The organism is Acidobacterium sp. FHG110202_01 (genome assembly GCF_059115305.1).
The window spans coordinates 745,814-855,700 of the sequence record NZ_JBZYWJ010000001.1 but is presented as its reverse complement, the minus strand read 5'-3'; the positions used below and the strand labels follow the sequence as shown (position 1 = coordinate 855,700).

General features: G+C 55.5%; 98 protein-coding genes (1 of these 98 running past the window's edge). 43 read left to right on the top strand and 55 right to left on the bottom strand.

Annotation, left to right across the window (positions count from 1 at the left end; genetic code table 11):
• Positions 1 to 421, top strand: a 421-nt coding sequence (locus AC5S16_RS03540) for a hypothetical protein (RefSeq protein WP_493928629.1), incomplete at its 5' end; no start/stop codon positions are given.
• 72 nt (positions 422 to 493) lie between these two features.
• Entirely contained in the window at positions 494 to 1,519 is a 1,026-nt protein-coding gene (locus tag AC5S16_RS03535) for a polysaccharide biosynthesis/export family protein (protein ID WP_493928628.1), read from the top strand.
• A 16-nt stretch (positions 1,520 to 1,535) separates the two neighbouring features.
• Here the strand turns inward: AC5S16_RS03535 and AC5S16_RS03530 are convergent, their stop codons facing one another.
• The 6 genes from AC5S16_RS03530 to AC5S16_RS03505 are packed head-to-tail and all read right to left on the bottom strand — an operon-like array spanning position 1,536 to position 8,388.
• Positions 1,536 to 2,708, bottom strand: a complete 1,173-nt coding sequence (locus tag AC5S16_RS03530) for a DegT/DnrJ/EryC1/StrS family aminotransferase (protein WP_493928627.1) — start codon at positions 2,706 to 2,708, stop codon at positions 1,536 to 1,538.
• Between the two features lie 51 nt (positions 2,709 to 2,759).
• Positions 2,760 to 3,416, bottom strand: coding sequence for an acetyltransferase (locus AC5S16_RS03525; RefSeq protein WP_493928626.1), 657 nt, complete (start codon positions 3,414 to 3,416; stop codon positions 2,760 to 2,762).
• On the bottom strand, positions 3,413 to 4,033 hold the full coding sequence (locus AC5S16_RS03520) for a sugar transferase (RefSeq protein WP_493928625.1): 621 nt from the start codon (positions 4,031 to 4,033) through the stop codon (positions 3,413 to 3,415). The genes AC5S16_RS03525 and AC5S16_RS03520 overlap by 4 nt, the downstream gene beginning before the upstream one ends.
• Positions 4,015 to 5,235, bottom strand: a complete 1,221-nt coding sequence (locus tag AC5S16_RS03515) for a glycosyltransferase family 4 protein (protein ID WP_493928624.1) — start codon at positions 5,233 to 5,235, stop codon at positions 4,015 to 4,017. The genes AC5S16_RS03520 and AC5S16_RS03515 overlap by 19 nt, the downstream gene beginning before the upstream one ends.
• Entirely contained in the window at positions 5,232 to 7,223 is a 1,992-nt protein-coding gene (gene asnB, locus AC5S16_RS03510; protein ID WP_493928623.1) for an asparagine synthase (glutamine-hydrolyzing), read from the bottom strand. Before asnB ends, AC5S16_RS03515 begins: the two co-directional genes overlap by 4 nt.
• 19 nt (positions 7,224 to 7,242) lie before the next feature.
• A complete protein-coding gene (locus AC5S16_RS03505) occupies positions 7,243 to 8,388 on the bottom strand; it encodes a hypothetical protein (protein ID WP_493928622.1) in 1,146 nt (381 codons plus the stop codon).
• A 398-nt stretch (positions 8,389 to 8,786) separates the two neighbouring features.
• Between AC5S16_RS03505 and AC5S16_RS03500 the strand changes: the two genes are divergently transcribed.
• From AC5S16_RS03500 to AC5S16_RS03480, 5 genes are all read left to right on the top strand, one after another.
• Positions 8,787 to 9,884 carry a glycosyltransferase gene (locus AC5S16_RS03500; RefSeq protein WP_493928621.1) on the top strand — a complete coding sequence of 366 codons (1,098 nt, stop codon included), beginning with the start codon at positions 8,787 to 8,789 and terminating at the stop codon, positions 9,882 to 9,884.
• A gap of 142 nt (positions 9,885 to 10,026) precedes the next feature.
• Positions 10,027 to 11,286: an O-antigen ligase family protein gene (locus AC5S16_RS03495; protein ID WP_493928620.1), complete on the top strand. Its 1,260-nt coding sequence runs from the start codon at positions 10,027 to 10,029 to the stop codon at positions 11,284 to 11,286.
• A gap of 10 nt (positions 11,287 to 11,296) precedes the next feature.
• On the top strand, positions 11,297 to 13,639 hold the full coding sequence (locus AC5S16_RS03490; RefSeq protein ID WP_493928619.1) for a GumC family protein: 2,343 nt from the start codon (positions 11,297 to 11,299) through the stop codon (positions 13,637 to 13,639).
• Positions 13,640 to 13,660: 21 nt separating this feature from the next.
• A complete protein-coding gene (locus AC5S16_RS03485) occupies positions 13,661 to 14,920 on the top strand; it encodes a carbohydrate binding domain-containing protein (RefSeq protein ID WP_493928618.1) in 1,260 nt (419 codons plus the stop codon).
• Between the two features lie 2 nt (positions 14,921 to 14,922).
• Positions 14,923 to 16,236, top strand: coding sequence for a glycosyltransferase family protein (locus tag AC5S16_RS03480; RefSeq protein WP_493928617.1), 1,314 nt, complete (start codon positions 14,923 to 14,925; stop codon positions 16,234 to 16,236).
• 6 nt (positions 16,237 to 16,242) lie between these two features.
• Here AC5S16_RS03480 and AC5S16_RS03475 read toward each other — a convergent pair whose 3' ends face one another.
• The 3 genes from AC5S16_RS03475 to AC5S16_RS03465 are packed head-to-tail and all read right to left on the bottom strand — an operon-like array spanning position 16,243 to position 19,103.
• A complete protein-coding gene (locus AC5S16_RS03475; RefSeq protein WP_493928616.1) occupies positions 16,243 to 17,010 on the bottom strand; it encodes a formyl transferase in 768 nt (255 codons plus the stop codon).
• A complete protein-coding gene (locus AC5S16_RS03470; protein ID WP_493928615.1) occupies positions 16,998 to 17,996 on the bottom strand; it encodes a polysaccharide deacetylase family protein in 999 nt (332 codons plus the stop codon). Before AC5S16_RS03470 ends, AC5S16_RS03475 begins: the two co-directional genes overlap by 13 nt.
• Positions 17,997 to 18,035: 39 nt before the next feature.
• Complete coding sequence (locus AC5S16_RS03465; RefSeq protein WP_493928614.1) at positions 18,036 to 19,103, bottom strand: glycosyltransferase; 1,068 nt, start codon at positions 19,101 to 19,103, stop codon at positions 18,036 to 18,038.
• A 69-nt stretch (positions 19,104 to 19,172) separates the two neighbouring features.
• Here AC5S16_RS03465 and AC5S16_RS03460 point away from each other — a divergent pair, with 69 nt between their 5' ends.
• Positions 19,173 to 20,366: an acyltransferase family protein gene (locus tag AC5S16_RS03460; protein ID WP_493928613.1), complete on the top strand. Its 1,194-nt coding sequence runs from the start codon at positions 19,173 to 19,175 to the stop codon at positions 20,364 to 20,366.
• Here AC5S16_RS03460 and AC5S16_RS03455 read toward each other — a convergent pair.
• From AC5S16_RS03455 to AC5S16_RS03445, 3 genes are all read right to left on the bottom strand, one after another.
• A complete protein-coding gene (locus AC5S16_RS03455; protein WP_493928612.1) occupies positions 20,353 to 21,531 on the bottom strand; it encodes a hypothetical protein in 1,179 nt (392 codons plus the stop codon). The two genes, AC5S16_RS03460 and AC5S16_RS03455, sit on opposite strands and share 14 nt — an antisense overlap.
• Before the next feature lie 15 nt (positions 21,532 to 21,546).
• Entirely contained in the window at positions 21,547 to 23,322 is a 1,776-nt protein-coding gene (locus AC5S16_RS03450; protein ID WP_493928611.1) for an ArnT family glycosyltransferase, read from the bottom strand.
• 63 nt (positions 23,323 to 23,385) lie between these two features.
• Positions 23,386 to 25,308, bottom strand: a complete 1,923-nt coding sequence (locus AC5S16_RS03445; protein ID WP_493928610.1) for a polysaccharide biosynthesis protein — start codon at positions 25,306 to 25,308, stop codon at positions 23,386 to 23,388.
• 430 nt (positions 25,309 to 25,738) lie between these two features.
• On the opposite strand from AC5S16_RS03445, the gene AC5S16_RS03440 reads away from it, so the two are divergent.
• Positions 25,739 to 26,638 carry a FecR family protein gene (locus AC5S16_RS03440; RefSeq protein WP_493928609.1) on the top strand — a complete coding sequence of 300 codons (900 nt, stop codon included), beginning with the start codon at positions 25,739 to 25,741 and terminating at the stop codon, positions 26,636 to 26,638.
• On the opposite strand, the gene AC5S16_RS03435 is transcribed toward AC5S16_RS03440, so the two are convergent.
• The gene (locus AC5S16_RS03435; protein WP_493928608.1) at positions 26,635 to 27,774 is read right to left on the bottom strand and encodes a nucleotidyltransferase domain-containing protein; all 1,140 of its coding nucleotides are present in this window, start codon (positions 27,772 to 27,774) and stop codon (positions 26,635 to 26,637) included. The genes AC5S16_RS03440 and AC5S16_RS03435 overlap by 4 nt on opposite strands.
• A 289-nt stretch (positions 27,775 to 28,063) precedes the next feature.
• Between AC5S16_RS03435 and AC5S16_RS03430 the strand changes: the two genes are divergently transcribed.
• The 11 genes from AC5S16_RS03430 to AC5S16_RS03380 all read left to right on the top strand — a co-directional run bounded on the left by AC5S16_RS03430 (position 28,064) and on the right by AC5S16_RS03380 (position 38,881).
• Positions 28,064 to 29,917: a hypothetical protein gene (locus AC5S16_RS03430; RefSeq protein ID WP_493928607.1), complete on the top strand. Its 1,854-nt coding sequence runs from the start codon at positions 28,064 to 28,066 to the stop codon at positions 29,915 to 29,917.
• Positions 29,918 to 30,223: 306 nt separating this feature from the next.
• Entirely contained in the window at positions 30,224 to 32,359 is a 2,136-nt protein-coding gene (locus tag AC5S16_RS03425; protein ID WP_493928606.1) for a hypothetical protein, read from the top strand.
• Positions 32,360 to 32,366: 7 nt separating this feature from the next.
• The gene (locus AC5S16_RS03420) at positions 32,367 to 32,531 is read left to right on the top strand and encodes a hypothetical protein (protein ID WP_493928605.1); all 165 of its coding nucleotides are present in this window, start codon (positions 32,367 to 32,369) and stop codon (positions 32,529 to 32,531) included.
• Between the two features lie 9 nt (positions 32,532 to 32,540).
• A complete protein-coding gene (locus AC5S16_RS03415) occupies positions 32,541 to 32,990 on the top strand; it encodes a S24/S26 family peptidase (RefSeq protein WP_493928604.1) in 450 nt (149 codons plus the stop codon).
• Entirely contained in the window at positions 32,978 to 33,790 is an 813-nt protein-coding gene (locus AC5S16_RS03410; RefSeq protein ID WP_493928603.1) for a hypothetical protein, read from the top strand. The genes AC5S16_RS03415 and AC5S16_RS03410 overlap by 13 nt, the downstream gene beginning before the upstream one ends.
• Positions 33,787 to 34,101 carry a PqqD family protein gene (locus tag AC5S16_RS03405; RefSeq protein ID WP_493928602.1) on the top strand — a complete coding sequence of 105 codons (315 nt, stop codon included), beginning with the start codon at positions 33,787 to 33,789 and terminating at the stop codon, positions 34,099 to 34,101. The genes AC5S16_RS03410 and AC5S16_RS03405 overlap by 4 nt, the downstream gene beginning before the upstream one ends.
• Positions 34,098 to 35,213, top strand: coding sequence for a radical SAM/SPASM domain-containing protein (locus AC5S16_RS03400; protein ID WP_493928601.1), 1,116 nt, complete (start codon positions 34,098 to 34,100; stop codon positions 35,211 to 35,213). The genes AC5S16_RS03405 and AC5S16_RS03400 overlap by 4 nt, the downstream gene beginning before the upstream one ends.
• 15 nt (positions 35,214 to 35,228) lie before the next feature.
• Complete coding sequence (locus AC5S16_RS03395) at positions 35,229 to 35,936, top strand: class I SAM-dependent methyltransferase (protein ID WP_493928600.1); 708 nt, start codon at positions 35,229 to 35,231, stop codon at positions 35,934 to 35,936.
• Positions 35,937 to 35,991: 55 nt separating this feature from the next.
• Complete coding sequence (locus AC5S16_RS03390; RefSeq protein WP_493928599.1) at positions 35,992 to 37,074, top strand: GNAT family N-acetyltransferase; 1,083 nt, start codon at positions 35,992 to 35,994, stop codon at positions 37,072 to 37,074.
• 13 nt (positions 37,075 to 37,087) lie between these two features.
• Positions 37,088 to 38,260 carry a UDP-N-acetylglucosamine 2-epimerase gene (gene neuC, locus AC5S16_RS03385; RefSeq protein WP_493928598.1) on the top strand — a complete coding sequence of 391 codons (1,173 nt, stop codon included), beginning with the start codon at positions 37,088 to 37,090 and terminating at the stop codon, positions 38,258 to 38,260.
• Between the two features lie 120 nt (positions 38,261 to 38,380).
• On the top strand, positions 38,381 to 38,881 hold the full coding sequence (locus AC5S16_RS03380; RefSeq protein WP_493928597.1) for a hypothetical protein: 501 nt from the start codon (positions 38,381 to 38,383) through the stop codon (positions 38,879 to 38,881).
• Between the two features lie 21 nt (positions 38,882 to 38,902).
• On the opposite strand, the gene AC5S16_RS03375 is transcribed toward AC5S16_RS03380, so the two are convergent.
• Positions 38,903 to 39,898 carry an SGNH/GDSL hydrolase family protein gene (locus AC5S16_RS03375; protein WP_493928596.1) on the bottom strand — a complete coding sequence of 332 codons (996 nt, stop codon included), beginning with the start codon at positions 39,896 to 39,898 and terminating at the stop codon, positions 38,903 to 38,905.
• Positions 39,899 to 40,225: 327 nt separating this feature from the next.
• Between AC5S16_RS03375 and AC5S16_RS03370 the strand changes: the two genes are divergently transcribed.
• Positions 40,226 to 41,047, top strand: a complete 822-nt coding sequence (locus AC5S16_RS03370) for an SDR family NAD(P)-dependent oxidoreductase (RefSeq protein WP_493928595.1) — start codon at positions 40,226 to 40,228, stop codon at positions 41,045 to 41,047.
• A 204-nt stretch (positions 41,048 to 41,251) separates the two neighbouring features.
• Positions 41,252 to 43,969 carry a glycoside hydrolase family 38 N-terminal domain-containing protein gene (locus AC5S16_RS03365; protein WP_493928594.1) on the top strand — a complete coding sequence of 906 codons (2,718 nt, stop codon included), beginning with the start codon at positions 41,252 to 41,254 and terminating at the stop codon, positions 43,967 to 43,969.
• A gap of 31 nt (positions 43,970 to 44,000) precedes the next feature.
• On the opposite strand, the gene AC5S16_RS03360 is transcribed toward AC5S16_RS03365, so the two are convergent.
• From AC5S16_RS03360 to AC5S16_RS03350, 3 genes are read right to left on the bottom strand one after another with little or no spacing between them, the layout of a single operon-like run.
• Positions 44,001 to 47,171, bottom strand: coding sequence for an efflux RND transporter permease subunit (locus AC5S16_RS03360; protein ID WP_493928593.1), 3,171 nt, complete (start codon positions 47,169 to 47,171; stop codon positions 44,001 to 44,003).
• A 3-nt stretch (positions 47,172 to 47,174) separates the two neighbouring features.
• Positions 47,175 to 48,371 carry an efflux RND transporter periplasmic adaptor subunit gene (locus AC5S16_RS03355; protein ID WP_493928592.1) on the bottom strand — a complete coding sequence of 399 codons (1,197 nt, stop codon included), beginning with the start codon at positions 48,369 to 48,371 and terminating at the stop codon, positions 47,175 to 47,177.
• Positions 48,368 to 49,666: a TolC family protein gene (locus AC5S16_RS03350; protein ID WP_493928591.1), complete on the bottom strand. Its 1,299-nt coding sequence runs from the start codon at positions 49,664 to 49,666 to the stop codon at positions 48,368 to 48,370. Before AC5S16_RS03350 ends, AC5S16_RS03355 begins: the two co-directional genes overlap by 4 nt.
• A gap of 296 nt (positions 49,667 to 49,962) precedes the next feature.
• Between AC5S16_RS03350 and AC5S16_RS03345 the strand changes: the two genes are divergently transcribed.
• From AC5S16_RS03345 to AC5S16_RS03330, 4 genes are all read left to right on the top strand, one after another.
• Positions 49,963 to 51,093: a sensor histidine kinase gene (locus tag AC5S16_RS03345; RefSeq protein ID WP_493928590.1), complete on the top strand. Its 1,131-nt coding sequence runs from the start codon at positions 49,963 to 49,965 to the stop codon at positions 51,091 to 51,093.
• A complete protein-coding gene (locus tag AC5S16_RS03340) occupies positions 51,083 to 52,441 on the top strand; it encodes a sigma-54-dependent transcriptional regulator (protein ID WP_493928589.1) in 1,359 nt (452 codons plus the stop codon). Before AC5S16_RS03345 ends, AC5S16_RS03340 begins: the two co-directional genes overlap by 11 nt.
• Positions 52,442 to 52,813: 372 nt before the next feature.
• On the top strand, positions 52,814 to 54,220 hold the full coding sequence (locus AC5S16_RS03335; protein WP_493928588.1) for a glucuronyl esterase domain-containing protein: 1,407 nt from the start codon (positions 52,814 to 52,816) through the stop codon (positions 54,218 to 54,220).
• 67 nt (positions 54,221 to 54,287) lie between these two features.
• On the top strand, positions 54,288 to 54,944 hold the full coding sequence (locus AC5S16_RS03330) for an FkbM family methyltransferase (protein ID WP_493928587.1): 657 nt from the start codon (positions 54,288 to 54,290) through the stop codon (positions 54,942 to 54,944).
• A 20-nt stretch (positions 54,945 to 54,964) separates the two neighbouring features.
• On the opposite strand, the gene nhaA is transcribed toward AC5S16_RS03330, so the two are convergent.
• Positions 54,965 to 56,302 (bottom strand): Na+/H+ antiporter NhaA, encoded by a 1,338-nt coding sequence (nhaA, locus tag AC5S16_RS03325; RefSeq protein WP_493928586.1) that lies wholly within the window; start codon positions 56,300 to 56,302, stop codon positions 54,965 to 54,967.
• Positions 56,303 to 56,367: 65 nt separating this feature from the next.
• Here nhaA and AC5S16_RS03320 point away from each other — a divergent pair, with 65 nt between their 5' ends.
• Together AC5S16_RS03320 and AC5S16_RS03315 are read left to right on the top strand one after the other, a co-directional pair.
• A complete protein-coding gene (locus tag AC5S16_RS03320) occupies positions 56,368 to 57,258 on the top strand; it encodes an ABC transporter ATP-binding protein (RefSeq protein WP_493928585.1) in 891 nt (296 codons plus the stop codon).
• Positions 57,255 to 57,938: a hypothetical protein gene (locus AC5S16_RS03315; protein ID WP_493928584.1), complete on the top strand. Its 684-nt coding sequence runs from the start codon at positions 57,255 to 57,257 to the stop codon at positions 57,936 to 57,938. Before AC5S16_RS03320 ends, AC5S16_RS03315 begins: the two co-directional genes overlap by 4 nt.
• Before the next feature lie 10 nt (positions 57,939 to 57,948).
• Here AC5S16_RS03315 and AC5S16_RS03310 read toward each other — a convergent pair whose 3' ends face one another.
• From AC5S16_RS03310 to AC5S16_RS03230, 17 genes are all read right to left on the bottom strand, one after another.
• Entirely contained in the window at positions 57,949 to 58,335 is a 387-nt protein-coding gene (locus AC5S16_RS03310) for a type II toxin-antitoxin system VapC family toxin (RefSeq protein ID WP_493928583.1), read from the bottom strand.
• Positions 58,332 to 58,580 (bottom strand): type II toxin-antitoxin system Phd/YefM family antitoxin, encoded by a 249-nt coding sequence (locus AC5S16_RS03305; protein WP_493928582.1) that lies wholly within the window; start codon positions 58,578 to 58,580, stop codon positions 58,332 to 58,334. Before AC5S16_RS03305 ends, AC5S16_RS03310 begins: the two co-directional genes overlap by 4 nt.
• 379 nt (positions 58,581 to 58,959) lie before the next feature.
• Entirely contained in the window at positions 58,960 to 60,441 is a 1,482-nt protein-coding gene (locus AC5S16_RS03300) for an NADH-quinone oxidoreductase subunit N (RefSeq protein WP_493928581.1), read from the bottom strand.
• A complete protein-coding gene (locus AC5S16_RS03295; protein WP_493928580.1) occupies positions 60,438 to 61,940 on the bottom strand; it encodes a complex I subunit 4 family protein in 1,503 nt (500 codons plus the stop codon). Before AC5S16_RS03295 ends, AC5S16_RS03300 begins: the two co-directional genes overlap by 4 nt.
• 163 nt (positions 61,941 to 62,103) lie before the next feature.
• On the bottom strand, positions 62,104 to 64,071 hold the full coding sequence (gene nuoL / locus AC5S16_RS03290) for an NADH-quinone oxidoreductase subunit L (protein WP_493928579.1): 1,968 nt from the start codon (positions 64,069 to 64,071) through the stop codon (positions 62,104 to 62,106).
• A complete protein-coding gene (gene nuoK, locus AC5S16_RS03285) occupies positions 64,068 to 64,370 on the bottom strand; it encodes an NADH-quinone oxidoreductase subunit NuoK (RefSeq protein WP_493928578.1) in 303 nt (100 codons plus the stop codon). The genes nuoL and nuoK overlap by 4 nt, the downstream gene beginning before the upstream one ends.
• 6 nt (positions 64,371 to 64,376) lie before the next feature.
• Positions 64,377 to 64,871 (bottom strand): NADH-quinone oxidoreductase subunit J family protein, encoded by a 495-nt coding sequence (locus AC5S16_RS03280; RefSeq protein ID WP_493928577.1) that lies wholly within the window; start codon positions 64,869 to 64,871, stop codon positions 64,377 to 64,379.
• A gap of 157 nt (positions 64,872 to 65,028) precedes the next feature.
• The gene (gene nuoH / locus AC5S16_RS03275) at positions 65,029 to 66,081 is read right to left on the bottom strand and encodes an NADH-quinone oxidoreductase subunit NuoH (protein WP_493928576.1); all 1,053 of its coding nucleotides are present in this window, start codon (positions 66,079 to 66,081) and stop codon (positions 65,029 to 65,031) included.
• Positions 66,082 to 66,256: 175 nt separating this feature from the next.
• Positions 66,257 to 68,605: an NADH-quinone oxidoreductase subunit NuoG gene (gene nuoG / locus AC5S16_RS03270; protein ID WP_493928575.1), complete on the bottom strand. Its 2,349-nt coding sequence runs from the start codon at positions 68,603 to 68,605 to the stop codon at positions 66,257 to 66,259.
• 31 nt (positions 68,606 to 68,636) lie between these two features.
• A complete protein-coding gene (locus AC5S16_RS03265) occupies positions 68,637 to 68,855 on the bottom strand; it encodes a type II toxin-antitoxin system HicB family antitoxin (RefSeq protein ID WP_493928574.1) in 219 nt (72 codons plus the stop codon).
• Positions 68,852 to 69,043, bottom strand: coding sequence for a type II toxin-antitoxin system HicA family toxin (locus tag AC5S16_RS03260; RefSeq protein ID WP_493928573.1), 192 nt, complete (start codon positions 69,041 to 69,043; stop codon positions 68,852 to 68,854). The genes AC5S16_RS03265 and AC5S16_RS03260 overlap by 4 nt, the downstream gene beginning before the upstream one ends.
• Positions 69,040 to 70,347: an NADH-quinone oxidoreductase subunit NuoF gene (gene nuoF / locus AC5S16_RS03255; protein WP_493928572.1), complete on the bottom strand. Its 1,308-nt coding sequence runs from the start codon at positions 70,345 to 70,347 to the stop codon at positions 69,040 to 69,042. The genes AC5S16_RS03260 and nuoF overlap by 4 nt, the downstream gene beginning before the upstream one ends.
• Positions 70,348 to 70,349: 2 nt before the next feature.
• Positions 70,350 to 70,856: an NADH-quinone oxidoreductase subunit NuoE family protein gene (locus tag AC5S16_RS03250; protein WP_493928571.1), complete on the bottom strand. Its 507-nt coding sequence runs from the start codon at positions 70,854 to 70,856 to the stop codon at positions 70,350 to 70,352.
• A gap of 37 nt (positions 70,857 to 70,893) precedes the next feature.
• Positions 70,894 to 71,262 (bottom strand): hypothetical protein, encoded by a 369-nt coding sequence (locus AC5S16_RS03245; protein ID WP_493928570.1) that lies wholly within the window; start codon positions 71,260 to 71,262, stop codon positions 70,894 to 70,896.
• Positions 71,259 to 72,413 carry an NADH dehydrogenase (quinone) subunit D gene (nuoD, locus tag AC5S16_RS03240; protein WP_493928646.1) on the bottom strand — a complete coding sequence of 385 codons (1,155 nt, stop codon included), beginning with the start codon at positions 72,411 to 72,413 and terminating at the stop codon, positions 71,259 to 71,261. Before nuoD ends, AC5S16_RS03245 begins: the two co-directional genes overlap by 4 nt.
• A gap of 86 nt (positions 72,414 to 72,499) precedes the next feature.
• Positions 72,500 to 72,994, bottom strand: coding sequence for an NADH-quinone oxidoreductase subunit C (locus tag AC5S16_RS03235; protein WP_493928569.1), 495 nt, complete (start codon positions 72,992 to 72,994; stop codon positions 72,500 to 72,502).
• A gap of 55 nt (positions 72,995 to 73,049) precedes the next feature.
• Positions 73,050 to 73,457: an NADH-quinone oxidoreductase subunit A gene (locus AC5S16_RS03230; RefSeq protein WP_493928568.1), complete on the bottom strand. Its 408-nt coding sequence runs from the start codon at positions 73,455 to 73,457 to the stop codon at positions 73,050 to 73,052.
• A gap of 222 nt (positions 73,458 to 73,679) precedes the next feature.
• Here AC5S16_RS03230 and AC5S16_RS03225 point away from each other — a divergent pair, with 222 nt between their 5' ends.
• The 5 genes from AC5S16_RS03225 to thiS all read left to right on the top strand — a co-directional run bounded on the left by AC5S16_RS03225 (position 73,680) and on the right by thiS (position 76,587).
• Positions 73,680 to 73,898 carry a hypothetical protein gene (locus tag AC5S16_RS03225; RefSeq protein WP_493928567.1) on the top strand — a complete coding sequence of 73 codons (219 nt, stop codon included), beginning with the start codon at positions 73,680 to 73,682 and terminating at the stop codon, positions 73,896 to 73,898.
• Between the two features lie 41 nt (positions 73,899 to 73,939).
• A complete protein-coding gene (locus AC5S16_RS03220; protein ID WP_493928566.1) occupies positions 73,940 to 74,515 on the top strand; it encodes a TetR/AcrR family transcriptional regulator in 576 nt (191 codons plus the stop codon).
• 84 nt (positions 74,516 to 74,599) lie between these two features.
• Positions 74,600 to 75,166, top strand: coding sequence for a hypothetical protein (locus tag AC5S16_RS03215; protein ID WP_493928565.1), 567 nt, complete (start codon positions 74,600 to 74,602; stop codon positions 75,164 to 75,166).
• Between the two features lie 139 nt (positions 75,167 to 75,305).
• Positions 75,306 to 76,229, top strand: a complete 924-nt coding sequence (locus AC5S16_RS03210) for an aminoglycoside phosphotransferase family protein (RefSeq protein WP_493928564.1) — start codon at positions 75,306 to 75,308, stop codon at positions 76,227 to 76,229.
• 142 nt (positions 76,230 to 76,371) lie between these two features.
• Positions 76,372 to 76,587, top strand: coding sequence for a sulfur carrier protein ThiS (gene thiS / locus AC5S16_RS03205; RefSeq protein ID WP_493928563.1), 216 nt, complete (start codon positions 76,372 to 76,374; stop codon positions 76,585 to 76,587).
• A 32-nt stretch (positions 76,588 to 76,619) separates the two neighbouring features.
• On the opposite strand, the gene recR is transcribed toward thiS, so the two are convergent.
• From recR to dnaX, 5 genes are all read right to left on the bottom strand, one after another.
• Positions 76,620 to 77,198 carry a recombination mediator RecR gene (gene recR / locus AC5S16_RS03200; RefSeq protein WP_493928562.1) on the bottom strand — a complete coding sequence of 193 codons (579 nt, stop codon included), beginning with the start codon at positions 77,196 to 77,198 and terminating at the stop codon, positions 76,620 to 76,622.
• Between the two features lie 82 nt (positions 77,199 to 77,280).
• Entirely contained in the window at positions 77,281 to 78,087 is an 807-nt protein-coding gene (locus tag AC5S16_RS03195; protein ID WP_493928561.1) for a MerR family transcriptional regulator, read from the bottom strand.
• 54 nt (positions 78,088 to 78,141) lie between these two features.
• Entirely contained in the window at positions 78,142 to 79,107 is a 966-nt protein-coding gene (locus tag AC5S16_RS03190; protein WP_493928560.1) for an MBL fold metallo-hydrolase, read from the bottom strand.
• Positions 79,108 to 79,151: 44 nt separating this feature from the next.
• A complete protein-coding gene (locus AC5S16_RS03185) occupies positions 79,152 to 79,481 on the bottom strand; it encodes a YbaB/EbfC family nucleoid-associated protein (protein WP_493928559.1) in 330 nt (109 codons plus the stop codon).
• 70 nt (positions 79,482 to 79,551) lie between these two features.
• Complete coding sequence (gene dnaX, locus AC5S16_RS03180; RefSeq protein WP_493928558.1) at positions 79,552 to 81,459, bottom strand: DNA polymerase III subunit gamma/tau; 1,908 nt, start codon at positions 81,457 to 81,459, stop codon at positions 79,552 to 79,554.
• Between the two features lie 225 nt (positions 81,460 to 81,684).
• Between dnaX and AC5S16_RS03175 the strand changes: the two genes are divergently transcribed.
• The gene (locus tag AC5S16_RS03175) at positions 81,685 to 81,918 is read left to right on the top strand and encodes a hypothetical protein (protein WP_493928557.1); all 234 of its coding nucleotides are present in this window, start codon (positions 81,685 to 81,687) and stop codon (positions 81,916 to 81,918) included.
• Between the two features lie 4 nt (positions 81,919 to 81,922).
• Here the strand turns inward: AC5S16_RS03175 and AC5S16_RS03170 are convergent, their stop codons facing one another.
• The 4 genes from AC5S16_RS03170 to AC5S16_RS03155 form a co-directional block, all read right to left on the bottom strand.
• On the bottom strand, positions 81,923 to 83,194 hold the full coding sequence (locus tag AC5S16_RS03170) for a carboxypeptidase regulatory-like domain-containing protein (protein ID WP_493928556.1): 1,272 nt from the start codon (positions 83,192 to 83,194) through the stop codon (positions 81,923 to 81,925).
• A 155-nt stretch (positions 83,195 to 83,349) separates the two neighbouring features.
• Positions 83,350 to 83,628, bottom strand: coding sequence for a hypothetical protein (locus tag AC5S16_RS03165; RefSeq protein WP_493928555.1), 279 nt, complete (start codon positions 83,626 to 83,628; stop codon positions 83,350 to 83,352).
• Entirely contained in the window at positions 83,625 to 84,089 is a 465-nt protein-coding gene (locus tag AC5S16_RS03160; protein ID WP_493928554.1) for a cytochrome c-type biogenesis protein, read from the bottom strand. The genes AC5S16_RS03165 and AC5S16_RS03160 overlap by 4 nt, the downstream gene beginning before the upstream one ends.
• Positions 84,089 to 86,143, bottom strand: coding sequence for a heme lyase CcmF/NrfE family subunit (locus AC5S16_RS03155; protein ID WP_493928553.1), 2,055 nt, complete (start codon positions 86,141 to 86,143; stop codon positions 84,089 to 84,091). The genes AC5S16_RS03160 and AC5S16_RS03155 overlap by 1 nt, the downstream gene beginning before the upstream one ends.
• A gap of 123 nt (positions 86,144 to 86,266) precedes the next feature.
• On the opposite strand from AC5S16_RS03155, the gene AC5S16_RS03150 reads away from it, so the two are divergent.
• Positions 86,267 to 87,034, top strand: coding sequence for a 3-keto-disaccharide hydrolase (locus AC5S16_RS03150; RefSeq protein WP_493928552.1), 768 nt, complete (start codon positions 86,267 to 86,269; stop codon positions 87,032 to 87,034).
• 17 nt (positions 87,035 to 87,051) lie between these two features.
• Here AC5S16_RS03150 and AC5S16_RS03145 read toward each other — a convergent pair whose 3' ends face one another.
• Both AC5S16_RS03145 and uvrB read right to left on the bottom strand, forming a co-directional pair.
• Positions 87,052 to 87,330: a GNAT family N-acetyltransferase gene (locus AC5S16_RS03145; RefSeq protein WP_493928551.1), complete on the bottom strand. Its 279-nt coding sequence runs from the start codon at positions 87,328 to 87,330 to the stop codon at positions 87,052 to 87,054.
• Between the two features lies 1 nt (position 87,331).
• Positions 87,332 to 89,320 carry an excinuclease ABC subunit UvrB gene (gene uvrB, locus AC5S16_RS03140; RefSeq protein WP_493928550.1) on the bottom strand — a complete coding sequence of 663 codons (1,989 nt, stop codon included), beginning with the start codon at positions 89,318 to 89,320 and terminating at the stop codon, positions 87,332 to 87,334.
• An 81-nt stretch (positions 89,321 to 89,401) separates the two neighbouring features.
• Here uvrB and AC5S16_RS03135 point away from each other — a divergent pair, with 81 nt between their 5' ends.
• On the top strand, positions 89,402 to 92,164 hold the full coding sequence (locus AC5S16_RS03135; RefSeq protein ID WP_493928549.1) for a glycoside hydrolase family 31 protein: 2,763 nt from the start codon (positions 89,402 to 89,404) through the stop codon (positions 92,162 to 92,164).
• Positions 92,165 to 92,216: 52 nt separating this feature from the next.
• Positions 92,217 to 93,125: a LysR family transcriptional regulator gene (locus AC5S16_RS03130; RefSeq protein ID WP_493928548.1), complete on the top strand. Its 909-nt coding sequence runs from the start codon at positions 92,217 to 92,219 to the stop codon at positions 93,123 to 93,125.
• Here AC5S16_RS03130 and AC5S16_RS03125 read toward each other — a convergent pair.
• The 5 genes from AC5S16_RS03125 to AC5S16_RS03105 all read right to left on the bottom strand — a co-directional run bounded on the left by AC5S16_RS03125 (position 93,122) and on the right by AC5S16_RS03105 (position 98,656).
• A complete protein-coding gene (locus tag AC5S16_RS03125) occupies positions 93,122 to 95,761 on the bottom strand; it encodes a TonB-dependent receptor (protein ID WP_493928547.1) in 2,640 nt (879 codons plus the stop codon). The two genes, AC5S16_RS03130 and AC5S16_RS03125, sit on opposite strands and share 4 nt — an antisense overlap.
• Before the next feature lie 119 nt (positions 95,762 to 95,880).
• Entirely contained in the window at positions 95,881 to 96,621 is a 741-nt protein-coding gene (locus tag AC5S16_RS03120) for an HAD-IA family hydrolase (RefSeq protein WP_493928546.1), read from the bottom strand.
• Positions 96,618 to 96,986, bottom strand: coding sequence for a type II toxin-antitoxin system VapC family toxin (locus tag AC5S16_RS03115; protein ID WP_493928545.1), 369 nt, complete (start codon positions 96,984 to 96,986; stop codon positions 96,618 to 96,620). The genes AC5S16_RS03120 and AC5S16_RS03115 overlap by 4 nt, the downstream gene beginning before the upstream one ends.
• Positions 96,983 to 97,180, bottom strand: a complete 198-nt coding sequence (locus AC5S16_RS03110; RefSeq protein WP_493928544.1) for a type II toxin-antitoxin system VapB family antitoxin — start codon at positions 97,178 to 97,180, stop codon at positions 96,983 to 96,985. The genes AC5S16_RS03115 and AC5S16_RS03110 overlap by 4 nt, the downstream gene beginning before the upstream one ends.
• 57 nt (positions 97,181 to 97,237) lie before the next feature.
• A complete protein-coding gene (locus AC5S16_RS03105) occupies positions 97,238 to 98,656 on the bottom strand; it encodes an MATE family efflux transporter (protein ID WP_493928543.1) in 1,419 nt (472 codons plus the stop codon).
• A gap of 58 nt (positions 98,657 to 98,714) precedes the next feature.
• Between AC5S16_RS03105 and AC5S16_RS03100 the strand changes: the two genes are divergently transcribed.
• Complete coding sequence (locus tag AC5S16_RS03100) at positions 98,715 to 100,784, top strand: alpha/beta hydrolase family protein (RefSeq protein WP_493928542.1); 2,070 nt, start codon at positions 98,715 to 98,717, stop codon at positions 100,782 to 100,784.
• A gap of 85 nt (positions 100,785 to 100,869) precedes the next feature.
• Positions 100,870 to 101,340 (top strand): VOC family protein, encoded by a 471-nt coding sequence (locus AC5S16_RS03095; RefSeq protein WP_493928541.1) that lies wholly within the window; start codon positions 100,870 to 100,872, stop codon positions 101,338 to 101,340.
• Between the two features lie 58 nt (positions 101,341 to 101,398).
• On the opposite strand, the gene AC5S16_RS03090 is transcribed toward AC5S16_RS03095, so the two are convergent.
• The gene (locus AC5S16_RS03090; RefSeq protein ID WP_493928540.1) at positions 101,399 to 102,250 is read right to left on the bottom strand and encodes a DUF4097 family beta strand repeat-containing protein; all 852 of its coding nucleotides are present in this window, start codon (positions 102,248 to 102,250) and stop codon (positions 101,399 to 101,401) included.
• Positions 102,251 to 102,294: 44 nt separating this feature from the next.
• Entirely contained in the window at positions 102,295 to 103,503 is a 1,209-nt protein-coding gene (locus tag AC5S16_RS03085) for an efflux RND transporter periplasmic adaptor subunit (protein ID WP_493928539.1), read from the bottom strand.
• A gap of 208 nt (positions 103,504 to 103,711) precedes the next feature.
• Between AC5S16_RS03085 and AC5S16_RS03080 the strand changes: the two genes are divergently transcribed.
• Complete coding sequence (locus AC5S16_RS03080; RefSeq protein WP_493928538.1) at positions 103,712 to 105,094, top strand: hemolysin family protein; 1,383 nt, start codon at positions 103,712 to 103,714, stop codon at positions 105,092 to 105,094.
• Positions 105,094 to 106,017, top strand: a complete 924-nt coding sequence (gene nikB / locus AC5S16_RS03075; protein ID WP_493928537.1) for a nickel ABC transporter permease — start codon at positions 105,094 to 105,096, stop codon at positions 106,015 to 106,017. Before AC5S16_RS03080 ends, nikB begins: the two co-directional genes overlap by 1 nt.
• A 139-nt stretch (positions 106,018 to 106,156) precedes the next feature.
• Here the strand turns inward: nikB and AC5S16_RS03070 are convergent, their stop codons facing one another.
• On the bottom strand, positions 106,157 to 106,615 hold the full coding sequence (locus AC5S16_RS03070; protein WP_493928536.1) for a metallophosphoesterase family protein: 459 nt from the start codon (positions 106,613 to 106,615) through the stop codon (positions 106,157 to 106,159).
• 98 nt (positions 106,616 to 106,713) lie between these two features.
• On the bottom strand, positions 106,714 to 107,979 hold the full coding sequence (locus AC5S16_RS03065; protein ID WP_493928535.1) for a hypothetical protein: 1,266 nt from the start codon (positions 107,977 to 107,979) through the stop codon (positions 106,714 to 106,716).
• A 207-nt stretch (positions 107,980 to 108,186) separates the two neighbouring features.
• Here AC5S16_RS03065 and coaBC point away from each other — a divergent pair, with 207 nt between their 5' ends.
• Together coaBC and AC5S16_RS03055 are read left to right on the top strand one after the other, a co-directional pair.
• Positions 108,187 to 109,404: a bifunctional phosphopantothenoylcysteine decarboxylase/phosphopantothenate--cysteine ligase CoaBC gene (gene coaBC / locus AC5S16_RS03060; protein ID WP_493928534.1), complete on the top strand. Its 1,218-nt coding sequence runs from the start codon at positions 108,187 to 108,189 to the stop codon at positions 109,402 to 109,404.
• 3 nt (positions 109,405 to 109,407) lie between these two features.
• A protein-coding gene (locus AC5S16_RS03055) for a uracil-DNA glycosylase (RefSeq protein ID WP_493928533.1) crosses the window boundary here: on the top strand, positions 109,408 to 109,887 show its 5' portion. The gene runs 354 nt beyond the window's last position; 480 of the gene's 834 nt are visible here — the first part of the coding sequence; the start codon lies at positions 109,408 to 109,410; the stop codon falls past the right edge of the window.

Genomic DNA, 109,887 nt, shown 5'->3' with positions numbered 1-109,887 from the left:
CATACGATATTTGGACTCGATTGGAGCCTTTACTCCGCATGCAAAAGTGTCATGGCTATTCAAGTATGGCGGTTCTGTAATCGCGATGATGGCTCTTGCTATGCTGATGGGCTATAAGCGCGTTGTTCTATGCGGCGTCGACCTGAATAAGCAGACCTATTTTTACCAGCACCACGAGCATTATCCGGAATATGCTGACTGGGAGTTCGTATCCCGCAATGAGGCGCACCTGACGACACGCCATCTTCCATGGCTCGTCCCTGCCCAGGCAGCCGTTTGTATTTTTAAGGAATTGATTCTTGATCCAGCAGGTGTTGAGTTGTATGTTGAAAGCCGTGTTTCTACCCTGTATCCCCGGGTGCCTTTGGCTTCGGATGCTCTGTTCGACAGGTTATCGAAGCTTGATACTGTTGCCCGGTAATGCGGTATAGTGGACTCGCTTGGATTGGGGGAAGGATTGATCTGCGTTACCCGGGCGACTCGTTATAAAAACATGTCATTGATCAAGATTCCGCGGTTTAGTTTGCGGATCGTCCTGACTACTGCCCTGATATTCGCTTTTATTCAGAGTCCAGCGCAGACGACAAACAATACAAATACTCAGGTCAATCCTTCGAATGGTGCAGTGCCTTCCCAGTCTCAGACCGTGCCTGCAAATCCGGCGGCGTCGACGACAATTACGGCTGTGCCTGCCGCCGATCAATCGCAATATTTCATCTCGCCCGGAGACGTGCTGGATGTTTCCATTTTCGGCGCGCCGGACCTGTCGCAGAAGTCAGCGGTAAATCGCGCAGGTGACATCTACATGCCACTTATCGGCTATGTGCATGTTGCAGGGATGCATGTGGAAGATGCGCAGGCAGTGATTGAACAAGCCTATTTGAAAAAAGCTGTGCTCAAATCTCCTCACATAAGCATTGTTATCACAAGCTATTCCAATGGAATTGTCTTGATGGGCGAAGTGGGCAGACCTGGAATCTATCCGATCGTGGGGTCAGGGAAACTTTTCGACATCCTGGCGGAAGCCGGAGGCGCGTCGGCAAGTGCAGGGCAAGCCGTAATCATTACTCATAAGGACGGCACGAACCCGCAAACCGTGTATCTTACCAGCGATCCCGTCAAATCACTCGATGCAAATGTTCCTGTGCAACAAGGAGACACAATCATTGTCTCCAAGGCGGGAGTCATCTACGTTGTCGGTGAAGTGCTTGCTCCCAGCGGGTTCCTGATGGATGAAAAGGGTCAATACACCGTGATGAAGGCGGTTGCCATGGCCCATGGGCTCGCGAAGTTTGCGAAGCCTGGGAAAGCCAGGATTGTCAGGCGTGAGGCTGGAGGCGAGCAGGAGATTCCAATTCCTCTCGACAAGATTCTTGTCTCAAAATCTCCAGATATACCCATGCAGTCAAACGATATCCTCTTTATTCCATCGAGCAGGGCCAAGCAGGCAGCTTCCCGAACAGCCGATATCGCCGTCGCTCTGGCTTCGGGCGTGGCCTACTACGGCATCTATCATTAAGGGATTTCTATTTTGCTTACCGGACCGCGTGCGCAAGGACTTTTTCTACCGCATTGGCAGTGTCCTCCATGTCCGCGTCACTAAGCGTGGGATGAACGAGAAGCATCAGCCCGGTTTCATCCAGTTCTCTTGCAACCGGCAGTCTCTGCGGCGGCCTAAGCTCTGCAGTAAAGGCCTTCTCCAGATAGATTTCGCTGCAGCTGCCGCTGAAGCACGGCACGCCTTCCGCGTTGATAGCATCGGCGATGCGCTGCTTGTTCCAGTTTTTCCGAAGGCGCTCCGGATATAAGAACACGTAATACTTGTAGTAAGAATGAAAGATGCCGTCGGGCGGTCTGGTCACGCGTAAAGCGGGAATTCGGGAGAAGCGCTCAGACAGCATACCTGCGAATCTTTGCCTTGCCTGAACAGTTTGAGGAAGTTTCTGCAACTGCACGCGACCGATAGCGCTCTGCATCTCGGTAAGCCGCCAGTTCGTGCCGAAGCTCTCATGCAGCCATTGGTATCCGGGCGGATGATGTTTTTTATAAACAGTCTCGTAGCTTTTTCCGTGATCCTTGAACGCCCACGCGCGTTCCCAAAGGGCAGTGTTGTTTGTCGTCAGCATGCCGCCTTCGCCGCCAGTGGTCATGATCTTGTCTTGGCAGAATGAGAACGCATTGACATCGCCCATGGATCCGACGGGGTGCCCTTTGTAAGTCGCTCCATGCGCCTGTGCACAATCTTCGACGACTTTTAACTGATGTTCGCGAGCGAGATCGAGAATCGGATCCATATCGCATGGCCACCCCGCGAGATGTACCGCAATGATGGCGCGAGTGCGCGGAGTGAGAACAGGCCGGATTGTATCTGCCGTAATTGTTTGCGAATTCCGATCGATGTCGGCTACCACGGGCCGCGCTCCCCGCATTACGACACAACTGGCAGACGCAATAAATGTGCGACTGGGAACGATGACCTCATCCCCCGGACCGATCCCGAGTACTTCGAGTGCAAGCTCCAGCGCAAGGGTGCCGTTAGCCAGCGCAACAGCATGTCTGCAGCCGATAAAGGCAGCAAACTCGCTTTCAAATTTTCTGCCCTCGTCTCCTGTCCAGTAGTTGACCTTTCCTGAGCCGAGGACTTTCTCAACTGCTGCGATTTCTTCCTGCGAATAAGAAGGCCAAGGAGCGAATGGACGTTCACGCATTGGGCGTCCGCCTTCGATTGCAAGCTGGTTTTGGGTGGAAATGTTCATCCGCTAAATTCGCTGCACCAATTGTTTCAAAACGCGCGCAGGAGTACCTGCTGCCACCACCCAGTCATCTATGTCACGGATAACGGTGGCGCCAGCACCGATGATCGCGCCTGTGCCGATTTTGATGCCGGGAATAGCCGTTGATCCGATGCCGAGCCATGAGAGATCGCCTATCAGCACATTTCCGCCAATTGCAACCCGCGGTGAGAGATGTGCGAAACTCCCGATAACGCAATCATGTTCGACAATCGCACCGGAGTTGATGATCGTCCCCACTTCGATGACGGAGTCGGCATTCACAGCAACATGTGGCATGATGACAACACCCGGAGATATCTTCGCTGAAGCTGAAACAGTTGCTGATGGATGAACAGCGGTGAACAGGGTAATACCGAGAATGGCGCAGCGCCCTGCAACATCGCGACGGGCAAAATTGTCGCCAATGCCGAGTGCAACTGCCACCGGTCGACGTGCAGCTTCTTCAGCAAGCCACTTTGCATCGCCTAAGATGGTAGCGTCATAGAACGACTTGCATTTCGAGGGATCATCGTCGACGAAGCCCTCGATTCCCGTACCGCAGGCGCGCAGAATGTCGGCGACGACCTTTCCATGCCCGCTTGCGCCATAAATGATCACGCTGCCTTCGCCAGGTGCTTTCACCTCCGCTCTGCTCCAAACTTTTCCATAGTCGCGTGGCCTTTCTGATGGATGCCTTCCCGCCGGATGACAATTCCCACCGTGGACAAAACGATGCGAAGATCAAGCAAGAAATTCCAGTGGTCAACATACCATATGTCCCAGGCAAACTTATCTTCCCAGGTAATGGTGTTGCGGCCCTTTACCTGTGCCAGTCCGGTGATGCCCGGCTTCATGAGGTGCCGCTTCGACTGCTCAGGCGAGTAACGAGCGAGATATTCCATCAGCAGCGGGCGCGGGCCTACGAGGCTCATTTCGCCTTTCAATACATTCCATAGCTGAGGGAGCTCATCGAGGCTGAAGCGCCGCAGCACGCCACCCACCTTGGTCAGACGCGCAGCGTCAGTCGACGGATCGATCTCAGGAGACTGGGATTCAATCATAGTTCGAAATTTGAAGAGTATGAAGGGCTGCTCAAATTGTCCTGGCCTTGCCTGGCGGAAAAGTATTGGCTTACCCATAGTCAAACGGATTGCCAGGGCCACGGCTGCCATCAGCGGAGCAAAGACTACCAGCCCAATGGATGCGACTGCGAGATCAAACAGGCGCTTGCAGGCCGATTCTATTGGCTGTGAGCGCATCGCGCGACCTCGACGCGGGAATGAGATGGAAGGGAATAGCCGCGCTCCTGAAGCATGGTGCGATACATTGCAGCTAATGCGTCCCACACGGTCTCACTTCTGAACTTCTGCAGGACGCGCTCGCGGCCTGCTCGTCCCATGGACTGAATTTTGCCGGGATCTGAGAGGAGCAATAACATTGCCGCAGCCAATGTATCAGCGTCGCCGACAGGAGTCAGTAATCCAGTCTTACCGTCCTCAATCGCATCTATGGCTCCGGTAGCTACAGTTGTAATGACGGGAAGCCCTGCGGCCTGTGCTTCGAGAACTGTATTCGGGAAGCCTTCGCGATGAGTAGGCAGAGCAAACACATTCATCACGTGATAATACCGCTCGACCTGAGAAGTGAACGCTACATGATGAATCGATGGTTCCGATTCGATCACGTTTCTAATGTTATCGGGGACTGGATCTCCGTGTTCGTAGTCGCCAATCAGCAGCAGAACGGCCTCCGGCAATTTCCTGCGCATGGATTGAAACGCTGTGACCAGCTCAGGAAGCCCTTTGTCCCTGGTCAATCTGCCTACGAAGCCGATGACTGGCTGGTCAGGGCGCATGCCTAAGCTTCGACGCAAGTCCATCGATGACGCCGTACTTTCCGAAGCTGGCTCAAATCGGCTGGGGTCCACCCCATTGCTGCTCCCTGTGCCAAGCAGCACTGTTTTTGACCGCGCAACGATGCCCAGAGCAACCGCGCGCTCACGCAGACTGGGGCTTACACAAACGACGCGATGCGCACAGAAGCATGCTACTTTTTCTGCGGTCATCAGGATCATTCGTCTGATACCGCTTGCAGTTTCGAGGCGCAAGCCGCGAAGCGTATACACACGGCAAGGCACACGCGCGAGCCAGGCAGCGAGTCCAACTAATAGTCCCGCTTTAGGAGTGCCAGAGTTGCAAATCACAGGATGGAGCTGACGGAGAAGCCGCCATATTCCGAAGAGGGATTTTAAATCCGATATAGGTGATATCTCCCTCGTCATAGCAACGCCAAATACTGAGCAGCCCTCCTGTGCGCCAACCTGCTCCAGCTTCTCGCCGGGGCTGGACAGGAGGGAAGTCTCGAAGCCGTTCGCCTTCAGATAGGCCAGCTGTCCACGCATCAGAACTGTGCTTATGGAGTCGGTCACTGCATGGAGAACGCTGATGCGATCGCTGCTCATGCGTTTCCTATGGCCGCAGTGACAATGTTATGAGGATAAGTATGTTGATTGTTTGTTTCGCGGCGGGTTTCATCGAGCCAGGCCTGAAACATGAGCACGTCCCACAGATGATATTCCCAGCTGCCTTTTCCGGAGAGATGCTCGCGCCATATTTTCTGAACTGGCGCGGTGTTGAAATATCCATCCTGGCGAAGGCGGTTTTCATTCAGAAGCGATTCGGCCCAGTCCCGAAGAGGTCCGCGCAGCCAGATTGCCAGCGGTATGCCAAAGCCCGATTTCGGGCGGTCTACTATTTCGCGCGGCACATAACGGTAAAGCACCTGGCGAAGAATCCACTTGCCCTGCCGCTGGCGAATCCGCATGTGCAGAGGCAATTTCCATGCGAATTCTGCTACCCGATGATCTAACAGTGGAACGCGTCCCTCAAGACCGACAGTCATCGTAGCCCGGTCCAGTTTCACCAGAATATCGTCCGGCAAATAGCTGACTGCATCCGTAAACATCATCTTTTCGGCAGCATAGTCAAGGTCGGGATGGCTTGCGAATGCCGGGGATGCGGTCTCCGGAAAAATTGCATCAATATCCAGCCAATGCGAAGCCATGTTTTCGTACAGCGCATGGACATCCCGGCTTTCCAGCAGCGATGCCAGCTTATGGAGCTTGTATCCGGGCATTCGCTGTTGCCACTGGGCTGGAGTTGCAGGCGTTAAGGCGCGAAAGAGAGAGTCCCAGTTATCGGGCGACACTGTCCTGATGCTCCTAGCTCCTATTTTGCGCAGAAAGAGCGGCCAGCGATACAGGCGGCGACTGACAGTATCACTCCAGATGTGCCGTGTGTATCCGCCGAAGAGCTCGTCGCCGCCATCGCCTGAGAGGCTCACAGTTACATGTTCGCGAGCCAATCGGGAAACCAGGATCATCGGAATCTGTGAGCTGTCTGCGAATGGCTCGTCGTAGATTTGCGGCAGCGAGGGGATGACAGCCATCGCCTCTTTGGGAGACACGTGGAGTTCAGTGTGTTCCGTTCCCAAATGGCGTGCCACTTCAGAAGCTTCCCTTGCTTCGTTAAGCTCCTTGTCATGATTTCCGATCGAGAATGTCCTGACTCGTGACCTGCTCTGGGCTTGCATCAGCGACACAACTGTAGATGAGTCGATACCTCCTGAGAGAAAGGCTCCGAGAGGGACGTCCGAGCGCATGCGAATGCGTACAGAATCATGCAATAAGCAATCCAGTTCCTCTACTGCTTCCTGTTCGTTTCCCCGGAAAGAATTTGAATCACTCCGGTTGATGACTTCCTGCAGCGACCAATATGTGCGTGGAATCGATGCAAAATCAGCAGCAGAGACTTTCAATAAAGTCGCAGGAGGCAGCTTGCTGGTATTCCTGTAGACCGAATACGGCGCGGGGATACAGCTGCGTCGGAGAAAGAGCGCGACAGCCTGTGAGTTTACTTCATCAGAAAAGTCAGGATGTGCCTTCAGAGTTTTCAACTCGGAGCCAAAGATCAATTGTGTGCCGATTCTGGAGTAGTAGAGCGGTTTCTCGCCGAAGCGATCGCGCCCGAGAGTCAGGCTTCTTTCGTCGCGGTCCCATAAGGCGAAAGCGAACATTCCGTTGAAGCGGATTACGGACTGCTCCACGCCCCATTTCTCGAAGGCTGCGAGCATGATTTCAGTGTCGGAGGTTCCGCGAAATACATAAGCCGACAGTTCGTTCCGCAGGTCATCGTAGTTGTATATCTCGCCATTGAAGACGAGAATATAGCGCCCGCTGCGCGATTCCATAGGCTGATGTCCTGCAGCAGAACGGTCAAGAATCGAAAGCCGCCTCATGCCGAGCGCTATGCCTGCTTCCGCATCTACCCAGACTCCAGCGTCATCCGGTCCCCTATGCCGCAGAGTATTCGCCATCCGCATTGAGATGCGTTCTAATGCTTCAGCCGATTTTGTACAGCCCAGATCAAGAGAACCGCCGATGCCGCACATAGTCGCTTCGCTCCTGGGCTTAGGCTCCGGTTGGAATGTGGTCTGGTTGTGGAATGCCGGCAGTGTGCGTTGGCCTTACATTCCTTCCCGCAATGCGAGGAACGCCTGGAACTGTGGTTTTCTGCTTCGCACAGATCAGCATGAGCACCAACGGTGTCATCATGATGCGCTGGCGCAAGAGGATTCCAAAGTTACTGATCGATCCTCCAAAGGTGATTGCGAAGACGGCTGAATACATTAAAAGGAAGGACACATATGGGTCCCGCCAGTGCCGCAGCGTCGCCCAGATTTCCCGCCGCCGATACCAGCAGAGTAGTAGCCATCCCACCGATTCCAGAGCAGGCGGAATGGTAATCCAGCTACGCATCTCCCATGGGAACGGTCGAATCAGCAGGAAAGGGGACTCAGCAATGCGAAGCGGTAATGAAGTTTTTTCATTAAATGCGGATCCACCAATCTGGCTATTTCTGGTGACCATATCTGCTTGCTGGAAGATGCTTGCTGAACTGTCGGTCTGGAAATCAATAAAACTGCTTGCCTGTTTAATGAGAAAGTACGTGCAGCCCGCCAGAATTGGGATAAGTACTATTTTTGCTGCCTTGGCGCTGGCACTTCTCGACTTGGCTGCAATATAAGGAAATGTGATAGCCATTGCGAGCATGGATGCCACGTGCGCTCGCACCAGAAGAACACCGGCAAGCCCGGCAACACAAATAAGAGTACTTTTAGGACTGGGATGTTGCGTCAACCTGGCAAATCCATAGCATGTTAAAGCAATGAAATATTGGATGAGCGCATCTTTCCCCACAAAGCTCGACCAGAATAAAAGAGACGGTGATAAAACGACGAGAAGCCCAAAGAGCCATCGGTCGCCAGTTGGAAAGGCAATGGTGAACGCGCGATAGAACAGATATCCACCTGCAAGAGGCACGAGCGCAAATGCAATAAAGATGGTTGGCATGGCATCGCCACCGATCAATAGCACGGCAAGTCCGCATATGTTATAGATCAGATTTGTGCTCCAATAAGGAGCTTGAAATGCAGCCCAACCGATGATTTGAAAATCCTGCGCGATCTGCCAGCCCACTGTCCAATAGTGGAATGCATCCACAACTCCGCCGTAGATAAAAAGCCCTACCCAGAGAAATACGCTGGCAGCGGCCATATGCGCTATAAGGCCAGCCGACAACAGACGCCGCAAATAAGGGTCATTCTGCGTAGAATGCACGATTGCTATCGTGCCGGCAATGGCCAGGATCGGGATACAGATGAGAGACGAGATGATGGAGTGATCCTGAGCGCTGGTAAAAAAAAGCGCAGTCAGCCAGAAAGGAAACGAGACAATCGAAAGAATCAGGATCAATCTGATGACTTGCAGATATCGGGCAATATTTCGCGGAGGGGCTACACTGATCCGGTCATAAATGGTTCTTGTAACAGGAACATCCATTTGTCCTCGACCCAGTGTCTGACAGTGTGTTCAATCGCTCCAAGTCTAGCATGTGCGTGAATGATCATGTATTTTTGGTCAATTCATGACCAGGACTTCATCAAGGTAACGATATGCGCGTCCTCCAGATCATCGACTCTCTGAATCAGGGCGGGGCTGAAGTTATGCTGACGGCCATGGCTCCTCAGTTTCAGACGCGAGGTGTGAGGTGCGATGTACTTGCATTGATTCGCAGGCCCAGCCCTCTCGAACATTTATTGCAGGAGCAGCAGGTTGATCTGCGTTTTACAGGTGTGCGCAGCTTGTATTCGCCGCGACAGATTTTCGCCTTGTCCAGACTCATGAGCGGATACGACATTGTCCATGTGCATCTCTTTCCCGCGCTGCTCTGGGCAGTTCTTGCAGCAAACAGATTGGGGGGGCATATACCTCTGGTCGCTACCGAACACAGCACCTGGAATGCGCGCCGTCGATGGTGGTGGCGGCCCATCGACCGGTGGATGTATCCGCATTACAAGCGCATTGCCTGTAACAGCGAGGCCACTGCAAAGAATCTCGTCTCGTGGTGCCCACGCATTGAGGAGAAAGTTGTAGTAATTCCGAATGGAATTCCACTTGTCGCATTCGAGAATGCTCACCCAGCCATAGTTGAAGGTGTGCCAGATGGTATTGTACGGCTCGTATTTGTAGGAAGGTTCGTGGCGGAGAAAGATCATGCCACGATCCTGCGAGCTCTAACTGCTGTGCGAGATGCCCACATTCTTTTTGTAGGCGATGGTCCTTTACGCCACCAGATGGAAGAGAAGGCCCGGATTCTTGGAGTCAGAAATCGTGTTACGTTTCTCGGCTGGCGACCCGATGTGGCTACTGTCTTGAAGGCATCCGATATCTATGTTCACTCCGCTCATGCTGACGGTTTTGGCATCGCCGCATGTGAGGCAATGGCGGCAGGTCTGCCTGTGGTGGCGAGTGATATTCCCGGTCTCGCGCAGCTGGTTGCGGATGCAGGGATTCTCTTTCCCGCAGGAGACGACAAAACCTTGGCCCGGCATCTGACTGCTTTAATCAGCTCACCTGAACGACGGCGCGAAATGTCCCGGGCGAGCCGACAGCGGGCACGCCAGTTCAGCATTGAAAAAACCGTTGACGGCTACATACAGATGTATGAATCGGTGCTGGTAATGGAACAGGCTGAAATCATTCGAAAATGACAATCGCCGGGCTGCGGCGGTACACTCCAGTCTCGGTACAATTTAGCGGCGTTCAAGGAGTGAAATCCTGACCTTGCTACAAACCAATCCCAGGCCTGGGAAGACCGCCCCGATCTCTGCGCCGGCAAGCCCGATTAGCCGAATGCTGAATGTCGTTCTGGTGGCAGGAATTTGCGCGCTCCTGGGATTTGGCCCGTTGGCCTTCGGCACCGTTCAGCCATGGAGCATCTGCGTCATGGAAGTTTCGGTATCAGCGTTGATTCTGGTGTGGGCTGCGAGAGAAGTAGCCAATGGCGGTTTCCATGTCATTCCGAATCCGCTGTTCATACCTATGACGCTTTTTGCCGCTGTTGTCTTAGTCCAGATTGTTTTTCACCTGACTGCATACTGGTATGCAACGTGGACTAAGGGGCTGTTATGGGCCAGTTATGCAGGACTGTTCTTTCTTGTATCTCAAGTGTTACAGAAGCAGCACTGGCTTTCTATCTTCGGATATTTTTGCGTAGGGTATGGATTCCTTCTCGCGCTCTTCGCGATTGTCCAGCAGTTTACGTCAAATGGAAAGATTTATTGGGTTGTAACAAATCGGCACGGCGGATGGATATACGGACCGTATGTGAATCATGCTCACTACGCCGGTTTAATGGAAATGCTCGTTCCATTTCCAATCATATTTGCGATCTCCTCGCGAGCCGGAAGAGCAAGCCGGGTATTTTTTCTCTTTGCCGCGGTTGTTACAAGCAGCACAATTTTCTTATCCCAATCCCTTGGGGGCATGATCACTTTTTCCGTGGAGTTAGCGATTCTTTCTCTGGTCTTATTGGGGCACGGCCGCCTTGCATATCGGGATATCCTGCTGCTCAGTGGTTTGTGCATTGCACTTGTTGTCTGGCTTATCTGGCTGCGTCCTCCGGGACTCGTGGAGAGGCTTGCGCGTCTGCTTAACCCGATTACCGATGCGGGAGCAACAGGGCGCATTGCAATCGTAAAAGACGGTATGAGGATGTTGCGTGAGCGCCCGCTACTGGGATGGGGTCTCGGAACTTTCTCTGTCGCATATCCCTCGTTCCGAAGTTTTTTTACAAATTTGTGGGTAAATGAGGCACACAACGATTTTGTTCAGGTCCTCATCGAAACAGGCGTTGTTGGCTTTGGCTGTGCCGCGGCTTTTCTTACGTTGCTATTCCGCGAAGGCATTCGAAATCTCAGGCATCGGCAAAGCAGCATGCGAGCCAGTTTGGCATTCGCTGCCTTTCTAGGTTGTATCGGTCTTCTGGTCCACGGATTTGTGGATTTCAATCTCCAGATTCCAGCGAATGCCGCCTTCTTCTTCGCTTTAACAGCGATCGTGACAAGCAGGCGCAGCCAATCGGAATCCAGTAGCTTATTTGGAAAAGCGTGAGGTTAGCAGAATGGAAGCAGGAAGATTACCCCCGAAATCTTCCGAACCCGGACGTCGAGATTCACCCAGAGTTGTGAATCTCGAGGAGATGTACGGACTGCCAGTCCGGGACCGCTCGCTCAGTGATTACGGGCGAATGCTGGTCAAGCGCAAATGGACTGTGATCGTATGCGTCATTGTCATCGTTACTATGGCGGCCTTGATTAGCATACGCACCACGCCAATTTACGACGCAGTGACCAGGATTCTGATCTCTCCCCAGATATCCAGCCCGCTCACCATGAAGGACAACAATACGACGCAGGCTACCGATGATCAACAGCGGGACATCGATACGAAAGTCAAAATTTTGCAATCGGACACTATGGCGGAATTGGTTGTTCATCGCCTGAGTTTGGATACGCGTCCTGATTTTGCCGGTACAGCCCGTGTGCAGACCAGCGGCGGCATCGCTGTTTCAGAATCGCCAAGAGCGGAAGGCATACGTCAGGAACAACTTATTCATAGATTGCAGGGCAGCTTACGGGTACAGCAGGTGCCCGGTACATCTCTTGTTGAAATCCGATACTCCAACTCTAATCCGGATCTCGCAGCGGATATCGCAAATGGTATCGCGACCACGTTCATCGAGCAGAATGTGAAATCGCGCTATGACAGCACGATCCAGGCTGCGGACTGGTTGTCGAAGCAGCTGGCTGATCTGCAGGTCAAAATGGAATCTTCCCAGGCTAAGCTGGTCCAGTATCAGAAAGAACACAACATCGTTGGCACGGATGACAAGCAGAATCTTACGACTGAAAAACTGGATGAATTGAACAAAGAACTGACAGCAGCGCAGGGAGATCGCATTCAAAAAGAATCGCTCTATCAGATTGCAACAACGGGTAATCCAGAAACGTTGAGCGCTGTTCTCCAGGACCCTATACTCATCGCTCTGCGCCAACGGCAAACAGATCTCGAAAGCCAGTATGCGCTGCTTTCCACTCAGTTCGGTCCGGGCTATCCACGAGTTGGCGAAATCAAGAACCAGCTTGATCAGATTGATCGTAGCTATCAGCAGCAGGTCCAGAGTAGCGTGTCGCGGATCAAGAATGATTACCAGGCAGCAGTAGGCCGCGAGCGGATGCTGCAGACTGCCCTCACCGAGCAAACAGGCATCGCTGACCAGTTGAGCGAGAACGCAATCGAATATAAGGTCCTTAAGCAGGAAGCGGATTCAAACAGGCAACTCTACGATGGACTGCTGCAGCAACTCAAAGAGGCCAGTCTGGCTGCGGGCCTGGATTCCAGCAATATTCGTGTGGTGGACAGGGCGCGTGTACCGTTACATCCTGCCAGGCCAAATATTCCGAGAAACCTTGAATTCGCGTTTCTCATTGGTCTCGCTGGTGGCATTGCAATGGCTTTTGGCTTGGAGGCGCTTGACACCACGGTGCGAACACCGGAACAGGCGGAAAGCGTATCTGGATTGCCAACTCTGGGAGTGATTCCTTTGCAGGCGGTATTTCAACGAGTACCAACAGGCGTGACGAGGGCACATCTGCTTAAAAAGTCTCTTAACAACAATGCAGGTTCACGTCCACTGATCAGCTACCTGGAGCCTCAGTCGGAAATTGCTGAAGCTTATCGCGCGCTGCGTACGTCGATTCTGCTTTCAAGTGCTTCCCGTCCGCCGCGTTCCATCCTTGTCACGAGCTCAGTTCCTCAGGATGGGAAGACTATGACCTGCCTCAATATCTCCATTGTTCTGGCCCAACAAGGTAAACGAATTCTTCTGGTTGATGCGGATATGCGTCGTCCAAGTATTCATCGGGTGCTTGGCCTGAAAAATCAGGCAGGGCTGTCGAATATTCTTACAGGCGGTGCGAACGTCGGCGATGCAATCCAGACCACAATGCAGCCTAATCTGTTTGCAATCCCTGCGGGTCCGATACCTCCGCATCCTTCAGAGTTATTAAGTTCCTCTCTGATGCAGGACTTAATACAAAAATGGGGCGAAGATTATGACCATGTCATCGTGGATTCGCCGCCTGTTATCTCAGTTACTGATCCTGTTCTTCTGTCCGTCCAGACAGATGCGGTGATTCTAATTGTTCGTTCGGGGCAGACTACAGTGGCTCATGTTCGTCGAACTCGCGATCTTCTCCAGAGTGTCAATGCCGGCCTGCTCGGCATTGTGGTGAATGCTGCCGATTTAGCCTCACCGGATTATTACCAATACCACTATGGTGCGCGTTATCGCAACTACACCGAAAATGATGCCAATGGTCAAAAAACAGCGTCCAACGGCTCTCCGGAGACCGGCGAGAATATGAACCACGAGCGGGACCAGACGACAACCAGGTCTTCCTAGCCAGGAGCCAAAGAAATTTGCATGGCTTGGACATCAAATCAAGGCTCAAAGCAAGGTTGGCCACAACGAGAACTTATGTTCGTTTTCTGTACCGCAGCTTGCGCGATCTATGCGTGGTTTGTAGTCACAGCATATCGAGCATATCGGCTCTCTGAGCGTTCGGACCAATCCTCAATTGCAAAAGCTGTTGCTCTTGCGCCAGGAAACGCTACGTATCATGATTTGCTATGCCGCAGCATGATCTTTGCTTCCCAGAAACCCGGACAAGCGATGGATGCGTGCAAGAAAGCTTCAGAGCTGAATCCGTATGACTCATCTATTTGGCTGGATCTCGCGCAGGCATATTATTCAGCCGGCGATAAACAGTCGACGGATGTCGCGATTCACAAGGCCCTTGCTGTCGATCCAACAACTCCCGACACAATATGGAATGTCGCTAATTTCTTCCTTGCAGAGGGCAACACATCGGAAGCCCTGAAGCAGTTCGCCATTGTTCTGCGCGAGGATCCTTCTCTCGCTGAGCCGACGCTGAACATCTGCTGGCAATCGCTGCACGACATGGGCGACATCCAGGGGATGCTGCCGCCAAATCCGGCAGTTTACCTCGCTTTTATTAAATTGCTGCTGTCGGCAGGCGAGGCCGAAGCAGCGCATCAGGTCTGGTCGGCTCTCATTGGATTGAATAGCGGTATGGACTATCACCAGGCACTCTTTTACATAGACAGCCAGATTCAAGCCCATAATGTGTCTCAGGCATGGGAAGCCTGGCAGCAGCTTTCATCGCGATCAAAAGACCTCCAGGCATATTTGCGGCAAGGCAATCTGATTATGAATGGCTCGTTTTCTCAGGAGATACTTAACTCCGGATTTGGTTGGCGCTACGCTTCCAGACCGGATATTACTGTAACTCTAGACCAAGCTGAAGTTCATAGCGGAGATCGCGCAGTCAGGTTAGCCTATCAGGGGAGCAATGGCGATTCCGGTATTTCCCAATATATTGCTGCGCAACCCAACAGGAGATACCGTCTTTCAGCATGGGTGAAAAGTGAGGATCTTGAAACTGCAAACGGTCCGATGCTCGCCATTCTGGATGGCTACAGCAACGATATCTATGGCTCGACGGAAGAAACTACCGGGACTACTGCCTGGCACCGCATCGAAACAGTACTGCAAACCGGGCCAGACGCGAAACTGCTGATGTTCGCTGTACTGCGCCATCCTGGGGAGACGAGTATACAAGGGAAATTCTGGATAGACGACATTAGGCTGGAGCCATTTTAGATATGTCCCCAGGCAGGTTCATTGGATCATCGATCTTCTGGATTGTACTGGCTCTAGCTTTGTTCACGCATGTTGCCTACCTGGCTTCAGACCATGAGTATTATGGTGCCGATACTCCTTCTTATCTGATACCGGCCGACAACCTTCTGCATGGGCAGGGATTTGTAAATGGTTTACATCAGCCAGAGCTGCATCGAACGCCAGGCTATCCGTTTTTGCTCGCGATCTTCCGAATCACCCCATTAAGGGTGGAATATCTGGTTTTCGTACAGCATGCTCTATGTATATTGCTTGTTGTCCTCGTGGCTGCGATTGCGCTGCGAATTACAGGCAGCCGCCTGGTCGCGTTGGTTGCTGCAGCAGTCTTGTCTCTGGATATAGCAACCATCCTCATCGCGAATTTACTGTTGACTGAAATCACATCAACAGTATTGATAGCTTTCACTGCATGGGCAGTGTATCGTGCGATGACAAACCCATCTGGCAATGTGATGATGAGCGTTGCGGCCGGATTTTTCGGTGGCAGCGCTACGCTCGTCCGTCCAGTTTGCGCTTTGTATTTTGTTCCACTTTCAATTTGCCTTTATCTCGCATTCAGACAAAAGGCATGGCGTTTCATCCTGGTATTCGTGATCATATTTTCACTTTTCCCTGTACTCTGGGCCACTCGCAACTATGTTGAAGGTAACTACTTCGGCCTGAGTACGATTGGAGCGGAAGATATCCTGTATTACCGGGCTTCAGGTGCATTGGCTATACAACAGCCCGGGAGTTATCTGGCAAATGCCATTCGCATCAGACAGCAAATGATCGATCAGGCATGCGGCGAAATGGAAAATCTGTATAAACGCAAATGCCTGGATGTGACTGAGCCTCAACAGGCGGCATACGCTTCCCGCAAAGGTAAGAAGATCATTGCAGATAACCTGTTCGGTTATTTTCGCTCTGCCCTGGTGTCGCTTGCTTATATTGTTTTTGGCGGCGGTGCAGAGGCGATGACCAGACTCAGTTATATCAGCCCTCGTATGGCCGAATATCTTGTGCTGTTGTTTACAGTCCCTGAGGCATGCCTGGCGATCGTTGGATGCTGGTACTGGTACCGGCGTGATCGTAATCTCTGCTATCTCCTTGTTTTGAGCGTCGTCTATTTTCTGATGATTTCGGCAGGCGCAGAAGCATATTCGCGTTTCAAGGTCCCCATTATGCCAATGTATGCATTGTTAATTGGCGGAGGAGCAGCGAGCGTTGTGAGAATATTCAGAAGGGTCAGAACATCACACTCAGCTTCCATGCAACCCGTCACTACCGAATCTTAGCTTTTGTCACCTGATGCCATGCCTGACTCTGTGCTTCAGATACTGGAAGGCTGTAGGGTGTGACCATAGCACTGATTTTCCAACAGGTGCAGGAATACTTTGCAGACTGCCATTGCTTGCATCACGTATAGCTTGCTTCAGCAAGGGAATCGCAGCTGCGATCTGTAACAATGGATAAGTAGAAAAATTGTCATTTGTAGATGGCTGAACGAATGCCTGCGCGATGATCTCCCCAGTATCGATCCCTGCATCAATCTTGTGGATTGTTACTCCGAAATGTTCTGGATCATGAGAGGCGAGCGCCCAATATCCTCCATGGACGCCACGATAAAGAGGCGTAATGCCAACGTGAGTATTCAGGAATACTCCATCAGTTGCAGCCAGAGTTCGTTCTGACAAGATGCGTGTTCCATTTACGACCATAATGGATGAGGCGAGCTTCTGCAAAAGGATAATCGTTTGATTGTCATTGACCGAGGGGACGTCGACCACGCAGTCCCGCGGTATCAGAGAGTCATTCATGCCATAGTGCTGCAGTATCTCGGCTCTGCGTCCGGCTGTTTCTTCCTGCAGCAGAGGGACAACGCACTTCGTAAAAATGATCTGGCCGGATAAGGTGCGCCAGCCGAGTTTTTTCAAACGCTTTTTAAGAAAGGTCGTTCTGGCAACTTTTTCTTCTCGGATAACGGCTTCAATGCTGAATTCAGCTGCCAGTGCGTGATAGATAATTCGTGAGAGGTCGCTGTCATCAATAAGCAGGACTATGCCACACAATGTGATTTCTCCATGCGCAAAACATTCTCTGCAACCTCGGCCATGGTTAAAGACGGCCAGCCTGTCTCGCGATTCAGCTTTGTGAAATGTTCAGCAATGTTGGCGAGAACAGCCATGTTCTCCTCTAAGTGGATTCCAAAATTATGCGGGTGCCACCATAGATGGAACGTCCTGCCACTTTTCGCAGCCGTATCCATGGATGAGAAGATTCGTTTGAGCCGGATATCTTCAAATTTGCTCAACGCCGAGCTCCATGGCCGCAGAAACCTGGATCCGGGCACACTTACGATCGGATATTCCGAATCGATGCATGGCGCTGTGCATCCATCGCTGCTTAGCTTCAGATAGGAATCGGTGAATCGCAGGGCCCTGCTGCGTAATCCGTTTCCATTTTCGATCCATGGGTAAGCTTCCGTACCGCGATATGCAATCAGGCCCTCTTCAGCACAGACACGCAAGTGTTGTCGCGATATCTGGTTGCGTGGAAAAACAATACTCTTTAGCGCTACGCCGTATTGACCAGCGGCTGACTTTGCGCTCCTGAGGTCGGCCCGGAATGATTCCAATGTTGGCCCCGGAGCTGACACATAAAAGTGAGACAGGGTATGCGTGCCAATCTCCTGCCCTTCGTGCGAGAGTATTTTCTGGATCAGACTTGGAGCAAAGTGAAACGGGTCTTCATCTTCATTTCCGCCCACCTCGGACATCGCCGCATAAGGGTCCAACCGGACATCCTGATACTGGGGCCGCTCATCAGGCAATGCGGCTTGAAGGGCGTCAAGACTCTTGAAAAACAGAAATCCTACCGTGGCCCATGTAGCGTGGATTCCATATCGCTCAAAAAGTTTAAGGATGGCAGGAACGGCCTGGCGAGCTCCGAGCAGGTTTTCACGATACTGGTCAACGGTGCGATGGTCCCTGACGCCCCAGTGCAATTCAAAATCAAGGCTGATGACAAATCCGCCGGGATTCTGCATCATGCCCATTCCCGTTCTGCGTGAAGTATATGGCTCATCAGAATTCTCTTAGTTGAGAAGCGATAAATAACTCAGAGCGACATTGCGCACCGTGAACTGCTGCAGATGCGCGGAAGTATCATTTCGCATTGGATTATCCAGGGCCTTGAGCAGTCCTTGAGCCATGGCCTCTGGGTCACCGACAGGCACGAGCGTGCCGAACCTGCCATCACAAAGTATTTCTGCAGGGCCATGCGTGCAGTTTGTTGAGACAACAGGTAAATCCAGGGCAAGAGCTTCCACCAATACAACACCGAAGCCTTCCCACTGAGATGAACAGGCAAACGCCGCGGAGCGTCTCATGAATCGATATGGATTCTGCTCAAAACCGGGAAGGGCGACATCCTGGGTGAGATTCAATTCGCCGACGGATCGCTCGATCCGGTATCTGTCCGGCCCCTCGCCTAAAATCATCAGGCGAGCAGGGCAGTGGTTTCTGAGCAGATGGAATGCCCGGATCAGCATGGGGAAATCCTTCTGCTTGTCCAGGCGGCCAACTGCCAGGATCACAGGCGGCTCTCCAGGCTGGAACCATGGATGATCCACTGGTTCTGCCGCAGATTCATAAAGTGAGTCCGTAATGACCGGGTTAAAAATCACTTGGAATCTTTCGCGGGGAATGCCGGTCTGCATTGCTAAATCGTTTGCAACACCAGCTGAGACGGCGACAATGTGGTCTGCCAGGCCGAGAGTCCAGCGGCCCCACAGAGGCATCAAGCGATATTTCATCCCTGCCGTGTTTGAGACTATCTTCGACATGGTATTGTGCTCGGTCGCAACGATTCTGGTTTTTTTACGAGCCATCGTTCGCGCGGCCACAGCGGCTGCTGTGCTGTGGGTCATGGCAGAGATGATAGCTCCGGGCTCCCGGTCCCGGATATACTTCGCCAGTTTGGGCACGCTGCTCAACATCCTGTTGGATTCCAGATCGCACACATGGATACCCTTTTCGATGAGTCTGCCCATGTTCCCACCTGCCCGGCCAACGACGAGATCGACCTCAGCCCCACAGTTGCGTAGCCCATTGGCGAGATTGGCGAATACCCGTTCGACTCCGCCGATTTCTAACGTAGGCATCAGCAACGCAATTCTCATCTTCTCCTAGCTCGCTACGTCAGAGAGTATGATGAGCCTTCGCAACGAATCATGATTCCCAGACGCACTGCCCAACTCAGCATGCCCAAGGCTAAAGAGCGCATCCTGCGGAAAGTAATGCCGGAACTGGATGCCGTGCGTGGAATCGCCATACTGATGGTATTCATCTTTCATGCTTTTGAAGATTTTTCCCCTGCCAATCCCGGCACCCCCGCCTGGGAACACCTGTTTGTATCAGTCGTAAGCCTGGGATGGATGGGAGTAAACCTCTTCTTTGTCCTCTCCGGTTTTCTGATAACTGGCATTCTTCTAGATAGCGCGAGTCAACCACAATATTACTCGCGGTTTTACTATCGCCGTGCGCTGCGAATATTGCCTGCATATTACCTCTTGATAGCCATGCTTGTTTTATTGAGCAAGGCGGGTTTCGTCAGTCGCCATACATCGTGGTCCTTTGCGGGCTTGAGCTTAATCTATCTCGCCAACGTTACTCCATTGCTGGGAGTGCCGAGAGACTATGCGTCTTTCTGGACGCTGGCGGTGGAAGAGCACTTTTATCTCGTATGGCCCTCCGCTGCCCGAGTGTTGAAGCAGCGCGGCCTTGCGATCCTGGCTGCTTCCATCTGTATATGCGAACCATTTCTGAGGGCATTCGCTGTGGCCCGGGGCGGACTATGGTGGGGCCCTTATACCTGGCTCTCGGCCGATGGTCTGGCGCTCGGCGCGCTGCTTGCTGTATTTGTGCGCTCTGGACTTGCTTCGCGGAGGAATCTGCTGAATCTGGCAGGTCTGAGCATTCTTGTTGCAGTAGCTGCTCTGGCCGCCAACATGGTTGTTCCACCATTCATAGCCATCAGTCTAAGAGCCACAGCCGTGAACTACGGCGCATTGGGATTTCTTTCTGCCGCCTTATGGCTGGGGACAGGAGTGCATAAGAAAATCATCAACTCGAAAATTCTCTCTTTTTACGGATTTATCAGTTACGGCTTGTATCTGATTCACGCGCTGATCTTCAATCTGTACAATGATGTATCTGCGAAATTCCAGCCTGTTTTATCTGTGGGGCATAGCTTCGGGAAATGCCTACTGAGGCTGCTCTTGACACTCATAATTGCGACAATCCTAGCCTGGCTGTCCCGCATTACATTCGAGGAATTCTTTCTGCGGATGAAGGATAAATCGCGCAGCCAGCAGAAGGATTCAGAGCAATCAGAGGAGCGCTCCAAGCCATTTATGCCTGCCTAGGCGACTGTGCTGCCTGAATCAAGGCGACACCCGCCAGCAGATATGCCCACACAAAATACCTGTCTTCGATATTCGGATATATCGCCAGCTTTGCAAGGATGCATACACCTGCCAGTGGCAGCAAGTCGCGAAAAATCGATTCTGAAGTAAGTCTCTTCCATGTCGCTGCTGCGACCAGAATCCACACAGTCATAAAAGTGTAAGGCATCACCCGCAATGCTGCGATTGCGTGTAAATAGCCGTCAAAGCTGATCAGGACCGGGTGAGTGACTGGCTCAATCTCCGGCTTGATAAACGAGTGCTGCATAAGGACACGCCATCCGTAATAGCCTGCGATGTGGTTGGCCAAAACTGCAGCTGCAACAGCAAATACTCCGAATGAGGCACTAAGGCTGAGGAGAATCCGCTGCCTCCAGGCCATCCAGGCCAGCAGGATGAGTGCCAGGACGACATTGTCGAATCTCAGAAAGACACTCCCCATCAGCAGGCCGGCAGCAGGCAGGTTCTTGTCCTTAGCCAGTAAAAACAGGGCAAGAAGCACTACGCTCGTTGAGAGAGGATCGACTGTGACCATCCGCCCCATATTCAATACCGATGGCGTCAGTAACAACAATGCAGACAAGACAGCTTCATGGGTCCAGGCAAGCAATGTCAGGCCCATGGCAAAGAAACTGCACGCCGATATCAGGCGAAGCCCAACGAGGATGGGCAGGCCCGTGCGCCAGAGTAGATATCCCGCCGCCACATATGCCAGCTTTACTCGATAGAACCCTAGTTGCTGCTCAAAATGGTAAGGGTTGTCATGCACATCAGCGAAATACGGTTCGGCGGACACGCTTTGAAACTGAAAAGGAGATGGCTGGGCATCGAATTCAGCTCGCGCGACGCGGTGAACGGTTATTGGATCGGTATAGCGAAACGACGCGATCGCGCCTGCATAAAAATACCTGTCAAAAGTCGGCAGCGGACGTAAATACCCAGCAATTGCCAACGCCAGACAGAAGCACGAATAAAGAAACAAAATAAGCCTGGAGCAGCCGAACCATCTTTGTGTCAAAGAATGACCATTGCTGAGTACGCCAGGATAAGAACGCGCATTCGTTATCATTTTCAATCTCCGGCGGGCACTCTGATGTATTTTTGCTTCCAGGTGATACTCAGGCATTGGTTCGCTGCCAGCTTACGTTACCGCCCGGGGGTGAAAGAAATAGACATAGGCCTCGGTACCATCAATTTTCCTCCACGGAGAGGGGACAATAGACGGCTCCTGTCCGGGAACTGCAAAGCCTCGCGGATCGGCAATTACTGCATCAGCCCCGGTTTGTGCAAGAATGCGCAGAGAATTTTCTTGTTGTCCTGGTCCAGATGCCCAGAAATCAAGCGCAGGGTGCACTCGATACCACTGGATGTTGGCAGGAATCTCGGCTACTACCTGTAACCGGGCAAGGTGCGCCCAATATGCTGCAAGTCCATCACCAATTACCGCAACCCGATCATTCTCATGCAGACCATTCTTGAGCAGGAAATTCGCAATCAATACATTGCTGCGACTTCTGCTGGCGGCATGATCATAATCAGTGCTCAATGCCTCCTGGAATGTCTGCGACGCCAATGCCACTGCCGCAGTGGCCAGCACTGCAACAGCAATGGAACCAGCAGTCCGGCCTGTGTTGAAGTTTGCAGGCAGCGAACAGGCGCATATAACGCCCGCGAAAAGCAAAATCAACCACCCTCCGAGAAAGCGGGACTCAACGTGGACAAGCGCAAACATCAGGAAGGCAAAAGCACCCGATATCCATACAAACCAGAAACGCAAAAATCTTTTCGTCCAGTCAGCTCGATAATTAGCTAACAAAGCCAGCAGGATCATGCCGCAAAGCAACCCCATCCCTGCGTCTGCAACAATCTCAAATTCTCCAATCAGGTTCGCTACAAAAATCTTCCACTGAAGTTTCCAGTTGAAGTGCGGAGTGATTCCCTCATACCAGTAAGTCGGATCGAACCAGGGTGGATACGTTCCCATATCTTTGGCTGCGAATTCGAAAATCGCAGGGAAATTATTGAGCTTGCGCGTGGGGTGGACGGGCATTCCGGAGCCTGGAGGTCCTCCCTGCCAATGTACATAGTGTTCTACGCCATTAATATAGAAAGCCTGACTCAGGCGAGCTGACTCGCCAAAGGTAAAGTGGTGCTTTGCTCGTGTGAGAGCTGCTATGAAGGGCATACAGACCAGAAGAAATACAGCAAGCGCTGTTCCACCCAAAAGGATCCTTCGCCGCGATACAGGCCACACAAGACTTGCACACAGAATAAATACGAATCCTAATGGAAAAAATGGCGCTTTCACGTAATACCCCAATGCAAGAATTAAACCCAGCATCAGAGCATGGCCGACGCTCGGAGCGCGCCGGAATCGAAGTGCGCTCCATCCGGCCAGACAGCAGAAGGTTGCCACCAGCATGTCGGGGTGGACCAGTGTCACGCTAATCACATTCAGAATGGCAACGGCAAATATCGAATACCCGAGCCCCCAAAATGCATATTCAGGTATTGCCGCGCCGGAATCGCTTGCATATCTCTCATGCCAAATGCGCGCTTCACTCCAGAACAGCTGGAAGCTTGCCAGAGTGCTCACAAAGATCAGAACATTGACGAAATGGACAAGAGGGCATTCCCAATAAACACTTGGATGGAATAACCATAAAAATGAGAGGCAAACGGGATAACCAGGCGACCAATATGAGTGAACAGCAGCCGTTGCATGTCCCTCGGCAATCAGCCTTCCGATGTCCATATAAGAGACAGAATCTCCATCAAACGCATAGCGCGTGAACCATGCCCTCACAATGGCAATAGCGATCAGCGCGACCCAGCAGAAGATCTGCAAACTGTGTACATCAGTGTCAATTTTCCAATTACTCTTCGGCTTCAGCGTTGTCGCTTCGACCCTTGCCACAAGCAATCCCTCTTTGTGTACGTAAAAATATCTGCGGTCAAACTAGATTGACTATCAGGCCCGCTAATTGGCAATGGCCATAGGAGTCGCTTCCACCGACTCTGGGCAGTAATCAATAGGAAGTCTGCATAGCAACTCTTGAATCGTATTGTCTGGTTGGCGCTCACGGGCCGCCGATTCCAGCTCTTCCAGCAACAGGTGGAATCCGGAAGGAGCGGCGGTCGCTTTTACCTGAAATACATCGCGAAATGGCGTCGTTGTTACCAGCGCATCTTCCCGCCATAACTTTTCGTGAAGTTTCTCTCCCGGCCTCCTGCCTATGACCTTGATGTCGATGTCTTTTCCAGGAGTCAGGCCGGCGAGACGAATAATGTCCTTGGCAAAATCGATGATCTTGACGGGATCGCCCATATCAAGCAGATAGATATCTCCCTGTGATGCAATCGTGGCCGCCTGCAGAACCAGGCGCACTGCCTGCGGGATCGTCATGAAGTAGCGAGTCATCTCCTCATGCGTAATCGTGACCGGACCGCCAGCAGCAATCTGGCGAAGGAAGATAGGGACAACGCTGCCCCGGCTGCCCAGGACATTGCCGAAGCGCACGCAGGCAAAATGAGTCGAGTTGTCCTTACTGCGAGTCTCATCGGCGCGCTGTTGAATCAATAACTCCGCTGCCCGCTTGGTAGCTCCCATGATGCTCGAGGGATTCACAGCTTTGTCAGTGGAAATCATGACCAGGCGCTCACATCCGAATTCGATAGCAGTATCTGCGAGCGTGCGTGTTCCGCCGATATTGTTCAGGATAGCTTCGCAGCAATTTGCTTCCATCACAGGAACATGTTTGTAAGCAGCAGCGTGAAGGACAATTTGCGGACGATATAACTCGAATGTCTTATGAACCATTTCTCGGTCGCGAATATTCCCCACTGCGGGAACCATCTCGCGTCCGTTGAGACCTCCTATTTCGTTCATCAGTTCGAAAATCGAATTCTCGTCGTAATCAAGAATCACAATCTGGTCGGCATTCAGGGCTGAAACCTGCCGCGTAATCTCAGACCCGATGGAACCGCCCGCACCCGTAATAAGGACTGTCTTTCGATTGAAGCAGAGAGCCACTGCCGGATGTGCTTCAGTCGGCACCTCGGTGTTGCTTCGAGTCAGCTGATCAATCGGGACAGGCCGGTTCACCTTAACTCGCCCGTCCATCAGATCGCTGCTCGATGGCAATATGCGAACCTGAATGTCCAGGCTGCTCGCGTCGCGAATCACTTGCGCGGCACATTTCAGATTCGCTCCTGAGAGAACGACCACTTCAATCTGGTGACTTACTAAAAGGCCGGCTAAAGCCTGAGGAGGGCCAAGAACAGGCAGGCCTGCGATATGCACTCCTACCAGGCGCTCATCTTCGCTCACCAGTCCTATCACCTGAGCTTCTTTGCACGCGTGAAAGTGATGTACCGCTGTAGCCAGCGTCGTTTCGCATCCGACAATGAGCGCCCGTGGTCGCTCCGGCAGACGATAAACAGACTCGTGGATGAGTCGCCGTGTTATGCGCAGAGCGGAGGCAAGAATGAGAAAGGTACTGAACTCGAGAATCAGAACGCTGTAGGGAACTATGGGAACACCTGGCACGCTCCAGCGCACCACGAGAAGAAGAATAGTTACCGGCAATGAGCGAAGAGCCAGGGTTATGCAGTCCCGTACATCAAAGAAACGCCAGGTCGCTTTGTAGCCATCGCGGCTGATATGTAAAAAGATGGGCCGCAGCACAGCCACAACGCAAAGCCATGTCCACATACTGTGCTGCATCTTTGGCGGGATATGAAAATCAAGCCTGAGCGCGTATGCGATGACCATGGCAATTGCAGCCGTGAGGCCATCAAGAAGCACGCGAACGTATCCGTGTAGAAGCCAGCTTGGAATTGGGTAGGAGCGCGGATTGCGCGCCCGGTCGGGCACTGCCTTGAACACCTGAAGTGGCTTCACCGGCCCTCCTGAGGAGTTTTCACTCCTGCCGTATGATTCGCTTTGCGGTGAAACTACAAACTTCGCTCCGGTATTACTGACAGGTTCGCTAGCGAATCCGCTCCTGCTTGCCTGGGATTGGATTACGCGCAAGTTATGAAAAAATTACGAACCCACACTTGGAGCAGTACATAGACTGGCAGCACCAATAGTAGGAATCCCGCGGGATTTGGTCAATACTGCCTTTCCGGGTACAGCGCATTTTTCCTCTTACGGCGTGTGGCGCGGTGAAATTGAGGTGGATTGCATCAAAGCATGGGAATCGACAAGATTTCACTTAGGCGCTATAGTGCTTCTGAGTACTTTAGTAAGGTCTAGGTTATTTATTTCCGGAAGTCTGCATTACTTGGCGTTTGGTTAGAATCCTGGTTGCCATTGTGGAGGACTTCTAATGATCGCGCGACTGCAAGCCGCAATTTCGCTGCTGACGTGTAGTTGCCTGATCAGTGTGGCGACTGCTGCCACTTCAAACATCGGTCTGGTGATGACGACCGGAAAAGTTCAGGTAAATGGGGCTGAGGTTCCAGGTACCGCGGCAATTTTTTCAGGCAGTCGCATCGCGACAGGAGACCGGAGTTCCAATATCCAGTTTGCAGACGGTTCGAGCGCGGTAATAAAGCCCGGCGCGACTATGACTGTTTACAAGGACAATTCCGTTCTGCAGCAGGGCGTGATGATGCAAAACCGGGTCGATAAGCATCCGGTGCTGGCTGACGGATTGCGAATTTCCGGCGCAACCCTGAACGCCGTGGCCATTGTCGGCGTGAAGGATGAAGCATATATGGAAGTCGCGGCCCAGGATGGAAACGTGGATGTGCGGACCCCATCCGGCGATCTTGTCGCCAGGGTATTGCCAGGGAAACCACTGAGCCTTGCCATGCGCCAGGAAGCGCAAACACAACAGCAACCAACCCAACAACAGCCTCAGCAGCAGCAGACCCAGCAGGTAAATCTGACGATCTGCGGAGATCTCGACGCGAACTATTTGATCACGGGTTCAAAGAACAACGTCCAATATCAGTTGCATGGAAACGATCTTGATCGTTATGTCGGAAAGACCATCAAGGTGAAAGGGATGACTGCAAAATCTCCCACTGCAAATGGCCCTGAGCCCCTGCATGTTCTCGATATAAGCGAGCGGAGTCGCAGGTGTGACGAGGGCGCATACTGGTTGACGAAAGAGGGGCTTGCCATCCTCATTTTTCTAGGTGTTGGAGGAGCTCTTATCGGCGTGGGTGTAGCGGGCGGTTTCGGGACATCACCAGCCGCGGCTACGCCCACAACACCTTAACGCGACCGGAGAGTGGCTCTGGACAGTTGCTCAAACATGAACCGCGCGGGCCTGACAGCGTAATAAAGAAAATGCAGGGGACGCGGCAATCGTACTGCTTGCCACTCTTGTTCCTCAGGCGTAAATACACGCTTAAGCACAAGGTGGGCGTAAGCGCGCCATCCTTTTGAGAAGGCCAGATAATAGCGTAACGCAGTACCATAGCCGGGATTGTTCCCCTCGCTAAACAGAAACGAAGATGCCGTATCCGCAAGCGCTCGGGCTTTTTCATCGTCACAATATTTTTTGACATGTTCCGGCAGTTCCAGTTTCAACACCTCCTCTGCAAGAAGCAGGCTGTGTCTCAGCACCAGGGCGCAATTTGCCTGATCGGCGCAACGAATGCATAGGTTCCAGTCCAGCTCTTCCGCTGTCTGTACATGGCTGGCAACGTCGCAGAGCCACCGCAGATGGAACCAGCAATGCTTGGTTCCGTGTGCGCAAAGATAAAGCAGAAGGAATTCCGGCGAGAGCGACAAAAACGATATTCCTTCGTGATGCTTAACTTGCGCTGTCCGGAAAAGCTGTTCAGCGGGCAGTTGAAACGAAAACATCTCGTGCAGTGCGCTCCAATGCAGGTCGATAACGGTGCCGCGCTCGGCATTAAAAAATTCCAGCTGACAGTTTCCCGAGCGAAACAGCATCGAATCGCCGTTGCCAGCCTGCAGAAACCGGAGCTGATAACCGTCTTGGAACAAAACATGGCGTGCTTGTGACACGTTCTTTTGCTCGATCAACAGATCCAGATCGGCGAACTCCCGGAGAGCAATATTTTGATAAGCCTGCAGGGCAAATCCTGGACCTTTCAGCGAAATAACGGGAATCCCTTCCGCTTCGAATGCCAGCAATATCCGGTGCCATTCCATCAGCCAGGCCATGTTTTTCCTTGCTGTGAGGCGTAATTGCTGCTGAAACCGTTCCCGCGTCTCCGCCGCAACCAGGCTTCCTCCATACTCTTTCAAAGAGTAGGCAAATACTGGCATTAATGAGTGATACTTTGCGCTTCGCTCGGCCGCTGTCCAGTCAAAGGGCTGTGCCAACGCGTCCTGAAGATCGCCATGGTCTCCGCCGGACAGGAACGCTCGCGTGGCTCGCACTACAAGATTCGTCTCACGCCGAGCGAAACTCGGATTCTGCATGGCTGGCCACAATTGTATCGTTTAGTGGAAGCGCGCACCGTAAATGCCTTGGCGTCGGGGTTGGGTGGAAAGACACCGATTCCGAAAGATTCAACTTCCTGTCAAATTTAAACCGGCGTTGCCGCATCAAACCATTTCGAGGTAAACTCACGGGCGAGAAAGATTCGACGGCGATTCGTTCGGCCACATAGCAGAATCGTTTAGCTTTTTATGGCTAATCCGATCGTTCTATCGGAGGGACAGTCAGATGAAGCTGTTCAACGATGTAGTGGGAAATACCACCGGTGTCGTGACAATCTTGCTGGCGGCCTTGATGACATCCGGCTGCAGTCAGCAATCCTTAGAGGATCAGCCTGGCATGATGCAGCAAAAGCCTACAGTCGGTATTGTCAACGATTGGAGCACGTCTCACGTCATATTTTCCGACCCCGGCACTGAACAGGATGCCATCCTGCATGGCAGACACGAAGAATGGCTGCGCATCGTCAATGATCCTCGCTATAAAATGCAGCAAATTAGTCGCAATTCTGCAGGGAGGAGCTTAGGTTCCGGACCGCCATTCAGCCAGCCACCGATTCTCGGGCCGGCGGCAAGGCATCAGGCAAGTCCCCTCCATGCAGACTGGGCAGTGAGCCTTCGTGGCGGCGGCTTTGTTGGTCTATTCGATAGGTTTCCGGCGAAGTACACGTTTGCGCCGATCGCCGCCCCCGACTGCGCGAACGATTTTGTTGTCTACGGCATCGGTTTTGCAGGCGCCAGTAATCAGGCAAACGTGATCGGCGTCAACAACCTGTACAACGGAACCTGTACAGGGACAGTGCCGAATACCAGGTTTGCTTATTGGATAGGCAACGGTACTTTGGCGTCATCGCCAGTGCTCTCGCTTGATGGCACCAAGATGGTATTAGTTGAAAGCCTTAGCAACAGCACGATATTTCATGTGGTCACCATCGGCACAACCGGGAACAACGGAACGGTCTGGAGCACGCCGGCGTGCCCTGGCACCGTGAATGGGACGCCAACCACAAGCTGCGGCAGCAGCGGCAACCCTTTCAATAACAATGCTGTCGATGTCAATATAACCCTGAGCAACAGTGCCACGGATTCGAATTCATCGCCTTTCGTCGACTACACCAATGACACTGCCTACATTGGCGACGACTCCGGCAGGGTGCACAAAATCACAGGCGTCTTTAATGGAACACCGACTGAGGTCGCTACCGGCGGATGGCCGGCATTAGTTGGCGCTGGTGCATCAGGGTTTACCGATCCGGTCTTCGATGATGTGAGCCAGCATCTCTTCATCGGCTCCAGCGACGGAAACGTCTACTGCTTAATCGCCGCAACCGGCGCCCCCTGCGATGTTCCCAGCATCACCGTTGGGACAGCGACAACCGACGCTACAAGCGGCGTCCAGGGTACTCCCATTCTCGACGTCACCCGGCAAAAGTTGTTTGTGGGTGGCGCCTTAGGAGGCAGGGCAACCTTGACTCAGTTTGATACTTCTTTAGGTTCTGTGGTGCATGCTGACATGGGAACGAGCGGGACGCGTTTGAGTAGCGGCGCAGGAGATAATCAGTACAACATATCAGGGACGGGCTATTGGTACTTCTGCGGAAATCTCGATAGCGCTGCGACACCGGCGTTGAGGCGCGTTCTAGTCCAAAACAGTGTAATGAGCGCTACGGCCGACAGCAGTTTCTTCCAACTGGTGATTACCGGCAACACCGGTCCCGCGCAGAGTTGCTCGACGCTTACCGAGTACTTCAACCGCAGCCAGCGCATAGACTACCTTTTCCTGACTATGGCGGGTGCAGGATTCTCGACGACAGATTTTGGGGGAACCGCTCCTTCCGGAACTGCCGAGTGCCACTTCGTCCAGTGTGTAGTCAGCTTCAGTCTGCCCGTAGCAGCTCCGCCGAATACTTTTCCCACGCAGGCATTCGCAGCGAACGGCCCCAACGACCCCCTGGGCATAACTACGAACGGCACCTCGGGCATAATCGTGGATAACTCCTCAATCGCAGGGGGAAATCAAATATATTTTATAAATTACGGGCCCGGCACGGGAGTGCAGATCTCACAGACGGCCCTGCAATGAGGTCAGAATGAGTAAACCGGAACAAATGGATGGAATTTCGGCTCGACCAGAATCACAGGCGCCCGGGAAGAAGCCCTATCAGAAGCCTGCGTTTCGCTTCGAACGCGTCTTCGAAACCCGGGCGCTCGCCTGTGGCAAAATATCCGATACCCAGGGCCAATGCGCCCATAGCATGAAGACTTCCTGAATGATTTTAGAGTAGACTTGTGCCGGCAGAAGATTCAGTCAGAAGTGGTTTGCTTTAAGCCTCAGATCAGTTCAGTTTATTGCACTTGATTCGGATAGCTCAATTGGGAGGAATTTCCAATGAGGCAGGCCAATGGTCGTTTGACTGGCTTTCGTGTTGCAGCTGCGGCTCTCCTGTTGGCGTCGTCTCTGGCATTGCCTGCATCCGCGCAAATCGAGAACAACATTCAAGTGCGGAGCCGTGCCGTTCAGGAGCGGAATGACAGCATTCAAGTGCAGAATGATGTTCATATCCAGAGTAGTGTGCAGCAACAGCAAAATCAGGCCGTCCCGCAGCAGAACATCCAGAGTCAAGCAGTCCCGCAGAAAGTTAAGGGCGTAAGTCGAAGCGAAATGGAATACCTGAGTCAGGGAGTGGTGGAGGACTGGAGCACCAGGCATGTGATCTTCTCCAACCCCGGTACTCTCGATGACGCGCGCCGGAACGGCAGGGAAGCTGAATGGCGGCGCATTGTCAGCGATCCCCGCTATCGCATGCAGTGGGTCAGGCGGTACGCAGGAGCATGGCTGGAGGAAAACGGAATATCCCAATTGCAGGGGTCGTCCGTCTTCGCGCGGATTCTGCAGGCAGGGCGGGAAAGAGATAAAGACCGGGGTCATGGCGGAGGCGGAGAGAAGCATGAAGAATCTCCGCTCCACGCGGACTGGGCAGTAGCGCTTGGACCATCAGGCGCTACTGCAAGTGTCGCGGCTGATATGCATCCGGCAAAGTTCACATTTAATCCTCTCTTCGCGCCGGATTGCACCAATGACTTTGTTGTATTTCCAGTCGCTGGCGCCGCTAGTACCGCTGCCAATATTGTCGGTGTTAGGAATCTATACACCGGGACCTGCTCAGGGACAACTCCCACCGTGTTTTTTGCTTATAACGTCGGCACGGGTAGCGTCCAGACTTCGCCTGTCCTTTCACTGGATGGCACCAAGGTGGCCTTCATCGAGAGCAGGACCAGCGGCGCATCGATCTTTCACGTGCTCACTCTCGACAAGAGTGGGGGTGCGGGCAACGGGACTCCAACGTCGCCTGCGGTTCCGGGAACGAATAACAGCGCAGTGGATACAAAGGTAACGATAAGTCTGAACGGCAGCACTAACGGCCCGATCACGCGTTCTTCGCCTTTTGTCGATTACACCAACGATATTGCATACTTTGGGGACGACAATGGCAATCTGCACAAGATCACCAGCGTTTTTGGCAGATTCGGTGGCACCCCGGCGGAAGTCGTTATCTCGGGCTACTGGCCTGCCTGTACAGGTTCTTTTAGTTCTAGCTGCGGTAGTGCTCCCGTGCTTGCCAGTCCGGTTGTCGATGGTTGCGCTACCACCGGCAGCAGTTCTCCCGCTCCTACCTGCCCCGGTGGAACGTATGGCAGTGGACTCATGATAATCGGGGGTAACAACGGTAAGCTTTACGGAGATCCGTCATCGTATGGCGGATACTCAGGGCTCTCGGGAATCGGAGGCTACAACTTCGCCAGCAAGGCAGCGACCGTGGGTAGTACCGTTATGGATGCGCCCATTCTGGACGGCACTCTGGAGAAGGTATTTGTGCCAGTAACTACCACGGGCAGCAACCTGGCTGTGGCACAGCTTAGCGTTTCGTCTACCGCATCCAGCAGCACAAGCAGCAACCCGTTTGTCTCAACCACTCCTGTAACTGCCACCATGGGAGCCTCCGGAACAGATGCGTTCGACGGAGCGTTCGATAACAAATACCTCTCGAGTACCGGCGGCACGGGGTTCATGTATTTCTGCGGAAACCTCACGGGAGCTGCGACCCCGGCGCTCTGGCGGGTTGCCATCACAAACGGCACCATGAGCAGTGCGAACGATGGCAACTCCTTCCAGTTGGTGGCATCCGGCAATACAGGTACGAGCCATGACTGCACACCACTCACCGAGTTCTTCAACTCCACTTCGAACATTGACTACCTTTTCGTGGGCGTGAAGAACCATGGAGCGCCCTCGGGCTGTGGTGGCACGGCATGCGTAATGAGCTTTTCTCTCCCTACCGGTTCCTCTACTACGTTTCCCACCGCCCCTATGGCTGCATCAAACATCGGTGGCACGCTGGGTGCAAACGGCATCAGCGGATTTATCATCGATAACTCTTCAAGCTTGCCTGGAGCGGCGGAGATATATTTCGGGAATCTGCAGGCCGGTACAGGAGTGCAGGTGTCACAATCAGCGCTGCAATGAGGCCAACATGAGCGAACAGGAAAAGACAGACGAATTCACTGAGCAGCCCCGGAAGAAGCTTTACCAGAGGCCTGATTTCCGCTTTGAACGCGTCTTCGAGACCCGGGCGCTGACTTGCGGCAAGCTGGCTGGCTCCGAGGGACAGTGTCAGTCTGCCCCGAAGGTTTCGTGATTGCCCAGTATGGATCGCTCGACGTCAGGCTGTGAGCTGGTGGCCGATGTAGTCGGAAGCTTCGGGGAAGCCCGTCTCAGAGTCACAGGGGCGAGTATGCTGCCGTCGATCTGGCCGGGAGATATGATTACAGTCCGCCGCCGCCCAATAAGCGCATTGAAGACAGGGCAAGTCATTTTGTTGCGAAGAGACGGAAATCTGGTGGCCCATCGAATTATCAACATTCACGGCGATTTCCTGACGACGCAGGGAGACACATTGCCCAACGCCGACCCTCCTGTTCGGGAACCCGATATTATCGGACAGGTTGTCGCTCTCATGCGCAACGGCCGCTGCATCGATCCCGTCCAGTCCCCATGGCAGCGTGTCAGTTCGGCGGTTCTGCGAAGATCGGATTTCTGCATGCGCATGACGCTGCGTCTGGGCCTCCGCCTGCAAGGAGTTTCATGCCCGAACTAACCGCTCCAGCAGGGCAGGAAATCATCATCGAGATCGGTGGCATGCCGGTTCAGGTTCGCAGTGAAAGCCCGGATTTTCTGCGTATGCTCGAGGAGCGTTATTCCGGTTTTCTCAATCCTGAGGCGCGCCCGGTCTTCGAATTTGATGTTGAACTGGCGGTGCCAGGAAGGGTCATCAGCGAAGAGGATATTGCCGTGCGGTTCAATTCAGGTCAATGGACCATCGAGCGCGGCGACCTGTACGCAGAGTGGGAACCGGCATCACATCGCGGACGGATCGTGCAATCAGCAAATCCATACGCAATCGATGCAGCGCTGCGGATCATCCACAGCCTGGTTCTGGCTCGTGAAGGCGGTCTGTTATTGCATGCGGCCAGCGCTGTTCGCAACGGCAGGGCATTCGCGTTCGCAGGTGTCTCTGAAGCGGGAAAGACAACCATTTCCCGCCTGGCGCCTTCGGACGTGACATTGCTCACCGACGAGATTTCCTACATTCGGTGCGACGGGCATGGTTACGTTGCATATGGCACGCCATTCGCTGGTGAATTGGCCAAAGTGGGAGAGAACGTCCAGGCTCCCCTCGCGGCCCTGTATCTTCTGCAAAAAGGACCGGAGAATGTCATCGAACGGGTGAAGGAAGGCGAGGCTGTTCGCCTGTTGCTGGAAAATGTGCTCTTCTTTGCTCATGACCAGGAGCTGGTGAACCTGGTTTTTGAATCAGCCTGCAAGCTGGTGAGCGCTGTGCCTGTGTACCGGCTGACCTTCTTTCCGGACAAACATGTATGGGAGCTGATTGCATGAGTCTTGTTTACATTGCCAGATCGGCGGCTGTGGCTGCGCGCTCGTTGGACGGCGAGATGATGATTATGTCCGCCAAAGACTCGACTTTGTTTACGCTCAATCCGGTGGCGACGCTGATCTGGCAGTCAGCCGATGGAAAGACACCTCTGGCAGAGATTGTCGAACAGAAAATTTGTGCGGAATTCGAAATCGATCTGGCAGAAGCCTTGAAGGACGCCGAAAGCTTTGTGAACAATTTGTCCAGCCACGGCATACTGGCTGTGTCCGGCGAACCGATCAGTCCCGAGAAGGCCATACACGGAGGCAAATGATGAGCCTGATGCAGGAGCTCGGACAGCGCGCGATGGACCGCGGAGTTCCGATCAGCGTGCAGCTCGACGTTACCTATCGCTGTAATGAGCGCTGTATCCATTGCTATCTCGACCATGACGATCACGGCGAGATGACGACCGGCGAAATCCGCGGTTTGCTCGATCAGTTGGCTGAAGCCGGCGTGTTCTTTCTTACGCTGAGCGGCGGCGAAGTTTTCATGCGCAGAGACTTCTTCGAGATCGTCGAGTACGCGCGTTCCTTGATGTTCTGCGTGAAGGTCAAGACCAACGCCTTCATGGTCCGGGAAGAAGAAGCGCAGCGCCTGCGTGATCTGGCAGTGCAGGAAGTGCAGGTCAGCATCTACTCTCATCGCCCGGAGGTGCATGACGCCATCACTCTGCTTCCGGGATCGCTGAAGCGGTCCATCGCCGGGATAAAGCTGCTGCGGGCCCACGGGGTAAAGGTGATCATCGCTAATGTTCTGATGATGCAGAACCTCAGCGACTATGCGGGAGTGAAAGCGCTGGCTGTGGAGCTGGGCGCAGAGTGCACCATCGATCCGACAATCACGCCGATGATGGATGGAAACCGGGATGTTCTCCGGCTGGGCTTAGACATACCTCAATTGCACGATGCGTTTCGTAAACCCGATCTGGTTGAAAGTGATATCGACGAGTTCTGCGCGCCTCCACCTGCGGTAGATGATGATGATCTGAAGCAAGTTCCGTGCAGCGCAGGCCATACCGCGTGCTATGTCTCGCCCTACGGAGATCTGTTTCCCTGCGTGCAGTTTCCTTTGCCCAGCGGCAATGTGCGCCGGCAGAAATTCATTGATATCTGGCGCGATTCCACGCAACTCAATGAAGTCCGTTCCATCACCGCTCGTGATTTGCCGGTCTGCTCAGGATGCGACCACGTTGGCACATGTACGCGCTGTCCCGGATTGGCTTACATGGAGGGAAACATGCGTGGTCCTTCTACGCAGGATTGCGAAAAATCTTTTGCCAGGACGGGAATTCCATCGGCCAACATGCGCCTGAAAAAAATCACTCCTGCGATCCACGGCCTGGTTCAGATCACCGTTCCGCTACCGCAATCCAGTCCTATATAAATCCTGGAAACCAGTATGTCGACAAAAACCAACGAAACTACATGGGACCCGGTCTGGGAGCAGATTTTCCAGAGCAGGGAATGGGGAAAGTACCCGCCGGAGCACGTGATTCGCTTTGTGGCGCGTAACTTTTACCGTGTCCCGAATCGCAGCAGGATTCGGTTGCTGGAAATTGGTTGCGGCCCAGGTGCGAATATATGGTTCATGGCCCGCGAAGGTTTTTCAGTAGCAGGTATCGACGGCTCACCGACTGCAATTCAAACAGCCACGCGCCGATTGCATGAGGAAGGCCTCACGGCTGACCTGCAGGCAGGCGATTTTGCGGTGTTGCCTTGGCCGGACAGCAGTTTCGATGGAGTAATCGAGAATGTAAGTCTCTATACCAATCCCTGGACCAGTATTCAACGTGCGCTGCATGAAGTGCTCCGCGTCCTTAAACCCGGTGCGCCGTTTCTATCGTCTTTCTTCACTGACCGGACGTGGGGATACGGCCAGGGAGAGATGATTGAACCCGACGGATTTGTGAATCTTCGTGAAGGCCCGCTTGCCGGCGCAGGTTTTTGTCTCTTCCTCAATCGCGCCAGAGTGCCGGAGCTTTTCTGCGATTTCTGCAATATCGAGGTAGAACGAATCGCCAAGACACTGGACGGCGAACAACATCTGGTAGAACAATTTGTAATTACATGCAGCAAGCCCGGGGCCGGCAGTAACTCATCCTTGTGATGCAGACTTCCTGATTCTGAAGATGAGGTTTGGAATTGTCCGGGAAATTTAAAATATGCCGAAAACCGCACTTGAGATGCTGGTTGCAGCGAACCCTGCAGATGCTGAGCGATGGCACGGGCTTGTTTCAAACTCCTCTGAACCCGATGTTTATTACCTGCCTGCATATGCCCTGGCAAGTGCAGAGATAGAGCGCTCCGAGCCGGTGGCCATCGTTGTTGGATCTGACCATTGCAGGTTTCTCGCTCCGCTTCTTGTGCGCAATATGTCGGCTGAAGTGAACAACTCCGGGATCAATTCCAGGATCGATTGGAGTGATGCGAGTTCTCCCTATGGCTATGGAGGCTTGCTGCGTGTTTCCAATGGGCAATCGATCGACGCCTGCGATCTCAGCGCCTTTTTTGATGACCTGCAAACATGGTGTTCAACGCGTGATTTGGTTTGCTGCGTCCTTCGATTGCATCCGCTGATGCGGCAGGACGAGTGGTTTAAAGCAGAAGAACCAAAACTCAGGATACGGTCCCGGGGATTGACTACAGCCATCGACCTCGAAAAATGGGATGAAGAGCGGGACCGGCCATCCAGCATGCGCAAGGGCAGGCGTTCCGATCTGGGCCTCGCACAACGTACATTGCGCGTCACCTGGACAAGCGGAGGAGACAGCGATGCCGAATCGGGCCTTCATCGCTTCTCTGCATTGTATGAACAGGCGATTGAAGATCGTCGTGCCAATGAGTTTTACAGATTTTCATCTTCCTACTTTTCTCGCCTGGCTGCGCTGGGCAGCCATCTTGGCATTGCTTTTGCATGGTTGGGCGATCAGCTTGCCGGAGCGAGTATTTTTCTTGCAGGGAGCGACTATGCTCATTACCACCTCGCGTGTGCGAATGAGATCGGCATGGAGCACGGCGCGGGGACGTTGCTCGTTGTGGAAGGCGCCAGGTGGGCAAGAAAGCATGGATGCAGGCTGCTGCATCTTGGCGGCGGATTGACTCCGGGCGATTCGCTGGAGGATTTCAAACGCAGTTTCGGCGGAGAGACATATCAATATACTTATCTGGTTTACGTGGCTGATTTGGAACGGTTCGAACAGCTCTGCCGCATATCAGATGCTCCATGGCCATATCTGGGCAAATGACTAGACTGAGGGCATGCAATTGAGAACCATCGGAGTCGTCACTACATCGCGCGCAGACTATAGCGGCTATCGCCCGCTGTTGAAGGCCTTTCAGGCCGATCCGGAAATATCGCCCAGGCTGTATGTCTCCGGCATGCATCTCTCTCCTGAGTTTGGGCTGACGGTCCGGTCTGTTGAAAACGATGGCATCGAGATAGCAGAACGCATCGAGATGCTACTCTCCTCCGATACTCCCGAGGCGATCGCAAAGTCTACGGGCCTGGGACTGATCGGATTTGGGCAGGCTTTCAGCAAGTACAAGCCGGATATTTTGGTTGTGCTCGGAGACCGCTATGAAATGCTTGCCGCGACTCTGGCTGCGCAGCCCTTCAAAATTCCAGTGGCCCATCTCAGCGGAGGTGAGTTGACGCAAGGCGCTATCGACGATGCGCTGCGCCACAGCATCACCAAATTAAGCCACCTCCATTTCGCTACTACTGAAGAGTACGCCCGCCGCGTCATTCAGCTGGGAGAAAATCCGGACCGTGTTTTTGTATCAGGCGAACCCGTGCTCGATAATATTTTGACCGCGCCGCAGCTTTCTCCCAAAGAATTGCAAAGCCGTTTTGGCGTTGATGTGAGGCGGCCATTTCTTCTTGTAACATTTCATCCGGTTACGCTCGAATATGAGCAGGTGGAGTGGCAGATCGACGAGCTTCTGGCAGCGCTTGAGCGCGCCGATTTTCCTGCCATCTTTACCATGCCCAACGCCGATACAGCTGGGCGTATCATCGCAACAAAAATCAGGCAGTGGATTCAATCGCATCCTGGCAAGGGCGAAATGGTCGACAACTTCGGCGCTGAAGCCTATCACAGCGTGTTATGCCGCACTGTTGCTGTTATCGGCAATTCCTCCAGTGGATTGATTGAAGCGCCTTCCTTCAAGGTCCCGGCAGTCAATATCGGTATCCGCCAGGCAGGGCGAATACGGGCGGCAAGTGTCATCGATGTTGGTCACGCCAGGGCCGATATTCTGGCAGGGATTCGAAAGGCTGTTTCCCATGAATTTCGTGAGTCTCTTCAGTCGCTGATAAACCCATATGCGAGCGCGACAAACTCGGCAGTATCCACAATCACGAATGTCCTGAAGCGAGTGGAACTGGGTGACTCCCTGTTGCAGAAGAGATTCCATGACCTGCCGGTCTGAAGGCTCCTCATTCCCATAACGGGGCCGGATAGGAAAATCATTCAACACTACCTGAGTTGATCCCGGCATTCAGCCGATAACCTCCTCAGTCGCAATTGTGACGACGAGGGAGGTCGAAAAATGAAGGCTGTGCATTGTCTGGTATTGGGGTTGGCGATTGCCGCAGAAGGGTGGATATGTGCAGCGCAGGTTGCCGGTACGGTGCAGTCTCCTTCTGATGAGACAGCGAAAGTGAATCTCATGCTGACAGACAACCACGCTACTGGCAGCGCGGTGCCTGATTTTCATTCGACATCAGGAACAGGGGTCGCAACGCTCCCGCTGACTCCTCGAGTTGCCGACTCAAAGTTTTTTTTGCTGAATGGGGCGCATTTAGGAATGGCGGTTTTTGATGTGGAGCTCACGCAGCGCTGCATTGCCGATCATCGTTGCCGCGAGACAAATCCCCTGATGCCCTCGTCACAGGCTGGTCAGCTAAGCGTCAACTTCGCGACCGTAGCCTGCAGCGCGGGCGTGAGTTATTGGCTTAAGAAGCACCACTCAAAGCTCTGGTGGCTGCTACCCGTCACCGGGATCGGCATCCATAGCATTGGCGTTGCTACTGGATTCGAACACCAGTAAATCTCGAAGCAAACATTGCCCTTACTGGTTCTGCCAGACATGCTTGTCTGCGTCGATCAGCTGCACGAGCTTGTCCGAGATGACCTTTTCGTCTGCAAGCGACGGATGCGAGTTGCACGCGCTGAAGCTCAGTCCATTCATGGGAAGAAACGTGAGGTGCCCGTCTCCCTGCTGTTTCAGTTGTTGGACAGCCTTTGCCGCCTCTGCCTCTATCTCACCGTTCGCCTTTTCCGTGGCCCACACGATGATATAGGCGTGGGGATTTCTTGTACGCAGCCTTTTGAGGAACTGCACGTAGGTCGCCTCATAGTCTGTATGCAGTTCGTCTCTGGTCTTCCAGTGCTCCCCTGGATTGAGCGGTGTAGAGAAATCATTGGTCCCCAGAGCAATGACAAAAACCTGCGGTTTCCAGGCGGGGTCGTTGTACTCCTGCTTTTTATCGAACAGCACGTACGGATACGCCTGCGGCAGCGTGTCTCCCTTGAAGCCGTTGTAATTGCGAACCACGCCGCGGCCTGAGATCGCATTGATCTGGTAATCGGCGCCATAGTGATCGGCTGTCAGCGGACCGAAGACCTTGGTGCTGTCTGTATCGGCCCAGACTTCGTCCTTAGTACACTCGTGCTTGTTGGAAAGGTTTCCGTAGCCGACTGTGTGTGAGTCGCCAATAAATTCTATCTGCCGGTGTCGCTGCGGAGGAGTGAGCGCCTTTTCTCCGGAGGGAATGGCAAACCCGCCGAATGCGTTCGGAGTGTCCTGGCTTTCTGTCGCAACTAGAACGCTGATTCGGTGCTCACCCTTGCTCAACCCTTCGATCGCATACACACCCGCCTCAGGCTTAACGAGCGGCGCACCCGGTTGCCCATCGACCACGATATGAAGGATCTGGTCGCCTCTCACCACTCGAAAAAATACACCAGTTCCCTGGAAAGCGGCGCGGAAGTAGCTTCCGGGCCACTGAGATGTAAAATCCTTGGCTCCGAAACTGTTTGCAGCGGTCGAAGGCGTTGCCAGCATTCGCCCGCCTGTGGACATCGCGAGGGGCTCAAGAGCGGGAAGTGTTGAAACTTTGTGCGCCGTCACGGGAGCTGCATATACGGAGGAGCCCAGGAACGCAACACAGGCTAACTCAAGCAAAAGCTTTTGGAATGGGCGGAGAATCGAGTGCATTGAATTCAATATACAGGCGGGGCAAACGCAGCCCGTGCGATGGTCGATGATTGTGCACTCCCAACCCTGAACAATTCTGTAAATTGGTGCAGGAAGACTCGGCGTCATCAGCGCCGCTCGCGCGTGAAACGTCAGAAGCATCTATAGTTCCTAAACGAGAGGCGAAGATGAGCTATGACAATTCGATTTGACGGGAGGACAGCGCTTGTTACCGGAGGCGCCATGGGGATCGGCGCTGCTACTGCGCGAAAGCTGTGTGAACTGGGTGCTTCCGTAGGCGTCCTCGACCGGGATGCAGAGGCCGCACAGGCGACTGTCGATACGCTTCTGAAGGCCGGTCACAAGGCAAGTGCATTTGTCTGCGATGTGAGCAACGAAGCAAGCGTGAAAGAGGCAATCGACGCAGTCCAGCAGCGCTATGGCGGGCTTCATGTATTGGTCAGCAATGCGGGCATACAGCGATACGGAGATGTTGTGGATACCAGCCCGCAAGCGTGGAATGAGACATTCGCCGTCCATGTACAGGGCTGTTTTTATCTGACGCGCTTTGGCATTCCGGCGATGATTGCTTCAGGCGGCGGTGCGATTGTGGTCGTCGGCTCCGTGCAGAGCCTGACTGCCGTAGCGCATTCTGCTGCGTATGTGGCAGCGAAGCATGCCTTGCTTGGAATGACGCGGTCCATTGCCCTGGACTATGCCCGGCAGAACATTCGGGCCAACTGCGTCTGCCCGGGATCGATTGATACTCCCATGATGCGCTGGTCAGCGAACTTATCAGGCTCACCGGAAAAACTTCTGGAGACCTGCAGGCGAATGCATCCGATTGGCCGTATCGGCACACCGGAGGAGGTGGCCAATGCGATCGTTTTCTTAGCGAGCGACTGGGCGTCCTTCATCACCGGTACATCTTTAGTCGTTGACGGCGGGTTGCTGATTCCGTCCGGCGGCATGGGCTTTCAGGAGTCCGGCATCGGCACAACAGGCAATGAGCACTAGAGGCCATCAGGAACCGTTCAAAGGAAATCAATGAAACGAAGAGATGTGTTGAAGAGCTTGACCATGGCTGCCAGCGGTGTGCTTTGGTCCAGACCAGCATGGAGTCAAGCCGCGAGTGAAGCGGACAGCAAGGCGCCGCACAAACTGGCGGCGCCCATTCGCGGGATCACGAGAAGAGACGGGATGGTTTTGCAGCCTCTGCAGATGACTGTTCAAAATGGCGGGGCCGGTGCTGTAGCTGTCACAAAACTTGATGGCGTTGAGATAGACCGCCGGACCTTGCAAAGTGGCATCAACAATTTTGAGCTCTATCTCAAACCAGTCACGAAGCCGCGGTCAGCCAACGTGTCCGTCGAGATCAACGGAGCAGTGCAGACACAGAACGTAGAGCTGAAACCTGTACGCGAGATGCTGATCTACGTGCTTCCTCATTCGCATCATGACCTTGGATATACCGATCTGCAGGCAAATGTGGAAGAAAAACAGATGCAGAATATTGTGCGCGGAATCGAGCTCGCCCGAAAGACTGCAGGCTATCCCGAAGGGTCGCGTTTCGTATGGAACCTGGAGGTGCTGTGGGGCGCCGATCTGTATATGAAGCGAAAGCCGGACGAGGCAAAGGCCGAGTTCATCGATGCAGTTCGAAAGGGCTGGATTGGACTGAATGGGTCTTACGCAAATGAGCTGACAGGCCTGTGCCGGTCTGAAGAGCTGTTGCAGCTTTTTCGCTATGGAACCATTCTCGGTAGGCAGTGTGGCGTCAAGGTGGAATCCGCGATGATGAGCGATGTTCCAGGGTTTTCCTGGGGAACAGTGCCGGCAATGTCTCAGGCCGGGATCAGATATTTTTCCGCCGCGCCGAATTATTTCGACCGCATCGGCAGCTTCATGGTCGCATGGCAGGACAAGCCGTTCTGGTGGGTCTCGCCTTCAGGAAAAGAAAAGATTCTCTTCTGGGTTCCATGGACGGGCTATGCGTTGTCTCATGTCATGAAGCTCGGGCCGGACTTCGTAGCAAAGTATCAGGATCGAATGGATGAAGTGAATTATCCCTACAGCATTTCCTACATCCGCTGGTCAGGGCATGGAGATAACGCAGAGCCTGATCCTGAAATAAGCGAGTTTGTACGATCCTGGAACGAGAAATATGAGTGGCCGCGTTTTGCCATTGCATCGACGACGACAGCCTTCTCGGCATTTGAAAAGCGCTATGGAAGCCAGTTACCGCAATATCGCGGCGATCTGACTCCGTATTGGGAAGACGGCGCCGGGTCTTCGGCACGGGAGACGCTGCTCAGTCGCGGAGCTGCTGATCGCCTGAGCGAGGCCACTGCACTGTGCGCAATGAATGGTTCCAGAAGCTATGATCCTGCAGCCTATGACGCCGCCTGGAGAAATATCCTGCTCTACTCCGAACATACCTGGGGTGCCTGGTGCAGCGTATCCGACTCCGAAAGTCCTTTTACAAAAAAGCAGTGGGAAGTAAAACAGGCATTTGCTGTAGATGCGGACAGGCTGTCTCGAGATCTCCTGCATGCCGCTCTTGCTCAATCTGCCTCTGCTGCTACATCTCACATTGAGATTCTTAATACGACATCATGGGACCGAACAGAGATCGTTTACCTCGCACATGATCTGTCGTCGGTTGGCGACCATGTCGCCGACCACACAGGAAGACCTGTGCCTTCGCAGCGGTTCTCAACAGGTGAACTGGCTGTGCTGATCACGAATGTGCCTGCCTTCGGAAGCGCTACCTATACGATCTCGCCGGGGAAAGCACATCATCCTGCGGTTCCAGCGTCCGTTAAGGATGGAGTCCTCGAAAATGGCCTGGTCCATGTGAAAGTCGATGAGCTCACTGGAAACATCACTGAACTGAATCTGCACGGCAATCCTCAGAACCTGGCAGATAAACAGAACGGAAACAGCATCAACGAATTTCTATTTCTTTCCGGCAGCGATACAGGACACCTGCAACGCAGTGGGCCAGTCAGAATCTCTGTCGAGGAGAATGGCCCTCTTATTGTGTCGGTCAGGATTGAATCGTCTGCGCCGGGTTGTAACAGCCTGGTCCGGCGTCTGCGCCTTGCCGCAGGGATGAACCATCTGGAACTTTTCAACCTGGTAGATAAGCAGCGGGCTCCACTCAATCCTCATCCCGGAGAAGGCGGCCCGGGAGGTGAATTTGCGCAAAGAGGCTCGAAGGAAAGCATTCAGTTCGCCTTCCCCTTCGCAGTTCCGGACGGGAAAATGTCAATGGACACCGCATTGGGCAATATGCAGCCTGAAGTAGATCAGCTACCAGGTTCCTGCAAAAACTGGATGCCGGTCGGTCGCTGGATCGACGTTTCCAATAGAGATTATGGAGTGACCTGGGCCACGCTGGATGCTCCTCTTGTTGAAGTGGGAACCATCAGCGCCACAATGCTTGGCTCGCAAAGAAATCCTGATATCTGGCGAAAGCACATCGACAAAACACAAACGTTCTATTCCTGGGTAATGAACAATCACTGGGGAACAAACTATCGTGCTTACCAGGAAGGCCCCGTTGAGTTCCGTTACGCGCTACAACTCCACAAGGGAAACAATGCCGCAGCAGCCAGCCGCTTCGCAATAGGCCTGTCTCAGCCGTTGCTGGCAATGCGTTCCGCTCAATCAAGACCTGCTCCATATTCATGGCTGCGTGTTGAACCGGAGGATGTGGTCGCGCTTACGCTTAAGCCGAGCGACGATGGAGAATCGTGGATCGTACGTCTCTTTGGCGCTTCGGGCGAGACAAAACAGGCCAGGCTGGTATGGCCGACTCCTGTAGCGACTAAAGTGTGGCGCAGTAATCTGGCTGAAGAGAAACTGAGCCCGGAATCCAAAGACATCGTAGTCGGCGGATGGGAATTGGTAACACTGAGAATTGACAGGTCATAATTACGCCCGATGGAAACGACTTCGTCCCCTCTTATGTAACTGTTACCTCAGTTTTGTCAGCGTTCGATAAATCCTTTCCTGAATCCTTTGATATCTTCTCGCCAGAGAAGTAGCCATAGACCACGGGTACAAGAATCAGCGTCAGCAGCGTGGAACTCAGCAATCCTCCAATGACCACGATAGCGAGCGGTCGCTGAATCTCAGAGCCTGGTCCGCTGGCGAAGAGAAACGGCACGAGGCCAAGTGCTGCAACCGTTGCTGTCATCATTACCGGCCGGAAGCGGAGGCGTGTGCCTTCGCGAATCGCTTCGTGTTGGGAAAGCCCTTCTTCACGGAGCTTGCGGATGTAGGAGACGAGGACGACTCCGTTCAGCACAGCGATGCCCCAAAGGGCGATGAATCCAACAGAAGCAGGAACGGAAAGATACTCGCCTGAAAGAAACAGTCCGATGACTCCTCCGATAGAAGCCAGGGGCAACACAGTGATGATGAGCGCCGCAAAGCGAACTGACTTGAAGAGGATGAAGAGCAGGAAGAATATCCCTCCGATCGTGATAGGGACGATGATCATCAGGTGATGCAACGCACGTTGCATATTATGGAACTGCCCACCCCACTCGATGTAGTAACCAGCGGGTAACTGCACCTGATTTCCAACCTTGTCCTGCAATTCGGCTACAAAGCCGCCAAGATCTCTACCTTGTACATTGACGCCGATAACAATGCGGCGCTTGCCCATGCTGCGATTGATCAGCGCAGGGCCCTCGACCACGCGAATGCTTGCTAAATCCTCGAGAGGGATTTTGGGGCCATCGGGAGAGCTGATCTGCAGTTCGCGAATGTCAGGGACGCTGTCGCGCAGATTCTGGGGAAGACGCACGACTGCCTGGAAGCGGCGCTCCCCCTCATAAATCTCGGTCGATGATTTACCGGCGATTGCAGTTTCGATCACATCGTTTACATCCGCAGCATTGAGCCCATAACGCGCGATGGCGCTGCGGTCGATGCTGATATTGAGATACTGCTGGCCTCCTACGCGGTCGACACGCGTATCTTGCGTTCCCTGAACTGTGTTGGCGATGCTGGCGATCTGCCGTGCTTTTTCGACGAGAGTATCCAGATCATCGCCGTACAGCATGACAGCGACATCGGCGCGCACTCCTGACACCATTTCATCCACGCGGTCAGAGATGGGCTGCGACATCACCAGATTGATTCCCGGCAGGGCCGCAAGCCCTTTGCGCATCTGCTCCGCAATCGATTCCTGTGACATGCCGTGTGGTCGTTTATCAAAGGGTGTCAACGACGCGAGCACATCGGCTTCATTGGGCCCTGCAGGATCAGCTGGAGATTCGCCGCGGCCAACACGCGAGACCACGTTATCTACTCCGGGAACCTTGAGCATGATGCGCTGCATCGCCATTTCCATGCGCAGAGACTCATCGAGTGAGATATTGGGAACGCGATCTGCGTTGGGCGAGAGAGTTCCTTCCTGCATTTCGGGAATAAATGCTGTGCCCAGGAATGGGAAGAGGCAAAGCGCAACGATGAAAAGCGAGACTACCGTCACGACAGTTACTTTGCGGTGCGAAAGAGCCCAATGCAGGAGCGCGCTGTAGGGGCGGCGAATCTGCCGCACGAGCCAGGTGTCATCTTCCGAGCCGCCCTTCAGTAGATACAAAGAAAGTACGGGCGAAAGAGTGAGCGAAAGAATCAGAGAGATGCCAAGCGCAATGGCGATGGTGTAAGCCAAAGGAGAAAACATCTTGCCTTCCATGCCTTCGAGCGTCATAAGCGGAAGGAAGACAATAATAATGATAGTTACGCCGAAGACGACCGGAGTCGCGACTTCCGCTACTGCGGCAAGAGTGAGCTTCAGCCTGTCAGCGGGTGATCTGGGGTCGTGTCCGGTATGATGCGCATGACTTAGCCGCGAGAACACATTTTCAACTACAACCACGGAGCCATCCACCATCAATCCAATGGCAATTGCAAGGCCGCCCAGCGACATGAGGTTTGCGGAAAGCCCGATCTTATTCATGACGAGAAACGTAAGCAGCGGCGTTAGAATCAGCGTTGCGCACACAATCAGGCTGGAGCGCACATCTCCAAGAAAGAAAAACAGAATGATGATGACGAGGATGATGCCTTCGCCCAACACCTCAGTCACGGTATGGATGGCCGCGTCGACAAGCTGCGAACGGTCGTAATAGGGAACGATGCGAAGACCACCGGGAATCATGTGCTTGGCGTTGATCTCGGCGACACGCTCCTTGACGTGGCTCACAATTTCTTTCGCATTACCGCCCGATGTCATCAGCACAACGCCGCCCACAGCTTCGGTATAGCCGTTCTTGATCATGGCGCCATAGCGGACTTCTGTGCCCAGCCGCACCTCAGCCACATCGCGGATATAGACAGGAGTTGCACCGCTCTCTTTCACAACAATGTTGCGGATATCGTTGAGATCGCGAATCAGCCCCACGGAGCGGATGAGGTATTGTTCGGCGTGCTGCGGCAGAATGCCTCCGCCGGCGTTCGCGTTATTGTTGGAAAGTGCGTTGCGCACATCCTGTATCGTCAGGTTGTAATAGCGAAGCTTCTGAGGATCGACCAGAGTTTCATACTGCTTTACATAGCCGCCGGTAGAATTGATCTCAGCCACACCTGGGATGGAGCGCAGCAGTGGACGCACGACCCAATCCTGCACCGTCCGGCGTTCGATCAGTTCTTCTCTGGTCAGAGGACGCTTGCCGTCATCCGGTGTTTCCAATGTGTATTGGTAGACCTCGCCGAGAGCATTGGTGATCGGCCCAAGCACTGGCGTTACGCCTTCGGGCATCTTGTCGCGCAGCTCGTTCAGACGTTCTGAAACCATCTGCCGTTCGAGATACACGCTGCGTCCATCTTCAAAAACCAGTGTGATCAGCGAGAGGCCAGGTTTGTTCAGCGAGCGCATATCGGTCATGCCCGGAAGGCCGGTCATGGCAATTTCAACGGGAATGGTGATGAAGCGCTCCACCTCTTCCGGCGATTTTCCTGGCGCCTCGGTTGCGATCTGTACTTGAACGTTCGTTACGTCAGGAAAGGCATCAACGGAAAGCTGTTGCGCTGCGTGAATGCCGAAAGCACAGAGAATCGCTGCCACAACAACAAGAATGAGCCGATGCTTCAGCGCAGAATGTACGATATTCGGCAGCATGAGCTATTCGCTCCCTTTGATGGCGTTCTGTTTGCGCTGGTTGTTGAGGTGGAAGGCGCCATCGAGCACAATTTTCTCGCCGGGGTTGATTCCACTTTCCAGAATGCGATCATCGTTAGACTCGCCGTCCAGTGTTACTTCGCGGAGCTTGTACTTACCTGGATTCAGCTCAACGAAGACATTATCTTTGTTGTTTTCCCGCACAATGGCCGTGGAGGGAATGACTGTCCTGCGCTCGCTGTGATCGATGAAGGTCATGTTGGCGAGCATTGCAGGTTTAAAGATGCCTCGCGGATTGGCAAGGTCCATGCGCACGGGAATGGTGCGCGTCGCCGGATCGACAACAGGAGAAACATAAGAGAGCTGGCCTTCTACTTTCTCGTCAGGCAGAGAGGGAACGTTGACCACTACATGCATTCCTCTGTGCAGTCTTCCGGCGCTCTCTTCAGGCACATCGGCAACAAGCCACACGTTCGAAAGATCGGCGACCATGAAAGCAATCTCCGCGGGCTGTACAATCTGGCCGAGCGTGACTTTGCGTTCCAATACTGTGCCGGAGATCGAAGAGACAATCGGGTAATCGGCATTCAACTGGCGCGTCGTTTCGAGCTTCTTGATCGCAGCATCGGTCATGCCCAGTCCTCGCAACTGGGTACGAAAAGCTGATGCCTCTGTACTGGCCTGCAGCAGTTCTGCGCGGCGGCGCTCCAGCTCAGCACTGCCGATCACGTCAGCCTTGACCAGCTGCTCAGCGCGATTTGTTGCCTGCTCAGCGAGAGCCTGCTGCGAGAATGCTTTGATGAAAGCGAACTGCGTATCGGATAGATCAGTGCTGTGAAGTGTCGCCAGGGCAGAGCCATTGCGCACATATTGGCCTTCGAGCACTAGAAGTTTGATGATGCGCCCGGCAACCGGTGAACCCACGCGCGCGATGCGGCTTGCATCGGTTTCAATGCGCGCGGCGACCTTAAGCGAGTTGGCTACATCGTGAACCTGTGGCTCGCCAATCTTTAACTGCGAAGCAAGCGTCGAGTCGATCGTCACTTCTGTGGGGTCAGCTTGAGATTTAGCGGCAGTTTTCTCGGCGGAAGCTTTCGATCTGCCGCAGCTGTTCATCACAGACATGCCAATCAAAATGATTGAAGCAATGATGCAGAGAAGAATCGGCCTCATCCTCAGTGCAGATTGTGTGGTCGTCACGGTCTTCCTCCAGGCGTGATGGCGCCGAGTTCTTCGAGATCGATCAATGCAGACTGGCGTGCATACTGCGCATCCAGCAGGTCACCGCGCACGCTTTGCAGCACACGCTGTGCGTCGAGCACTTCCACAATGCCGCGTTCGCCGGAGTGGTATGCTGCCTGTGCGGCTTCAACGGCGCTTTCTGCTTCATGCAGTGATCCGGCCTGCAGCGATGTAACCTGCTGGTCTGCGAGCTGGTACTGTTCATAGGCACGTTCAAGGGCGGAAATAATCTCGAGCTGCCGCTGGTCGCGCGCGGCTGTGGATTCGCGAACAGAAGCTGCGGCTTCCTGGATAGGACCGCGCTTACGGTCCCAGATCGGCAGCGGAACTTGCACACCGATGCGCCAGTACGTTACATCGGGCTGGCGCTCATATTCGCCGAAGAGCACAGGCCTGGGTATACGAAGCGCTTTCTGCTCCTGAAGCCCGGCTTCGGCAACCAGAACATCTGTGCGCACCTGTTCCATCACAGGATGTTTGCGCAACACTGCTTCCCGCAATTCAGGCAACGGTTGCAGTTGCATGGCGGGATCGAGTATTCCTTGTGGATCAAGATTTCTATCAGCTGGCGCTGCTATGGCGACGCGCAGCACGGCGATGGAATCTGCGAGATGAATCTGTGCGCTTCGCAGCATAAATCGCGCGCGCGCGAGTTCCGCTTCGGCGCGGGTCAGTTCCAGCCGGCCCTTTTCGCCGACTCGTACTTCTATTTCCACGCGCCGCCGCAGGTCTTCTACCAGGGTGAGATTTTCCTGCGCCTGAGCGATCTCTTCTTTACGACGGAGCACGTCATAGAAAGCATGTTTTACATTTGCCACAACAAAAAGCTGTTCGCCTGCCAATGAGAAGTCGCTGCTGGTGCGTCCCAGCTGGGCGACGCGCTGTCTGGCGCTCCGCTCCGAAGGAATCTCTATCGTCTGGTAGGCTGCATAGTGCTGCAACAGACCCGGCACTCCGGGATTGGATATAGGCCGCGAGTCCTGGTGCCCGGCAAAATACTCCACCTGGGGATTGATATAAGACCTGGCCGTTTGCGTGGAAGCGGCAGCGCGGGCAGATCTGGCAGCAGCCGCATTGAGCCGCGGGCTGTTCTTTTCTGCAAGAGCCAATGCTTCGTCAAGAGTCAGTGGCTGCGAGGAGTCTACTGCCGATTCCGGAGCAGAAGGCAACTGCGCAGGAGGACCGGCTGGTTGTTGGGCCTCGGCAATGCAGGACAGAACCATGATGAGTAACGCGAGAAGTCGAGATTGCACGCAGACTTATAGGCAATCGTGGTTCCAAAGCAAAACCCTATGAAAATGATGGCGGATGCGCGCGGCTACTGTCCCATTCGGTACACCTGCGACTTTCTGCTGTACAGAAACGTGCAATTGAATGCGCACATGGCCAGCGCTAAAGTATGCCTGCATTTCATCCAGAACAATTGGATAGAGAATTGCAAAAGGAATCGGCTATGCAGCCCAGGTTCTCGGCTTCAGAAACAGCTGGCGCGGTCTCATTGTGGCTGGAAGCGCATCCACCCATCCTCGCATGGGAAAATAAGAAGATAATGTCCACATCCTGGGCAAATCTGCGGAGCGCGCGCTGGAAAGCCGCGTATATCGGCGCACTGATTCTGCTCTTGGCGGTTGCTACGTGGTTCACGCCGCCTCATGCCATTGAGTGGCATAACATCCTGCATCATTTAAACTTTCTTCCCTTCATGATGGCGGGAATGATCTTCGGCTGGCGTGGAGCGCTCTGGGCGCTTCTTTTTGGCGTCATAATTCAGGCGCCCGGCATCGCGCGCCACTGGAGTTCGTGGCCCATGGATGCACAGGACCAGGTCGTCGAGTTAAGCATCTTCGGAGCAGCAGGTGTCATTGCGGGATTTCTTTCCGATCGCGAGCGCGTGCAGAGAAAGCGCGTGGAAATAACCAAGGCTGAGCTGGAACAGGTTTATACCGAGCTGCGCCAGAAGATCGACCAGATGAAAAAAGCGGAACGCTTATCCGCGGCCGGACAGCTTGCAGCCAGCCTCGCGCATGAGATTCGCAACCCGCTGGCTTCTATTTCTGGTGCTGCGGGTATCCTGAAGCGAGGTCACGCCTCCGCAGCAAATACGGATGAATGTTTGGGAATTCTTGAAAAAGAGTCACAGAGGCTCAATAAGCTTCTAACCAACTTTTTGGACTTTGCGCGGCCGCGGCTGCCGCGCTATCAACATGTCGATCCCGCCAACCTGATCGAATCCGTTGCCAGCCTCGCGCGCCATTCGGCCATTCTGCACGATGTGGAGCTTGTCGTTGATGACCATTGCACCACACAGACAATGGAGTGCGACGCGGAACAGCTGAAACAGGTGCTGTTAAATCTCATCCTCAATGCAGTGCAGGCGACAGAAGGAAAGGGGCAGGTCTACATTTGTTGTTTCGATACGCAGGATAGTCTTTGTATCGAAATCCGTGATGAAGGCAGTGGGATTGCTCTCGATCAGCAGGACAAGATATTCGATCCTTTCTTTACGACGAAAGAGAGTGGCACGGGGCTTGGCCTCGCTATCGCTGCCAATATCGTCGAGCAGCACGGAGGCATTCTGACAGGGAACAACAATCCGGATAAAGGTATGACCTTCCGCCTGGAGCTTCCACTCAGCCGTCCATTAAAACCAGGAGAAGTTGCTATCGCCCATGAGCTCTAATCGAATTCTTGTGGTTGATGACGACAGCAGCCTTCGCAGCGTCATGAAGATGCAGCTCGAAGAAGCGGGCTATCAGGTGTCGCTTGCATCCGATGGCGCGGAAGCGTATGACAAGCTGCGTGAAATCAGACCGCAGCTGGTGATTACCGATCTCAGAATGCCCACAAGCGGCCTCGATCTTCTGCGCCGAGTTGCGGCAGAAGATATACAACCGACGCTGATCATCATCACGGCGTTTGGAACTGTCGAAACCGCAGTGCAGGCCATGAAGCTGGGCGCATACGATTACGTGACCAAGCCGTTGGACTTCGAAGAACTGGTTCTTGTCGTTCATCGAGCCATGGAGCGGCAGAACCTGCTCGAAGAAGTGCGCCATCTGCGCTCGGCGCTCGATCAACGATATGGATTTGAAGGCATCATTGGCCACTCCAAAAGTTTTCTGCGTGTTCTCGATCAGGCAGCGCGCGTTGCCCAGCATGATTCAACTGTGCTCATTCATGGCGAAACCGGAACCGGCAAGGAATTGCTGGCCCGCGCCATCCATCACAACAGCCGCCGCAAAGCGAAGCCTTTCGTCACCATCAACTGCGGAGCCATCCCCAAGGACCTGGTGGAAGCGGAGCTCTTCGGTTATACGCGCGGCTCATTTACCGGCGCACACACTACGCGAGCAGGAAAAATAGAAGCTGCGGATGAAGGAACGCTCTTTCTCGATGAGATTGGCGAGCTTCCTTTGGATGCCCAGGTAAAACTGTTGCGAGTGTTGCAGCAGGGTGAGATTTCAAAGATCGGGGCCTCCGAAACAGCGCATGTTAGTGTGCGCGTGATCGCCGCTACGCACCGCAACCTGCAGGCTATGATTGAAGATGGCACATTTCGTGAAGATCTGTATTACAGGCTTGCGGTGGTGCCATTGCATCTGCCTTCGCTGCGGGAGCGGAAAGAAGATATTCCGGAGCTCGTAGAGCACCTTTTCCAAAAAGCAAAAGAACGTCATGGCATTACAGATGTCCAACTGGCGCCGTCCATCATGCCTTATCTTGCCGCGTACCGCTGGCCCGGAAACGTGCGTGAGCTCGAGAATGTAGTTGAGCGCCTGCTTGTGCTCAGCCCACATCCATCCATTGGAGAGGCTGAGTTGCCGGAAGAGATTCGCCGCGTTCAGCCCAATGCTTCGTCATTGCGTATCGATCTACCGGATGAAGGGATCAGCCTCGAGGGCGTTGAGCGGGAACTGATCATGCGTGCCCTTGAGCGCTTCAACGGTAATCAAACGCACGCGGCAAAATATCTTGACATCAGTCGCCGAACCCTCATCTACCGTATTGAAAAGTACGGATTATCCTGAATCCCGAGACTTGGCCACCCAGTCAAGCAAATTTCTTTCTGATTAAGTCCTAGATTGAACCACATATCTGTAATGGCAAAAATAGCGATGAGGTGCTTATGTGGTCTGACCAATGCAGCAGGAAATTCTATTCCGCAAACAAATGTGAAGTTAAAATTCATGCCGACTTTATAGCAAATGTCTTAATATGAAGGCCCGAAATAAATCGCTTTTGTGAGGGGATTTTAGGCCTATCGTTCCGGAGGCGTTCACGTGTATTCCTGGTCCAGGTCCATTGCGTTTCTCTGTAGTTTAGTCGTAACAACAGCCTTGGCTCAGAGTTCTCCTCCTGTTCCGCCAGATGCTTTTACCGCTGAACAAGACCACCAGAACATGATGGATCAATTGGGCATCAAGGCACTTCGCCCTGGTCCAAGCGGAAATGAAAAGGCTCCGAATCATGCCAACTACGATGAGTCCAAAGCGAACCCATATCTGAACGTCCCTGATCCACTTGTCATGAACGATGGCCAGAAGGTGACAACGCCGGAGATGTGGTGGAAGAAGCGCCGGCCTGAGCTGGTGGAAATGTTCTCAAAGTACGTTTATGGCCGCGTCCCGGCGGATGTGCCTGGCGTCCAATGGACCGTCACTGCTGTGGATCATGAAATGATCGGCCCAACCCCGGTGATTGCGAAAGATCTCATCGGAGAGGTAGACAATTCGTCTTACACGGCGATCCATGTGCGCATCCATATGACACTGGTTACGCCTGCGAACGTCCGCAGGCCTGTTCCTGTGCTCATGATGTTTACGCGCGCCGGATTTCCCAGCCCCCACGAGCCTTCGCCCGAGGAGTTCGAACGCATTAACCGTACGTGGAAAAATCTGCTCATCCAGCAGGATCCTTCATTGAAGGATGTCTTCGAACAATATCCTGCGTGGCAGCCTGTGAAGGCGACGCCCTTCCAGGTCCCACAGATGAACGAAGATGGTGATCCTCCCAACACCTGGCAGCTTGTGGCCGCAGGCTGGGGATTTGTCCTCTTTGATCCGGCCAGCGTTCAAGCTGACAACGCGGCCGGCCTCACCAGCGGCATCATCGGACTGGTGAACAAGGGCCAGCCGCGAAAGCCCGAAGACTGGGGCGCTCTGCGTGCCTGGGCCTGGGGAGCGGGCCGCGGCCTCGATTATCTTGAAACCGATCCGGCAGTCGATGCCAAGCATGTTGGCGTTGAAGGAGTGTCGCGCTATGGAAAGGCGGCGCTGGTTACCATGGCATTTGATCAGCGCTTCGCGATGGTACTGGTGGGCTCTTCCGGAAAGGGTGGAGCTACGCTGCTGAGGCGTAACTTCGGTGAAGCGGTGGAGAGCCTTACGGGCGGCGAGTACTACTGGATGGCTGGCAATTTTCTAAAGTATGGCGCATCGGAGGCTACGTTTGGCAGCAGTACACCGGACGACATTCCTGTTGATTCTAACGAGCTCATTACTCTCTGCGCTCCACGGCTTACATTTATCAGCTATGGCATCCCCGCTAAAGGAGACGCCAAGTGGCTCGATCACCAGGGGAGTTTTATGGCTGCAGTTGATGCCAGCCGTGTCTTTGCGTTGCTCGGCACCAAAGGCTTTGGAGTAGAGGACCGTTATCGTACAGCGAAGATGCCTCCTGTCAATCAAGGCCTGCTCGATGGCCAGCTTGCATGGCGCCAACACGATGGCGGCCACACTGATGCGCCAAACATGAAATGGTTCATCCAGTGGGTCAATAAGTTCATTGGACATGCTCCGCCACAGTAAGCGCCGATCTATGTTACGCTGCTACAAAGCTGACTTACTTGACTAAGCATAACTTCAGGAGAGCAAAATGATCCGAACCTTCAAGAAGTTATTGCCGAGTGGCAAGCATCACCGAAAGTTATTACTCGGCCCTGCAGCGGGATGTGTGATGGAGATTGATTTCAGCTGCCACCTTAGAGCATATCTTGGACTCTATGAATTCGAGTTGTTGCCTCATTTCAAGCGGATGGTGTCACAGGGCTCGAAATGCTTTGATCTGGGCGGAAGAGACGGGTACGATGCGCTGATGATGGCGAACATCTCGCGAGCCAGTGTGGTTTCGTTCGAGTGCGAACATCGAGAGGCCGAGAACATGCGGAAAACCTTTTCGAAAAACCCGGGATTGTCGATTCAGGTTGTCGAAGCTTATGTTGGATCAGAATGCAGCGATGGCTACATCACCATAGATCGTGCTGCACAGGAATTGTTTGTTCCAGACTTCATCAAAATGGATATCGAAGGCGCAGAAGATAAGGCTTTAGAAGGTGCCTCGAAGACGTTGACGGAATATCGGCCTAGCCTGATCGTTGAAGTCCATGGCGCTGACAAAGAGGAGAGATGCACCTCTATTTTGCGTGAGTTTGGATATCGTGTTCTTGTCGTGAATCAGAACAAGATATTAAAAGAGCCTGCTCGAGGCAGAGGGCATAACCGCTGGCTTGCCGCATACCCGCGTGCAGCTTGAATTTTCCAATGAAGTGACGGCTAGGCCTTCTTCAGAGCGACGCGGTTGAGCAGTACGTAACCGCAGATGCCTGCTGACAATGAGGCAGTTAGCACAGCCGTTTTTGCTGCATCGAGTTGAGCAGGATCATCGAATGCCAGTGCGCTGATGAAAAGTGACACCGTGAAGCCGATTCCCGCGAGTACGCCCACGCTTGCGATATGACTCCAGTGTACTGTGCCCGGAAGCTGAGCGATCCCGAGTTTCACAGCCAGCCAGCATGCTCCCGTAATACCAAGTGGTTTGCCGAGGAACAGTCCCAACAACACTCCCCAGGCAAGCGGGCTGTGTAGCAGAGACAGCCATGTACTGATGGAGAATGTCACACCCGCATTTGAGAGTGCAAAGAGAGGCAGCACTACGAATGCGATCCAATCGTGCAGTTTTCTGGTAATGCGGTCGGCGGGCGACTCTGTGCTTGCGATCAAATACTCCATTGCTCCCAGTTGGCGGTTGGCGAGTGAGGTATCGCCTTCAGCTCGCGCTTTGCGAAAATTGTCCAGCATTTCGCCGCATAGTTCGCTGAATTGATCAAGAGAGACGCTGGATGTGACAGGCACGAGAAACCCCAGGATGACTCCGGCGATGGTGGCGTGGATTCCGGAACGAAGCGTGGCGAGCCAGACACCGAAGCCCAGCGCAGCGTAGATGATCTGACGGCCGATTCCGAGTTTGCGGCAGAGCACAATGACCGCAAGCAGCAAAGCTGCGATCATTAGGTAGTTCAGATGCAGCGTGTCGGTGTAGAACACGGCGATGACACCGATGGCGCCGATGTCATCGGCGATAGCGAGCGAGAGCAGGAAGACCTTCAGCTCGGCGGGGATGCCTTTGATGAGCGCAAGTACGCCGAGCGAGAAGGCGATATCAGTTGCCATCGGAACACCCCAGCCATGCGCTCCGGCTCGTCCGTAGTTGAAGGCTGCGTAAATCAATGCTGGAACAACCATGCCGCCGGCGCCCCCGCAGATGGGTAGCGCAGCGCGGCGAAGGTCGGCTAGCTCACCGTGGACGATCTCCTGCTTGATCTCCATGCCGACCAGAAAGAAGAACAGCGCCATCATGGCGTCGTTGATCCATGCATGCACGGGCAGCCTCAGGCCTGACAGCGTCAGCTCGATATGCCAGATGTGATAGTACGACGCGCTCCACGGAGAGTTGGCCCAGATCAGCGCTATGACTGCGGCAGCCAGCAGGAAGGCGCTGCTCACTCCCTGCGTGTGAATGAACTGCTGAATAGGAAGCTGTACCGTACGCGTGATTAACGACTCGCGTACTTGCAGTTTTAGTTCGCCGAGTGTGCGTGCCGGTATCGTCATGGCACATAGTGTATCGAACAGGGTGTCCGAGGCACTGCCACTGCGCTGTGTGAGACAATGCCGCTGTGGCGGCCACTCTGGAGTTCCAGGGAACAACCAAAAAGTTTGGCGACCGTCTGGCTCTGGAGCACCTCTCGCTTGCCGTGGAGCCGGGAGAGATTCTCGGGTTCCTTGGGCCGAACGGAGCGGGCAAGACCACAGCCATCCATCTTGCGCTCGGGTTTCTGCGGCCTACCTCAGGCGGCGGGCAGATCCTGGGCAAACCATTCGGTGATACGGCGGCGCGTACGCACATTGGATATCTGCCCGATGTTCCGGCTTACTTTGCTGAGAGTGCGCGCAGCGCCATTGAGCTTGCCGGAAGGCTGAATGGCATGCGAAATCCGCGACTGCGGGAACGTGCGATTGAGCTGGTTGGGCGCGTTGGCCTCAGCTCCGCCGGAAAGGATGCGCGCAAGTTTTCGCGCGGCATGCAACAGAGGCTCGGGTTGGCGCAGGCGCTGGTCAATGAGCCAGAGCTGCTGATTCTCGATGAGCCGACTTCGGCGCTCGATCCGCCGGGAGTTCTGGAAGTGCGCGAGCTGCTGCGCGCGGCACGCGATGAGGGCAGGAGCATCTTCTTCAGCTCTCACCAGCTTTCTGAGGTCGAGCAGATATGTGACCGCATCGCGTTTCTCGACCATGGGAAGCTGTTGCGGCATGGACGTCTGGAGCAGTTTCTTGAGGACAGCGGCCATGCGGAGATCGTTGTGCGTGAGCTGCCTGCCGATGCTTTGCAGCGTTACCGGCAGTATCGCCGCGATCCGGCCAATGGGAACCTGTGTTTTGTGGTGCCTGTGGCGATGCAGCGTGAGCTCATCGAGCATCTATGGGCTGCGGGCGGGGAACTGATCAGTGTTGCTCCGCTGCGCCGCACGCTCGAAGAGTTGTTTGTGGCCTGGAGTAATGGCGCATGAGAAAGGCCTGGATCATTTCTCAGCGGCTGCTGCGGCAGAACCGTCTGCTCTTTCTGCTGCTCATGCTCTGGCCTTACCTCATGGCCGTAATTCTGCTCGCAGGCGGGAAGCCTGATCCTGATGACGTGCTCTGGATGCTGCACCAGGAGTGTTTTGCCGGACTGGCGCTGGTCGCAGTTACCGGAAGCACTTTGCTGGGCAATGAGCAGCGCACGCGGCGCATCATTATGGTGCTGTCTCGGGCGGTAAGCCGTCCCTTGTATCTTTTTGCGCTGCTGATGACAGCCTGGCTGCCGCTGGTGCTCTATGCGAGCGGGTTTCTCTTAAGCGGGGCAGTGCTTGCCCATTCCTCACAGGGTGTGCTGGCGATGGCGCTGTTCGAACTGGTTCTAGGTGTATGGGCGGGTGCGGTCAGTGTCTTCTGGTCGGTGTTGCTGCCGCAGCTGATTGCTTCGATTGTCTCGGTTGCGTGCATTGGGCTTGTTGCGTATCTGGGCACGCTGGGTCTTCCAGGGCCGGGGAGGCTGGTGGACGTTTTATTCGAAGTCGCGATCTCAGGGCGGAATGTGCCGGGGACGGTCTGGTTTGACTGTGCGGCGACCCTGATTGCCGGGGTTGTATGGTTTGCCGCTGCTTCGTGGATTTTCAGCCGACGGGATTTGAATCTTACGGTGGATTAGTGGTACTCGTTTACCAGAGACGCCGAATGCCGAATGAATCCAGCTTAGCGTCGGTGCTTATTACGAGTATATCATCGGCAAGTGCTTGGGCTGCAATCATCCGGTCAAATGGGTCGCGATGATCACTTGGAAGACGGCCCGCACGCAGAGCGTCTTCAGGATTGATCGAGCGAAGGGTATAGCCTGCGTCCTCCATAATGTCGAGGAACTCTTTCTCGAACTGTTCGGCGCCCGGAAGCCGTCCGAGCCGTATTTTCGTGGCAATCTCCCATGCGGAGGCTGCTGATACAAGGATAGTATTTCCTTCTTCTGCTATTGTGTTTGCGGCTTCCTTACTAAGGAAACGAGGGGAGAGCACTGCCCAGATGAGAGTGTGGGTATCGAGCAGTACCTTCACTCTTCTTCTCCACTCCAGAGACGCAATTCTTCCTCAGGCAATGGCTCGAAGAATGCCTCGGTCAGAGTGAAGCCCGGTGTTTCCCTTGCGCCAAGCCGCTTTTTGGCGGCAGGATGGATGGCCTCGATCCGCGCGACCGGCGTCTTGTCTCTGCCGGATGTGATGACCACGACCTCTCCCTTCTGCGCCTTCTTTACCAGCTCGGAAAGGTTGGTCTTTGCCTCGAAGATTGTGGCTTTAATCATGGATCTAATTCTGCTAATCTATATTAGCTAAGATGAGCAGGTTGATGCAATACATTTCCTAGATATCCTCCCTGGGTTTGATTTTGTACGGGGATTATTTGTTTTCAGTGGGTTATGGGAGATACTTCATTACGGAGATCCTTTGTTTTCAACACATCATCTTTTTGATGATTACACTGATCTTTTATTTTAAATAACTTATGCTGATAAAGTTAAAGGGCATGAGCTTCAAGCTCATGCCCTTTTCTATCCCTGACTCTATTTTACCAAATTTACAGATAATTCCTGGCGCTTCGGCAAATGGATGTAAATCATTTTGAATCAATGTGCTGTACCTGAAGTGCCGGGAGCCAGGGGCTTGACAAGGTTTTCTCCTGCCTTATTTCGTCGCCGTGGTTGAGATCTCTGCAGGGGCCAGTGTGCTTGCTCCGGCTTTTGCCAGGGCGAGCATGTGGCCGGGTACGATGCCGAGAATCAGCGTGGCAGCTACAGTGATGATCAGAGCGAGCATCAGCGGCATGGTGGGGCGGGGGATGCTGTCCAGCAGGTCGGTATGGACAGGCTTGGAGTATGCCGAAACCAGAAGCCGCAGGTAGTAGTAGACGGCGATGCCGCTGTTTACCAGGCCGATGATGGCAAGCCAGACGAGTCCTGAATGCAGGGCAGCGGCAAAGACGTAAAACTTGCCGAAGAAGCCCCCGGTGAAGGGAATGCCTATCAGCGAGATGAGGAAAAAGGCCAGTGCGCCCCCGAGCAGCGGCGAGCGGTAGGCGAGTCCGCGGTAGTCCTGAATGAGAGTGAGGCGGTCGCCAAGTCCGCCAGCGTGACTGACGACGGCGAAGATGCCGACGTTCATCGCGGCGTAGGTCATGGCGTAGAAGCTGGCGGCGGCAATACCGTCCGGCGAGAGGGCGGTGAAGGCGACCAGCAGATATCCGGCGTGCGCGATGGAAGAATAGGCCAGCATGCGCTTGACGTTCTGCTGTCTGAGAGCGCCCAGATTGCCGATGGTCATCGAAAGGACAGCCATCCACCAGATGAGCGGCTGCCAGTGGTTATGCAGCACCGGGAAGGCGACGTAGAGAATGCGCAGAAGGACGGCAAAGGCCGCGGCCTTGGGCGCGGTCGACATGAGACCGACAACGGGCGAAGGCGCGCCTTCGTAAACATCCGGCGTCCAAACCTGGAAGGGTGCGGCGGAAACCTTGAACCCGATGCCGATGAGGATCATGGCCAGCCCGATGGTGGCGAGGATGGGCGTCTGGCTCGCGCTCAGCAGATTGGCAATGTCGGAGATGGTCGTGGTTCCGGTGGCTCCGAAGATCAGGGCGATGCCGTAGAGGAAGAATGCGGTGGCAAAGGAGCCGAGCAGGAAATACTTGATGGACGACTCGGGGCCTTTCGCACTTTTGCGGCGGAAGCAGGCCATGATGTAGGTCGAGATCGATGAAATTTCGAGTCCGACAAAGACCAGCAGCAGCTCGACGGCAGAGGTCATGAGCATCATGCCCACGGCGCCGAACGCGACCAGCGCGAAGAATTCGCCGACGCTTTCCGAGTCGCGGTCAATGGTGTCGAGCGAGACCAACAGGGTGGCGAGCACGATGCCCAGGATCAGGATGTGGAAGAAGACGCTGAAGGCATCGGTCTGCACGGTACCGAAATAGGCCGTGCCTGGAGGCAACTGGAGTTGCCAGAGGCTGGCGCCGAGAGCGGCCAGCGTTCCGAGGACAGCGAGCCAGCCGAGCGGCTTGCGGCTTGCGTTTTTCGCGAGCAGCGGCTCGGCGAGCATCACGATGACGCCAGCGATGGTGAGAATCACCTCGGGGAGAATACGAGCGAGTTCGAGACCTGAGTTCATCGTTTCTCCGCTACGCTGTTTGAGATGGCCGGGGCATTGTCAGCCAATCCGGTGACGGCGGTGCTGATGGCGCGAATCCAGTAAGAAGAAGCTACGCCGAGCACCAGCATCAATATAGTTGCCGGGATGAGGGCGACGTACTCGCGCGCAACTACATCCGGTGCGGACTTGCCTGCAACCAGCGTGGATTCCTGTCCGTAGAAGACCTTCTGGATGAGGGTGAGCATGTAGGCGGCGCTGAGAATGACGCCGGTGGTGGCGGCGATGGTCCAGCCGGGATGCACGGCGTAGCTTGAGCTCAAAATCAGAAACTCGCCGACAAATCCGTTGAGGATGGGCAGGCCGACGAGCGAAAGCGAAGTGATGACGTAGAGCGTGGCCATGTGCGGCAACTTTGCGGCCAGCCCGCCGTAGTGGGACATTTCGTATGTCCCGTAGCGCTCGTAAAGAATGCCGAGCAGGATGAGGAAGGCGGCTCCGGAGAGCTCGTGGTTGAGGATCTGAAAGACTGCTCCGTTGAGGCCGACTACGGTGAAGCAGAAGATGCCGAGCGTGACGAAGCTCAGGTGGCCGACGGTGGAGAAGGCGATGAGGCGCTTCATGTCCTGCTGAACGAGAGCGACGAGGGCTCCGTAGATGATGCCGATGACCGCGAGGGCGATCATCAGAGGCGCGATCTGGCGCGATTGTTCAGGGAAGAGTCCGAGGTTAAAGCGGATGATGGAGTAGAGTCCGAGCTTGCCGGCGACGACCATGGCCATGGCGGTTGGCGCTTCCGAGAAGACGTCGGCGAGCCATCCATGCAGCGGGAAGACGGGGACCTTTACAGCAAAGGCTGCGAGGAAGGCGAGCGAAACCCACCACAGGGCCTGCGGCGAGAAGAGCGATGCATTCTGCGTGAGGTATTTCTGCGTCTCGACAAAGTCAAAGGTGCCGGTCTGGGCGTAGAGCCAGAGGAGCGCGACGAGAAGCAGCGCCGAGGGCAGGAAGGTATAGATGAAGAACTTGATGGCTGCCTGCGGGCCGCGATTGCGTCCGAACATGGCGATAAGGATGGCCATGGGGACGAGCGACAGTTCCCAGAAGGCGTAGTAGAGGAACATGTCGAGCGCGACGAAGACGCCGATCATCGCTGTTTGCTGCAGCAGGAAGAGGAAGTAGAATTCCTTGGTGCGGACGGAGATTACGTTCCATGAGGCAAGCACAGCCAGAGGTCCGAGGAAGCCGACGAGGACTACGAGCCACGTGGAGATGCCGTCGATGCCGAGGTGGTAGTGGATGCTGGGGCTCTGAATCCACGGCGCGTTCTGCTCGAACTGGAAGCCCGTCTGCCCGTATTGAAAATGCGCGGGCAAGTGCAGCGTGAGCGCGAAGGTGGCGAGCGTAACCAGCAGTGTGAACCACTGGATCGCCTTTCCGCGCCGCGGCAGGAAAGCAACAACGAAGGCGCCCGCGGTGGGCACGAACGTTATCAGCGACAAGATGGAATCGTTTAGCACGAATTACGTTCCTTGAAAGAGAAATGCCTCAAGGCAATCCCTCAGCGGCTAAAGCCGCGCTGATTTTATATTCCTTACGGCACGGCTGAAGCCGTGCCCCTTCAAAACAATTACTTTGTTCAACGGCCTCTAAAAAGGCCGGTATTTCCTATAACCCAGCACTTCACTTAAATGAGAAGTGCATACCAAATCCAAAATATGTCAGCAGCAACAGTGCCGCTGCTCCTATGGCAAGCCAGCCTGCGTATGAGCGGATGTTGCCTGACTGGACGCGCTGCACGATGGAGCCGATGCCCTGCGCAGAGTAGCCGATGGCAAGACTTCCACCGGTGATGATGCCGGTGTCGAGCAATCCTTTGAGCGCATAGCGCGAAAGGAAGAGCAGAGGCGTTACCACGAGCTTTCCGTAGAGCTCGTCGATCCAATACTTATTCAGCAGCAGCGAGTAGATGCCATGCAGCTTTGCGACGAGCTGCTTCGGGAGCTCCGGCTTCATGAAGTAGAGCAAGTGCGCGAAGAACCAGCCGATGGCGGCGACGGCTACGGAAACGACAGCCAGCAGGAGTTCAAGAGACCTGCCGCTTTCCGCAGCTTCTGTCGCAGGCTGCGTGGCCGGAGCGAGAAAGTGTCCAATGGCGTTGTTTCCGCCGAGCGCTTCCGGAATGCCGACCCATCCGCCGACGAGAGAGAGGACTGCGAGGATCACGAGAGGCGCGAGCATGACCCAGGGGCTCTCGTGCACGCCATGCCCGTGGCCGCCGTGTCCATGATCGTCGTGAGCGGTTTCCTGAGCGCGGCTCTCGCCGAAGAAGGTCAGGTACCACAGGCGGAACATATAGAAGGATGTCAATCCCGCGGTGACGAGTCCGATAAACCAGAGGAGCTTGCCCAGGCTGTTAGGCGAGATGAAGGCCTGGTAGAGAATCTCGTCCTTACTGAAGAAGCCCGCGAAGGGCGGGAAGCCGGAGATGGCGAAGACCGCTGCAGTCATGGTCCAGAAAGTGACGGGAATTTTTTTGCGCAGGCCGCCCATGACGCGCATGTCCTGCTCGCCGCTGAGGGCGTGAATAACGGAGCCGGCGGAGAGGAAGAGCAGCGCTTTGAAGAAGGCGTGCGTGAGCAGGTGGAAGATGCCGGACGAGTATGCCGCGACGCCACAGGCCAGGAACATGTATCCGAGCTGCGAGACGGTGGAGTAGGCGAGCACGCGCTTGATGTCGGTCTGAACGAGTCCGATGGTTGCGGCGAAGATCGCGGTCGCTGCGCCGATGACGGCAACTGTGCTGAGCGCGAAAGGCGAGCGGTCAAAGATGACATGCGCGCGCGCGACCATGTAGACGCCGGCTGTAACCATGGTGGCTGCGTGAATCAGAGCGGAGACGGGTGTCGGGCCTTCCATGGCGTCGGGCAGCCAGACGTAGAGCGGGATCTGCGCTGATTTGCCGGTCGCTCCGAGTACGAGGAAGAGCGCGATGGCGGTGAGGAATCCGCCCTGCCATTCGGGATGCAGAGTGATTTGCGAGAAGATTCCAGCGAAGCTCAGCGTGCCAAAGTGCGCGATGAGAAGGAACATCGCGATGAGGAAGCCGAAGTCGCCGATGCGGTTGACGACGAAGGCTTTCCTGCCGGCGTTGGCGGCGGAATCTTTGGTGAAGTAGTAGCCGATGAGCAGGTAGGACGCGAGGCCGACGCCTTCCCATCCGACAAACATCAGGAGGAAGTTTTCGGCGAGCACCAGCGTCAGCATGAAAAACATGAAGAGGTTGAGATAGGCAAAGAAGCGCCAGTATCCGTCTTCTCCGGCCATGTATCCGGCTGAGTAGATGTGGATGAGGAAGCCGACGCCAGTGACGACGAGCAGCATGAGGAGCGTGAGCTGGTCGAGCGAGAAGGCGAAGTCGGCGTGGAAGCTTCCGGCTCCTATCCATGTGCCGAGGTTTTCAGAATAGGGAAGGGCAAGCGACTTGAAGCCCGCGGCGATGGTCAGGACCTGAAGGAAGGGAATGAGCGTGGCAATCCAGGCGACAGCCGTCACCAATGCTTTGGGGAAGCGGCGGCCTAGCAGACCGTTCACCAGAAATCCAGCGAAGGGGACGAGCGGAATCAGCCAGAGATGCAGGGAACTGGTCATAGTTTCATCAAATCCACTTGGTCAACGTTAAGGGTGCTGCGAGTGCGGAAGATGGCGATGATGATGGCGAGGCCGACTGCGGCTTCGGCTGCGGCCACGACCATGACGAAGAAGACGAAGATCTGTCCGCTGACGTGGCGCCACTGATGCGCGAAGGCGACGAAGGTCAGGTTGACGGCGTTGAGCATCAGCTCGATCGACATGAAGATGGTGATGATGTTGCGCTTCACCAGAAATGCGGCGACGCCGATGGAGAAGAGAATCGCGCTCAGGACGAGGTACCAGGAGATCGGGACCATTTTTCTTTAGTTCCCCTTTCTCGCGAGCGCGACAGCGCCCAGGATAGCTACCAAGATCAGCACCGAAGTGACTTCAAATGGCAGGAGCAGATCGCGGAAGAGGACACGGCTGAGGTCGTGTGTGGTGACCAGGTATTCGCCGAGTCGCGCTGAGCCGAGATTGCCGCCCTGCTGGATGAAGATGTAGGCCAGCACGCTGAGGATCGCAGCTGCTCCAGGAAAGCCGACAATGTAGGCGGCCTTGCTACCGTGGGTGCGCTCTTCGCTGCCGGCATTCAAAAGCATGATGACGAAAGTGAAGAGCACCATGATGGCGCCGGAGTAGACGATGACCTGCGCTGCGGCCAGGAACTCAGCTCCAAGGAGCAGATACAGCACGGCGAGTGAGGTCATGACCACGATGAGCGACAACGCGCTGTTGATGGGATGGCGCTGCAAGAGGAGATTCAGCGCTCCTGCAACACACAGCCCTCCGAAGATGAAAAAAAGAACTAAATGCATGTGTTTTTTTATGCCGGGGCCAAGCCCCTTTTATTTTGCCGCAGTTTTCACGCGAAATCCGCTACGTTCCCTCAGGGGCTAAAGCCCCGCTTCATTCGCACTTTGCGGCACGGCTAAAGCCGTGCCCTTACAAAACTTAATTAAAAACCTTTTCAGACTACGCGCGAAAAGCCAGCCAGAGGCTTGTCGCAATGATATTGGCAATCGCTACGGGCAGCAGAAACTTCCAGCCGAAGCCCATGAGCTGGTCATAACGGAAGCGAGGCAGTGTGCCGCGCACCCAAACGTAAAGAAACAGGAAAAAGAATACCTTAACTACAAACCAGAAGACCGGCAGCAGCGCCTGGACGACGGGTCCGCCCCACGCGGGGAAGAGATTGCCGAAGGGGCTCGACCATCCGCCGAAGAAAAGCAGCGTGGCCACGCAACTTACAGTGATCATGTTGGCGTATTCAGCCATGAAGAACATGGCGAACTTCATCGAGCTGTATTCGGTGTGATAGCCGGCAGTGAGCTCGCTTTCCGCTTCAGGAAGATCGAAGGGCGCGCGGTTGGTTTCCGCGTAGGCTGCCATCAGATAAATAAAGAAAGCGACGAACTGCAGACCGCCGAAGACGTTCCACGAGAGAAGGCCATGTGTTGCCTGGATATCAACGATATCGCGCAGGCGCAGCGAACCGGCGCGGAGAACGACGCCGACGAGGGAGAGTCCAAGCGCAAGCTCGTAGCTGATGAGCTGGGCGCTGGCGCGCAGTGCGCCGAGCAATGAGTATTTGCTGTTCGAGGACCAGCCGGAGAGCGCGATACCGTAGACGCCGATGGAGGTGATGCCGAGGATGACCAGCAGACCGATATTCAGATCGGCGATCTGGAAGAGGTCGACACCTTTGACGTAAATTTCTTTGCCGAAGGGAACAACACCAATGGAGATCAGCGCACAGGTGAGGGCAATGAGCGGCGCGAGAATGTAGAGCGGCTTATAGACATTGGTCGGCATCAGGTCTTCCTTGAGGAAGAGCTTGAGGCCGTCCGCCAATGGCTGCAGCATACCGAAGGGGCCGACGCGGCTGGGTCCCCAGCGGTTCTGGATGCGGCCGACAACTTTGCGCTCCAGCAATACCGTATATGCGACTGCTGTCAGCAGGATCACCGTGACCACGGCGACCTTCAGCACGCTTAACAGCAGAAAAATCCAGATACTTGCTTCCATCAGGCCTTCCAAGAATCGTTGAACCGGGGCTGAAGCCCATAGGTTCTCTGCCTTTGTTCACCGGGCTAAAGCCCGGTGCTTCTACCGAACCTCAGCGGCTAAAGCCGCCTGAATTCTCTTTCTGCGAGGGCTAAAGCCCTCGCCTACCACTTTGAACGTTCTTGCTATCTAATATCTAATCGGCTGCGGTTTCTACCGGCTTTGGCGTTGTGTGTGATTCGATAACCGACTTCAGCATGTCGCTGTAACGGCCCAGCGTTCCTGACGTAAAGAGCGTGTCTTCAGCGGGCAGAACCAGGTCACGGCGCTGCGGAGCAGGTTCAATCTGCACCAGCTCTGACTTTTCATGCTGATCGCTGCCGGCAATCAGCTCCAGACGCGAGATATTGTAGGCCGGAACGAGCCGCTGAATCTCATCGAGAGTTGCAAAGGGATCGAACGGGCTCAGCTTCGGTTCAAGATGATTCGCTGCCAGCCATACTGCGTGGCGGTCTGCTTCGCCGGACTGCGCTCCGCGCGACTGGCCCATATCGGCGAAGACGCCCCGTCCGAAGGGAACAAGCTTTTTCGGATCAGCTCCCATGCGGTCGGCCAGACGCACGATCAGTTCGAAGTCTGCGCGGACTCCAGCTTTGTCGGCAGCCTTCTTGACCAGCTGAATGTCTCCGTAAGTATTGGTGACGGTTCCTGCCTTCTCATAAAGGTTGGCAGCCGGGAAGACCACGTCGGCCAGCTGGGCAGTTTCGGTCAGGAACATATCCTGCACGACAAGGAAGGTGTTCTTGAGCGCTGCCGGATCGACTCCGTAACGCGCGACTGGGTTGGAGCCGACGACGTAAAGGGCTGCGAGGTTGCCACCCTGCGCGGCGTCGAACATCTGGAGCAGGTCGAGGCCTGCGGCCTGGGGCAGAGCCGCGCCGTATTCTTCGGTGAAGTGCGCTGCTCCGGTGACGGGAACGTAGCCCGGCAGGTAATCGGGCAGGAGGCCCATGTCCGCTGCGCCGCATGAGTTGGCATAGTCGCCCAGCAGAGCAAACTTCGTGTTCGGCAGGGTGAGGCCAAAGTCTACAAGGGCCTGAATGTCGCGTCCGCGGTACTCGGAGCCGAAGACGATGATGAGCGACTCTTCCTTGCGGATGGCGTCGCGGAAGGCGGCGGTCTGTTCGTTTGCGGCGATAGCCGAGTCGTTTCCTGCCAGATATTGAACCAGGGAGGCGTAGCCATCCTGCGGAATCTCGAGGAATGCTTTTGCCTGACGGCGCAGCTTGATCTCAGCGTGATTGGCGATGTAGACGCGCGCGCGGTTCAGGCGGACGTTGGTACGCAGGTTCCATGCGAGCGCCGGATGCTGCTCGGTAGGATCGTTGCCGAGGAGCAGAATGGCCGGAGCCTTTTCGGTATCGCGCAGGGATGCCGTGCGGCCGGGCTTGCCGGCGAGCGCCGCGGCGAAGGAAACATAGTCTGCAGTGCGGTGGTGATCAATATTGTTTGTGCCGAGCACAGAGCGCGCGAACTTCTGCAGCAGGTAGGATTCTTCGTTTGTGGTGCGGTTCGAGCCGATGACGCCGATCGACTGGCCGCCGCGCTGCTCGCGGACCTCATGCAGCTTCTTCGCGGCGAAATCAATGGCGTGGTCCCAGCTCACTTCGGCGAACTTGCCATCGGGCTGGCGGACGAGCGGTTTCGTCAGGCGGTCGGCGCGGTTGGCGAAGTCGAAGGCGTAGCGGCCCTTGATGCAGAGGAAGTCGCCGTTGATGCCGCTCTTGTCGCGATTGTCGCCGCGAACGATCTCCATGCCGTCATTGACGCGGCGCACGCCGAGCGTGGTCTTGCAGCCATCGCCGCAGTGCGTGCAGACGGTGGCGACGTGGTTCATCTCCCACGGACGGGTCTTGTAGCGGTAGGTGCCGGAAGTGAGCGCGCCGACGGGGCAGAGGTCGATGCACATGCCGCACTGCTCGCAGTTCAGGTGATCCTGGCTGTTGGGAGCAATGACGGCGCTGACGCCGCGGTTCTGGATGCCGAGGGCCCAGACGTCCATGCCTTCGCCGCAGACGCGGACGCAGCGGTAACAGAGGATGCAGCGCGGACGGTCGAAGAAGACGACCGGCGACCACTGCTGCTCTTCGCGGTGCTGCTTGATCTCGACGTATTTCGATTCGGCAGCGCCGTACTTGAAGGTCATGTCCTGGAGCTCGCACTCGCCGCCGGCATCGCATACGGGGCAGTCAAGCGGATGGTTGCCGAGGAGCAGTTCGATGGTCGCTTTGCGCGCCTGCTTGATCTCGTCGGTCTCGGTCTGGACGACCATGCCTTCGGCGACGGTAGTGGTGCAGGCCGTCTGCAGCTTGGGCATTTTTTCAATGCGCACGACGCACATGCGGCAGGCCGCCTGCAGCGAGAGCCCGGGGTAGTAGCAGAAGGCGGGGATTTCAATGCCCGCCGCCTTGCAGGCATCAATCAGCAGCGTCCCGGCGGGCGCGGTCAGCTTCTTGCCATCGACTGTGAACGTTACGTCAGCCATTTATATGCCTATTCTTCATGAGCGCTTATAGTTAAGCGGAAAGAGGGATATCAACTTCTTCAGCAACGGAAGATGGCTCCGGAACTACTTCCCCGTGTTCACGCATTACGTGAATGTGCGCTTCAATCCCTTCCCTTATAAGGCGCTTTGTTTCTTCCATCGTTTTTCCTACGACTCCCAAGCCAGGCAGGTCTGGTACATAAGCGCCATAGCCTGTCGATGATTTTTCGTAAATCACTAAATATTTCATTTCTGCTTCAGTCCTGCTTGCTTCAACATGCTGTTGAGAGTGCCTTTGGGAATGTCATCATTTGCCTGCCCTGCTACGGTTACTGTTCCCGGTTTTACAGGATGATGAAAGTGCTTATGGCTACCTGTTGTTCTGACGTGTACCCAGCCATCTTTCTCGATCATACGTATAAAGTCCCGATACTTCACGCACTCACTAGCTCTTCGTGCTTTGCGTATGGGCAGGGCTTGCCGTTCAGGTGGTCTTCAAACTCCTGACGGTACTTCTTGATGAATCCAATAGTCGGCATGGCTGCTGCGTCGCCGAGCGGGCAGAAGGTGCGGCCCAGCATGTTTTCGGCGAGGTAGCGGATGTTGTCGAGATCCTTGTCGACTCCGCCGCCGGCGTGCACGCGGCCGATGGTCTTCTTGAGCCAGTCCGTGCCTTCGCGGCAGGGGATGCACCAGCCGCAGCTCTCATGCTGATAGAAAGCGATGGTGCGCAGGGCAAATTCGACGATGCAGGTCTGGTCGTCGATGACTACGATACCGCCCGAGCCGAGCATAGTTCCTGCCTTGCCCATCTGGTCGAAGTCGAGGCCTACGTCGATCTCTTCGGGTGTCAGGACCGGGGTTGAAGATCCGCCGGGGACAACTGCCTTGAGGCCGTGCCCACCGCGAACACCTCCGGCGACTTCGTAAATTGCCTTCTTGAGGTTGTAGCCCATCGGCAGCTCGTAAACACCGGGGCGCTCGACGTGTCCGCTGATTCCGAAGAGGCGCGTTCCGCCGTTGCGCTCCGAGCCGATCTTGGCATAAGGCTCGCCGCCCATGAGCAGAATATGGGGCACACTGGCGATGGTCTCAGCGTTGTTGATGACCGTCGGGCCGCCGTAGAGTCCGACGACGGCGGGGAAGGGCGGCTTGATGCGTGGCACTCCACGCTTGCCTTCGAGCGACTCCATGAGCGCCGATTCTTCGCCTACTTCGTAAGCGCCTGCGCCGGTCTGGGTGACTACGTCGAAGTCGATGCCCTTACCGAAGATATTCTTGCCGAGAAAGCCTTTGGCGTAGGCATCCGCGACAGCCTTCTCCATGATCTTGAGCAAATAGCGGTACTCGCCGCGCAGGTAGATGAAGCCCATCTTGGCGCCGATGGCGAGTCCGGCAATGATGGTACCTTCAATGACTGCATGAGGATCGTGGAGAAAGATCAAGTGATCCTTGCAGGTTCCCGGCTCGCTCTCGTCGCCGTTGACAAGGACATACTTGGGCCGCTCGGATTGCTTGGGAACGAAGGACCACTTCATTCCGGTAGGGAAGCCAGCGCCACCTCGCCCGCGAAGACCGCTGGCCTTCATTTCGGCGATGATCCAGTCCGTGCCTTTTTCAATGGCAAACTGTGTGGCCTTGTAACCGTCGAGCTCAAGATATTTGTCGATGTTTTCCGCGCCCTGTCCAAAGCGGCGGGAGATGACTCTGACTTCATCGGGGTGGGAGACGAGCCTTGGCATGCTTACCTGGTCTCCTTTCCACGGCCTGCTTTGTAGTCTTCGATGACCTGGTCCATTTTTTCCGGAGTCAGCTCGTCATAGAAGTCGTAGTTGACCTGCACGGCCGGGGCCCAGCAACAGGCGCCGATACATTCGACTTCTTCGAGAGAGAACTGGCCGTCGGAGGTGACTTCCTTGTGGCCGATGCCGAGCTTCTTTTTGCAGTGGTCGAGGAGTTCGTATCCGCCGCGCAGCATGCAGGAGATGTTGGTGCAGACCTGCACGTTGTACTTGCCTGCGGGTTTGGTGCGCAGCATGGAGTAGTAGCTGAGCACGTTGCGCACATCGAGTTCGGTGATGCCGAGGCGCCGGGCGATCTCCGCTACGACTTCGTCGGAGATGTATCCGACCTCATCTTGCGCATAAAGCAGCATGGGAATCAGCGCGGAGCGCCGCACCGGATAGAGCGTCACCAGGCGGTCGAAGCGTGCCGCGAGTTCCGGTGAAAAAATGGTTGCAGGAGTGCTCATCTAAACCCTCAAAACTTCTCTTGGCGTTACCTTCGCCTTATTCTTCGTCAAAAACCTTGGCCGTAAAAGCTTCCGCGGCAATCTCGAGTTCCACTGCGCCGCGCCGGTCACTGAAGTTCACAGTGCTGTCGGCGATGAAATTGAATCCGCCTTTATCGAGCAGCCGTTCCGGGCCGGGATCATCCTCATACAGGCCCCACTCGCCTTTGCCGGAGAGCGGATCGAAGTCAATGGCAAGAATCTTCTTCTCTGTGCGGACTGTCAACCGCCCTTCCGCGCCTTCGTCCACTAATACATGGCCAACCGGCCTGCCCAGATCATGCGCTGCTACATACGAGCGCACCAGTGAAACAAAAGAAATCCAAAGCTCCTGGAAAAGCCGTTGATCGGACACTGCTTCCGTCACCGGTCAATCTCCCCCAGCACGATATCGATGGAGCCGATCACTGCGACTACGTCGGCGATCAGGCGGCCTGCGCACATGGTCTGCAGAGCCTGCAGCGTTGCGAACGACGGATTGCGCATGTGCACGCGGTATGGTTTGGCTGTGCCGTCGCTGACGACGTAATAGCCCATCTCGCCGCGCGGCGATTCGACGCCCTGGTAGACCTGGCCCGCGGGAACCGTGAAGCCCTCGGTCACAATCTTGAAGTGGTAGATGAGCGACTCCATCTGGGTCTTCATCTTCTCGCGGTCGGGCAGGACGACTTTGGGAGCGTCGGCGGTGATGCGTCCTTCGGGCATTCCGGCGAGCGCCTGATTGATGATCTTGACCGACTCGCGCATTTCCTGGATGCGAACTACATAGCGCGCCCACACGTCGCAGTCATTCGAGACAGGGACGTTGAACTGGAACTTTTCGTAGCTCGAATAGGGCATGTCGCGCCGCAGGTCCCAGTCGACGCCGGAAGCGCGAAGCGGCGGTCCGGTCACGCCCAGGGCAATCGCGTCTTCGGCGCTCAGATGGCCTACACCCTTGAGGCGATTGAAGAAGATCGGATTTCCAGTGAGGAGGTTCTCGTACTCGTCGATCTTCTCCGGCATGACTTTCATGAGCTTGCGCACACGATCAAAGAAATCGAGCGGCGGCTCGAGCGCGAGTCCGCCTACGCGGAAGTAGGAGGTCATCATGCGCTGGCCGGAGACGTGCTCGAAGATGCGCAGTATCTCTTCGCGTTCGCGGAAGCAGTAAAGGAAGACGGTGAGCGCGCCGATGTCCATGGCGTGCGTGCCCAGCCATACGAGATGCGAATTGAGGCGCGTCAGCTCATTCAGGAGCACGCGCATCCACTGCGCGCGGTCGGGAATTTCAAGCTGGAGCAGTTTTTCGACCGCCAGGCAGTAGGTCAGGTTGTTGGTCATCGGACAGAGATAGTCGATGCGGTCGGTCATCGGAACCACCTGCTGGTAGAACTTGGCCTCGCAGGTTTTCTCGATGCCGGTGTGCAGGTAACCAATGTCGGGGACGACCTTGAGGACGGTCTCGCCGTCAATCTCGATTACGAGGCGGAGGACGCCGTGGGTCGAGGGGTGCTGCGGGCCCATGTTGAGGACCATGGTGCGGTCCTTGGAGCCTTCCTCGGGGCGCGCTTTGATCAGCGTTGTGGTTTCGACGAATTGCGCGAGTTCAGGGGCTTTCGGCATCAGCGGTAGCCCTCCACAGGGTAGTCCTTGCGTAGCGGGTGGCCGTCCCACTCTTCCGGCATCATGATACGGCGCAGCTCGGGGTGTCCGTGGAAACGGATGCCGAAGAGGTCCCACACCTCGCGCTCGTAGTAATTGGCTGAAGGCCAGACGGGAGTGATGCTGTCGATGGTGGGATCCATGCTTTCGACCGGAGAGATGAGCCGGACGCGCTCTTTGAGCGAATGAGACAGGATGTGATAAGTCACCTGAAAGCGCGGCTCGCCGGGATACCAGTCGACGCAGGTCACATCTTCAAGGAAATTGTATCCGGCTTGCTTGACGGCCTGACAGGCGCCGCGAATCTGGTCGCGGGCGATGGTGATGGTCAGTTCCTTGCGGTCGTATGCGGCGTCAAGAACAGCTTCCGCGTTCCACGCCAGAAGTGAAGGGAGCGCGCGGTTTTCCGGCAGGGCCGCAAGCACGGCATCTTTCCCTAGAACAGCTGAGTCCATTCGATCCTTACTTTGCAGCTAAAGAAAAAGTTCCGTTAACCGACGGTCGAACAGGCTAGAGATCGCCTTTATCCGCAGACCAGTCGAGAATGCCTTTTTTCCAGATATAGAAGAAGCCGACCAGCACGAAGCCAAGATATACCAGCATCTCCCAGAAGCCAAAGAGGCGCGAGCCCGAAATCTGCGGCAGCTCGCGATAGATGACTGCCCACGGCAGCATGAAGACTGCTTCCACATCGAAGAGGATGAAGAGCATGGCTACCATGTAGAAGCCTACGGAGAAGCGTCCGCGGGCATCGCCTTCCACTGGAACGCCACACTCATACGCATCGAGCTTGGCCTTGGTGTTGCGGCGGCGGCCGATGAGCCACGACGCAGACACCATGCCGACTGCCAGAGCCGACGCGGCCAGAATCTGTAGAAGCAGCGGCAGATAGTTCCAGTAGTAGTGTGTGCCTTGCATCGAAAAGCCTCTCTTCTGAGAGTAGTTTCTGATTGCTACAGTCGTCAAGGAACGGAGTGCATTTCCTTAAATTCTGATCCCTTGAATTCCCATCACTGTGTGATTCGGAATTCATTCTGGAATCACTGCACCAAAACGAAACAGAAGCCATCGCGGATTGGCATTTCTCTGAAGTGCGAACCTTGGAATGCCGATAGAGTGCCCTGAGGGAAGGGAAATACTATGAGCACTCTCGGGCATCCTCTTCGTTCTTTACGGCAGGCAACTGTACGGAGTATCGACGACGTCCCGTTTCCCAAGGAGACAAGGGCAGAGCGGTCCGCTGCGCCTGCTGACGACGGGCTTGGATGTATGCGCGGACTTGCCTTTGTTGTGCTGGGCTATCTGGTTCTGGGATTAGTGGGCCTGGGTGCGTGGGGGCTTTGGCATTTGTTCAGATAATATTTGTAACCAAACCTACTAGTAGGTAGTCTCATGGATGTATGAGCGGTGACACTGCGGAACGGATCATGGATGTAGCCCATCGATTGCTGGTGGAACGAGGATTCTCCGCCTTCAGTTATGCCGACATCGCGGAAGCGATTCAGATTCGGAAAGCGAGCATCCATCACCACTTTCCGACAAAGACAGCGCTTGTCGTTGCGGTATTGGAGCGACATAGGCTTCGCATGCAGGAGGCTTATACCGCATTAGACGAGCACGTCTCCATCCCCATAGATCGGTTGAAGAAGTATGTCGACTATTGGGAAGCCTGCATCCGCAGCATGACGGAGCCGTTTTGCATTGCGGCTCTGCTCGGCGCTGAACTGCCAAGCCTGCCTGAGGAAGTTCAGGCCGAGGTGGGGAAACACTTCACCTGCCTCCGTCAATGGATTGAAAAAACATTGAAGGACGGTGTGAAGCAGAAGTTGATCAAGCTCCAGGGAACCGCAGAGGTAGAAGCGGAGTTACTCATGGCCGCAGTCCATGGTGCGATGATCTCCGCGCGGGTAAACAGTTCAAGCATTCTATTCAAGCAGATTACCGCCAATGTAATGCGACGGCTTCTGACCAGATAGCAGATACGGATGAGTTCCAGGCTGGATGTCTCGCATAGTTTTCTTTTCGCAATTTACCTACCAACTAGAAGATAGGAGATCGACATGACGACTCAAACCTTGCAGGCAGCACGAAGCCTGCGCAACCTCTACTTCACTCGCACCATCGTTCAGATGATTTGGGCAGTTGCTGTGATTGGCACCGCCGTGAAGAATCCAACTCTCGGCGCCAGCCTTCTGATTTTGTACCCTCTTTGGGACGTCGCTTGCACTCTGTATGACTTGAAAACCTCTACAGAATCAGGCTCTACAAAGACGCAATATGTGAACGCGATAGTGGGAACAGTAACGGCTGTAGGAATCGGGCTTACCGGATATTCCCATCCCCAATATGCGGTAGTGATTTTCGGCGGCTGGGCGCTTGTCGCCGGGCTACTTCAACTTGCAGTGGGCATCCTGCGCAGGCAGCGCCTGGGCGGTCAGTGGGCGATGATTCTGAGTGGTGCGCAGTCTACAGCCGCAGGCGTAGGCTTTGTGCTCGGCGGATTGAGTGGCAAGTTTCACATCAAGGATCTGGGCGGATACGCCGTGTTCGGCGCCATATATTTTCTGATCGGCGGCATCTTGCTAAGCCGCAAACGTGCTTCTTTCCAGACAGCGACCCGTAGTTGAGCAGTTCGCGCCCGTGGATGAATCAATAAGGCAAAGTCCAGGTCCCGACAAGCCAGCTTCCCGGGCGCAATTGTCGAATCAATGAGTGACTTGGCGATTTATCATCAATTGAGAATGGTCAAGATGCACAGAATGACACATGAGCTACGCTATAGATGATCGATTGCTCATCAAGCGATCGCTTGTCCGCCGGTTAATCGATTTGCAATTTCCGCAATGGCGCGATCTTGCCCTGCAGTCAGTCCAAATGAATGGGTGGGACAACGTCACTTATCGGCTCGGCGATCAGATGAAAGTCAGATTCCCAACAGCAGACCGATATGCTCCGCAAGTCCAAAAAGAACATCGCTGGCTTCCGTACCTGGCGGCCTCTCTAAAGGTACAGGTTCCAGTTCCTGTCGCAGTTGGAAGACCCACCGATGACTACCCGTTCCCGTGGGCCATCGAGACCTGGATCAATGGTGAAGTAGCTTCGTCTGAAAATGTCCCGGATCTAAAGTCTTTTGCCGCCGAGTTAGCGGAGTTTCTGCTTTCGCTGCAACGAATCTCCACCGATGCAGGTCCTCTTCCAGGCAAAGACAACTTTTTTCGAGGCGGTTCGCTGCAGGTGTACGATTCAGAAACTCGCGAATGCGTAGAGCAACTGAAGAATGAACTGGACGGAGGGACCGCGAGAGCTGTGTGGGAAGCTGCTATGATGTCTCCCTTCGACGCAGCTGGCTGTTGGATTCATGGTGATTTTGCGCCGAGCAATTTGCTGGTTGCCAACGGGCATTTAAAAGCCGTGATTGACTTCGGATGCAGTGCAGTTGGTGATCCAGCTTGTGACTTGGTTATCGCCTGGACATTCTTTGAAGGCGAGAGCCGTGATGTCTTCCGTTCAACGATCGGCGCGACTCACGACATGTGGGTTCGGGCCCGTGGTTGGGCGCTTTGGAAATCTGTCCTGCAATTGTCCGTACTAACAGGCCGACGACGCGGAAGCCAAGGTGTTCGCGTCAAACTACATCGCATAATCGATGACCTCTTATCCGAATACAGACAAGAGAATAAAGTCTCGTAGCTAAATACCGAAGGCGCTGTAAGCCTCTACTGTTGTCTTCAGGGCGATGTACTTATCGAAGATGACAAATCTCATAGTCCACAAAGGCATGTTGAAGGAGTACGAACCTGTTTTTCGGGCACGCTCCTGCTACTCTCGAATCATGCAGCTCGTTATTAATGGCCAGCAGAAGGATTTCCCTGAGCTTGCTGGCGATGCAAAAATCTCTGACCTTATCATGCAACTCGGCCTGAAAATTGATCGTGTCGCCATTGAGCAGAACGGCGAAATCGTTCCCCGCTCAACGTGGGAGTCGGCGGCGCTCCGGTCAGGCGACAAGCTTGAAATTGTGCACTTCGTGGGCGGCGGACTCTCTTAAGACGCGGGACAGCTTTTGTTCTGAACAAGTAATTAAACTTCGCGGCGGCCTTCGAGTGCGCGGGACATCGTTACTTCATCGGCGTATTCGATATCGCTGCCGGCGGGAACTCCTGTGGCAATGCGGGTGACGCGCACATGGGTGGGGTGGAGAATGTCCGCCAGATAACCAGCCGTGGCTTCGCCTTCGACGGTGGGTGAGGTGGCGAGGATGACTTCATCGACATCGCCGCTCCGGACACGGGAGAGGAGATTGCCTGTACGCAGATGCTCCGGGCCTACGCCGTGCAGCGGAGAGAGCGTGCCATGCAGCACATGATAGACGCCGTTGTAGCTGCGCGTTTTTTCGACGGTAGCGATGTTGGTCGGCTCCTCAACGACGCATACCAGCCGCTGATTGCGCGTGGGGCTTGAGCAGTACACGCACGGATCCACATCGGTAATGTTGTTGCAGATGGAGCAAAGCTGCAACTTGGCCTTCAGGTTGCGGATGGCGTCGGCGAGCGCTTCCGCATCTGTGTTGTCTGAGCGCAGGATGTGAAATGCCAGGCGTTGCGCATTCTTTGAGCCGATTCCGGGGAGTTTGCGCAGCTCCTCGATGAGCTGCGCCATAGGTTCTGCAAATCGTGACAAATCAATACCTCAGTGTTTCCCGCACGGGGACACGCGCCTTGCGTCGCCAATACTTATTTAACTATGCCTTTTCTATTGGAACCTGGATCTCCGTCACATATGTTTCATTGTCCTGAGTTACGGGCATCGATATCTCAAGATACAGCTCGCGAAATGTTCCAGCCACGCGGTAATGGTTCGCTTCCACCCAGCGCAGAATATTCTGGTATGCCTCCGGCAGACGCTGGAATGATCCATGATGCATATAGCTCGCCACGGTGGCGCCGGGAAGCTGATACATCTGCGCCGTTCCATGCGCGGCGAGAGGCTGCTTCAGGAAAAAGCCCGCCTCGCCATCCACATCTTTTTCCTTGAAATCGGGATCATGCCAGATGGCTACGGACAATCCCAGCTCTGCGGGATTACCCACCTGACTGACAACCCTGGGGTAGAGGGCACCGATTGCCGGATAGTTAGCGATCACTTCGCGGACGGACACGACCCACTGTGGGGAAGTTTCCTTGATGACGACATCTGCGCTCATGACTGACTCCTGTTCAATGAATTTAATCAGTGTCTCCAATCGAGTGAGCCGGTCCTGTTCTTCGCGCACCCGGCTTTCCTGCTCTGCACGACGCAGCATGACCATGCCGCGCAATTCCTGCACAGAAAGATCAGTTTCGAGCGCTTTGCCGATCTGCTCCAGCGAGAATCCAAGGTCCTTCAACGCCAGGATTCTGTGCAGGCGCGGCAATTGCCGGGCCGAGTAGTAGCGATATCCGGTCCAGTTGTCGACATGCGCGGGCTTCAGGAGCCCGGTCTCGTCGTAATACCGGAGCGTCTTGACCGAAATGCGCGTAAGTGCGGAAAACTCACCGATCTTGAACACGAGTCAGTTGTAAGGTCTCCAGCTACTGGAGAGTCAATGGGAAACCTTAGAAATCTACACTGAGCTGTAAATCAGCCCAACGAACTGGTCGGGCGTAAGCAGGCCTTTGCCCCAGGCTGCGTCGAAGTCTGCTGTGGGCCTGGCCGCGACTGCCTGCTCCAGTGTCTGCCCGGAGGACTTCAGTTTCTCTATGCGATCGGTGACTGAGGCCAGCATGTCGCGATATTTCTGCAGAGCGACCTTGTCTCCGAGAGGTCCATGGCCGGGGACGATCTTCGTGTTGTCATCTGCCAGGGCGAGGCACATCTCGGCTCCGCGGATCATGCCGCGCGCGGTGCCGCCTGTACCCGTGTCAAAGAAGGGATAGAAGCCGTTGAAGAAGATGTCGCCGCAATGGATGACATTGCCGTTTGCGAAATGGATGTAGATGTCCGTGTCTGTATGCGCGGCGGGCATGTGGACGAGGTCGAGCTGGTCGTGATTGAAGGAGAGCTTCTGCTTTTCAGCGAAGGTCTGCTGCGGCAGCGCGCTTGCTGGGTAGGGCGCGAAGTTCAGCTGGAAGAAGGCCAGATGCTGCGGCGTTGAAAGGCGCTTGCGTGTCTGCTCGTGCGCGATGATGAATACGCCTGCGTCGTCATGGAGCGCGGCGTTGCCGTCGGTGTGGTCATAATGCCAGTGCGTGTTGATGAGCCGGTTCAATGGATGCGCATCGATTTGCTTCAGTGCTTCCTCAACATGAGGAGCAGCCGTGGATGCGCTGGCATCTATCAGCAGCTTTCCGTCGGGACCGGTCTGCGCCACCATGTTGCCGCCCACACCCTGCAGCAGGAAAAGCGTATCGCGCAGCTGTGTCACTTTGATGGGAGTGGTAGCTCCGCCGGCGCGGAACTGCTGGACCTTGTCGCCCGCAGGAGGTACGGAATTCTGAAATGCGAAGAGATGGGGAGTGGCGGCAATGCCTGCTCCTGCAAGACCGGCCTGCTTCAGAAAGCTTCTGCGTGTCACTTGATAGGGATTCATGCTGTTCCTCTGTGTTTTCTGATAAAGGCTGCGTGGGAAAGTATTCAAAGCAATCCGGGAGGGAGGTTCAATCCGCCCAGCATGGAAGAGGCCGTGGACTTGATGGCCTCGTCGGCGCGGCGGCCGGCTTCGTTGAAGGCTGCGGCGATGAGGTCTTCGAGCATTTCTACGTCGGCGGCGTTGCCGCTGAGTCCGGCCACGGCGCTGGGGTCAATCGTGATTTTCAGCACCTGCTTCTGGCCGTTCATCTTTACGGTGACTGCACCGCCCCCGGAAGAGGCTTCGACGATGACCTGGGCAAGCTTCTCCTGCATCTGTTCCTGCATTTGTTTTGCCTGCGACAGCATTTCCTGCATCTTCAAGGGATTGAACATTTACCAACCTCACTACCTGTTGTCGCCAGAATACAGACGGTTGCGACATTGCGTTTCAAGGGGAGAGAAATCACTTTTTATCCCGTAAATCGAGGACGCTCCGCACCTCGGCGCTGAACAGATCCATGGCTTCCTTCACCAGAGGGTGCTCCATGGCTGCTGCCTGTACCGATCCGCTGGCGGCCGCGCGTGGTCTGGCACTTGCGCCGGACACGCCATTCTCACCGGGAACGACCACCAGCTTTTGCGAAAAACCTGCGGCGCGCAGGGCATTCTTGGCGATCTTCTCGGCTTCGGTATTCATGGTCAGGCCGATCATCATTCTCTTAACGCCGACTTCGACCTGAATTGCATCGCCCTGCAACGACCATGTGCCATCGCCCAGAAGCGATGCCGCTGTGTTGTGCCCGTTCTCTTCAAGTGCTGCGCAGACGGCCTCGCGAATCTGGTCCAGGTCGGCCTGAGCTCCGGCAGCTATGGGTTGCGGTTCGGGAGCGAGGGCCAATGCGCCATCCGTGGCGTCGGTTGCGACTTCCACGACGCCCGTGGGAGGGGCTTTGACAGCTGGGGCACTTTCAACGGCTCTAGAAGTCACTTCCAGCGGTGTGAGCGCGCGCGGGGCTGCGATTGTCTCTGCTACCGGAGCTGAGGCTTCGGGCGCTTCGCCTGTGATTTTGCGGCTGCGGTCTGCCTCGAAAGGAGAAACTGCGGACTTGGGCGGCTCGGGAGCGCGTGCGGGCGGAGCCGGAGTTGTGCTTCTTGCTGGAGGAGCGCTGGGCTTGGGCAGAGCTCCGCCGCCAAGGGCAGACTTGCTGCCCGCCGGCAGCTGGCTCAGCAGATCTTCGATCGGCAGCAGGCGCTGGAGATGGACCAGCTTGATCAGGCCCAGCTCGAGGTGGAAGCGCTGCTCCTGCCGGTAATTCAGCTCGTCATAGGTGCGCAGCATGACCTGGAGGAAGCGCGTCAGGTCTTCTTCAGAAAACAGCAGAGCCGACCGCGCTGCCCGTGCACGCTCGTCGGCGGATATCTGCAGCAACTCGGAGCTTTCGCCGGCGATGCGGGCCATCAGCACGTTCCGCAAATAACGGACAAACTGCCTGGCTAGGGCCTGCGCGCTGTTTCCTGCATTGAGGAGTGTATTGATCTCTTCGATGACGGACGTAGTGTTATTTTCGCTTACTGCTTCAAGCAGCCGCTCAAAGACTGTGTTGGGGACGGTCCCCATCAGCTCGCGAATCTGCTCGGCATCGAGCTTCGGCTTGCCGTCGGCGAGAGGAGCTGAGGCAATGGCCTGGTCCATGATGGAGAGGGCATCGCGCATGGATCCGTCGCCGGCTTCGGCCAGCAGCGCGAGCGCTGCATCATCAGCGGCGATGTTTTCCTGCTCTGCGATGGACTTGAGCTGGCCCAGTATGTCGTCGAACTTTACGGCATGAAAGCTGAAGTGCTGGCAGCGGGAGCGGATCGTTTGCGGGAAGTCCTCGGGCTGTGTGGTCGCCATCATGAAGACGACATGCTCGGGCGGCTCTTCGAGCGTCTTGAGCAGGGCGTTGAAGGCGGCGTCGGTGATCTGGTGCGCTTCGTCGAGGATGTAGATTTTGTACTTGTCCCGCGCCGGACGATAGCGGGCCGCGTCGCGCAGCTCACGGATCTCGTCGATGCCACGGTTAGTGGCTGCGTCGATCTCGATCACGTCCACGGCGTTGCCAGCGCGAATCTCGGTGCAGGAATCGCACACGCCGCAAGGCTCGGGCGTGGGGCGCTCAGGAATGCCGATGGCCGTCCGGCAATTGAGGGCCATCGCCAGAATGCGCGCGATGGTCGTCTTTCCAATGCCGCGATGGCCGCTGAAAATGTATCCGTGGGCTATGCGGCCCTGTTCCAAAGCGTTGAGCAGGGTGCGTGTTACGTGCTCCTGCCCTACAACATCACTGAACCGCTGGGGGCGGTACTTCCGAGCTAAAACCTGATACGCCATGAATGTCCTGAGATTAGATTGTAACGGGAGGACTAGCCGTCCAGGCAATCGCGCCTTTGGCGCCTTTATCACCCGGACTAGACTCTAAATGAAATCAAGCGGTGGTGGAGGAATCTGCAGCACAAAATACAGCTGCAATCCAGAAAATATCCCCTGCTGCGCTTTCCATTGCAATCTTCTATTCACAATTCACGGCTATTCTGGCTGCCTCACGAGGGGAGCACGATGACCACCGAAACCACTGAATTGGACCAGTTACAAAGCACCTACAAAGCCGCAGTCGAGGAATGGATTGCCGCTATTCGCGAAGAAGAGGCATTGGCCTCGGGAGACCACTCCGTAGCCGAAGTTGATAAATGGGAAGCCGCTCATTTTCGTGAAGAAGAAGCCCGCGACAAAGCCAAAACCGCGAAGAGCGATTATGAAGACGCTCTTCGGGAAAAATTATTCGGCTTTTAGTGCATCAGCTCAGGACTGTCTGACGCGCCAGCGCCCGTCGCAAGACTGTCTCAAGAGCCGCTTTCTGTTCGGTGTACTCTGATTCGCTCAGTTTGCCTTCGAGCCGCTCTGTTTCGAGCGCGAAGAGTTCTTCTTTGAGTGCCGTCAGCAGGTCGCCATGTCCCCCCTGTCTGGAGCCGGGAACTGAAGCAGGAGCCGGGGCTCCAGGAGCAGCGGGTTCAGCAGGTTTGGCGCTCAGCAGAAATGCGGCGGCAATCGCCAGAACGAGCGCCAGCCCGCTCAGGATCCACCACTTGTATTTGTTGAGCGGATCAGGCGTGTCGATGGGATTGCCCAGCCCGCCGCCGGGGCGATTGTCATTCGCGCTTGGCTGGCCGGCTTCCGGGCCTGCAGCGGCCTGATCATTACCATTACCCTGGGCCTGTGCGTCTCGAGGCATCGAGCCGGTTCCGGAGACAGTAAAGGCCATGGCCTGCGAAGGCGAAACATTACGCGCGAGGAAGGTCTGCGCGTTTACGTCATCGTTGATCGGCTGAAAAGAAACGGAGCCGCCTGCGGCAAACTTCATGCTCTTGGGCAGGATGATGGCAAGATTCTGCGTAGGCTGAGAGACTTTGGGCGTGAAATTAAAGCTCCCGTTGTAAGACAGGTGATAGCTGACCTGAAAGCGTGTTTCGCCGGGGCGCACGGGGAAGACAAAGGCGTAATAGCCTTTATCGCCTGTAGGGACCGGGGACGAGGAAACTGGCATTCCTCCCGGGCCCATGGCCGCTGAGCCTTCGATCTTCGCATCGGGCGGCAGGTAAATCTCATAAGCCCGCGGGCTGAACTGCGTATGCGGTGGGCTGGAGTCGTTCTTTACGAAGTAGTTTTCGATGACGTGGAGGCCCTGGCCATCGGTCTCGACGCGCATCACGTCGGCCTCCGTGCTGACGCCATCAACTTTGGCCTGGACATCGTAGACGTCCACATTGACGGTCGTCATGCCGGGCTGGACGGGCTGAAAGTAGGCAGCCTTCTGGTGGTCGACGCGGATGAGGTGCATGCCGTTGTCCGGCACGTCGATGGAGTAGTGGCCCTTGCCATCGGTTTTGGTGCGGCCTGCTTCCTGCATGCCCTGCCCGAAGGCGATCAGCACGACATCGTCGCCGCCCGAGGGCTTGTTGATGGTCTTATTGGTAACCGTTCCGGTTACAGTAGCAGCCAGCGCTCCGAGAGGAGCGAGAAGGGCAAGCAATGCGATTGCGCCGAAACGTATGCGAGGAATAAGGGTCATGAATCACTTTCTGCAAGTGCTGTCATTCTGAGCGTAGCGAAGAATCTGCTGTTTGCTTTGGCCTTTTGCCACTGCGGAGTAAAAGCAGATCCTTCGGCTTTGCCTCAGGATGACATCGTTATTTGTAGAGCGGTACCGGCCTGCGAACTGCTGCTTCACGCTGGATGGCCAGTTCGCTCCAGTATATCGATCTCGGCCAGAACCTCTGCGGCCTCGTTTTCAAGCGCTGCCCGCTGCGCTGTGTAATCTTCTTCAGGATACTTGCCGGCGCGGAACTCAAAATTCAGGTCGCGCAGATTGTCGTAGAGCACGTCCTTGCGCTCGCGCAGGAAATCGAGCCGCGTCTTCTCGATCTGCGCTTCGACTTTGCGCTCCGGATAGAAGACATAGACGAAGATGCCGATGAGTAGCAGGGCGCAGGCAATCGTGGTCACAGATCCGTCTCCTTCCGGATTTGATCGCGAAGGCGGTCAAATCCGCCGACGTGTGAAGCTGCAGGCATGGCTACAGTACGCAGCTTCCACTTGCGCACGAGAGCGAATGTTCCTGCAATGCCGAGCAGCAGAACCACGGGAGGCACAACCCATGCAATGATGTTGAACCTTGTCAGCATGGGGGCGGCGAGGATCGTTGGTCCGTACTCTTCCTGAAAAGCCTGAAGGATCGCGGAATCGCTGTTGCCCTTGCTGATGGCCGAGCGCAGCTCGCCGAGCATTTTTTCAGAATATTGGCAGCCGAGATGGTTGCACTCGATCAGAATCTGACCACAGCTGCAGGGGCACATCATCTTGTGGCCGAGATTGTTATAACGCATGGCTGTGTCTGCCGAACCCATGGTGAAGACAAGAAGCAGCGTGAGGAATCCGATCTGCGAGATTCGTGTCAGGTGGCGCATCAGTCCCCACCTTTACCGGCCAGCGCCGGAGTTTCTGCAGCGGCAGACACGCGGCTGCGACTGGCGACGAGCGCTGCCTGCATATTCGGTGTGAGCGCGACAAATGTGCCTAGAACCACGATGACGACGCCAATCCATATCCACGCGACCAGCGGATTCAGGAAGACCTTGATGATCGGCTGGCCGGTGTCCGGATCCTTGCCGGCATAGATCACATAAAGATCCCAGGCAAGCGTCGAATGGTTGGCGACCATGGTCTGCGTTGTCTGGCTGGCTTGATAGAAGCGCTGCTCGGGCGCGAGCTGCGTGATCTTCTTATCGCCACGGTAAACATTGAGGATGGCGTACTCGGTGTCGTAGTTCGGGTTGGTGTCCTGCGAATAATCGAGGCACTCAATGCGGTATGGCCCCATGGTCATACTCTGCTTGTAGTTCAGCGCCTGCTCGGCGCTGCGATTGAAGGCCGAACCTGCGAGACCAATAAAGATGATGACCACGCCAAAGTGGATGATGTATCCGCCATAGCGCCGCGTGTTGCGCCGCGTGAGCTGGATCATGGAGGCGAAGAGGTTCTGCCCCGTATGCCGGGAGATGACGCCTGCCCCGCGCAGAAATTCAGAGCTGACTGCGGTGGTGACCATCGCCGCCAGAGACCATGCCATGAGCGAGTAGAAGGAGCCTGCATCCTGCCAGGGGCGAACGCCGCAGGCCATCAGCACAATCGCGGTTGCGAGTGCGGCGACGGCAGGAAGAACGAAATTCTTGCGGATGCTCTTGAAGGAGGAGCTGCGCCATGCGAGCAGCGGGCCAATTCCGGTGAGGAAGAGCAGGAACAGTCCGATGGGCACGGCTACGCGATTGTAGAAGGGAGGGCCGACGGTGACCTTGTTGCCCTGCACATATTCTGAGATGACAGGGAAGAGCGTGCCCCACAGCACTGTAAAGCAGGCCGCCAGCAGCACCAGGTTATTGAAGAGAAAACTTGATTCGCGCGAGACGAGGGATTCGAGTTTGTGCTCGCTCTTGAGGTGATCGCGCTGCAGGACATAGGTAAACAGGCAGACTGCCAGCACGATTACTAGGAATGCCCAGAACCATGTGCCGATGGAGGATTGCGCGAAGGCGTGGACAGAACTCACCAGTCCGGAGCGTGTGAGCAGTGTGCCGAGAATTGAGAGCGCGAAGGTTGAGAAGATGAGCCACACGTTCCAGTGCTTCATCATGCCGCGCTTTTCCTGCATCATGACCGAGTGCAGAAATGCAGTACCGGTCAGCCAGGGCATCAGCGAAGCATTTTCGACCGGGTCCCAGCCCCAGTAGCCGCCCCATCCCAGCACGGAGTAGGCCCAGTGCGCGCCGAGGAAGATGCCGCAGGTCAGAAAAAGCCAGGTCACCATCGTCCAGCGGCGCGTGATGTGTATCCACTTTTCGCCGGGATAGCGCATCATCAGCGCGCCCAAGGCAAATGCGAAGGGCACGCTGAATCCTACATACCCGAGGTAAAGCATCGGCGGGTGAATTACCATCTCCGGATATTGCAGGAGAGGATTCAGGCCGAAGCCGTCTTCGGGAACTGTCCCGCCCACGAGCGCGAACGGAGGCGCAGCGAAATTCAGCAGCAGCAGGAAGAAAATCTGAACGCCGGCGAGAATCGTCGAGGCATACGCAGTGAGTTTTACGTCGACCTTGTGGCGGACGCGCAGAACGAATCCGTAAGTGGCCAGCAGCCATGCCCACAGCAGCAGCGAGCCTTCCTGCCCGGACCAGAGCGCCGCGAACTTATAGGCTCCGGGCAGGGCGCGGTTCGAGTGGTGCAGGATATACGCGACGGAAAAATCGTTAGTGAACGCAGCCCATACGAGTGCAACGGCAGCGCCGGTCACAGCGAAGAAGCTGCCGATTCCGGCACGGCGTGCTGTTTCTGCCAGCCGCTCGGGCGAGATGCGACCGCGCGCGCCAGTTGCCAGCTGCCGCAGCGCAATAGCACCGGCGAAGAGGTTGTATCCGCTGAGGGCCAGCGCTAACAATAGGGCGAAGCTACCGAATGCGGGCATAGGAATCTTCGAAGGCTGTAAGTGAGAACAGTTAATTGTCGCACCCGCGTGGAAGAGGCGGCAATTGCGGAGTCAACCTTTTGGTGGAGGCTGATAGACTGCTTTCACGAAAGGAACAGCACAGTGATTTCAAAGAAATGCGGCAAAGAGCCGCTTCTGGCTGCGTTTGCATTCATCTACATCGCTACTGCGGGAGCTGCATTTGGTGCGACAAAAGATATCCCGCCGCATGGTCCGGCAGTCGTTCTTTTCGATGGCTCTGATTTGAACAACTTCGATACTTTCCTGAAAAGCAAGGGGCTCAACAACGATCCTGATCACGTCTTTCAGGTGGAACACGGAGTCATTCATGTCTCCGGCACAGAGCTTGGCTACATCATTACCAGGCAGGAATTCCAAAATTATTATCTGAAAGCTGAGTTTAAGTGGGGTGAGGGAACATTTGCCCCTCGCGAGGGCCAGGCGCGCGACAGCGGCATCCTCTACAACATACAAGGCGAGCAGAAAGTGTGGCCCCGCTCGGTGGAGTTTCAGATCAATGAAGGATGTACCGGCGATTTCTGGCTTACCGACGGCGCAGCATTAACTGGCAAGGATGGCCAGCGCGTCACCGGTCCGCCCGGAAACGCAGTCAAGATCGACCGATTCAACAAAGGTCCATGGAAGAATGTCGTGGGATATCGCGACCCGGTAAATGAGGTAGAAAAACCTCATGGCGAATGGAATTTGCTGGAACTGGTAAGTCACAACGGCCATGTATGGCAGTATGTCAACGGCAGGCTGGTAAATGAAGGAACCGATGCATTTCCTTCCAGCGGAAAAATTCTCTTTCAGTCAGAAGGAGCAGAAGTATTTTTTCGTGATATCAAGCTGTATCCGCTCAAGGAGTAGGCGCGGATTGCCGGCGTCTATTTTCCCAGCAGTTCCCGAAATTCTGGATGCTTCTCGACATAGCCCTTCGCCGCCGGGCAGATCACGTCAACCTTGAGCTGGTTCTGCTGCGCATACTCGAAAGCGGTCTGTGCCAGCATTCCGGCGATTCCACGCCCGCGCAGCGCTGGCGGCACTTCGGTATGCCACAGGGTCATCCATCTCTGCTCGTCCACTTCGAACTCGAGGTAGGCTACCTCGCCTGCTTCCTCGAACTCGAAGCGGTTGCGTGAGACTTTCTGCTGATGTCTGCTCATGTCAGCTGAAAAGGAACTCCTTTGTCCGTAATTCTTTCACTGTATCGCGCAGTTTTGCAGCCTTCTCGAACTCAAAGACCTTTGCCGCCTCTCGCATTTCATTTTCCAGCTTCAGGATGTGGACGTCGAGCTCTTCCTGTGATTTGAAGTCTGGTATCTCATCGGTTTCTTCGGTGAGGTCGGCGTAGTCGGCCTTCAATATTTGCGCGAGCGACATGTCGGCGGCGCGGATTACTGACATCGGCGTGATGCCGTGCTCTTCGTTATAAGCACGCTGCACGTCTCGGCGGCGGGTGGTCTCGTCCATTGCCTGACGCATAGAGTCGGTGATGCGGTCGGCATAGAGAATCGCGCGTCCGTTCACATGACGCGCGGCGCGCCCTATGGTCTGGATCAGGGAGCCTGAGGAGCGCAGGAAGCCCTCTTTGTCCGCGTCGAGAATGGCGACAAGCGAGACCTCCGGCAAATCCAGACCTTCGCGCAGCAGGTTGATGCCGATGAGTACGTCGTACTCGCCTTTGCGGAGGTCGCGCAGCAGGCGCACGCGTTCCAGCGTTTCGATTTCAGAGTGCATGTAGCGGCAGCGCACGCCGACTTCTGCATAGTAGCCGGCAAGGTCTTCGGCCATGCGCTTGGTCAGCGTCGTCACCAGGACGCGCTCGCCCTTCTGGGCGCGATCGCGAATTTCGGCCAGCAAGTCGTCAATCTGGCCGCGCACCGGGCGTATTTCGACTTCGGGATCGACCAGGCCTGTTGGCCGGATGATCTGCTCGACCACAACCCCGGCTGATTTAGTGAGCTCATACGGTCCGGGAGTTGCCGAGACGTAGACGAGCTGGTTAGTACGCGCTTCGAACTCCTCAAACCTGAGTGGGCGATTGTCCATCGCCGAGGGCAGGCGGAATCCATAATCGACCAGGTTCTGCTTGCGTGAGCGGTCGCCGTGCCACATGCCGTGCAGCTGCGGAACGGTCGCGTGGGATTCGTCGATGAAGATGAGGTAGTCACGCGGGAAGTAATCGAGTAGCGTTGGCGGCGGCTCGCCGGGAAGACGTCCGGAGAAATGCCGCGAGTAGTTCTCGATGCCGTGGCAATAGCCGACGGACTTGATCATCTCGAGATCGAAGCGCGTCCGCTGATGAACGCGCTGCGACTCAACCAGGCGGCCCTGCGACTCGAGTTCTTTCTCCCACGAGGCCAGTTCGTCGAGGATGGAATCAATGGCCCGCTGCTTCTTTTGCGGCTGCACTACGTAGTGGCTCTTGGGATAGATCGGCAGCCGCGCGTATTTCTGCTTCACGGTTCCGAAGAGCGGATCAATCTGGGCGAGGGAATCGACCTCATCGCCGAAGAGCTCGATGCGGTACGCATTTTCATCGTAAGTAGGGAAGACCTCGATCACATCGCCGCGCACGCGAAATGTTCCGCGGCGGAAATCGGCTTCGTTGCGTTCGTAGAGAATTTCGACCAGCTTACGCGTGATGTCTTCGCGGCGGACCTTCTGGCCTTTTTCGAGCAACAAAAGCATTCCGTAATATGCGTCCGGGTCGCCTAGGCCGTAGATGCAGGAGACAGACGATACGATCACCGCATCGCGCCGCTCAAACAACGATCGTGTGGCGGAGAGCCGCAGCTTATCAAGCTCTTCGTTGATGGTCGCTTCTTTTTCGATGTAGAGATCGCCTGAAGGAATATAGGCTTCCGGCTGGTAGTAGTCGTAGTAGGAGACGAAATACTCAACGGCATTTGACGGGAAGAACTGCTTGAACTCGTGATAGAGCTGCGCCGCGAGCGTCTTGTTGTGCGCGAGCACGAGCGCGGGACGGTTCAGCTCCTCGATCATCTTCGCCATCGTGAAAGTCTTGCCCGACCCGGTAACGCCGAGCAGCACCTGATGCTTTTCACCAGCATGAATGCCGGAGACAAGCTCATCAATAGCGCGTCCTTGATCACCACGCGGTTTGTAGTCGCTTACCAGCTGAAAATCCATCGATCCCTCAATCCTTCATGGTAAATGGAAGCTGCGTGCTGCTGGCACCGGTTACTGCACACACGATATGCTGAGGCGGAGATGAAGAAAATCGTCCTTGCCTGCACGCTGTTCCTGACTACTGCTGTTTTTTCCATTCAGATCACTTTTGCAGATGCGCCGAAGGCGGCTTCCGCCGCAAAAACTGCGAGCGCGCAGGCTCCTGAGGCCCGCTACAACGCAACAGCGGATCCACGCGCAGTTGTTACGGCAGGCAATGTGCGATTTACAGTGCTTACGCCGCAGCTTATCCGCATGGAGTGGTCTGCTGACGGAAAATTTGAAGACCGGCCATCGTTTGTTTTCCTGAACCGGCGTCTTTCTGTTCCTGAATTCACGCATAGCCAGCAGGATGGCAAGGTGACGATTCAGACCAGCGCGCTGCAGCTCGCTTATACGGGCAATGGCAAGTTCTCCGCAGAGAATCTCAGCATTACTTTCAATCTGGAAGGCAGGCAGGTCACGTGGCATCCGGGAATGCCTGATACCGGCAACCTGCAGGGCACCACGCGCACGCTGGACGGCGCACGCGGCGGCAAAACGCGTGAGCCTATCGATCCCGGTTTGATTTCGCGCGATGGCTGGACATTGGTGGACGATTCAACACGTCCGCTTTTTGACTCAGACAACTTCCAGTTCACGCAGGGCGAGAACAGTCCATGGCCGTGGGTGGAGCTGCGTTCTGCGCGCGATCGTCAGGACTGGTATTTCTTCGGCTATGGCCACGACTATAAGCAGGCGCTGCATGACTACGTCCAGGTAGCGGGCCGTATTCCGCTGCCGCCGCGGTTCGCCTTTGGAACGTGGTGGTCGCGCTACTGGGCGTACAGCGATCAGGAACTGGACGATCTTGTTCGCGGATTTCACGAAAACAATGTTCCTCTCGATGTGCTGGTCATCGATATGGACTGGCATCTCAACCGCGAGCAGCTGCAGGCGCGGCATGAAGTGGACCAGTCCGGCCATGATCTGGGCTGGAGCGGCTACACGTGGAACCCGCTGCTGTTTCCTGACCCCGATGCATTTCTCAAACACATTCATGAGGAAGGGTTGAAGGCTACGCTCAATCTGCATCCTGCTTCGGGCGTGCAGCCGTGGGAACAGGCGTATCCGGCGATGGCGCGTGCCATGGGCATCGATCCAGCTACGCACAAATATGTGCCCTTCGACATTACGAATAAGAAATTCGCGCTGAACTATATGGACCTGCTGCATCATCCGCTGGAGAAGCAGGGCATCGATTTCTGGTGGCTTGACTGGCAGCAGGAGATGAACACCAGCACTCCCGGCGTGAGCCCGACGTGGTGGCTCAACTATGTTCACTTTACTGACCAGCAGCGGGAAAGGAAGCGGCCATTGCTTTTCCATCGCTGGGGCGGGCTGGGTAATCACCGCTATCAGATCGGGTTTTCCGGCGACACGGTCTCTGTCTGGGAGTCGCTTGCCTTCCAGCCATGGTTTACGGCGACTGCGGCCAACGTTGGCTATGCCTACTGGAGTCATGACATCGGTGGGCACATGCCCGGCGCGGTCGATCCTGAAATTTATACGCGCTGGATTCAGTTCGGGGCCTTCAGTCCGATTCTGCGCACGCATACGACGAAAAATCCTGAATCGGAGCGGCGCATCTGGGCCTATCCAGAGCCGTATTCGAGCATCATGCGCAACACGTTCCAACTGCGCTATGCTTTGCAGCCGTATCTTTACACCGAAGGCCGGCGGACCTACGACACTGGCGTCGCTTTTTTGCGTCCGCTTTATTATGACTGGCCGGAAGCTGACGAAGCCTATTCGAACAAAGACGAATATATCTTCGGGCAACAGATGGTTGTTGCGCCGGTGACTGCGCCGGTGAATAAAGATACCCAGCTCGCGCGGGAACATGTCTGGATTCCTGAAGGAGAGTGGGTCGAGTGGCCTACGGGCAAACATTTCACCGGGCCAGCTGCGGTTGAGCGCAAGTTTTCCATCAGCCAGATTCCGGTGTATCTCCGGGCAGGAGCCATTGTTCCCATGCAGCCGGAGATGGAGTACACGGGAGAGAAGCCGGTCGATCCGCTGATCCTGAATATTTTTCCGCTTGCCGAGAACCAGAAGTCGTCCTATTCGGTTTACGAGGATTCAAGCAAGGGCGAAGACTACAAGCGCGGCATCTGCGCGTGGACAGATATAAGCGCAAAGCAGTCCGGCGACGATATGACCATCGAGGTTGCTCCCGTGCGGGGCGCATACCCGGGAATGCTGCGGCAGCGCAGCTATGAAATCCGCCTTCCGGGAGACTGGCCTCCGGAATCTGTAACTGTGAATGGAGCAAATATCACTTTTGTTCTGCATAGCGAGAAACCGGGCTGGCACTATGACGGCAATACACTCACCACGGTTATTGCCACACCTCGTTATTCTGTCGCCGAGCGCGTTTTGATCCATGTACATCGCGTGCAGGGATCGCTGGCCGCACGCGGGCAGCTCAGCGGATTTGCTGGAGCAGAAACACGTCTGCGCGAAGCATACGACACATTGAATACGCAATGGCCTTACATGCGGTCGCCTGATCCGCTGATCGAGGCATGGCAGACCGGGGACAGACTCACCTACAAGCCGCAGACCGCCAGGCAGGAGCTGGCGCGCTTCCAGCAAATATATGCGCAGGGGCTGGATGAAGTGCAGCAGAGGGCCAATAAAACGAACGTCTCAGATGATGAGCTGGCAAAAAACCTTGGGCGCGGCACGACGGTGGAGCGCGCACAGCAATATCGCACTGCGCTGCAGCGGGTTCTCGCACTGCTGACTGATGGCAGGCAATAAATAAGAGCGGAGCGCAGGATTATGGTTTGGATGTACTCTATAGGTAACACCTATGGAATTTCATCAACTGCGTTACATCTGTGCTATCGCTGAAACCGGCAGTTTCAGCCGCGCCGCAGAGCATTGCCACGTTGCCCAGCCTTCGCTTTCGCAGCAGGTGTCCAAGCTTGAGGATGAACTGGGCGCGCGGCTCTTTGATCGCCTGGGCCGCCGTGTTCAGCTCACCGATGCAGGCAAGACATTTCTGCCGCGCGCCCGCGCCATTCTGCAGGAAGTGGAGGCCGCGCGCTTCGAGGTAGACGACAAGCGCACGGACACCAGGGGCAGCATTACCGTTGGAGTGATTCCGACCATTGCGCCTTACTACATGCCTGCGCGTGTGGCCCGCTTTGCCCGCAAATTTCCAGAAGCAACGCTCAGAATTGTAGAAGAGACGACACCTGTCCTGGTCGAAGGACTTCGCAATCTTTCGCTCGATCTCGCCATCATGTCGCTGCCGTTGCGGCACCGCGAATTCGAGACTATTTCGCTGCACAAGGAGCAGCTGTATGCCGTGCTGCCGCGCGACCATGCGCTGGCGAAGCGCAAGGAGATTGCACTCAGCGACCTGCGCAATGAACCATTTGTGCTGCTGCGCGACAGCCATTGCTTCCACGATATTGCTGTCTCAGCTTGTCATCGCGCGCGGGTGAATCCGCGAGTTGCCTTCGAGAGCGGCCAGTTCAGCAGTCTTTTGGGAATGGTGTCGGCGGGAGTGGGTGTATCGATTGTTCCGGCTATGGCTGTCGATGCCGGCGCTGACCGCGCTTTTGTGCGCATTGCCGATCAGAAGGCCATGCGCACGATTGTTGCTGCTGTTCTTCGCGGACGCTCGCTGAATCGCGTACAGAAGGCTTTTCTTGCGCAGTTGAGAGAGAAGGGACAGGAGAAGGCTGATCCGCTCCTGTCCCTGGTTTCTTAGAACACGAAGCGCATCGCGAGCTGCATCCGGCGCGGCGGGTAGGCGCTGGTTACGTCGCCGAAGTCCTCGCTGCCTTCCACCGTATCGACATAAGAGCCGTTAGGATGGTTCAGCACGTTGAATGCTGAGGCCGAGAGGCCGAGCGTGGGGCTCTTGTCAGCCTCGCCGGGATGAAGCTTGAAGTCGTATCCCCAGCGCAGGTCGAGATCGGCATAGTCCGGGCCGGTTTCCGAGTTGCGTGAAACGTCTTCCGGACGCGCGTTGAAGAGATTAGTGCCATATGCATCTGTGCCTGTAGTGATGGTCCAGGGCTTGCCGCTGTTCGCGAAGATACCCACGCCCAGGTTCAGCAGATGTTCCGGGTTGAACATGCCGTAGAAGCCGAAGTGGTTGCTCTGGTCCCAATCGGCGCGGCCCCACTCATCATTGGGGTCATATTGATTCTGTGGGAACCAGCCGATGCCGCTCGTGTTGTTGTCGTAGTGGCTCCACGTATACCAGGCAAAGCCGGTGAAGTACTTGTTGAGGCGTCCGCGGTAGTTGATATCGAGCGCACTGCCATTCTGCACGCCGGCGGACTGAATCTGGCGCAGCTGCGAAATCTCTGGGTTAGGACGCAGGCTGTAGTTCGGCGGCAGGGGAGCATTCACGTCCACCGAGCGGAAGAGATCGACGCCGCGGTTCATGCGTCCGCCGATGGAGATAACGCCTTTCTCGCCAACCTTGCGATCGATGGAGAGACCGTAGTTAATCTGATATGGCGTTTTGGTGCCGGGTGCGATTTCGACCAGCGATGGCGGCAATGAGGAGAGGTCGGCGCAGTTCTCGATGGGATTGCACAAAGGCTGCTGATTGGAGGAGAGCTGCAGAAGGCGCAGGTTGGCATGCTCGTAACGCGCCAGGTCCATAAGCGGGCCGGAGCCGGTGCGATCGTAATAAATGCCGCCGCCGCCGCGAAGCACCATCTCATGCTTCTGATCGAGGACCAGTGCAAAGGAGAAGCGCGGCGAAAAATTGTTCACATCGCCGCCGAGATAGTTCTGCCAGTCGTAGCGAAGTCCCGGCGTAAGGGAAAGGTATGGCTTTACCTTGATCTGGTCCTGGATGTATCCGCCGATTTCCTGCTGGTGATAGACGAAGCGCGTCTGGCCCTGCTGGATGGAAAACCCTGAGGGATCGCCGGCCTGGTAATTCTGGATGGCTGTCGCTGTGAGTGTTCCATCCTGCGCGTAGGTCGGGCTGTAGGTATAGGTGCCGGCCGAGTCGGTGCGGTCTTCCATTACGCGCCGGCTCAGGTGGGGCATGTCGAAGCCGAACTTCAGGTTATGCGGACCTTTCGTCCAGGAAACCATCTCGTTGGCGCGCAGGCTGTATTCCGTGCGTTCCTGGTTTGCCTGGGCACTGCCTCCGGTGAAGTTACCGGCAACCACTACTTTGGGGGCGTCTGTGGCATTTGAGTAGGGATTGTAATCGCGCACCAGGGCGATTGAAGCCTGGTTCAGCATGGAGGGCGAGAGGATGTAGTCGTCGTGGAGGACAACGTCGTCTTCACGGTATTCAGTGTTGTATCCGGCCTCAGGAAGCGTCTGGTTACCGACGCCCTGGTTGCGGTTGGTTGAGTCCTGAAAAGAGTACAGCAGGGAAGCGGAGTTCACGTCTGAGAACTGGTGGCCGATGCGCACCGCGAACTCTGTGTTCCGCGTAGGAGCCGGAACGTTCTCATTGAAGATGCCGCTTGGATTATCCGGCGTGGGCGCAACCGTGGCATTCACGACAGCATCGAGGTCCTCTTCCTGACGATTGAACGATGCCAGGAAGGACGACTTCTTTGCGTGCCAGAGCGGGCCGGTGACGCTGCCTTCATATACGCGTCGCTGCTCCGGTGGTTTATTGGGGGCAAAATCGTTCTGGGCATTGAGTGCGGCATCGCGGAAGAGAAAGTTCAGTTCTCCGTGGTAGGCATTGGCCGCCTGCTTGGTTACGATTTCTAGCTGTCCGCGACCCGGCCAGTAGTACCGTGCTGAATACGGGTCTTCATTGATGTGCACTTCCTGTACCGCTGATGGAGAGACCAGCGCGCGGTTTGCTTCCATGCCATCGACCATCAGGCCGGTTCCGGCGGTCATGCCCTGCCCGGAGTCAAGGAAACTGCTCATCGCGGAGACGTAATCGTTATCGAAGACCGGCATGGATTTCAGGTCTTCCGAGGTCATCACGGCTGTATCGCCGTTGTCGTCTGAAGCTGTGAGGTCGACATTGGAATTTGCGTTGACATCGACTTCGGTTACCGCCGCGGCCACTGCGAGAGCGATATTCAGCGATGTTCCTGCAGTGGCGCCCGCGTGCACATGCTGGGTCGCTGTCTGGAAGCCCTGCAGGCTTACGGTCAGCGTGTAGTCGCCCTGGCGCGGAGGCTGGATGCGGAAACTGCCTGAACTGTCCGTTGTTGCCTTGCTCACGACGGCGCCGGTTGCATCGGTCAGGTCGACCTCTGCGCTTGGAATGATAGCTCCGGTCGTGTCAGAAACCGTACCGGTCAACGTGGCAACCGCGGAGCTGGCAGCCGTGGGCGAATCGACTGAGGCGTAGCTGACGGAGCCAACCAGGAATAAAGAGAGCAGTGCTGTGCGCAGCAAGGCGGAGTCTCCTTGAATCAAATATTCAAAAAGGTTAGGACTTGCAATTGATGTAGTCGTACCAGGCAGAAGCCTGAAAAAGTCGATCAACGCTGGGCAAGGTTACCCGGCCAACAGCTTTATGTTTTTATTTTCGCAGCATCAAAAGCAGAAATCCAGTCTATTGGGGCATCCACCAGACAATCCGATGGTATGGATTCCACCGTATGAGAGGAAAGGCCGTAACGGCAGCCGACAGCCCAGGTTTTTGCGCGCCTGGCCGTCAGGATGTCCACGTTTGAGTCGCCGACCATGGCCGTCTCGCTGGGCGATACTCCGGCCTCGCGGATCAGCGCGGCCAGGCCTTCAGGATCAGGCTTTTTGGTGGGGAAGCTGTTGCCTCCATAAATGCGGGAAAAGTATGGGCTCAGGCCGAGCGCATCGCAAATTGCTTGCGCTGGAATGATGGGCTTGTTCGTGAGCACGGCGAGCGTCCGGTTTGGCTTCAGCGCCTCGAGCGCTTCGAATACGCCGTCGTAGACGTAGGTGTAATCCAGTTTGTGCTCGCGATAGTAGTTCAGGAAGGATGTGAGCGCGCTTTCGACCAAAGTTTCGTCGTCCGGATCGCCGAGCGCACGCCTGACGAGCATGCCTGCGCCATCGCCGATGTACTCGGCGATGATCTCCTCCGGCAGCGGCTCGCGATGAAAGTCCGTCAGCATGTAGTTGATGGAATTAGCGAGGTCTTTGCGGGAATCGATCAGTGTTCCGTCGAGGTCAAAAACGATGAGGCGAATCTTATCAGCAGGGATCCCCATGGTTTTTAGTGTAATGGCGAGGTGCTCAGGAGATGGCGCCAGTTTGTGAATGATCTTAATCATGGGAGATTCGTGGAAATACCCAGTCTTTCCGCAACCGCGCGCAACCGCTTGTCGCGCGACCAGAGAATGGTTTTCGGTGTCAGAAAGGTGGCTGCGATCAGATGCGCATCCACAAAGCCAATGCCACACTGGAAAAGGGAACGGCTTTCAATCATGCTGCGGACTTCGTCCATGCGGGCAACTTTGACCTCGGGAAGTAGTTCCAGTGCGGTGAGGGTATTTCGCCTGTCAGGCAAACTGCCAAGAGACAGCTCTGAGATCACGAACGGATGCATTGCTATGTTGTTCTGCCGGAGCTGCCGCGATAACTCGGCGTCACTTTTCCGGAAATGATCTACCCAAATGGACGTATCCGCCAGAATCATTCCGGCTTCGCTCTCCGGCGCGGGATGTAAGCCATGCCTGGAGCTTTGCCGCCCAGTTCTGCCAGCCTTCGCGCAGCCTCCCGTTCCAGCAATGCCTTGAGCGCCTCACGCAACAGCGCGCTTTTTTCTGTCAGACCGGTGTATTCCTGTGCTTTTGCAATCAGCTCATCGTCCAGCGCAACTGTGGTTCGCATGACAGAACTCCTGCATCAATTTTAGCATCATTTGATGCTAAAAATCGTGGCCAATTTTTAGATCTGCTGTCCCTTCCAGCGCCCACGGCGGAAAATCAACATGCCGGCCAGGGCAATCGCGGCCTCGGAGAAGACAATTGCCAGAAAAACTCCCTGTGCATGAATTCTGGTGTGCAGGGCCAGCCACCACGCCATGGGAATCTGAAGCATCCAGAAGCCGAAGAAGTTCACCACCATCGGAGTCACAGTGTCGCCCGCGCCGTTGAAGGCCTGCAGCATCACCATGCCATAGGCGTAAGCGATATTGCCGCAGCTGAGGATACGCAGCGCAGATGCGGCAATGAGCACGACGGCGGGATCGCTGACAAAGAGGCTCACTATGGGAGTCGCAAAAATGATAAGAACAACGCCGATGCTCCCAAGGAAGAGCATGTTATATAGCCCCGTGCGCCAGACGGATTTTTCCGCGCGGTCAGGATGCTTCGCGCCCAGGTTCTGGCCGACAAGCGTGGCCGCGGCGTTACTCAATCCCCACGACGGCAGAATGATGAAGATGAGGATGCGGATAGCGACTGTGTATCCGGCAAGAGCGCTCGCTCCGAAGAAAGAAATGATGCGCACCAGGGCGATCCAACTGGTCTGAGAGATTGCGAACTGCAGGATGCCGGTAATCGAAACTCGCACCAGCTTCCATAGAACGTCGAAATGGATGCGAATGTGCCGCGCCAGAACGCGGATGCGCTCGGTGCCTTTGAGCAGGCGATAGAACTGGTAGAGCACTCCGATGCTGCGCCCGGTGAATGTGGCCAGGGCTGCGCCGGTGACTCCGAGTTTTGGAAATGGTCCGAGGCCGAAGATGAGGCAGGGATCGAGGATCAGGTTGATGATGTTCGATACCCAGAGCAACCGCATGGCGATAGCGGCATCGCCGGCACCGCGAAAGATGGCGTTGTTCAGAAAAAGCATGACGATGGCGCCGCAGCCACCGAGCGCGATGCGCGCATAGCCTGATCCAATGGCGATGATTTCGGGGGTAGCGCCCATCAGTGCCAGAAGGCGCGGCGCAAAGATGTAGCAGGGAATTCCGATGGCGAGAGAGACCAGTAATCCCAGGAAAATGGCCTGGACGCCGGCGATGGCTGCGTCTTCGGGATCTTTTTCTCCAATGCGTCGCGCCACCATCGCAGTGGTTGACATGGCGAGACCGATGCCGACGGCAAAGACGAGCGACAATAACGATTCGGTCAGCCCGACGGTGGCGACGGCATTCGCGCCCAGGCGTCCAACCCAGAAGGTGTCCACTACAGCGAAGAGCGATTCCAGCACCATCTCGAGCACCATGGGGATGGCGAGCAGCAGAATCGCGCGGTTCAGGTTGCCGGTGGTGTAGTCCTGGTGCGAGCCGCGCAGGGCTTCGCGCACCGATGTCCATAAAGATGGCTGCGCCGTGTTCGCGGGTTGAGAAGACGTGCTCATAAAACTGTGACTAAAAGCCGTGATGGGGACAGGTGCAATTCACGATATGCTCAGTGGCATGCGAAAGACAATCGAAAGCCGCCGAATTTTTGCAGTCTTCACAGTAGCGGCGATCTCATCCATAGCACTCGGGGCGCAGCAGACAAATTTTCCCTCGAATGAAGATCTGCGCCATACGCGCACTTTGAGCCAGCCTCAGCTTTCGCCTGATGGAAGCAGCGTTCTGCTTCAGGTTTCCGATTCCACTGCAGATGGAGGACGCACGCATCTGTGGCTGGTCGATATCAAGGAGAACACAGCGCGCCAGATTACGTATTCACCTGCGTCGGACAAACGCGGCGAGCGCAGCGGCGTATGGATGCCGGATGGGAGCGCGGTTCTTTTTCTAGCCAAACGCGGAGAGCACACCCAGCTTTTTTCGCTGCCGATGGAGGGTGGCGAAGCGCATCCGTATGAATTGAAGATTGAGCCGACAGTCGATGACTCGAAGGCGGCAGATGCGGTTCCTCCGAGCACAACGAAAACAACACAGAAGCAGGAACCAGTTGAAATTGATGTAGAGCGCTTTTCAGTTTCACCGGACGGTAAGTGGATCGCAATCATCGCCCATGATCCGCAAACTCCGGGCGAGAAAAAACAGGAGACAGAGAAAGCAGATGCGAAGTGGGTCGATCACGATGAGCACAGTGCCCGGCTGTATCTTCTGGATACGAGCACAAACAAGCTGATGCGAACGGCGGTTGCGCCGAATGTGCAATCAGCAGTCTGGAGCCGCAACAGCGAGAAACTGCTGGCGATTGCGGAGCCAACGAACAATGCTTCCGACCTTGGCCCCGCGAACAGTGCGTGGGTGCTCAAGCCGTCTGATCCCGCTCATCCTGAGGCCGTGAAGCAGGTGCTTCCGACTATCGCGCAGGCCTCATGGTCAGAGGATGGAAAGAGCATCTACTTTCTGGCGCAGGCTGAGCAGGATCCGCCTCCGGGCTATCACGATCTCTATGTCCTTATGCTTGCCGATGGCTCAGTGAAGAATCTGAGCCGTGATTATCCAGGAACCGTCGGCCACGATGCTCCGATCGCGGTGGATGGCAAGGTTCTGCAATCCGTTCAGAATGGCACGCAGGTGTCAGTGGGTCGTTTCGGAGGTGATAAGCTGGAAGCCCTAAAATTTGATACTCATGTAGTTACAAATCTGAATACGAATGCTCGTCACAGCGGGTGGGTATGGATTGGCACGAGCAGTACGACTCCGCAGACATTGTTCTTCGCGGAAAAGCTCGGTCATGCAGTGAAGACGCTCAATGCGCCGTCCACTATGCCGGCAAAGTGGAACGAGTCACCCTCGCAGGTTGTTCAGTGGCAGAACGAAGGGCGCACGATTGAGGGCCTGCTCTATCTTCCGCCGCAGGCAAAGAACGGCAAGGTGCCGCTCATAGTGGATGTGCATGGCGGTCCTACGGGCGCATGGAATGACAGCTATGCTCCGCTGGTTTATTTTCTGCTTGGGCATGGTTGGGCGGTGTTGCGCCCGAATCCGCGCGGCAGCACCGGCTACGGCCCAGCATTCGCAGCCGCGAATAAGAACGATCTGGGCGGAGCAGATTATCGCGATATTATGGCCGGCGTCGATGCGGTCATCGCGCATGATCCGGTCGATCCCGGCAAGCTGGCCTTGATGGGATACAGTTACGGCGGTGAAATGGCCGGCTTTGTAGAAGGGAAGACGGACCGCTTTAAGGCCATCGTGAGCGGTGCTCCGGTGATCGATCAATACAGCGAGTACGGGACGGAAAATGGTTCCTGGTACGACCGCTGGTTCTATGGCAAGCCGTGGGAGCATGACGGCGATGCCTGGCGGCAGAGTCCGCTTGCAGGCGTAAGCCATGCGAAGACGCCATTCCTGCTCTTGCAGGGCGACAGCGATGTTACGGACCCGCTCGGCCAAAGTTTAGAGATGTACCGCGCCTTGCGGCAGATGAATGTGCCTGTCGATCTGGTGCGCTATCCGCGTGAGGACCATGGGCCGCTGGCTACGGGGATTTTCGGCAACCCAAGCACGGAACCTTGGCACGGATTCGACGCACGCCAGCGGATCGTTAAGTTTTTTGAGAAGGCGTTCGGCCAGTAGCTGAAAATTCCATAAAAACAGGCGAGCAAACATCGCGAAGCGTCATTTGCAGCGCGTATACTTCGCTGCTTAGGAGGGAAGAAGTATGGAACCAGCGCGTGAAGGTTTATTTCCACATTTGACGGTCAGCGATGCTCCTGCCGCCATCGACTTTTATAAGAAAGCATTTGGCGCCTCTGAAGTGGCGCGGCATCTTGCGCCAGACGGCAAGCGTGTGATGCACGCCCGCTTGGAGTTATTGAATACCTCAATCATGCTCAACGATGAATTTCCGGAATACAACGGAGGAAAGAGCAATGCGCCGGAAGCATTGGGCGGCACTCCGGTAACGCTTCATCTGCAGGTCGATGATGCTCAGAAGGTGTGGGATGCAGCGGTAGCGGCTGGAGCCACGATCGTCATGCCTCTGATGGAACAGTTCTGGGGAGATGTCTACGGCCAGGTCGTGGATCCATTTGGACATAAATGGTCGGTCGGGCAAGCCGTCAAGAAACTTAGTGAAGCCGAGCTCGAAGAGGCTGCGAAAGAAGCATTCAAGCAACCGCAGCACGCTTAAACAAACGAAAGCCCAGCGATGCGTCATAAGGCCATCGCTGGGCTTTTATTTTTGCGGATCAGCGAATACGGATATCGCCCGATCCGGTTTCTACGCGAACGGTTGGGCCGCCGCCGTTGATGTCTCCAGTGATGTGGTGCTTCTCGAAACTGCCGTGAGTAGAAATTGGCGGATCGCTATGCACGCTGCCGGAGCCGGTCTGCGCGTCAAGTGAGAAGCGGGCATTGCCGGTATTCATGGTAATGGAGCCCGATCCCGTTCCAAGCTTCCAACCCGCGGTTGGTTGGCCCTGAACTTCCATATCGCCTGATCCGGTTTGCGCATTGAGTTCGCCCTGGACATTCCTCAGCCGGATGCTGCCACTGCCTGTCTCCGCTTTGACGCTGCTCGCCGAAAGCATTTCGGCGCGAATGTCACCGGAGCCTGTTTCGAGGGATACGCGGCTGCCCAGTCCGGAAGCATCAATCGAGCCGGAGCCGGTGCTGAGTTTTGCCGGGCCGCTCAAGTCGGCGACATGGATATCGCCTGATCCGGTATTCGCAGCCAGGTCTGTGCCTTTCGGTGTAGTCACTTCATAGTCGATAGAGACGTCGCGATAATTCGTGTGCTTGCCGACAGTGATGATGTTTCCTGCCTGCTCAATCGGAGGGCTGGCAACGATGGCCTGGACGCGCTGTTCGGGTGATCCGCTGTCGATCCAGCTGTTCCACTTGGCTGCATGCACATGGCCGATGATGTGGACGCTCGAATCGGAGCCGGGAGTGACATGTATGTATCCGGAGCCCGTGTTTACGCTCAGCGTTACGGGGCCGCTTACATGAAGAGTCTTGTCGAACGTGCCTTCCGCTGCCAGCAGAACAGTGGGAGCAAGCAGGAGGGAAGCAGCTGCAATTGCCTTGTATATATGCATGGTATTTCCTCTTTCAGGGCCCCTGTTTTGAATGCAACTCTACTTTACTGCTGCAAAACGACGGTGTCTCCTTCTTTTAATCCGTCCAGAACTTCAGTCTTGCTGCCGTTGGAGATGCCGACTTTGACTGGAACCTTTCGCTGGCCATCTTTCTGTTTCGAATCGGGGACATAGGCGAAGGCGTTCTTCTGGTTGTCGTATGCGATGGCCTGCTCGGGGACGGTCAATGCGTTCTTGTGCTCGGAGATCAGGACCTCGGCGTTGGCCGTCATGTTGGCTTTGAGCTCGCCGGTGGGATTGTCGATGGAGACGCGGACTTCAAATGTGGTGACGTTGTCTTTCTCGACGCCGAGCGGTGCAATCTTTGTGACTTTTCCGTTGAAGGATTTGCTAGGAAAAGACTCGACGCGGATGCGCGCGGGCTGTCCAAGATAGACGTTGCCGATGTCGGCTTCATCCACCTTGCCCTGCACGTAGACCTGCGTGGTATCGCCCAGCGTCATGACCAGGGTCGCGGTCGATCCCAGGACAAGGATGGAGCTGACGGCATCGCCGATCTCCACGTCGCGCGAGAGAACGACGCCATCCATGGGAGCGACCAGAGTGGTATAGCTGTACTGCTCATTCAACTGATCGAGGCCGGCCTGGGCCTGCTGCACCTGCGCTTCAGCCTGTTTCAGCTTGGCCTGGTCGACGCTGATCTGCGCCACGGAGGAGTCGCGCTTGTTTGCTGCCGCTACGTAGTTACGCTGCGCGTCATCAAGCGCCTGCTGGGAGACAATGCCGTCTTTCGACATGGCAGCGTTACGGTCGTAGGTAGATTTGTACATCGGCAGATCAGGTGCGGCGGCGTTGACTTTGTCCTGATCAATATTGGCCTTGTAGGTGACGACGTTGGCCTGCGAGGCGCCGAGCTGGGCTTTCTGCGCGGCAACCTGGGCGAGGATCTCCTGTTGATCGAGCTGGGCCAGCACCTGTCCTTTATGGACGTGCTGATTAATATCTACAAAAAGTTTTTCGACGATGCCGCTGGCTTTTGACTTGAGCTCGACTTTAGTGATGGGCTGGATTTTTCCGGTTGCTACGACACTTTTTGCAATATCGCTGCGGGAGGCCTTGGCGAGCCTGCTGGGCTCAAGTTTTGTGCCGCTGCCTCGCGCCACAGCGACAGCAGCAACCAGAGCAATCAGAACCAGAGCCGGGATGCCGGCCCAAAGCCACCATCTTTTCTTCCGTTTACGCTGCGTCGTCACTGGATTGGCTCCCGCTTCTTAGACTGGCCTTAACCGAATAGGTATTGGCCGAAGTGGTATACGCAGGCGGCGAGGCGTTGGTTCCATAAGGCTGACAGAAAAGGGGGTAGGGAATAGGGAAATAGGCTCTATTTTGCAATCTCGGCTTCCTATTTCCCTGGATCCCTATCTCCCTACTTCCCAGTTCCATTGATAGACTCAGAGAAAAATGTCTGGCTTGCTGCTTTTCCGGTTTGTTTCGATCGCGCTGCTGATTCTCGTCAACGGATTTTTCGTGGCGGCGGAATTCGCGATCGTGAGCATACGCGAAACCCGGGTGGAACACCTCATCGCGCAGCGCCGTCCCGGCGCCCGTATCGTACGCCGTCTGCAGCAGAACCTCGATGATTTCCTTCCGGCAGTTCAGTTTGGAGTGACGCTTTGCAGCCTGGCCCTTGGTTGGGTAGGCGAACCTGTGGTTGCCGCTGCGTTCGAGGAGTGGCTTGCTCATGTACCGCATGCAGCCGTCTATGCGCATCTGATTGCCGCCCCGGTGGCCTTTGCACTGATCACCTATTTTGATGTGCTGCTGGGGGAGCTGGTGCCGAAGTCGCTGGCGCTCCGCAGAGTGGACCAGATGGCGCTTGGGGTTGCCGGGCCCATGGATGCCTTTATCCGTCTCACCCGGCCGGCGGTCCGGTTGCTGAACCGGTCGGCGTCGGTGATCCTCAAGCTCTTCCATGCCCCTATGGCCAGTGAGTCGGCGGTGCATTCGCCGGAAGAGCTGAAGCTAATTGCGACGGCGGCGCGGCGTGTGGGCGTTCTGCCGGAATATCAGGAAGCGCTCATTCACCGGGCTGTGGAAGCGAATGATATCCCTGTGCGGGAAATCATGACGCCGCGCCAGCGCATCTTCTCATTGCCTGCCGACATGCTGGTGGAGGATGCGAGCGCGCGCATCATAGAAGAGCTGCATTCGCGCGTGCCCGTTTATGATCCGGCGCGAGGCCACGACTATATTGTCGGCGTGCTTTATTCCAAAGACATATCGCGGCTCATGCATTTCCGTGCGATGGCGCGCACCCGTTTTGCGGATGCACCGTTTACGGAGCTGCGGCTGCGCCAGGTGATGCGCGAGGTGCTGGTGGTTCCGGAGACCAAGCCGGTGCTCGATCTCCTGCAGGATTTCCAGAAGAGACGCCGGCACCTTGCCATTGTTGTGGATGAATTTGGCTCGACGGTCGGTCTGGTTACAGTAGAGGATGCGATTGAACAGCTGGTGGGCGAAGTCGAAGATGAATTCGATGTGGTGGCGCGGACGACGCTGACATCAGCGAGCGGCGCAGTGGTGTTCGATGGCGGCGTAAACCTGCGCGATCTGGAGACACAGATGAACTGGAGCCTTCCGCGTGATGGCGGTGTCGAGACTCTTGCCGGCTTTATGCTCACGCGTCTGGGCAGGATTCCCAAGGGCGGCGAGACGGTGGAGTTCGAAGGTCGCCGGCTTACAGTTGCAGAGATGAGCGGCAACCGCATCAGCAAAGTGCTGGTAGAGAATATGCCCCCCGAGCCAAACAAAGAGACGCAGCTGCATCAGGAGGCGCATTCCTGATGCGGATTCTCCGGGCCCTGCTCTTTCGTCTTGGCTATACCATCCCTGTCGTCTGGATGGTGGTGACGCTTGTTTTTCTGCTGATTCATATTGTTCCCGGCGACCCTGTTGAGCAGATGCTGGGCGAAGGAGCGCGCGCACAGGACATCGCGGCTCTTCGCCATACTTACGGGCTCGATATACCGGTCCGGGAGCAATATGTCCGCTATTGGCGCGGCGTTATGCATGGCGATTTTGGCCGCTCGGTGCGGCTGAATGATACGGTCACGCATCTTGTGCTCACGCGCTATCCTTACACGCTCGAGCTGACAGCCGCCGCGCTGGTCATTGCGCTTCTGCTTTCGATTCCTGCCGGCATTGCCGCAGCGCGGAGGCGCGGGCAGTGGCAGGACAATGCAGTGGGTGTAGTCAGCCTGCTGGGTCTTTCCTTTCCCGGGTTTGCCCTGGGCCCGATCCTGATTCTGCTGGTTTCGATCAAACTAGGCTGGCTGCCGGTAAGCGGTGCGGGCGGATGGGATCATCTTGTTCTTCCTGCGATTACCATGGGCAGCGCGCTGGCCGCGATCCTTACCCGCATGGTGCGCACTTCGATGCTCGAAGAACTGGGGCAGGACTACATTCGCACAGCGCGGGCCAAAGGCCTGCCTGAGCGCAGCGTGGTCTATAAGCACGCTTTGCGCAATGCGATGATTCCGGTGTTGACGTTGGTTGGACTGCAATTCGGCGCACTGTTGGCTGGAGCCATTGTGACAGAGACAATCTTCAGCTGGCCGGGGATCGGGCGGCTTACCGTATCAGCAATTTCAAATCGCGACTACGCGCTGGTGCAGGGCTGCATTCTCGCAGTTGGACTGACCTATGTTCTGGTAAATCTGGCGACGGATTTGCTGTACATGGTGGTAAACCCACGGATTCGAGATTAAGCCTTAACCACATGGCTGTCATCCTGACCCTGAACGCAGTGAATGGGGAAGGATCTGCTTTTTCTCTTCCTTCTGCAAAGATTTTCGCTGGTGCAATCAAAAAGCAGATCCTTCGCTGCGCTCAGGATGACAACATTATTTATTTTTCAAGCTGCTTTAACGATGGGGTGATTTTGCCGCTATTGATCTCTAGAAAGCCGAGCGATACAGGCAGGGAAAACCGTTTCGGGCCGGCGCTTCCGGGATTGAAGTAGAGCACGCCTTTCTTCCACTCGATCAGCGGCTTATGCGAATGGCCGCTGATAACCACCTGTATTCCTGTGACAATTGGGTCGAGATCAAGTTCATGAACATCGTGAAGCATGTAGATGCTTGCTCCGGCGAGTTCTTCCAGCTCGGTTGTAGGCAGCTTCGCGCAGGGGCCGCTGCGATCAATGTTGCCGCGGATCGCGGTTACCGGGGCGATCTGTGCGAGCTGGTCGAGGATTGTGGCATCGCCCACATCTCCTGCGTGGAGAATGTGTTCGACACCGCGCAGGGCAGTGACGGCCTCGGGGCGCAGCAGGCCGTGCGTGTCGGAGATGACTCCTATTTTCATGTCAAGCGTTACCTTAGCTCAGGAATTTCGTGGTCGGGCCGGAGATTTCGAACCAGGTCCAATCGAATTATTTATTTGATGGTGGAGATGTCATCGCTTCATTGCAATGAAAAGTGGGCGGTACGTTCCATCAGCGTTGCGTCAGGCCAGCTTGGCCAGGGAACTGAATCTTTGACGTAGACCAGATACGGGTTCCCGTTCGAGACGGTTGGGTTAGTCGACTCACCAAGGAGCGTGGGATAAATCTCGCCATTCGGCGCGTTTGTGAAAGACCCTGCGGCATCATCGGTGGCAGACAAGCTGGTCAGAGAAGGCCCATGACGCATGTGAATGGAGTCATTGCTCTGTTCAAAGACCAGCACCCACTGTCTGGTGGCCGTATCGTAGATGACTGAAGGAAAGCTGCCTCCAGACGCAACTACAGGAGTGAAGTGCCCGCTGTTTTGCGCTGCGTTGGGATCTCCACTGGTTCCGGGCTCGGTGAACGCGCCGTTGTAGTACTTCTTGAACAGCGTGGGGAACGCTGCAGTATTGTTGGCGAAGGCAGCCGTGATGACGTCAGAGAATTTGGCGCGCGCTATACCCATGCAGGTTGTTTTGTCGCAGGGCGCTGGCAGCGATGTGTCGAGGTCGGCGAAGAAAACATAGAGATACAGCGTCGAAGGATCGGCGGAGCCCGCATTGGCTACGAAGTTGCCGTTCCCATCTGCAAGCAACAGTGTCCCCATACCGACGTCAAGATCCGTGGGCTGGTCGAGGACGTAGTCGCGTGTGACGTAGGGCTGCAATATCTCTCCAAGCTTGGAGAACGTTGCGCCATTGTCAGTTGAAATGGCCATGCCCAGCGACGAGTAAAAGCAGGTGTGATTGTTTTTGCACGTACCTGCATGATATTCGCCGTGATAGACATGCAGGATGGCTGTTTTTGAGCCGCTGGTGATATTCAGAACCGGCCCGCCGCCGGCGTAGTCGGCATCGAATGTGTAGCCGTTCGGTTCGGGTGCGTGAACTGAAAGGGATACAGTGCAGCCATAAGGGGCGGTGATGTTGGTCAGTGTTCCGCCGAACCGGTAGGTGCCTTGCGTGGACGGGCTTCCCTGGCACGATTTCGCGCTGTTGGCCGGCATGAAGAACATATAATTCCCACCCGATGTGGGTAGAGCGCCAACGATGCCGTCGGGCGGCCCATCAGCGAAGCCGAAAGCCGTACGTTGCGCTGTAGTCAGCAGCGGCGTTTCTACGCCGAGTGAAACAGTGAAAGTACCGGATGGCTGTTGCGTGGATGTGGTGGTGGCATGATCCGAGCACCCGGCAAGCATAACAAGAAAAAGAGCAGTAGTGAGGAAGGATGCCTGATCCCACATAGAACAAATAGGATGCGGGTCCTGTGGCAGGTGCGATGTATGAGACTTTAAAATTTGTGCTCTCGCTAGTTGCTGTTGGATTGGCCGGTGATCGGAGCCGAAAAAGATAGCCAGCGTAAAGCCGCATTGATCGTACCGGTTTTCCTCAATCTGCAGGGCTATTTCTGACGGCGCGCCGATTGTGAATCCAGCGTAAAATCTTTTTGTATGAAGGTCACGGTCGGAGTCTCGGGTGGCGTTGCGGCTTACAAGTCCGCGGAGCTTGTGCGCGCGTTGCAGCGGCAGGCATTGGACGTTCACGTGGTGATGACAGAGGCTGCGCAGCAGTTTATCCAGCCGCTGACGTTTGCTTCTCTCACCGGACATAAGGTGATTACCAGCCTCTGGGCAGGGGATTCCGACGAGAGCAACCTCGATTCGGCTATTGAGCATATCGATGCGGCTACGACGACCGATGCTCTGGTGGTTGCGCCGGCAACGGCGAATATCCTGGCAAAGTTCGCGCAGGGCATTGCCGACGATTTCCTGACTACGATGTATCTGGCAACCACGGCTCCGGTGATTGTCGCTCCGGCAATGAACGTGAATATGTGGAACCATCCGGCGACGCAGGCGAACCTTGCTGTGCTCGAAGAGCGCGGCGTGCGCATCGTGCAGCCGGACAGCGGTTACCTGGCATGCGGCATGATCGGCAGCGGCCGTCTGGCAGAGAATGAAGCCATCGTGCAGGCGGTGCTCGATGTTTTGAATCACCGGAATGATCTGGCCGGAGAGACTGTGCTTATCACTGCCGGAGGCACGCGCGAAGCGCTTGATCCTGTGCGTTTCTTGGGCAACCGCTCGAGCGGCAAGATGGGTTATGCGTTGGCCGATGCTGGAGCCAGGCGCGGCGCAAAGGTCATCCTGGTATCTGCGCCGACAGCGCTTCGTCCTCCATTGAACTGCGAGGTTGTTCCGGTTACGACTACCGAAGAGATGCGCGCTGCGGTTCTTGCACGGCTCGATGAGGCAACCATTGTCATCAAAGCCGCGGCTGTTGCCGATTACCGGCCGGTGATCCAGGCCGAGCAGAAGCTGAAACGTACAGGCCCGCTAACAATTGAATTGCAGCCAACCGAGGACATTCTCGCAGAGGTAGTCCAGCGCCGCCACGATGGCCTGCTTGTAATTGGGTTCGCAGCGGAGACTGAGAACGCTGTGGCGCATGGCCGCGACAAACTGTTGCGCAAGGGTGCGGATGCAATTGTGCTGAACGATGTTTCGCGCTCGGGCATTGGCTTTGACTCGGACCGCAATGCTGTTACGTTCCTCACGCGGCAGACTGCCATCGATTTTCCGGAGATGAGCAAGCGCGAGCTGGCCGACCGCATTCTGGAAGAAGTGTTGACACTGCGGCGTCCGCAGACGGTTGTGGCCGAGCGGTAACCGATGCCACGTCTTACTCCAGAACAGCAGCAGGCTGTTGTAGCTCGTGTGCGCTATTATCGCGATCTTGGTGTCTTTGATTTCTATCGGTACGGGGATGCGGTGATTGAGGCTGGAGCCGAAGTCGCTGCTGAGTCCATCGTGCCGGCAGTTGAAGTTGCAGTTCCTGATGATCCCATGCCAAGAAAATCATCCCCCAAACCTTCTGCCAGCGATCTTTTTGTAACCCCATCCGAGGTTATCCCTCCAGAGAAGCGCGAAGAGTCGCTGCAAGTCATTCGCGAAGACATTGGTGACTGCAAGCGCTGTCCGCTGGCCTTTGCCGGACGGCATACGATCGTCTTTGGAGAAGGCGATCCCAATACACGGCTGCTGTTTGTCGGTGAAGGCCCGGGCGCGGATGAAGATATGCAGGGGCGTCCGTTTGTGGGGCGCGCAGGGCAGCTGCTCAACAACATGATTACGGCGATGGGCCTGAAGCGC

Bases quoted from the DNA above. Each gene is read 5' to 3' on its own strand.
- AC5S16_RS03480 (WP_493928617.1), top strand. From the start codon at position 14,923: ATGTCCCCAGGCAGGTTCATTGGATCATCGATCTTCTGGATTGTACTG.
- AC5S16_RS03420 (WP_493928605.1), top strand. From the start codon at position 32,367: ATGAGCGAACAGGAAAAGACAGACGAATTCACTGAGCAGCCCCGGAAG.
- AC5S16_RS03455 (WP_493928612.1), bottom strand. From the start codon at position 21,531: ATGCCTGAGTATCACCTGGAAGCAAAAATACATCAGAGTGCCCGCCGG.
- AC5S16_RS03520 (WP_493928625.1), bottom strand. From the start codon at position 4,033: ATGCGCTCACAGCCAATAGAATCGGCCTGCAAGCGCCTGTTTGATCTC.
- AC5S16_RS03090 (WP_493928540.1), bottom strand. From the start codon at position 102,250: ATGCATATATACAAGGCAATTGCAGCTGCTTCCCTCCTGCTTGCTCCC.
- AC5S16_RS03135 (WP_493928549.1), top strand. From the start codon at position 89,402: ATGAAGAAAATCGTCCTTGCCTGCACGCTGTTCCTGACTACTGCTGTT.
- uvrB (WP_493928550.1), bottom strand. From the start codon at position 89,320: ATGGATTTTCAGCTGGTAAGCGACTACAAACCGCGTGGTGATCAAGGA.
- nhaA (WP_493928586.1), bottom strand. From the start codon at position 56,302: ATGACGATACCGGCACGCACACTCGGCGAACTAAAACTGCAAGTACGC.
- AC5S16_RS03155 (WP_493928553.1), bottom strand. From the start codon at position 86,143: ATGCCCGCATTCGGTAGCTTCGCCCTATTGTTAGCGCTGGCCCTCAGC.
- AC5S16_RS03405 (WP_493928602.1), top strand. From the start codon at position 33,787: ATGAGTCTTGTTTACATTGCCAGATCGGCGGCTGTGGCTGCGCGCTCG.
- AC5S16_RS03465 (WP_493928614.1), bottom strand. From the start codon at position 19,103: ATGCCTACGTTAGAAATCGGCGGAGTCGAACGGGTATTCGCCAATCTC.
- nuoK (WP_493928578.1), bottom strand. From the start codon at position 64,370: ATGGTCCCGATCTCCTGGTACCTCGTCCTGAGCGCGATTCTCTTCTCC.
- AC5S16_RS03190 (WP_493928560.1), bottom strand. From the start codon at position 79,107: ATGAATCCCTATCAAGTGACACGCAGAAGCTTTCTGAAGCAGGCCGGT.
- AC5S16_RS03530 (WP_493928627.1), bottom strand. From the start codon at position 2,708: ATGCGTGAACGTCCATTCGCTCCTTGGCCTTCTTATTCGCAGGAAGAA.
- AC5S16_RS03130 (WP_493928548.1), top strand. From the start codon at position 92,217: ATGGAATTTCATCAACTGCGTTACATCTGTGCTATCGCTGAAACCGGC.
- AC5S16_RS03095 (WP_493928541.1), top strand. From the start codon at position 100,870: ATGGAACCAGCGCGTGAAGGTTTATTTCCACATTTGACGGTCAGCGAT.
- AC5S16_RS03495 (WP_493928620.1), top strand. From the start codon at position 10,027: ATGCTGAATGTCGTTCTGGTGGCAGGAATTTGCGCGCTCCTGGGATTT.
- recR (WP_493928562.1), bottom strand. From the start codon at position 77,198: ATGGCGCAGCTCATCGAGGAGCTGCGCAAACTCCCCGGAATCGGCTCA.
- AC5S16_RS03415 (WP_493928604.1), top strand. From the start codon at position 32,541: ATGGATCGCTCGACGTCAGGCTGTGAGCTGGTGGCCGATGTAGTCGGA.
- AC5S16_RS03235 (WP_493928569.1), bottom strand. From the start codon at position 72,994: ATGGACTCAGCTGTTCTAGGGAAAGATGCCGTGCTTGCGGCCCTGCCG.
- AC5S16_RS03100 (WP_493928542.1), top strand. From the start codon at position 98,715: ATGCGAAAGACAATCGAAAGCCGCCGAATTTTTGCAGTCTTCACAGTA.
- AC5S16_RS03120 (WP_493928546.1), bottom strand. From the start codon at position 96,621: ATGATTAAGATCATTCACAAACTGGCGCCATCTCCTGAGCACCTCGCC.
- AC5S16_RS03375 (WP_493928596.1), bottom strand. From the start codon at position 39,898: ATGCTGGCAACGCCTTCGACCGCTGCAAACAGTTTCGGAGCCAAGGAT.
- AC5S16_RS03230 (WP_493928568.1), bottom strand. From the start codon at position 73,457: ATGCAAGGCACACACTACTACTGGAACTATCTGCCGCTGCTTCTACAG.
- nuoG (WP_493928575.1), bottom strand. From the start codon at position 68,605: ATGGCTGACGTAACGTTCACAGTCGATGGCAAGAAGCTGACCGCGCCC.
- AC5S16_RS03460 (WP_493928613.1), top strand. From the start codon at position 19,173: ATGATTCCCAGACGCACTGCCCAACTCAGCATGCCCAAGGCTAAAGAG.
- AC5S16_RS03345 (WP_493928590.1), top strand. From the start codon at position 49,963: ATGTCCACATCCTGGGCAAATCTGCGGAGCGCGCGCTGGAAAGCCGCG.
- AC5S16_RS03370 (WP_493928595.1), top strand. From the start codon at position 40,226: ATGACAATTCGATTTGACGGGAGGACAGCGCTTGTTACCGGAGGCGCC.
- AC5S16_RS03330 (WP_493928587.1), top strand. From the start codon at position 54,288: ATGATCCGAACCTTCAAGAAGTTATTGCCGAGTGGCAAGCATCACCGA.
- AC5S16_RS03300 (WP_493928581.1), bottom strand. From the start codon at position 60,441: ATGAACTCAGGTCTCGAACTCGCTCGTATTCTCCCCGAGGTGATTCTC.
- AC5S16_RS03110 (WP_493928544.1), bottom strand. From the start codon at position 97,180: ATGCGAACCACAGTTGCGCTGGACGATGAGCTGATTGCAAAAGCACAG.
- AC5S16_RS03430 (WP_493928607.1), top strand. From the start codon at position 28,064: ATGAAGCTGTTCAACGATGTAGTGGGAAATACCACCGGTGTCGTGACA.
- neuC (WP_493928598.1), top strand. From the start codon at position 37,088: ATGCAATTGAGAACCATCGGAGTCGTCACTACATCGCGCGCAGACTAT.
- AC5S16_RS03105 (WP_493928543.1), bottom strand. From the start codon at position 98,656: ATGAGCACGTCTTCTCAACCCGCGAACACGGCGCAGCCATCTTTATGG.
- AC5S16_RS03335 (WP_493928588.1), top strand. From the start codon at position 52,814: ATGATGGATCAATTGGGCATCAAGGCACTTCGCCCTGGTCCAAGCGGA.
- AC5S16_RS03215 (WP_493928565.1), top strand. From the start codon at position 74,600: ATGACGACTCAAACCTTGCAGGCAGCACGAAGCCTGCGCAACCTCTAC.
- AC5S16_RS03080 (WP_493928538.1), top strand. From the start codon at position 103,712: ATGTCTGGCTTGCTGCTTTTCCGGTTTGTTTCGATCGCGCTGCTGATT.
- nuoF (WP_493928572.1), bottom strand. From the start codon at position 70,347: ATGCCAAGGCTCGTCTCCCACCCCGATGAAGTCAGAGTCATCTCCCGC.
- AC5S16_RS03470 (WP_493928615.1), bottom strand. From the start codon at position 17,996: ATGGGCATGATGCAGAATCCCGGCGGATTTGTCATCAGCCTTGATTTT.
- AC5S16_RS03210 (WP_493928564.1), top strand. From the start codon at position 75,306: ATGAGCTACGCTATAGATGATCGATTGCTCATCAAGCGATCGCTTGTC.
- AC5S16_RS03160 (WP_493928554.1), bottom strand. From the start codon at position 84,089: ATGCGCCACCTGACACGAATCTCGCAGATCGGATTCCTCACGCTGCTT.
- AC5S16_RS03390 (WP_493928599.1), top strand. From the start codon at position 35,992: ATGCCGAAAACCGCACTTGAGATGCTGGTTGCAGCGAACCCTGCAGAT.
- AC5S16_RS03535 (WP_493928628.1), top strand. From the start codon at position 494: ATGTCATTGATCAAGATTCCGCGGTTTAGTTTGCGGATCGTCCTGACT.
- AC5S16_RS03280 (WP_493928577.1), bottom strand. From the start codon at position 64,871: ATGCATTTAGTTCTTTTTTTCATCTTCGGAGGGCTGTGTGTTGCAGGA.
- nuoH (WP_493928576.1), bottom strand. From the start codon at position 66,081: ATGGAAGCAAGTATCTGGATTTTTCTGCTGTTAAGCGTGCTGAAGGTC.
- AC5S16_RS03145 (WP_493928551.1), bottom strand. From the start codon at position 87,330: ATGAGCAGACATCAGCAGAAAGTCTCACGCAACCGCTTCGAGTTCGAG.
- asnB (WP_493928623.1), bottom strand. From the start codon at position 7,223: ATGTGCGGCATCGGCGGTTCTCTTGATCTGGGCTGTACAAAATCGGCT.
- AC5S16_RS03265 (WP_493928574.1), bottom strand. From the start codon at position 68,855: ATGAAATATTTAGTGATTTACGAAAAATCATCGACAGGCTATGGCGCT.
- AC5S16_RS03505 (WP_493928622.1), bottom strand. From the start codon at position 8,388: ATGGCCGCTGCCAGCGTATTTCTCTGGGTAGGGCTTTTTATCTACGGC.
- AC5S16_RS03380 (WP_493928597.1), top strand. From the start codon at position 38,381: ATGAAGGCTGTGCATTGTCTGGTATTGGGGTTGGCGATTGCCGCAGAA.
- AC5S16_RS03425 (WP_493928606.1), top strand. From the start codon at position 30,224: ATGAGGCAGGCCAATGGTCGTTTGACTGGCTTTCGTGTTGCAGCTGCG.
- nikB (WP_493928537.1), top strand. From the start codon at position 105,094: ATGCGGATTCTCCGGGCCCTGCTCTTTCGTCTTGGCTATACCATCCCT.
- nuoD (WP_493928646.1), bottom strand. From the start codon at position 72,413: ATGGTCCTCAACATGGGCCCGCAGCACCCCTCGACCCACGGCGTCCTC.
- AC5S16_RS03395 (WP_493928600.1), top strand. From the start codon at position 35,229: ATGTCGACAAAAACCAACGAAACTACATGGGACCCGGTCTGGGAGCAG.
- AC5S16_RS03070 (WP_493928536.1), bottom strand. From the start codon at position 106,615: ATGAAAATAGGAGTCATCTCCGACACGCACGGCCTGCTGCGCCCCGAG.
- AC5S16_RS03340 (WP_493928589.1), top strand. From the start codon at position 51,083: ATGAGCTCTAATCGAATTCTTGTGGTTGATGACGACAGCAGCCTTCGC.
- AC5S16_RS03410 (WP_493928603.1), top strand. From the start codon at position 32,978: ATGCCCGAACTAACCGCTCCAGCAGGGCAGGAAATCATCATCGAGATC.
- AC5S16_RS03115 (WP_493928545.1), bottom strand. From the start codon at position 96,986: ATGATTCTGGCGGATACGTCCATTTGGGTAGATCATTTCCGGAAAAGT.
- AC5S16_RS03490 (WP_493928619.1), top strand. From the start codon at position 11,297: ATGGAAGCAGGAAGATTACCCCCGAAATCTTCCGAACCCGGACGTCGA.
- AC5S16_RS03500 (WP_493928621.1), top strand. From the start codon at position 8,787: ATGCGCGTCCTCCAGATCATCGACTCTCTGAATCAGGGCGGGGCTGAA.
- AC5S16_RS03365 (WP_493928594.1), top strand. From the start codon at position 41,252: ATGACTGTTCAAAATGGCGGGGCCGGTGCTGTAGCTGTCACAAAACTT.
- AC5S16_RS03400 (WP_493928601.1), top strand. From the start codon at position 34,098: ATGATGAGCCTGATGCAGGAGCTCGGACAGCGCGCGATGGACCGCGGA.
- AC5S16_RS03170 (WP_493928556.1), bottom strand. From the start codon at position 83,194: ATGACCCTTATTCCTCGCATACGTTTCGGCGCAATCGCATTGCTTGCC.
- thiS (WP_493928563.1), top strand. From the start codon at position 76,372: ATGCAGCTCGTTATTAATGGCCAGCAGAAGGATTTCCCTGAGCTTGCT.
- AC5S16_RS03315 (WP_493928584.1), top strand. From the start codon at position 57,255: ATGAGAAAGGCCTGGATCATTTCTCAGCGGCTGCTGCGGCAGAACCGT.
- AC5S16_RS03515 (WP_493928624.1), bottom strand. From the start codon at position 5,235: ATGAGCAGCGATCGCATCAGCGTTCTCCATGCAGTGACCGACTCCATA.
- AC5S16_RS03220 (WP_493928566.1), top strand. From the start codon at position 73,940: ATGAGCGGTGACACTGCGGAACGGATCATGGATGTAGCCCATCGATTG.
- AC5S16_RS03065 (WP_493928535.1), bottom strand. From the start codon at position 107,979: ATGTGGGATCAGGCATCCTTCCTCACTACTGCTCTTTTTCTTGTTATG.
- AC5S16_RS03225 (WP_493928567.1), top strand. From the start codon at position 73,680: ATGAGCACTCTCGGGCATCCTCTTCGTTCTTTACGGCAGGCAACTGTA.
- AC5S16_RS03305 (WP_493928582.1), bottom strand. From the start codon at position 58,580: ATGATTAAAGCCACAATCTTCGAGGCAAAGACCAACCTTTCCGAGCTG.
- AC5S16_RS03440 (WP_493928609.1), top strand. From the start codon at position 25,739: ATGATCGCGCGACTGCAAGCCGCAATTTCGCTGCTGACGTGTAGTTGC.
- dnaX (WP_493928558.1), bottom strand. From the start codon at position 81,459: ATGGCGTATCAGGTTTTAGCTCGGAAGTACCGCCCCCAGCGGTTCAGT.
- AC5S16_RS03185 (WP_493928559.1), bottom strand. From the start codon at position 79,481: ATGTTCAATCCCTTGAAGATGCAGGAAATGCTGTCGCAGGCAAAACAA.
- coaBC (WP_493928534.1), top strand. From the start codon at position 108,187: ATGAAGGTCACGGTCGGAGTCTCGGGTGGCGTTGCGGCTTACAAGTCC.
- AC5S16_RS03175 (WP_493928557.1), top strand. From the start codon at position 81,685: ATGACCACCGAAACCACTGAATTGGACCAGTTACAAAGCACCTACAAA.
- nuoL (WP_493928579.1), bottom strand. From the start codon at position 64,071: ATGACCAGTTCCCTGCATCTCTGGCTGATTCCGCTCGTCCCCTTCGCT.
- AC5S16_RS03250 (WP_493928571.1), bottom strand. From the start codon at position 70,856: ATGAGCACTCCTGCAACCATTTTTTCACCGGAACTCGCGGCACGCTTC.
- AC5S16_RS03485 (WP_493928618.1), top strand. From the start codon at position 13,661: ATGGCTTGGACATCAAATCAAGGCTCAAAGCAAGGTTGGCCACAACGA.
- AC5S16_RS03360 (WP_493928593.1), bottom strand. From the start codon at position 47,171: ATGCTGCCGAATATCGTACATTCTGCGCTGAAGCATCGGCTCATTCTT.